The sequence below is a fragment of the Synergistota bacterium genome (assembly GCA_025060595.1).
Taxonomy (GTDB): domain Bacteria; phylum Synergistota; class GBS-1; order GBS-1; family GBS-1; genus 42-11.
On record JANXBX010000007.1, the window covers coordinates 1 to 101,784 of the forward strand.

131 protein-coding genes and 1 riboswitch are annotated in these 101,784 nt (G+C 38.1%); of the genes, 65 read left to right on the plus strand and 66 right to left on the minus strand.

Annotated features, from left to right (window positions below; translation table 11 throughout):
* The 47 genes from NZ900_05845 to NZ900_06075 form a co-directional block, all read left to right on the plus strand.
* A partial coding sequence (locus NZ900_05845) for a hypothetical protein (GenBank protein MCS7233609.1) occupies window positions 1-72 on the plus strand: 72 nt, incomplete at its 5' end.
* 19 nt (window positions 73-91) lie between these two features.
* Window positions 92-397 (plus strand): 30S ribosomal protein S10, encoded by a 306-nt coding sequence (gene rpsJ, locus NZ900_05850; GenBank protein MCS7233610.1) that lies wholly within the window; start codon window positions 92-94, stop codon window positions 395-397.
* A gap of 8 nt (window positions 398-405) precedes the next feature.
* On the plus strand, window positions 406-1,041 hold the full coding sequence (rplC, locus tag NZ900_05855) for a 50S ribosomal protein L3 (protein MCS7233611.1): 636 nt from the start codon (window positions 406-408) through the stop codon (window positions 1,039-1,041).
* A 6-nt stretch (window positions 1,042-1,047) separates the two neighbouring features.
* The gene (rplD, locus tag NZ900_05860; GenBank protein ID MCS7233612.1) at window positions 1,048-1,686 is read left to right on the plus strand and encodes a 50S ribosomal protein L4; all 639 of its coding nucleotides are present in this window, start codon (window positions 1,048-1,050) and stop codon (window positions 1,684-1,686) included.
* Entirely contained in the window at window positions 1,679-1,978 is a 300-nt protein-coding gene (gene rplW, locus NZ900_05865; protein ID MCS7233613.1) for a 50S ribosomal protein L23, read from the plus strand. Before rplD ends, rplW begins: the two co-directional genes overlap by 8 nt.
* Before the next feature lie 14 nt (window positions 1,979-1,992).
* The gene (gene rplB, locus NZ900_05870; protein MCS7233614.1) at window positions 1,993-2,817 is read left to right on the plus strand and encodes a 50S ribosomal protein L2; all 825 of its coding nucleotides are present in this window, start codon (window positions 1,993-1,995) and stop codon (window positions 2,815-2,817) included.
* Window positions 2,818-2,831: 14 nt separating this feature from the next.
* On the plus strand, window positions 2,832-3,116 hold the full coding sequence (gene rpsS, locus NZ900_05875) for a 30S ribosomal protein S19 (protein ID MCS7233615.1): 285 nt from the start codon (window positions 2,832-2,834) through the stop codon (window positions 3,114-3,116).
* A 12-nt stretch (window positions 3,117-3,128) separates the two neighbouring features.
* Window positions 3,129-3,467 carry a 50S ribosomal protein L22 gene (rplV, locus tag NZ900_05880; GenBank protein ID MCS7233616.1) on the plus strand — a complete coding sequence of 113 codons (339 nt, stop codon included), beginning with the start codon at window positions 3,129-3,131 and terminating at the stop codon, window positions 3,465-3,467.
* A 3-nt stretch (window positions 3,468-3,470) separates the two neighbouring features.
* On the plus strand, window positions 3,471-4,157 hold the full coding sequence (rpsC, locus tag NZ900_05885; GenBank protein MCS7233617.1) for a 30S ribosomal protein S3: 687 nt from the start codon (window positions 3,471-3,473) through the stop codon (window positions 4,155-4,157).
* Between the two features lie 15 nt (window positions 4,158-4,172).
* A complete protein-coding gene (rplP, locus tag NZ900_05890) occupies window positions 4,173-4,601 on the plus strand; it encodes a 50S ribosomal protein L16 (protein ID MCS7233618.1) in 429 nt (142 codons plus the stop codon).
* Entirely contained in the window at window positions 4,598-4,816 is a 219-nt protein-coding gene (rpmC, locus tag NZ900_05895) for a 50S ribosomal protein L29 (GenBank protein MCS7233619.1), read from the plus strand. The genes rplP and rpmC overlap by 4 nt, the downstream gene beginning before the upstream one ends.
* A 6-nt stretch (window positions 4,817-4,822) precedes the next feature.
* The gene (gene rpsQ / locus NZ900_05900) at window positions 4,823-5,107 is read left to right on the plus strand and encodes a 30S ribosomal protein S17 (GenBank protein ID MCS7233620.1); all 285 of its coding nucleotides are present in this window, start codon (window positions 4,823-4,825) and stop codon (window positions 5,105-5,107) included.
* On the plus strand, window positions 5,104-5,472 hold the full coding sequence (rplN, locus tag NZ900_05905) for a 50S ribosomal protein L14 (GenBank protein MCS7233621.1): 369 nt from the start codon (window positions 5,104-5,106) through the stop codon (window positions 5,470-5,472). The genes rpsQ and rplN overlap by 4 nt, the downstream gene beginning before the upstream one ends.
* A gap of 16 nt (window positions 5,473-5,488) precedes the next feature.
* Window positions 5,489-5,806, plus strand: a complete 318-nt coding sequence (rplX, locus tag NZ900_05910; protein MCS7233622.1) for a 50S ribosomal protein L24 — start codon at window positions 5,489-5,491, stop codon at window positions 5,804-5,806.
* 20 nt (window positions 5,807-5,826) lie between these two features.
* Window positions 5,827-6,369, plus strand: coding sequence for a 50S ribosomal protein L5 (gene rplE / locus NZ900_05915; protein MCS7233623.1), 543 nt, complete (start codon window positions 5,827-5,829; stop codon window positions 6,367-6,369).
* A gap of 6 nt (window positions 6,370-6,375) precedes the next feature.
* Window positions 6,376-6,561 (plus strand): type Z 30S ribosomal protein S14, encoded by a 186-nt coding sequence (locus NZ900_05920; GenBank protein MCS7233624.1) that lies wholly within the window; start codon window positions 6,376-6,378, stop codon window positions 6,559-6,561.
* 15 nt (window positions 6,562-6,576) lie between these two features.
* Window positions 6,577-6,975, plus strand: a complete 399-nt coding sequence (gene rpsH / locus NZ900_05925) for a 30S ribosomal protein S8 (protein MCS7233625.1) — start codon at window positions 6,577-6,579, stop codon at window positions 6,973-6,975.
* A gap of 15 nt (window positions 6,976-6,990) precedes the next feature.
* Entirely contained in the window at window positions 6,991-7,533 is a 543-nt protein-coding gene (gene rplF, locus NZ900_05930; protein ID MCS7233626.1) for a 50S ribosomal protein L6, read from the plus strand.
* A gap of 48 nt (window positions 7,534-7,581) precedes the next feature.
* Window positions 7,582-7,923: a 50S ribosomal protein L18 gene (rplR, locus tag NZ900_05935; GenBank protein MCS7233627.1), complete on the plus strand. Its 342-nt coding sequence runs from the start codon at window positions 7,582-7,584 to the stop codon at window positions 7,921-7,923.
* Window positions 7,924-7,943: 20 nt separating this feature from the next.
* Window positions 7,944-8,450, plus strand: a complete 507-nt coding sequence (gene rpsE / locus NZ900_05940; protein MCS7233628.1) for a 30S ribosomal protein S5 — start codon at window positions 7,944-7,946, stop codon at window positions 8,448-8,450.
* Complete coding sequence (gene rpmD / locus NZ900_05945) at window positions 8,447-8,626, plus strand: 50S ribosomal protein L30 (GenBank protein ID MCS7233629.1); 180 nt, start codon at window positions 8,447-8,449, stop codon at window positions 8,624-8,626. Before rpsE ends, rpmD begins: the two co-directional genes overlap by 4 nt.
* Window positions 8,627-8,629: 3 nt before the next feature.
* The gene (gene rplO / locus NZ900_05950; protein MCS7233630.1) at window positions 8,630-9,076 is read left to right on the plus strand and encodes a 50S ribosomal protein L15; all 447 of its coding nucleotides are present in this window, start codon (window positions 8,630-8,632) and stop codon (window positions 9,074-9,076) included.
* Complete coding sequence (secY, locus tag NZ900_05955; GenBank protein ID MCS7233631.1) at window positions 9,077-10,366, plus strand: preprotein translocase subunit SecY; 1,290 nt, start codon at window positions 9,077-9,079, stop codon at window positions 10,364-10,366.
* A 27-nt stretch (window positions 10,367-10,393) separates the two neighbouring features.
* A complete protein-coding gene (locus NZ900_05960) occupies window positions 10,394-11,041 on the plus strand; it encodes an adenylate kinase (GenBank protein MCS7233632.1) in 648 nt (215 codons plus the stop codon).
* Window positions 11,031-11,777 carry a type I methionyl aminopeptidase gene (map, locus tag NZ900_05965; protein MCS7233633.1) on the plus strand — a complete coding sequence of 249 codons (747 nt, stop codon included), beginning with the start codon at window positions 11,031-11,033 and terminating at the stop codon, window positions 11,775-11,777. Before NZ900_05960 ends, map begins: the two co-directional genes overlap by 11 nt.
* Before the next feature lie 285 nt (window positions 11,778-12,062).
* The gene (gene infA, locus NZ900_05970) at window positions 12,063-12,281 is read left to right on the plus strand and encodes a translation initiation factor IF-1 (protein MCS7233634.1); all 219 of its coding nucleotides are present in this window, start codon (window positions 12,063-12,065) and stop codon (window positions 12,279-12,281) included.
* 14 nt (window positions 12,282-12,295) lie between these two features.
* Window positions 12,296-12,409, plus strand: a complete 114-nt coding sequence (gene rpmJ / locus NZ900_05975; GenBank protein MCS7233635.1) for a 50S ribosomal protein L36 — start codon at window positions 12,296-12,298, stop codon at window positions 12,407-12,409.
* 21 nt (window positions 12,410-12,430) lie between these two features.
* On the plus strand, window positions 12,431-12,802 hold the full coding sequence (gene rpsM / locus NZ900_05980; protein ID MCS7233636.1) for a 30S ribosomal protein S13: 372 nt from the start codon (window positions 12,431-12,433) through the stop codon (window positions 12,800-12,802).
* Window positions 12,803-12,826: 24 nt separating this feature from the next.
* The gene (gene rpsK, locus NZ900_05985; GenBank protein MCS7233637.1) at window positions 12,827-13,225 is read left to right on the plus strand and encodes a 30S ribosomal protein S11; all 399 of its coding nucleotides are present in this window, start codon (window positions 12,827-12,829) and stop codon (window positions 13,223-13,225) included.
* A 24-nt stretch (window positions 13,226-13,249) separates the two neighbouring features.
* Entirely contained in the window at window positions 13,250-13,885 is a 636-nt protein-coding gene (gene rpsD, locus NZ900_05990) for a 30S ribosomal protein S4 (protein ID MCS7233638.1), read from the plus strand.
* Between the two features lie 13 nt (window positions 13,886-13,898).
* A complete protein-coding gene (locus tag NZ900_05995) occupies window positions 13,899-14,855 on the plus strand; it encodes a DNA-directed RNA polymerase subunit alpha (GenBank protein MCS7233639.1) in 957 nt (318 codons plus the stop codon).
* A gap of 1 nt (window position 14,856) precedes the next feature.
* Complete coding sequence (rplQ, locus tag NZ900_06000; protein ID MCS7233640.1) at window positions 14,857-15,210, plus strand: 50S ribosomal protein L17; 354 nt, start codon at window positions 14,857-14,859, stop codon at window positions 15,208-15,210.
* Window positions 15,207-16,031, plus strand: coding sequence for an energy-coupling factor transporter ATPase (locus NZ900_06005; GenBank protein ID MCS7233641.1), 825 nt, complete (start codon window positions 15,207-15,209; stop codon window positions 16,029-16,031). The genes rplQ and NZ900_06005 overlap by 4 nt, the downstream gene beginning before the upstream one ends.
* Complete coding sequence (locus tag NZ900_06010; GenBank protein MCS7233642.1) at window positions 16,007-16,834, plus strand: ATP-binding cassette domain-containing protein; 828 nt, start codon at window positions 16,007-16,009, stop codon at window positions 16,832-16,834. The genes NZ900_06005 and NZ900_06010 overlap by 25 nt, the downstream gene beginning before the upstream one ends.
* A complete protein-coding gene (cbiQ, locus tag NZ900_06015) occupies window positions 16,818-17,621 on the plus strand; it encodes a cobalt ECF transporter T component CbiQ (protein MCS7233643.1) in 804 nt (267 codons plus the stop codon). The genes NZ900_06010 and cbiQ overlap by 17 nt, the downstream gene beginning before the upstream one ends.
* Window positions 17,612-18,373 carry a tRNA pseudouridine(38-40) synthase TruA gene (gene truA, locus NZ900_06020; GenBank protein MCS7233644.1) on the plus strand — a complete coding sequence of 254 codons (762 nt, stop codon included), beginning with the start codon at window positions 17,612-17,614 and terminating at the stop codon, window positions 18,371-18,373. Before cbiQ ends, truA begins: the two co-directional genes overlap by 10 nt.
* Complete coding sequence (locus tag NZ900_06025) at window positions 18,370-19,134, plus strand: FAD binding domain-containing protein (GenBank protein MCS7233645.1); 765 nt, start codon at window positions 18,370-18,372, stop codon at window positions 19,132-19,134. Before truA ends, NZ900_06025 begins: the two co-directional genes overlap by 4 nt.
* A gap of 2 nt (window positions 19,135-19,136) precedes the next feature.
* Window positions 19,137-19,388: a 2Fe-2S iron-sulfur cluster-binding protein gene (locus NZ900_06030; protein ID MCS7233646.1), complete on the plus strand. Its 252-nt coding sequence runs from the start codon at window positions 19,137-19,139 to the stop codon at window positions 19,386-19,388.
* 94 nt (window positions 19,389-19,482) lie between these two features.
* On the plus strand, window positions 19,483-20,883 hold the full coding sequence (locus tag NZ900_06035; GenBank protein ID MCS7233647.1) for a purine/pyrimidine permease: 1,401 nt from the start codon (window positions 19,483-19,485) through the stop codon (window positions 20,881-20,883).
* Between the two features lie 24 nt (window positions 20,884-20,907).
* Window positions 20,908-21,107, plus strand: a riboswitch (cobalamin riboswitch).
* 98 nt (window positions 21,108-21,205) lie between these two features.
* On the plus strand, window positions 21,206-23,191 hold the full coding sequence (locus NZ900_06040) for a TonB-dependent receptor (protein ID MCS7233648.1): 1,986 nt from the start codon (window positions 21,206-21,208) through the stop codon (window positions 23,189-23,191).
* 21 nt (window positions 23,192-23,212) lie between these two features.
* Complete coding sequence (locus NZ900_06045; protein MCS7233649.1) at window positions 23,213-24,331, plus strand: hypothetical protein; 1,119 nt, start codon at window positions 23,213-23,215, stop codon at window positions 24,329-24,331.
* A 133-nt stretch (window positions 24,332-24,464) separates the two neighbouring features.
* Window positions 24,465-24,989, plus strand: a complete 525-nt coding sequence (locus tag NZ900_06050; GenBank protein MCS7233650.1) for a MotA/TolQ/ExbB proton channel family protein — start codon at window positions 24,465-24,467, stop codon at window positions 24,987-24,989.
* Window positions 24,979-25,875 (plus strand): ABC transporter substrate-binding protein, encoded by an 897-nt coding sequence (locus NZ900_06055; protein ID MCS7233651.1) that lies wholly within the window; start codon window positions 24,979-24,981, stop codon window positions 25,873-25,875. The genes NZ900_06050 and NZ900_06055 overlap by 11 nt, the downstream gene beginning before the upstream one ends.
* Window positions 25,854-26,246, plus strand: coding sequence for a biopolymer transporter ExbD (locus NZ900_06060; protein MCS7233652.1), 393 nt, complete (start codon window positions 25,854-25,856; stop codon window positions 26,244-26,246). The genes NZ900_06055 and NZ900_06060 overlap by 22 nt, the downstream gene beginning before the upstream one ends.
* Window positions 26,230-26,952: an energy transducer TonB gene (locus tag NZ900_06065; GenBank protein ID MCS7233653.1), complete on the plus strand. Its 723-nt coding sequence runs from the start codon at window positions 26,230-26,232 to the stop codon at window positions 26,950-26,952. The genes NZ900_06060 and NZ900_06065 overlap by 17 nt, the downstream gene beginning before the upstream one ends.
* The gene (locus tag NZ900_06070) at window positions 26,949-27,896 is read left to right on the plus strand and encodes an iron ABC transporter permease (protein MCS7233654.1); all 948 of its coding nucleotides are present in this window, start codon (window positions 26,949-26,951) and stop codon (window positions 27,894-27,896) included. Before NZ900_06065 ends, NZ900_06070 begins: the two co-directional genes overlap by 4 nt.
* Window positions 27,883-28,656, plus strand: coding sequence for an ABC transporter ATP-binding protein (locus NZ900_06075; GenBank protein MCS7233655.1), 774 nt, complete (start codon window positions 27,883-27,885; stop codon window positions 28,654-28,656). The genes NZ900_06070 and NZ900_06075 overlap by 14 nt, the downstream gene beginning before the upstream one ends.
* Here the strand turns inward: NZ900_06075 and NZ900_06080 are convergent.
* The 7 genes from NZ900_06080 to pstC all read right to left on the minus strand — a co-directional run bounded on the left by NZ900_06080 (window position 28,576) and on the right by pstC (window position 35,852).
* Window positions 28,576-30,888 (minus strand): TRAP transporter fused permease subunit, encoded by a 2,313-nt coding sequence (locus NZ900_06080; protein ID MCS7233656.1) that lies wholly within the window; start codon window positions 30,886-30,888, stop codon window positions 28,576-28,578. The genes NZ900_06075 and NZ900_06080 overlap by 81 nt on opposite strands.
* On the minus strand, window positions 30,876-31,385 hold the full coding sequence (locus NZ900_06085; protein ID MCS7233657.1) for a DUF1850 domain-containing protein: 510 nt from the start codon (window positions 31,383-31,385) through the stop codon (window positions 30,876-30,878). Before NZ900_06085 ends, NZ900_06080 begins: the two co-directional genes overlap by 13 nt.
* On the minus strand, window positions 31,342-32,331 hold the full coding sequence (locus NZ900_06090; protein ID MCS7233658.1) for a TAXI family TRAP transporter solute-binding subunit: 990 nt from the start codon (window positions 32,329-32,331) through the stop codon (window positions 31,342-31,344). Before NZ900_06090 ends, NZ900_06085 begins: the two co-directional genes overlap by 44 nt.
* A gap of 78 nt (window positions 32,332-32,409) precedes the next feature.
* Window positions 32,410-33,390, minus strand: a complete 981-nt coding sequence (locus tag NZ900_06095) for a tRNA 4-thiouridine(8) synthase ThiI (protein ID MCS7233659.1) — start codon at window positions 33,388-33,390, stop codon at window positions 32,410-32,412.
* The gene (gene pstB, locus NZ900_06100) at window positions 33,390-34,148 is read right to left on the minus strand and encodes a phosphate ABC transporter ATP-binding protein PstB (GenBank protein ID MCS7233660.1); all 759 of its coding nucleotides are present in this window, start codon (window positions 34,146-34,148) and stop codon (window positions 33,390-33,392) included. The genes NZ900_06095 and pstB overlap by 1 nt, the downstream gene beginning before the upstream one ends.
* Window positions 34,130-34,981, minus strand: coding sequence for a phosphate ABC transporter permease PstA (pstA, locus tag NZ900_06105; protein MCS7233661.1), 852 nt, complete (start codon window positions 34,979-34,981; stop codon window positions 34,130-34,132). The genes pstB and pstA overlap by 19 nt, the downstream gene beginning before the upstream one ends.
* Window positions 34,974-35,852, minus strand: coding sequence for a phosphate ABC transporter permease subunit PstC (pstC, locus tag NZ900_06110; GenBank protein MCS7233662.1), 879 nt, complete (start codon window positions 35,850-35,852; stop codon window positions 34,974-34,976). Before pstC ends, pstA begins: the two co-directional genes overlap by 8 nt.
* 142 nt (window positions 35,853-35,994) lie before the next feature.
* Here pstC and NZ900_06115 point away from each other — a divergent pair, with 142 nt between their 5' ends.
* Genes NZ900_06115 through NZ900_06125 form a run of 3 tightly spaced genes read left to right on the plus strand, consistent with a single transcriptional unit; the run spans window position 35,995 to window position 39,409 of the window.
* Window positions 35,995-36,348, plus strand: a complete 354-nt coding sequence (locus NZ900_06115) for an MTH938/NDUFAF3 family protein (GenBank protein ID MCS7233663.1) — start codon at window positions 35,995-35,997, stop codon at window positions 36,346-36,348.
* Window positions 36,342-37,715 (plus strand): bifunctional phosphoribosylaminoimidazolecarboxamide formyltransferase/IMP cyclohydrolase, encoded by a 1,374-nt coding sequence (gene purH, locus NZ900_06120; protein ID MCS7233664.1) that lies wholly within the window; start codon window positions 36,342-36,344, stop codon window positions 37,713-37,715. Before NZ900_06115 ends, purH begins: the two co-directional genes overlap by 7 nt.
* A gap of 23 nt (window positions 37,716-37,738) precedes the next feature.
* Complete coding sequence (locus NZ900_06125) at window positions 37,739-39,409, plus strand: formate--tetrahydrofolate ligase (GenBank protein ID MCS7233665.1); 1,671 nt, start codon at window positions 37,739-37,741, stop codon at window positions 39,407-39,409.
* Between the two features lie 104 nt (window positions 39,410-39,513).
* Here NZ900_06125 and mnmA read toward each other — a convergent pair whose 3' ends face one another.
* Both mnmA and NZ900_06135 read right to left on the minus strand, forming a co-directional pair.
* The gene (gene mnmA / locus NZ900_06130) at window positions 39,514-40,527 is read right to left on the minus strand and encodes a tRNA 2-thiouridine(34) synthase MnmA (protein ID MCS7233666.1); all 1,014 of its coding nucleotides are present in this window, start codon (window positions 40,525-40,527) and stop codon (window positions 39,514-39,516) included.
* Window positions 40,528-40,529: 2 nt separating this feature from the next.
* Window positions 40,530-41,204, minus strand: a complete 675-nt coding sequence (locus tag NZ900_06135) for a HesA/MoeB/ThiF family protein (protein ID MCS7233667.1) — start codon at window positions 41,202-41,204, stop codon at window positions 40,530-40,532.
* Window positions 41,205-41,359: 155 nt separating this feature from the next.
* Between NZ900_06135 and NZ900_06140 the strand changes: the two genes are divergently transcribed.
* The 5 genes from NZ900_06140 to NZ900_06160 are packed head-to-tail and all read left to right on the plus strand — an operon-like array spanning window position 41,360 to window position 46,109.
* Window positions 41,360-42,238 carry a MurR/RpiR family transcriptional regulator gene (locus tag NZ900_06140; protein MCS7233668.1) on the plus strand — a complete coding sequence of 293 codons (879 nt, stop codon included), beginning with the start codon at window positions 41,360-41,362 and terminating at the stop codon, window positions 42,236-42,238.
* Window positions 42,228-43,574: an aspartate aminotransferase family protein gene (locus NZ900_06145; protein ID MCS7233669.1), complete on the plus strand. Its 1,347-nt coding sequence runs from the start codon at window positions 42,228-42,230 to the stop codon at window positions 43,572-43,574. The genes NZ900_06140 and NZ900_06145 overlap by 11 nt, the downstream gene beginning before the upstream one ends.
* An 8-nt stretch (window positions 43,575-43,582) precedes the next feature.
* Window positions 43,583-44,251: a CoA transferase subunit A gene (locus NZ900_06150; protein ID MCS7233670.1), complete on the plus strand. Its 669-nt coding sequence runs from the start codon at window positions 43,583-43,585 to the stop codon at window positions 44,249-44,251.
* A gap of 2 nt (window positions 44,252-44,253) precedes the next feature.
* On the plus strand, window positions 44,254-44,925 hold the full coding sequence (locus tag NZ900_06155; protein ID MCS7233671.1) for a 3-oxoacid CoA-transferase subunit B: 672 nt from the start codon (window positions 44,254-44,256) through the stop codon (window positions 44,923-44,925).
* A 5-nt stretch (window positions 44,926-44,930) separates the two neighbouring features.
* The gene (locus NZ900_06160) at window positions 44,931-46,109 is read left to right on the plus strand and encodes a thiolase family protein (GenBank protein ID MCS7233672.1); all 1,179 of its coding nucleotides are present in this window, start codon (window positions 44,931-44,933) and stop codon (window positions 46,107-46,109) included.
* Here NZ900_06160 and NZ900_06165 read toward each other — a convergent pair.
* Genes NZ900_06165 through NZ900_06180 form a run of 4 tightly spaced genes read right to left on the minus strand, consistent with a single transcriptional unit; the run spans window position 46,104 to window position 48,551 of the window.
* Window positions 46,104-46,616: a cysteine hydrolase gene (locus NZ900_06165; protein MCS7233673.1), complete on the minus strand. Its 513-nt coding sequence runs from the start codon at window positions 46,614-46,616 to the stop codon at window positions 46,104-46,106. The two genes, NZ900_06160 and NZ900_06165, sit on opposite strands and share 6 nt — an antisense overlap.
* A complete protein-coding gene (locus NZ900_06170) occupies window positions 46,594-46,848 on the minus strand; it encodes a hypothetical protein (GenBank protein MCS7233674.1) in 255 nt (84 codons plus the stop codon). Before NZ900_06170 ends, NZ900_06165 begins: the two co-directional genes overlap by 23 nt.
* Window positions 46,818-48,056: a serine hydroxymethyltransferase gene (locus NZ900_06175; protein ID MCS7233675.1), complete on the minus strand. Its 1,239-nt coding sequence runs from the start codon at window positions 48,054-48,056 to the stop codon at window positions 46,818-46,820. The genes NZ900_06170 and NZ900_06175 overlap by 31 nt, the downstream gene beginning before the upstream one ends.
* Window positions 48,057-48,059: 3 nt before the next feature.
* Entirely contained in the window at window positions 48,060-48,551 is a 492-nt protein-coding gene (locus tag NZ900_06180; GenBank protein MCS7233676.1) for a TIGR00725 family protein, read from the minus strand.
* Window positions 48,552-48,704: 153 nt separating this feature from the next.
* On the opposite strand from NZ900_06180, the gene nrdR reads away from it, so the two are divergent.
* The 3 genes from nrdR to NZ900_06195 are packed head-to-tail and all read left to right on the plus strand — an operon-like array spanning window position 48,705 to window position 51,944.
* Window positions 48,705-49,199: a transcriptional regulator NrdR gene (gene nrdR, locus NZ900_06185; protein MCS7233677.1), complete on the plus strand. Its 495-nt coding sequence runs from the start codon at window positions 48,705-48,707 to the stop codon at window positions 49,197-49,199.
* Window positions 49,183-51,267, plus strand: coding sequence for an anaerobic ribonucleoside-triphosphate reductase (nrdD, locus tag NZ900_06190; GenBank protein ID MCS7233678.1), 2,085 nt, complete (start codon window positions 49,183-49,185; stop codon window positions 51,265-51,267). The genes nrdR and nrdD overlap by 17 nt, the downstream gene beginning before the upstream one ends.
* On the plus strand, window positions 51,264-51,944 hold the full coding sequence (locus NZ900_06195; protein ID MCS7233679.1) for an anaerobic ribonucleoside-triphosphate reductase activating protein: 681 nt from the start codon (window positions 51,264-51,266) through the stop codon (window positions 51,942-51,944). Before nrdD ends, NZ900_06195 begins: the two co-directional genes overlap by 4 nt.
* A 15-nt stretch (window positions 51,945-51,959) precedes the next feature.
* Here the strand turns inward: NZ900_06195 and NZ900_06200 are convergent, their stop codons facing one another.
* Genes NZ900_06200 through NZ900_06210 form a run of 3 tightly spaced genes read right to left on the minus strand, consistent with a single transcriptional unit; the run spans window position 51,960 to window position 54,200 of the window.
* Window positions 51,960-53,066, minus strand: a complete 1,107-nt coding sequence (locus NZ900_06200) for a PQQ-binding-like beta-propeller repeat protein (protein MCS7233680.1) — start codon at window positions 53,064-53,066, stop codon at window positions 51,960-51,962.
* On the minus strand, window positions 53,063-53,713 hold the full coding sequence (locus NZ900_06205; GenBank protein ID MCS7233681.1) for a hypothetical protein: 651 nt from the start codon (window positions 53,711-53,713) through the stop codon (window positions 53,063-53,065). Before NZ900_06205 ends, NZ900_06200 begins: the two co-directional genes overlap by 4 nt.
* Window positions 53,714-53,750: 37 nt before the next feature.
* The gene (locus NZ900_06210) at window positions 53,751-54,200 is read right to left on the minus strand and encodes a QueT transporter family protein (GenBank protein MCS7233682.1); all 450 of its coding nucleotides are present in this window, start codon (window positions 54,198-54,200) and stop codon (window positions 53,751-53,753) included.
* Window positions 54,201-54,289: 89 nt separating this feature from the next.
* Between NZ900_06210 and NZ900_06215 the strand changes: the two genes are divergently transcribed.
* Genes NZ900_06215 through pheA form a run of 3 tightly spaced genes read left to right on the plus strand, consistent with a single transcriptional unit; the run spans window position 54,290 to window position 57,050 of the window.
* Window positions 54,290-55,060: a putative hydro-lyase gene (locus NZ900_06215; GenBank protein ID MCS7233683.1), complete on the plus strand. Its 771-nt coding sequence runs from the start codon at window positions 54,290-54,292 to the stop codon at window positions 55,058-55,060.
* Between the two features lie 15 nt (window positions 55,061-55,075).
* Window positions 55,076-55,972: a methylenetetrahydromethanopterin dehydrogenase gene (locus tag NZ900_06220; GenBank protein ID MCS7233684.1), complete on the plus strand. Its 897-nt coding sequence runs from the start codon at window positions 55,076-55,078 to the stop codon at window positions 55,970-55,972.
* Window positions 55,973-56,027: 55 nt separating this feature from the next.
* Window positions 56,028-57,050 (plus strand): prephenate dehydratase, encoded by a 1,023-nt coding sequence (gene pheA, locus NZ900_06225; GenBank protein MCS7233685.1) that lies wholly within the window; start codon window positions 56,028-56,030, stop codon window positions 57,048-57,050.
* On the opposite strand, the gene NZ900_06230 is transcribed toward pheA, so the two are convergent.
* Window positions 57,038-57,868: a prephenate dehydrogenase gene (locus tag NZ900_06230; protein ID MCS7233686.1), complete on the minus strand. Its 831-nt coding sequence runs from the start codon at window positions 57,866-57,868 to the stop codon at window positions 57,038-57,040. The genes pheA and NZ900_06230 overlap by 13 nt on opposite strands.
* Window positions 57,869-57,970: 102 nt before the next feature.
* Complete coding sequence (locus NZ900_06235; GenBank protein ID MCS7233687.1) at window positions 57,971-58,612, minus strand: hypothetical protein; 642 nt, start codon at window positions 58,610-58,612, stop codon at window positions 57,971-57,973.
* Window positions 58,613-58,845: 233 nt separating this feature from the next.
* Here NZ900_06235 and wtpA point away from each other — a divergent pair, with 233 nt between their 5' ends.
* From wtpA to wtpC, 3 genes are read left to right on the plus strand one after another with little or no spacing between them, the layout of a single operon-like run.
* Window positions 58,846-59,898 (plus strand): tungstate ABC transporter substrate-binding protein WtpA, encoded by a 1,053-nt coding sequence (gene wtpA, locus NZ900_06240; protein MCS7233688.1) that lies wholly within the window; start codon window positions 58,846-58,848, stop codon window positions 59,896-59,898.
* Entirely contained in the window at window positions 59,895-60,653 is a 759-nt protein-coding gene (locus tag NZ900_06245) for an ABC transporter permease (GenBank protein MCS7233689.1), read from the plus strand. The genes wtpA and NZ900_06245 overlap by 4 nt, the downstream gene beginning before the upstream one ends.
* Complete coding sequence (wtpC, locus tag NZ900_06250) at window positions 60,646-61,686, plus strand: tungstate ABC transporter ATP-binding protein WtpC (GenBank protein ID MCS7233690.1); 1,041 nt, start codon at window positions 60,646-60,648, stop codon at window positions 61,684-61,686. The genes NZ900_06245 and wtpC overlap by 8 nt, the downstream gene beginning before the upstream one ends.
* A 55-nt stretch (window positions 61,687-61,741) precedes the next feature.
* On the opposite strand, the gene NZ900_06255 is transcribed toward wtpC, so the two are convergent.
* The 31 genes from NZ900_06255 to NZ900_06405 form a co-directional block, all read right to left on the minus strand.
* Window positions 61,742-62,326 (minus strand): DJ-1/PfpI family protein, encoded by a 585-nt coding sequence (locus tag NZ900_06255; protein ID MCS7233691.1) that lies wholly within the window; start codon window positions 62,324-62,326, stop codon window positions 61,742-61,744.
* A gap of 16 nt (window positions 62,327-62,342) precedes the next feature.
* A complete protein-coding gene (gene hypB, locus NZ900_06260) occupies window positions 62,343-62,993 on the minus strand; it encodes a hydrogenase nickel incorporation protein HypB (protein ID MCS7233692.1) in 651 nt (216 codons plus the stop codon).
* Window positions 62,962-63,348: a hydrogenase maturation nickel metallochaperone HypA gene (gene hypA / locus NZ900_06265; GenBank protein ID MCS7233693.1), complete on the minus strand. Its 387-nt coding sequence runs from the start codon at window positions 63,346-63,348 to the stop codon at window positions 62,962-62,964. The genes hypB and hypA overlap by 32 nt, the downstream gene beginning before the upstream one ends.
* A complete protein-coding gene (locus NZ900_06270) occupies window positions 63,330-63,785 on the minus strand; it encodes a hydrogenase maturation protease (GenBank protein ID MCS7233694.1) in 456 nt (151 codons plus the stop codon). Before NZ900_06270 ends, hypA begins: the two co-directional genes overlap by 19 nt.
* 8 nt (window positions 63,786-63,793) lie before the next feature.
* Window positions 63,794-65,221, minus strand: coding sequence for a Ni/Fe hydrogenase subunit alpha (locus tag NZ900_06275; GenBank protein ID MCS7233695.1), 1,428 nt, complete (start codon window positions 65,219-65,221; stop codon window positions 63,794-63,796).
* Window positions 65,222-65,239: 18 nt separating this feature from the next.
* Window positions 65,240-65,779 carry an NADP oxidoreductase gene (locus tag NZ900_06280; GenBank protein MCS7233696.1) on the minus strand — a complete coding sequence of 180 codons (540 nt, stop codon included), beginning with the start codon at window positions 65,777-65,779 and terminating at the stop codon, window positions 65,240-65,242.
* Between the two features lie 18 nt (window positions 65,780-65,797).
* A complete protein-coding gene (locus tag NZ900_06285) occupies window positions 65,798-67,639 on the minus strand; it encodes a 2Fe-2S iron-sulfur cluster-binding protein (GenBank protein ID MCS7233697.1) in 1,842 nt (613 codons plus the stop codon).
* 15 nt (window positions 67,640-67,654) lie between these two features.
* Window positions 67,655-69,226 carry an NADH-quinone oxidoreductase subunit NuoF gene (nuoF, locus tag NZ900_06290; GenBank protein MCS7233698.1) on the minus strand — a complete coding sequence of 524 codons (1,572 nt, stop codon included), beginning with the start codon at window positions 69,224-69,226 and terminating at the stop codon, window positions 67,655-67,657.
* 2 nt (window positions 69,227-69,228) lie between these two features.
* Complete coding sequence (nuoE, locus tag NZ900_06295; protein MCS7233699.1) at window positions 69,229-69,684, minus strand: NADH-quinone oxidoreductase subunit NuoE; 456 nt, start codon at window positions 69,682-69,684, stop codon at window positions 69,229-69,231.
* A 55-nt stretch (window positions 69,685-69,739) separates the two neighbouring features.
* Window positions 69,740-71,524, minus strand: coding sequence for an NADH-quinone oxidoreductase subunit NuoF (locus tag NZ900_06300; GenBank protein ID MCS7233700.1), 1,785 nt, complete (start codon window positions 71,522-71,524; stop codon window positions 69,740-69,742).
* Window positions 71,525-71,557: 33 nt separating this feature from the next.
* Window positions 71,558-71,908 carry a (2Fe-2S) ferredoxin domain-containing protein gene (locus NZ900_06305; protein ID MCS7233701.1) on the minus strand — a complete coding sequence of 117 codons (351 nt, stop codon included), beginning with the start codon at window positions 71,906-71,908 and terminating at the stop codon, window positions 71,558-71,560.
* Window positions 71,909-72,460, minus strand: coding sequence for an ATP-binding protein (locus NZ900_06310; GenBank protein MCS7233702.1), 552 nt, complete (start codon window positions 72,458-72,460; stop codon window positions 71,909-71,911).
* Window positions 72,460-72,933 (minus strand): NADH-quinone oxidoreductase subunit NuoE, encoded by a 474-nt coding sequence (gene nuoE, locus NZ900_06315; protein ID MCS7233703.1) that lies wholly within the window; start codon window positions 72,931-72,933, stop codon window positions 72,460-72,462. The genes NZ900_06310 and nuoE (NZ900_06315) overlap by 1 nt, the downstream gene beginning before the upstream one ends.
* Complete coding sequence (locus NZ900_06320) at window positions 72,927-73,661, minus strand: PHP domain-containing protein (GenBank protein ID MCS7233704.1); 735 nt, start codon at window positions 73,659-73,661, stop codon at window positions 72,927-72,929. Before NZ900_06320 ends, nuoE (NZ900_06315) begins: the two co-directional genes overlap by 7 nt.
* Before the next feature lie 16 nt (window positions 73,662-73,677).
* Window positions 73,678-74,013 carry a DRTGG domain-containing protein gene (locus tag NZ900_06325; protein ID MCS7233705.1) on the minus strand — a complete coding sequence of 112 codons (336 nt, stop codon included), beginning with the start codon at window positions 74,011-74,013 and terminating at the stop codon, window positions 73,678-73,680.
* Entirely contained in the window at window positions 74,010-74,963 is a 954-nt protein-coding gene (locus tag NZ900_06330; protein ID MCS7233706.1) for a CBS domain-containing protein, read from the minus strand. The genes NZ900_06325 and NZ900_06330 overlap by 4 nt, the downstream gene beginning before the upstream one ends.
* A complete protein-coding gene (locus NZ900_06335; protein MCS7233707.1) occupies window positions 74,960-75,301 on the minus strand; it encodes a hypothetical protein in 342 nt (113 codons plus the stop codon). The genes NZ900_06330 and NZ900_06335 overlap by 4 nt, the downstream gene beginning before the upstream one ends.
* Before the next feature lie 30 nt (window positions 75,302-75,331).
* Entirely contained in the window at window positions 75,332-76,306 is a 975-nt protein-coding gene (locus tag NZ900_06340) for an ornithine cyclodeaminase family protein (GenBank protein MCS7233708.1), read from the minus strand.
* Window positions 76,307-76,321: 15 nt separating this feature from the next.
* On the minus strand, window positions 76,322-77,464 hold the full coding sequence (locus NZ900_06345) for an FAD-binding oxidoreductase (protein ID MCS7233709.1): 1,143 nt from the start codon (window positions 77,462-77,464) through the stop codon (window positions 76,322-76,324).
* An 8-nt stretch (window positions 77,465-77,472) separates the two neighbouring features.
* Window positions 77,473-77,670, minus strand: coding sequence for a MoaD/ThiS family protein (locus NZ900_06350; GenBank protein ID MCS7233710.1), 198 nt, complete (start codon window positions 77,668-77,670; stop codon window positions 77,473-77,475).
* Window positions 77,671-77,735: 65 nt separating this feature from the next.
* On the minus strand, window positions 77,736-79,565 hold the full coding sequence (locus NZ900_06355; protein ID MCS7233711.1) for an aldehyde ferredoxin oxidoreductase family protein: 1,830 nt from the start codon (window positions 79,563-79,565) through the stop codon (window positions 77,736-77,738).
* 16 nt (window positions 79,566-79,581) lie between these two features.
* Entirely contained in the window at window positions 79,582-79,971 is a 390-nt protein-coding gene (locus NZ900_06360; protein MCS7233712.1) for a 4Fe-4S dicluster domain-containing protein, read from the minus strand.
* 88 nt (window positions 79,972-80,059) lie between these two features.
* Window positions 80,060-81,055 carry an AI-2E family transporter gene (locus tag NZ900_06365; GenBank protein MCS7233713.1) on the minus strand — a complete coding sequence of 332 codons (996 nt, stop codon included), beginning with the start codon at window positions 81,053-81,055 and terminating at the stop codon, window positions 80,060-80,062.
* Window positions 81,052-81,645 (minus strand): tRNA (adenosine(37)-N6)-threonylcarbamoyltransferase complex dimerization subunit type 1 TsaB, encoded by a 594-nt coding sequence (gene tsaB / locus NZ900_06370; protein MCS7233714.1) that lies wholly within the window; start codon window positions 81,643-81,645, stop codon window positions 81,052-81,054. Before tsaB ends, NZ900_06365 begins: the two co-directional genes overlap by 4 nt.
* The gene (gene tsaE / locus NZ900_06375) at window positions 81,611-82,090 is read right to left on the minus strand and encodes a tRNA (adenosine(37)-N6)-threonylcarbamoyltransferase complex ATPase subunit type 1 TsaE (GenBank protein ID MCS7233715.1); all 480 of its coding nucleotides are present in this window, start codon (window positions 82,088-82,090) and stop codon (window positions 81,611-81,613) included. Before tsaE ends, tsaB begins: the two co-directional genes overlap by 35 nt.
* Window positions 82,087-82,323: a hypothetical protein gene (locus NZ900_06380; protein MCS7233716.1), complete on the minus strand. Its 237-nt coding sequence runs from the start codon at window positions 82,321-82,323 to the stop codon at window positions 82,087-82,089. The genes tsaE and NZ900_06380 overlap by 4 nt, the downstream gene beginning before the upstream one ends.
* Entirely contained in the window at window positions 82,320-83,867 is a 1,548-nt protein-coding gene (locus NZ900_06385) for an NAD(P)H-hydrate dehydratase (protein MCS7233717.1), read from the minus strand. The genes NZ900_06380 and NZ900_06385 overlap by 4 nt, the downstream gene beginning before the upstream one ends.
* Window positions 83,848-84,210 (minus strand): holo-ACP synthase, encoded by a 363-nt coding sequence (gene acpS / locus NZ900_06390; GenBank protein MCS7233718.1) that lies wholly within the window; start codon window positions 84,208-84,210, stop codon window positions 83,848-83,850. The genes NZ900_06385 and acpS overlap by 20 nt, the downstream gene beginning before the upstream one ends.
* A gap of 13 nt (window positions 84,211-84,223) precedes the next feature.
* A complete protein-coding gene (aspS, locus tag NZ900_06395; protein MCS7233719.1) occupies window positions 84,224-86,002 on the minus strand; it encodes an aspartate--tRNA ligase in 1,779 nt (592 codons plus the stop codon).
* Window positions 85,999-87,261 (minus strand): histidine--tRNA ligase, encoded by a 1,263-nt coding sequence (gene hisS, locus NZ900_06400; protein MCS7233720.1) that lies wholly within the window; start codon window positions 87,259-87,261, stop codon window positions 85,999-86,001. Before hisS ends, aspS begins: the two co-directional genes overlap by 4 nt.
* Window positions 87,262-87,370: 109 nt before the next feature.
* Window positions 87,371-87,631, minus strand: coding sequence for a stage V sporulation protein S (locus tag NZ900_06405; protein MCS7233721.1), 261 nt, complete (start codon window positions 87,629-87,631; stop codon window positions 87,371-87,373).
* Window positions 87,632-87,745: 114 nt separating this feature from the next.
* On the opposite strand from NZ900_06405, the gene NZ900_06410 reads away from it, so the two are divergent.
* Complete coding sequence (locus NZ900_06410) at window positions 87,746-89,440, plus strand: mechanosensitive ion channel (protein MCS7233722.1); 1,695 nt, start codon at window positions 87,746-87,748, stop codon at window positions 89,438-89,440.
* Window positions 89,441-89,444: 4 nt separating this feature from the next.
* Here NZ900_06410 and NZ900_06415 read toward each other — a convergent pair whose 3' ends face one another.
* The 17 genes from NZ900_06415 to NZ900_06495 form a co-directional block, all read right to left on the minus strand.
* Window positions 89,445-90,374, minus strand: a complete 930-nt coding sequence (locus NZ900_06415) for a 2-dehydropantoate 2-reductase (GenBank protein MCS7233723.1) — start codon at window positions 90,372-90,374, stop codon at window positions 89,445-89,447.
* Window positions 90,371-91,222 (minus strand): 3-methyl-2-oxobutanoate hydroxymethyltransferase, encoded by an 852-nt coding sequence (panB, locus tag NZ900_06420; protein MCS7233724.1) that lies wholly within the window; start codon window positions 91,220-91,222, stop codon window positions 90,371-90,373. The genes NZ900_06415 and panB overlap by 4 nt, the downstream gene beginning before the upstream one ends.
* Window positions 91,223-91,254: 32 nt before the next feature.
* A complete protein-coding gene (locus NZ900_06425) occupies window positions 91,255-91,872 on the minus strand; it encodes a hypothetical protein (protein MCS7233725.1) in 618 nt (205 codons plus the stop codon).
* Complete coding sequence (locus NZ900_06430) at window positions 91,866-92,759, minus strand: bifunctional riboflavin kinase/FAD synthetase (GenBank protein MCS7233726.1); 894 nt, start codon at window positions 92,757-92,759, stop codon at window positions 91,866-91,868. The genes NZ900_06425 and NZ900_06430 overlap by 7 nt, the downstream gene beginning before the upstream one ends.
* Entirely contained in the window at window positions 92,756-93,619 is an 864-nt protein-coding gene (gene truB, locus NZ900_06435; GenBank protein MCS7233727.1) for a tRNA pseudouridine(55) synthase TruB, read from the minus strand. Before truB ends, NZ900_06430 begins: the two co-directional genes overlap by 4 nt.
* Window positions 93,607-94,593, minus strand: coding sequence for a bifunctional oligoribonuclease/PAP phosphatase NrnA (locus NZ900_06440; protein ID MCS7233728.1), 987 nt, complete (start codon window positions 94,591-94,593; stop codon window positions 93,607-93,609). The genes truB and NZ900_06440 overlap by 13 nt, the downstream gene beginning before the upstream one ends.
* Window positions 94,541-94,936 (minus strand): 30S ribosome-binding factor RbfA, encoded by a 396-nt coding sequence (gene rbfA, locus NZ900_06445; GenBank protein ID MCS7233729.1) that lies wholly within the window; start codon window positions 94,934-94,936, stop codon window positions 94,541-94,543. Before rbfA ends, NZ900_06440 begins: the two co-directional genes overlap by 53 nt.
* A 24-nt stretch (window positions 94,937-94,960) precedes the next feature.
* Window positions 94,961-95,242 carry a DUF503 domain-containing protein gene (locus NZ900_06450; GenBank protein ID MCS7233730.1) on the minus strand — a complete coding sequence of 94 codons (282 nt, stop codon included), beginning with the start codon at window positions 95,240-95,242 and terminating at the stop codon, window positions 94,961-94,963.
* Between the two features lie 11 nt (window positions 95,243-95,253).
* Window positions 95,254-96,984: a translation initiation factor IF-2 gene (gene infB, locus NZ900_06455; GenBank protein ID MCS7233731.1), complete on the minus strand. Its 1,731-nt coding sequence runs from the start codon at window positions 96,982-96,984 to the stop codon at window positions 95,254-95,256.
* Entirely contained in the window at window positions 96,887-97,300 is a 414-nt protein-coding gene (locus NZ900_06460; protein ID MCS7233732.1) for a L7Ae/L30e/S12e/Gadd45 family ribosomal protein, read from the minus strand. Before NZ900_06460 ends, infB begins: the two co-directional genes overlap by 98 nt.
* Window positions 97,260-97,571: a YlxR family protein gene (locus NZ900_06465; GenBank protein ID MCS7233733.1), complete on the minus strand. Its 312-nt coding sequence runs from the start codon at window positions 97,569-97,571 to the stop codon at window positions 97,260-97,262. The genes NZ900_06460 and NZ900_06465 overlap by 41 nt, the downstream gene beginning before the upstream one ends.
* Window positions 97,561-98,613, minus strand: coding sequence for a transcription termination factor NusA (gene nusA / locus NZ900_06470; protein ID MCS7233734.1), 1,053 nt, complete (start codon window positions 98,611-98,613; stop codon window positions 97,561-97,563). Before nusA ends, NZ900_06465 begins: the two co-directional genes overlap by 11 nt.
* Window positions 98,606-99,109 carry a ribosome maturation factor RimP gene (locus NZ900_06475; protein MCS7233735.1) on the minus strand — a complete coding sequence of 168 codons (504 nt, stop codon included), beginning with the start codon at window positions 99,107-99,109 and terminating at the stop codon, window positions 98,606-98,608. Before NZ900_06475 ends, nusA begins: the two co-directional genes overlap by 8 nt.
* A gap of 105 nt (window positions 99,110-99,214) precedes the next feature.
* Window positions 99,215-100,222 carry a M48 family metalloprotease gene (locus tag NZ900_06480; GenBank protein ID MCS7233736.1) on the minus strand — a complete coding sequence of 336 codons (1,008 nt, stop codon included), beginning with the start codon at window positions 100,220-100,222 and terminating at the stop codon, window positions 99,215-99,217.
* The gene (locus NZ900_06485; protein MCS7233737.1) at window positions 100,219-100,698 is read right to left on the minus strand and encodes a flagellar protein FlgN; all 480 of its coding nucleotides are present in this window, start codon (window positions 100,696-100,698) and stop codon (window positions 100,219-100,221) included. Before NZ900_06485 ends, NZ900_06480 begins: the two co-directional genes overlap by 4 nt.
* A complete protein-coding gene (fliS, locus tag NZ900_06490) occupies window positions 100,688-101,113 on the minus strand; it encodes a flagellar export chaperone FliS (protein MCS7233738.1) in 426 nt (141 codons plus the stop codon). The genes NZ900_06485 and fliS overlap by 11 nt, the downstream gene beginning before the upstream one ends.
* 29 nt (window positions 101,114-101,142) lie before the next feature.
* Window positions 101,143-101,784 (minus strand): hypothetical protein (locus NZ900_06495; protein ID MCS7233739.1); only part of this gene is annotated, 642 nt, incomplete at its 5' end.

A 101,784-nucleotide genomic window follows, 5' to 3' on the forward strand; every position in this document is an offset into this window, starting at 1 on the left:
GGCTTGCGTTTTGCTATAAGAGAAGGTGGCAGAACTGTAGGTGCTGGAGTAGTCACAGAAATACTTGATTAGAATAGGGGAGGGTTGCACCTTGACTCAAAAAGTAAGAATAAAATTAAAAGCTTATGATCATAAGCTTCTAGATAGATCAGTATCACAAATAGTTGAAACAGCAGAAAGAACAGATGCAGAGATTAGTGGCCCTATACCTTTACCTACGGAGATACATAAAATTTGTGTTTTACGATCTCCTCACAAAGATAAGCATTCAAGAGAACAGTTTGAGATACGTATACACAAACGATTAATAGATATAATCAGCCCAACGCCCAAAACCATTGAAGCACTTATGAAGCTTAATCTTCCTTCGGGGGTCGACATAGAAATAAAAACTTAAGGAGGTTGATTAAATTGCCCTTAGGTTTAATAGGCAGAAAGTTAGGTATGTCTCAAATTTTTAAACCTGACGGTAGAATAATTCCTGTTACTATAATAGAAGCAGGACCTTGTGTAGTTGTAACTAAAAGAACTCTAAATAAAGAAGGATACAATGCTATCCAACTTGGTTTTGGATATGTTAAACCTTACAAAGTTAATAAACCTATAAAAGGTATATTTAAAAAGGCTGGTGTAGAGTTAAGAAAATACCTTAGAGAGTTCAAGGTAGACAATATTGAAGATTTCGAAGTAGGGCAAGAGCTTAAAGTAGATATATTTAAGGAAGGAGAAAAGGTAGACATAACTGGAATAAGCAAAGGGAAAGGGTTTGCTGGCCCAATGAAGAGGCACGGTTTTAGCGGAGGTCCTGCAAGCCATGGTTCTGCATTTCACCGTTATGGAAGCTCTTTAGGAGCCCATACAGAACCGGGACACGTCTTCAAGGGTAAAAAAATGGCTGGCCATATGGGAAATACTAAAGTCACTATTCAGAACCTTGAAGTTGTTAAAGTCTATCCTGAGAGAAATCTCCTTCTAGTCAAGGGAAGTGTTCCGGGTAGCAGAAATAGCATTGTACTTATAAAGAAGGCAAAGAAGGGGTGAAGCTTTATGCCAAAAGTTGCTGTCTTAGATGTGGAGACGGGTAAAGTAAAAAGAGAAATAGAGGTTAATCCCAAAGTTTTTGAAGCACCTCTCCATAGACCATCAGTTCACCAAGCTGTAATTGCACATCTTGCTAACTTAAGACAGGGAACTGCTTGTACTAAAACTCGTGGAGAAGTTCGAGGTGGAGGTAGAAAGCCATGGCGTCAAAAAGGAACAGGCAGAGCAAGACATGGTAGTATTCGTTCTCCATTGTGGGTTGGTGGAGGAGTTGTATTTGGACCCAAACCTCGAGATTATGATCAAAAGATTCCTAAAAAAGTGAGAAAGCTAGCTTTAAGAGCTGTTTTAACTTCCAAATTTAAAGAAGGAAATATTATCGTTTTGGATAATATGAAACTCGATGCCCCTCCTAAAACTAAAAAAGTTATTGCTCTTCTTAACAAACTTGGAATAAGAAACCAAAAGTCATTGATAATTACAGATAAAAAAGATGAGATAATTCAAAGAAGTGCTCGTAATTTACCAAATGTTAATGTTCTTTGTGTAAATAATATAAATGTTTATGATCTGTTGCTCTATGATAAACTTATCATGACGGAGGAGACGCTCAAGAGAATTGAGGAGGTGTGCGGTAATGAGTAAAGATCTTCATGATATAATCATACGCCCAATAATAACAGAAAAATCCTTCAAAGCTATGGAAAAAGAAAGAAAATATACTTTTAAAGTTCCTATAGATGTTAACAAGATAGAGATTAAGAAAGCTGTCGAAGAAATATTTAAGGTTAGAGTTAGTAAGGTTAACACAATAAGATTCAGGGGAAAACCGAGAAGATTAGGAATTTATAGGGGAAGAAAACCTGATTGGAAAAAGGCTATAGTCACGCTTGCTCCTGGTTATAAGATTCCTTTCTTTGAAAATATTGGTGTATGAGGGAGGTTTTTAAAATGGGAATAAAAGGATTTAAGCCCATAACGCCAGGAAGGAGGTTTATGACGGTATCAAGTTTTGAAGAAATAACAAAAGAAGAACCAGAAAAGTCTTTACTACTTCCGCTTAAGCAAAAAGCTGGAAGAAATTCCATGGGACGCATTACTGTTCGCCATAGAGGCGGCGGACATAAAAAGATGTACCGTTTGATAGATTTTAAGAGAGACAAGATAGGCATCCCTGCTAAAGTTGTAGCTATAGAATACGATCCTAATAGATCAGCTCGTATAGCTTTACTAAACTATGCAGATGGGGAAAAAAGATATATTTTAGCCCCTGTTGGGCTAGAAGTTGGACAGACGGTAATCTCTGGACCAAATGCAGACATAAAACCAGGTAATGCTCTTCCCTTGAGATACATTCCAGAGGGAACATTAATACATAATATAGAGATCATTAAAGGAAAAGGGGGCCAGTTAGTTAGATCAGCTGGTGCAGCTGCTCAAATAATGGCTAAGGAAGGGGATTACGCCCATATAAGATTACCATCAGGAGAAATAAGACTGATTCGTCTTGATTGCATGGCCACAGTAGGACAGGTCGGAAATGTAGATCACGAAAACATTGTTATAGGAAAGGCTGGAAGGGCTCGCTGGCTTGGTTGGAGACCGTTTGTAAGAGGAATGACTATGAACCCGGTCGATCATCCCATGGGAGGAGGAGAAGGAAGAACAAAAAGTAATAAGCATCCATGTTCTCCATGGGGCGTTCCTGCAAAAGGCTACAAAACAAGGAAGAAGAATCATCCTACAGATAAGTGGATAGTTAAGAGGCGTAAGTGAGGAGGTGTCATTTCGTGGGGAGGTCTCGCAAGAAAGGCCCTTATGTTGATCCTAAGCTTTTGAAGAGGATACTAGAAATGAACCAAAAAGGAGAAAAAAAGGTTATAAAAACTTGGTCAAGAAGATCTACTATCGTACCTGAAATGGTAGGACACACAATTGCGGTTCATAATGGAAGAACACATATTCCGATTTACATCACAGAACAGATGGTTGGACATAAATTAGGAGAATTCGCGCCAACAAGAAAGTTCGGAGGCCATAGCGCCCCAACAGAAAGATCAACTGCTCTTAAGTGAGGTGTTATAAAAATGGAAGCAAAAGCTGTAGCTAAATATGTAAGAATATCACCCAAAAAGGTTAGACAAGTTATAAACCTAATAAGAAACAAACCCATAAATGAGGCTCTTCTAACTTTACGATATCTTCCTAAGAAAGCAGCTAGAATAGTTGAAAAGGTCTTGAAATCTGCCATTGCTAATGCTGAAAATAATTTCAACATGAACTTAGATAAACTTTACGTATATAGAATTTTTGTCGATCAAGGACCTACTATGAAAAGAATAAGACCTCGTGCTATGGGAAGAGCTTATCTTATAAGAAAAAGAACAAGTCATATAACTGTGATTGTGAAGGAGAAGGAGGGATAGTTTGTGGGGCAGAAAGTTCATCCTACAGCTTTTAGGCTTGGGACTATAAAAACATGGGACTCACGCTGGTTTGGAGAGGGAAAAACTTATACAGAACAACTTCACGAAGATATAAAAATAAGGGATTATCTTAAAGGAAGATGGTATCACGCCGGCATATCTAAGATAATTATAGAACGTATCGCTAATATAGTAAGAATTACTGTTTTAACCGCTCGCCCCGGCCTTGTTATAGGAGCTAAAGGTGTTGAAATAGAAGATGCAAGAAAAAAGCTCCGCGAATTAACTGGTGGAAAGAGAATATTTATCAACGTTCAAGAAGTTAAAAAACCGGAAGTAGATGCTCAACTTGTTGCCGAACATATTGCTGCTCAGATAGAAAAGAGAGTTTCTCATAGAAGAGCAATGAAACAAGCTATTATGAGAGCCCTTCGCGCCGGAGCAAAAGGAATAAAGGTAATGTGTAGTGGTAGACTTGGCGGAGCAGAACTCGCTAGAAGAGAGTGGTATTTAGAGGGGAGGTTACCCCTCCAAACTATAAGAGCAGATATAGAATATGGTTTCGCTGAGGCGCTAACTATATATGGAAAAATCGGGGTAAAGGTTTGGATATTTCATGGAGAAGTTTTACCTGGACCTAAAGAGAGGGAGATTTCAACACCCATGGAGGTCGATACTGAATCAGAATAAGGGGGTAAGTATAAGATGTTAATGCCAAAGAGGGTTAAATATAGAAAACAGCAAAGAGGTCGCATGAAAGGACGTGCTAAAGGTGGTACAACCCTTATTTTTGGGGATTATGGCCTGCAAGCCTTAGAACCCGCCTGGATTACAGCACAGCAAATAGAAGCAGCTCGTATCGCTATTACTCGCTCTCTTAAAAAGGGAGGAAGAATGTGGATAAGGGTATTTCCTGACAAACCAGTAACAAGAAAACCCGCAGAAACGAGGATGGGAAAGGGAAAGGGTAACGTAGATCATTGGGTTGCAGTAGTTAAACCGGGTAGAATTCTTTTTGAAATAATTGGTGTTTCCAGAGAAGAGGCTGAAGAAATCCTTAAGCAAGCAGATAGCAAGCTTCCGATCCGTACCAGAATCGTTTCTAGGGAAGGATTGGGAGGTGGAGCCAGATGAAGGCAAAAGAGCTTAGAGATCTCACAATAGATGAGCTTAAAGAGAAATACAAAGAACTCAAAAAAGAGCTTTTTAACCTTAGATTTCAAAAGGCTGTGGGACAATTAGGAAACCCCATGAGAATAAGACAAGTTAAAAGAGATATAGCACGCATAAAGACTATTATAAGAGAAAAGGAACTAGGTATTACTTGGGTCTCAGAGAGAGGGGAGTGAGAGGCTATGGCAAAGGAGTTTATAGGTATCGTCATAAGCGACAAAATGGATAAAACAGTCATAGTTCAAGTAGAAAGAACAATGCTCCATCCTGTATACGGTAAGCCAGTAAAAAAGTGGTCTAAGTTTGTAGCTCATGATCCTGAAAACAAATGTGAATTAGGAGATAAAGTTAAGATAGAACCTTCTAGACCTCTTAGCAAAACTAAAAGATGGAAAGTTGTAGAAATAATAGAAAAGGCCAAGACTGAAAAATTCGTTATGAAAGAGGAGGTGGATTCGCAGCTATGATTTATCAAGAAACTGTTCTTAAGGTTGCTGATAATTCCGGCGCTAAATTAATAAAATGTATAAGAGTGCTAGGCGGTAGCGAAAGGTTTTGGGGAAAGGTCGGCGATGTTATAGTGGCATCTGTTAAAGAAGCAATACCTAATTCTGGAATAGAAAAAGGAGACGTTGTAAAAGCCGTCATAGTTAGAACTAAAAAAGAGATAAGAAGAAAAGATGGAACTTATGTAAGATTTGATGATAATGCTGCAGTTTTGATAAATGACGCTGGTGAACCAAGAGGTACACGCATTTTCGGACCAGTAGCAAGAGAACTTAGAGATAAGAATTTTATGAAAATAATATCCTTAGCTCCAGAAGTAGTTTAAGGAGGTTAAAATTAAAATGCATGTCAAAAAAGGTGATAAAGTAATAGTTCTCTCAGGCAAGGATAAAGGAAAAGAAGGAAAAGTCCTAAAGGTTTTTCCAGACAAAAATAAAGTTTTGGTTGAACAAATAAATGTAGTTAGAAAACACTCTCGCCCAACCCAAAAAACACCACAAGGAGGCATAATTCCACAAGAAGCACCTATTTATGCCTGTAAAGTTGCAGTTATTTGTCCTGCATGTGGTAAACCAACAAGAATCGGACATGCTTTCTTAGAAGACGGAAGAAAAGTTAGAATATGTAAGAAATGTGAAGAGGTAATAGACAGCATTTAAGGAGGGTAGGTATAAAAATGATTCCTCGCTTAAAAGAAAAATACAAAAATGAGGTAATTCCTAAAATGATGGAAAGATTCGGATATAAAAACGTGATGGAAGTTCCTCGTATAGAAAAGATAGTTATTAATGTCGGTGTTGGAGAGGCTAAGGATGATACAAGATACTTAGATTCTACAATAGAAGAACTAGCCATGATTAGCGGCCAAAGACCTGTAATTGCAAGAGCTAAAAAGTCTATTGCGGGGTTTAAGCTTCGTGAAGGATCACCTATAGGATGTTTTGTTACTCTTAGAGGGAATAGAGCTTACGATTTTTTGGACAGGTTGATAAACATAGCTTTACCGAGAATAAAGGACTTTAGAGGACTCTCTCCACGGTCTTTTGATGGAAGAGGAAATTACACAATAGGTGTAAGAGAACAACTAATATTTCCCGAAGTTGATTATGATAAAGTTATGAAAGTAAGAGGAATGAGTATCACTATAGTCACCACTGCTGAAAACGACGATGAAGCGAGAGCTCTTTTAGAGTTCTTAGGAATGCCCTTTAGACGGAGGTGATAAAGGTTGGCAAGAAAAGCCTCAATGGAAAAGGCGAAAAGAGAACCTAAGTTCAGGGTTAGGAAACATAATAGATGTCCATTATGTGGTAGACCTCGTGCCTTCTTAAGAAAATTCAACATGTGTCGTTTATGTTTTAGAAAACTTGCCCGCGAGGGCAAAATTCCTGGCGTTATAAAGTCAAGCTGGTGAGGAGGGAAAAGGAAAATGTTCGTAACTGATCCAATAGGAGATATGCTCACGCGGATAAGAAATGCTAACATCGTTTATCACGAAAGTGTTGACATCCCTCTTTCTAAAATAAAATTGGAAATAGCAAAGATCCTAAAAAGAGAGGGCTTTATCAAGGGATTCAAGCTAGTTAAGGAGGACAAAATACCTATGATAAGGATTTTCTTAAAATACGGTCCTAATAAAGAAAAGGTCATCGCTGGCCTTAAAAGAGTAAGCAAACCTGGTCGAAGAGTCTATGTAGGAAAAGATAACCTTCCAAAAGTTATGGGAGGGCTTGGGATAGCAATTCTATCCACTTCAAATGGAATAATGACTGATAAGGAAGCTCGAGAAAAGGGTATCGGCGGAGAAGTTCTCTGCTATGTATGGTAATGGAGGTGAATCGCTTTGTCTCGTATAGGGAAAAAACCTATAGAGATCCCAGCAGGTATTAATATAGAAATAAAAGATAAGCTTGTTAAAGTTTCAGGCCCTAAGGGAGTATTAATGACCGAAGTTCATCCTGATATAGAAGTTAAATTAGAAGGAAAACAACTGAAAGTTATTAATTCCTTTGATGATAAATTTCACAAAGCAATACATGGAACTACAAGGGCATTACTAACCAATATGATTGAAGGAGTATTAAAAGGATTTGAAGTAGAACTTGAAATTGTCGGGGTAGGGTATAGAGCAAGAATGGAAGGTAAAAAGCTCATTCTATCCCTAGGTTACTCTCATCCCATAGAATACGAACCCCCACCTGGAATAACCATAGAAGTCCCTGACCAACAAAGGATAATAGTTAAGGGAATAGATAAAAGACTTGTGGGACAGGTAGCAGCTATAATAAGGTCTTTTAGAGAACCGGATTCCTATAAAGGTAAGGGAATACGCTATAAAGGTGAAGAAGTAAGACTTAAGCCCGGAAAAGCTGCTAAAACAGCATAAAGAAAGGAGTGTGATTTTATCTTGATTAAAGTTCCCTCGCGCCAAGAAATGAGAAAAATCAGACATAAAAGACTTAGAAAAAAGATAAGAGGAACTTCAGAAAGACCTAGATTATCTGTTTTTAAAAGTTTAAATCATATATATGCTCAATTAATAGACGATGATACAGGACACACTATAATTGCTGTTTCGACTCTCTCTCCTGAGTTAAAGGGCAAGTACAAACATGGAGGCAATATTGAAGCTGCAAAGCTTGTAGGACAATTAATAGCTCGCAAAGCCCTTGAAAAGAATATTAAGAGCGTCGTTTTTGACCGTGGTGGTCATAAGTATCATGGCGCTATAAAAGCACTCGCTGATGCCGCAAGGGCTGAAGGATTAGAGTTTTAAAAGGAGGAGTGTTGAAAATCATGGCTGAAAAAAGAAAACGTATAGATGTTTCTGGTCTTAACTTAAAAGAAAGAGTAGTCAATATAAACAGGGTATGCAAAGTTGTTAAGGGAGGTAAAAGATACAAATTTAGTGCACTCGTAGTAGTGGGAGATGAAGAAAAACATGTAGGAGTGGGAATGGGAAAGGCCAAGGAAGTTCCTGAAGCCATAAGAAAGGGTATCGAAAATGCTAAAAAGAATATGATAGAAGTCAAAAAGGTAGGAACAACTATACCTCATGCTGTTATAGGTGAATTTGGAGCAGCTAAAGTCTTTCTGCGTCCAGCTGCACCTGGAACCGGCGTAATAGCAGGAGGAGCTGTACGTGCAATACTAGAACTTGGAGGGATAAAAGACATACTAACGAAATCAATAGGAAGAACCACCAATCCTATAAACGTAGCTAGAGCTACTATAGAAGCCTTATTACAGCTTAAAACAACAGAAGATATAGAGAGGTTAAGAGGGGGAGTGGCTAAGCAATGAAAACATTAAAAATTAAGTGGGTTAAAAGTTTTGTAGGTTACTCTCAAGATCAGAGAGATACAATAAGAGCGTTAGGCTTTCGAAAGCTTAATCAAGTTATAGAAAAACCTGACATACCTCAAATAAGAGGCATGATCAAAAAAGTCCATCATCTTATTGAAATTGAGGAGGGATAGAAGGTGTTTAAGTTAAATACTCTTTATCCACCAAAAGGAGCAAATAAAAAACCTAAAAGAGTAGGAATTGGAATCGGTTCCGGTCATGGGAAAACTTCATGCAAAGGACATAAAGGACAAAAGGCAAGATCTGGTGGAGGAGTTAGACTTGGTTTCGAAGGGGGACAGACACCTCTTGCTCTTAGAATACCCAAAAGGGGCTTTAATAATGGTCCTTTCAAAAAAGAATATGCTATTATTAACGTTGAAGATCTTAACATATTCGATAATAATCAAGTGGTTACTCCAGAACTTTTACTTGAAAAAGGACTAATTTCCGATATTTTTGATGGTGTTAAAATTCTTGGCAATGGAGAATTGAGGAAAACCCTTTTAGTTAAAGCACACGCATTTAGTAAATCCGCCATAGAAAAGATAGAAAAATCTGGAGGAAAGGCTGAGGTGATATAGTTGTTTGAAGCTATAAGAAACCTCTTTAGGCTTCCAGATCTAAAGTCAAGGATAATTTTTACACTAGCAATCCTATTCATTTATAGACTTGGGGCACACATTCCTACACCGGGGATAGATACAACCGCATTGATGAATCTTTTCTCTAAGGGTGGAATTCTAGGTTTCGTCGATCTATTTGCAGGGGGAGCTCTAAGAAGATTCTCTATTTTTGCATTAGGTGTTGCTCCTTACATAAACTCTGCTATAATAATGCAACTCTTAACAGTAGTGATCCCATATTTAGAAAAGCTTTCTAAAGAAGGAGAAGAAGGGAGGAAAAAAATAACTCAGTATACAAGATATGGAACTGTAATTTTTGCAGCTTTGCAAGCCTTTGGTTTAACCTACTGGCTACAACATTTGGGGGTTTTATACGATACGGGATGGATAGCAAGAGTAACCATAGTTGCTACTGTAACAACAGGCAGTGTGTTTCTAATGTGGTTAGGAGAACAAATTTCAGATAATGGTATAGGAAATGGAATATCTATTATAATCTTTGCTGGAATAGTAGCTCAAATTCCTGAGGGGTTAGCTCAAACTCTCTCTTTAGTAAGCATTGGGGAAATAAGCTTTATAAACTTGATCCTATTTGCTATAATAGCTGTCCTCGTAATTGCCGGGGTTATAGTAGTTCAAGAAGGGCAAAGAAGACTTCCGATTCAGTACGCTAAAAGAATAGTAGGTAGACAAATATATGGCGGCCAAACCACATTCTTACCTTTAAGAGTTAACATGGGTGGCGTTATCCCTATAATTTTTGCATCATCTATACTAATTTTTCCAAATACAATAGCTCAATTTTTACCAGAAAGTTTCCAAGGAATTTTTTCCATATTTAGACCAGGACATCCAATATACATGATTTCTTACGCCTTACTTATAATATTTTTTACATATTTCTATACGGCTGTTATATTTAACCCTGCAGACGTAGCTGAAAACCTCAAAAAGTATGGTGGTTTCATCCCAGGAATAAGACCAGGTAAACCTACCGCTGACTATATAGAAAAAATTCTAGCAAGGGTAACCCTTGGTGGAGCGATATTTTTAACAGGAATAGCTTTACTTCCAGTTATATTAACCAGGTTAGTAAATATAACTACTTTCTACTTTGGAGGAACAGCTTTACTTATAGTCGTCGGAGTTGCTCTTGAGACAGTCCATCAAATTGAGGCTTATCTTATAATGAGACATTATGAAGGCTTTATTAAGCGAACGGGTGGAAAAGAACTCTTTAGATTCTGAACTTACCTTACATTAGGAGGGATAACTTTGAATTTAGTGCTTTTAGGACCGCCAGGAGCAGGGAAAGGAACTTTGGCTTTTATGTTGATGAGGGACTATAATCTTCTTCATATATCTACTGGTGACATGTTAAGAGAAGCAGTTTCTAAAGGTACGGAATTAGGGAAAAAAGCAAACGAATACATGAGAAAAGGTCTACTTGTTCCAGACGAAATAATAATAGAAATGATAAAAGAAAAACTCCTAGAAACTCATAAAAACGGACTCATATTTGATGGTTTTCCAAGAACCATAAATCAAGCAAAGGCTTTAGACATTCTTCTTGAAGAAATAAATGAGAAACTTAAAGCTGTAATCTTATTAAAAATATCAAAAAAAGTAATTCTTGAAAGATTGACTAATAGAAGAGTGTGTTCTAAATGTGGGGCTCTTTATCACTTAAAACACTCTCCTCCAAAACTTGAAAATAAATGTGACATATGTGGTGGAGAACTTTACCAGAGAGAAGATGACAAAGAAGAGACTATCTTAAGGAGAATAAGCGTTTATAAGGATCAAACTGAACCTTTGATAGAATACTATAAAGAAAAAGGGCTTTTGATTGAAATAGATGCAGAACCTCACTTAGAGAAAGTATATGCTGAACTAAAGAGGTGCTTAGAAATTGGTAATTAGTTCCAATAAGGAATTAAATCTTATCTCAGTAGCATGTAGAATAGTAGCCGAAACGCTTATCAGATTAAGCGAATACATAAAGCCAGGTGTAAGCACCCTATACCTTGATAGAGTGGCAGAAAGGTATATCTTAAGCAGAGGGGGATTTCCTGCCTTTAAAGGCTATAAAGGTTATCCAGCCACATTATGCATTTCCATTAATAAAGAAGTAGTACATGGCATACCATCTCATTCTAAAATATTAAAAGAAGGAGATATTGTAAGTATAGATGTCGGAGTCAAATACAAAGGTTACTACGGAGATGGAGCATGGACTTTTCCTGTAGGTGAAATCAACGATGAGGCTAGAAAACTTATAGAAGTTACAAAGTCATCTTTAGATTTGGCCATAAGCATAGCAAAAGCAGGAGTAACCACAGGTGATATAGGAAACGCTATTCAAAGCTACGTAGAATCACACGGCTTTTCCGTTGTAAGGGATTACGCAGGTCACGGAATAGGTAAAGAACTTCACGAGTTCCCTCAACTTCCTAATTTTGGTAAGCCCGGAACAGGTCCAAGATTGGAAGAAGGAATGGTTCTAGCAATAGAACCAATGGTTAACTCGGGGAGTTATGAGGTTGAGGTTCTACCAGATGGTTGGACAGTAGTAACAAAAGATGGCAGTCTTTCTGCTCACTTTGAACATACTATACTTGTTAGGAAGGAGGATTCTTTAATATTAACCAAGATTTAGAAAGCTTAATCGGTAGAGTTGTTATATCTAAAGCTGGAAAGGATAAAGGAAAGCCATTTGTTATAATTGGTGTTGATTTTGAAAATGAAAGGCTTCTTTTGTGCGATGGCCAAAAGAGAAAAATAGAGAATCCCAAAAGAAAAAACTTCATTCATATTCAATTTACTAATTATTATTTAGAAGATGTTAAAAAAAAGCTTCTTAGCGGAGAAACTCTATTTAATTCTACTATAAAAGAGGGATTAAAAAGATTGACCGAAAAAAGGGGAGGTGTGTAAATAATTTATGCCAAAAGATGAAGTAATTGAAGTGATAGGAAAGGTTATTGAGCCCCTCCCTAACGCTATGTTCAGGGTAAAGCTCGAAAATGGGCACGAGGTTTTAGCCCATGTTTCTGGCAAAATGAGGATGAATTTTATAAGAATTTTACCAGGAGATAAAGTTTTAGTTCAGATTTCTCCTTATGATATAACTCGGGGCAGAATTGTATATCGCTATAAGTGAGGAGGTGTATTTTCTTGAAAATCAGAGCTTCTGTTAAACCAAGATGTGAAAAATGTAAGATAGTTAGGCGCAAGGGGCAGATAAGAATCATATGCTCTAATCCCCGCCACAAACAAAAACAAGGATAATTATGAAGGAGGAATGAGAATATGGCAAGAATAGCAGGAGTAGATCTCCCTAAAGATAAGAGGGTAGAAATAGCTTTAACTTATATCTATGGAATAGGTCTTTCGAGGTCCAGAGAAATACTTAAAAATACAGGTGTTAACCCTGATAAGAGAGTAAAAGACCTTACTGAAGAAGAAATAGCTAAAATAAGAGACTTTATTGAAAAAAACTATAAGGTTGAAGGAGAATTACGAAGGGAAGTAGCAATGAACATTAAAAGATTAATTGAAATAGGGTGCTATAGAGGAATAAGGCATAAACTTGGACTACCTGTTAGAGGACAAAGAACAAGAAGCAATGCAAGAACAAGGAAAGGTCCGAGACGCACTGTAGGTGCAAAAAGAAGCAAGTAATTTGTTGAAGAGGAGGGTGTATGTATGGCACAAACTAAATCACGCGGAAAAAGAAAGAAGAAAGAAAAGAAAACAGTACTATCTGGGATTGCTCATATAAAGGCTACTTTTAACAATACCATTGTAGCCATAACAGATAAGGAAGGAAATCTTTTATGTTGGGCAAGTGGAGGAACGGTAGGTTACAAAGGAACAAGAAAATCTACTCCTTATGCTGCTCAGCTAGCAGCTGAACAAGCAGCAAAGAAGGCTATAGATCAATATGGGATGAGAGAAATCGATGTATGTGTTAAAGGACCTGGAGCTGGTAGAGAAGCAGCTATAAGATCTTTGCAAGCTGCAGGATTAGAAATTAAAACTATTAAGGATGTTACTCCTATTCCCCATGATGGTTGTCGTCCTCCATCAAGGCGCAGAGTATAATCCTGAAAGGAGGTTATAACTTTAATGAGTAAGTATATTGGTCCAATATGCAGGTTATGCAGAACTGAGGGGGTCAAGCTATTTTTAAAAGGAGAAAAATGTTCTTCAGATAAGTGTCCCTTATCTAGAAGACCATTCTTTCCCGGAATGCACGGTAGAGAAAGAAAAAGAAAGCTAACAGAATATGGATTAAGACTAAGAGAAAAACAAAAGCTAAAGAAAATATATGGAATGAGAGAAGAGCAGTTTGAGAAATTTTTTGAAATTGCAGCAAAACAAAAGGGAATGACCGGTGACAATCTTTTAAGGTTGCTTGAAAGAAGACTTGATAACATAATTTTCAGACTTGGTTTTGCACCAAGTAGAAGAGCAGCTCGTCAAATTGTTAATCACGGACATATCCTAGTTAATGGTAGAAAGGTCACAGTGCCTTCATATTTAGTTAACCCGGGAGATGTAATAGAAGTAAAACCTAAAAGTAGAGAATCAGAATTATTTAAACACCTTCCTGAATCAGTAAACCCTGCTTCCATTCCTTCTTGGCTTGAAGTTGACATAAATAACTTTAAAGGAAGAGTCGTAAACTTACCCGAAGTAGATCAGATAGACACTGCAAAACTAGTTAATATGCAGTTAGTTGTAGAATTCTACTCCCGTTAGGAGGTTTTAAAGGATGAAACTTTTGACACCTCATATAGAAAGCAGGGTCTTAGACTCAAAATATGGATTATTTATTGTTGAACCCTTAAATAGAGGTTTTGGTAACACTCTAGGTAATGCTTTAAGAAGGGTCCTCCTTTCTTCCCTCTCAGGAGCTGCTGTAACTGCTGTAAGAATAGAGGGAGTTTTACATGAGTTTTCCACGATACCTGGCATAAGAGAGGATGTCATAGAGATCCTCTTCAATGTTAAAAATATTAAATTAAAACTGTATTCTAATGAACCCAAGGTTTTAAGGATAGAAGCTCAGGGAGAGAAAGAAGTAAAAGCAGGCGATATAGAAGCTGATAGCGATATTGAAATAGTAAATCCAGATCACCATATAGCTACACTCGATGAAGGAGCAACCCTGAAGATGGATCTTTATGTAGAAAATGGCATTGGGTATCTCCCTCTCGAAAGAGAAAGGAAGTCAAATTTACCTATTGATTTTCTTCTCATAGATGCTATTTTTAGCCCGGTTACAAAAGTAGCCTATAAAGTCGAAGAAACTCGCTATGAGCAGTTTACTCAGTGTGAAAGACTCACCTTAGAGATCTGGACAGATGGTAGAATATCACCTGAGGAAGCGTTATCTCAAGCAGCAAACATACTTATAGGATACTTCTCAGAGTTTTCTAAAATCCTTCCTGGTACGAGTACCCAAAAAGGAGCTGAAACTCATGAACTTAAGGAAGACAACCTCTTTTCTCTCCCGATAAAAGAGCTTGAGCTTTCTGTTAGATCTGAAAACTGTTTATTGAGAGCAGGTATTAAAACAGTTGGAGAACTTATACAAAAGACACCTGAGGAACTTCTTAAAATAAGGAACTTAGGGAAGAAGTCTTTAATTGAAATCCAAGAAAAGCTTCAAAAGCTTGGTTTAAGTCTTAAAGAAGGAGAAAAATCAAGCGCTAAGGAGGGAGAGTAAGATGCGCCATCGTAAGAAAGGAAGAAAGTTAAGCAGAACCACAAGTCATAGAAAAACATTACTGAGAAATCTTGCTATATCATTGATAATAAATGAAAGGATTATAACCACGGAAGCAAAAGCTAAAGAGCTTAGAAAAGTAGTAGAGAAGCTTATAACTAAAGCAAAAGAGGGTTCTCTTCATATGAGAAGGCAGATAATAGCTTTTATACCTCATAAAGAAGCTGTCCGGAAGTTATTCAACGAAATTGCACCAAGATACAAAGATAGAAATGGCGGTTATACACGAATATTAAAAATAGGAGAGAGAGAAGGAGACTCAGCTTTTATGGCATTAGTAGAACTCCTTAGATGATAAAGCTTCTCAATGTAAGCTTTAGCTATAATGGAAAAGAAATCTTTAAGAATATAAATCTTGAAATAAAAGAAGGAGAATGGATAGCTTTAGTTGGAGCTAATGGTTCTGGTAAAAGTACGCTAATAAAACTTCTTAATGGTATTCTTATACCAAACGAAGGACAAGTCTTAATAGATGATCTAAATACAAAAGAGGAAAAAGCAATATGGGAAATAAGAAAAAGAGTTGGAGTAGTCTTTCAAAATCCAGATACTCAAATAGTAGCTTCTATAGTGGAGGATGATATAGCTTTCGGTCCCGAAAATCTTGGATTACCTCCAGACGAAATAAAAGACAGAGTCGAACAAGTATTAAACATACTAGAGCTTACGGATTTTCGCTTTTCACCTACATATGCTCTTTCAGGAGGGCAGAAGCAAAAGCTTGCCATAGCCGGAATTTTAGCAATGAAACCTAAGTATCTTGTATTAGATGAGCCGACATCTATGCTAGATCCTCCCTCACGAAAGGATATAAATAAAATCTTAAAATTTCTTTATAACAAGGAAAAAATTACTGTCATTTATTCTACCCACAACCCTGAAGAAGTTATTCTTGCTAATAGAGTGATAGCCCTATTTAAGGGAAGTATAGTTTTTGATGGAAAACCCGAGGAATTCTTTTTAGAACCAGAAAGAGTTTGGAATTATGGGGTTAAAATTCCCATTATAACGTATCTATGCTATAAATTAAAGCAACGAGGTCTTAAAGTAAACTTTCCCATATTTGAACCTAAGGAACTAAGTGAAGAATTATGGCGATTGAAGTTAAAAACGTAAGTTTTCATTACGCTATAGGAACACCTTTTGAAAAAAAAGCCTTGTATGATATTTCTTTTAGCCTTGAATATGGAGAAAACCTTGGTATACTTGGTCCTACTGGTTCAGGTAAATCTACTTTAATTCAACTCCTTAATGGTATTTTGCTTCCCACAGATGGAAAGGTTATAATAGACGGGCTTGATACAAGAGACAAAAAAAACGGCCCAAAGATAAGAGAGCTTGTAGGAGTGGTTTTCCAATTTCCAGAAAATCAATTTTTTGAAGATACGGTTTATGATGAAATTGCTTTCGGAGCAAGGAATCTTAAACTTTCAAAGGAAGAAATCCATAAAAGAGTTTTAGAAGCCATTAGGATTTTAGATCTTCCTGAAGACATCTTAAGCAAGTCTCCTTTCGATCTAAGTGGAGGAGAGAAAAGAAAGGTAGCAATAGCAAGCATTTTAGTGAGAAAGCCTAAGTACCTGGTTCTCGATGAACCATTTGCAGGCATGGATTATCCAGGAACTAAGGCACTCCTTAAACTTTTTAAATCCCTACATAGGAAATGCTCTTTAATTATAGTAACTCACACTCTTGATGATCTTCTTAGCTTGGTTGATAAAGTTCTATTCCTGGAAGAAGGAAGAATAAAAGCCTTTGGAGGGATAAGGGAATTAATGAGTATAGAAAACCTAAAAGATTATGTTCCTTTAATTAAGTTTTTAATAGAATTAAATGAGAGAGGATTTTCTTTTTCCACTAATAGCTTTGATTTGGATTCTCTAGAGGAGGAAATTATAAAAAATGTCTTATCTACCTAACTGGGGAATAGGGACATTCATCCCTTTAGATTCTTTAATTCACCGTCTTGATCCACGCGTAAAGATAGTTTCTGTAGTAATTCTTATTATCTTCCTATTCACAGCCAATAGCTTACCTGAACTTATACCTTATCTTGCTCTTTCCTTACTTTTATTTTATTTATCAAAGATCTCCTTTAAAGCTTTAATTAAAAGTCTTAAGCCCATTCTATTTCTCCTTATTTTTGCCCTTATTTTTCAAGTTTTTTTCACGCCAGGGGAAGTTCTATTAAAGATCAGCTTTCTCTCTATAACTAAAGAAGGTTTAAATCTAGCTTTAGTTATAGGTTTGAGGCTTATTCTTCTGGTGCTCCTGACAAATTTGTTAACTTTTACTACATCACCAGTTTCCATAACCGATGGAATAGAAGATCTCTTAAAAATCCTTAAATTTTTCAGAATCCCATCTCATGAGATAGCTATGACGATGAGCATATCTTTAAGATTTATTCCTACTTTGTTTGAGGAAGCTGAAAGAATAATGAAAGCCCAGATGGCAAGGGGAGCAGAATTCGGAACAGGGAAATTTTTTGAAAGAATAAAAGGATACGTACCTCTTGTAATACCTCTTTTTATTGGAGTATTTAGAAAGGCTGAAGAATTAGCAATCGCTATGGAGTCTCGCTGTTATAGAGGAGGAGAGGGAAGGACAAGAATTAAAAAACTCCATCTTGCAGCAAGAGACTACGTAGCAATTATATTTATTTTTATCTTTCTATTTTTGAATATAACACTAAAATGGCTTTAAATAATCTTCTAATCTTATCTTATGATGGCACTCCCTTTTACGGATGGCAAAAACAGCCTAACCTTCCAACAATACAGGGAGAGTTAGAAAAGATTCTTTCAAAAATCTTCGATACCGAGATTAAAATTACTGGCGCAGGCAGAACAGATAAAGGAGTACATGCTTTGAGACAAGTTGCAAACTTCTTCTCTCCCACAGATTTTGATCCCTTAATTTTAAGAAAGGCGTTAAACTCACTTCTACCTGAAGAAATCAGGGTTATAAAGATAATTAAAGGTATATCTCCAAACTTTGACGCGAGAAAAAGTGCTATGTGGAGAGAGTATAAATATTTTATTTATAGAGGAGGAATAATGCTTCCTTTTTTAAACAGATACTGTTACCATCTAAAGAAAAGCTTAAATCTACCCCTCATTAAGAAGTTAAGCTCTCTCTTTGTTGGAACGCACGATTTTTCTGCTTTCTGCGATGATGAGGAAGAGAATAAAAGCAAAATTAGAACAATCTACTCTTTTAATCTCAAAGAAAAAGGAAATTTCCTAATATTCACAATAAGAGCAGATTCTTTCCTAAGGCACATGGTAAGGATAATGCTTTCCACGTTAATAGATATAGCCTTAGGCAAAAAAGAGGAGAAAACATTAGAAAGGGCTTTAAGCTCTGGAGAAAGAAAACTAACATCTGCTGCCTTACCTCCCCAAGGTCTCTGGTTATGGAAAGTGGGTTTTAAACAGGAAGATATTAAAAAATGAGTTATTCTCTTAAAGCTTTCGAATATTTCTCTCCAAAAAGCCTAAACGAAGTTCTTGAAATTTTATGCATAGAAGAAAATGCTGTCGTTTTTGCAGGAGGAACAGATATCTTAATAAAGATAAAAGAAGGAATTATTTCCCCCAAACTTCTATTAGATTTAAAGAAAATAGATGAACTATGGTTATTCTCCTTCGAACATGATAAAGGACTGACAATAGGAGCTACAAATACTCTAAATGAAATTCTAGAATCCCACGTAGTTAAGAAATATTTCCCAATTTTAATTGAGTGTTGTCTAAAAATAGGAAATCACGAGTTAAGAAATAAAGCTACTTTAGTAGGCAATATATGTAGTGATTTCCCAGTAGCAGATTCCCTATTTGCTCTTTTTCTTCACGACGCTGAAGTTGAAATAATATCTAAAGAAGGCAGAAAGAAAGTTGGTTTAAGTGAGCTTTTTAATAACTCTGGAAAACTAAACTTAAAGAAAGAGGAAATCATCACTAAAGTTTTTATCCCCTATAAAGGAGAGTATCATGGAAAGTACTACAGATCTTTGAAGAGATTCTTAGTACCTCGTGCAAGTTTTGGCATAGCTTATATAAAGTCTAAGGATCTTACAAGGATAGCAATAGGCAACATCAGCTCTAAAATAAGTCTGTTTTCCTCTCCAAAAGAATTAAAGGAGACCTTACAAACAGTATATCTTGAGGAAGAAGAATTCCTTTTAATTGAAAAGGTTGTAAAGGAGCTTAAGTAACAATGCAAAAAGTAAAAATAAAACTTAATGGTAATCCCTATGAAATAGAGGTTAAGCCCTACGAAACTTTGCTTGATATTTTGCTTAGACTTGGTATAATATCTAGCCATAAAAGCTGGTGTAACAAAGGAGAATGTGGAAACTGTGTAGTTTTAATTGACGGTAGACCTTTTAACTCTTGTTTGGTTCTTGCTCCAGAAGTTAACGGAAAAGATATACTAACCATTACAAAAGAGTCTAATAGAATGTTATAAACAAGTATAAAGGACGTTTTATCATCTTTAAGATTAAGCTACTTGTTAAATAACTAAAGTTTATCAAAAATTTATTTGTAGGAGGAGATAAAACATGAAAGATTCTACATGTAGAGAAATGATTTATTATATTGATGAAGTTCCTCCATCCTTAGAAAGCATCTTACTGGGCTTTCAACATGTTTTGACTCTTTTTGGAGCTACTATAGCAGTCCCTTTAATCTTAGGAGGAGCTATGGGGTTTAGTTCCGACCAAATGACCATTCTTATAGGAGCAGTTATGATTACAGCCGGAGTTGCTACCTTACTTCAAGTTACGATTGGAACGAGACTTCCTATAGTTCAGAGCATGTCTTTTTCTTTCATAGGACCTATACTATCTATAATCAAACAAACAGGTGGAGGATTAGTTAGCATGCAGTATGTAGCAGGCGCCATAATAAGCGGAAGCTTAGTAGAAATACTTGTGGGGTGGAGCGGTCTTATAGGTAAGATTAGAAGGTGGGTTACTCCTGTTGTTATCGGCCCCGTGATAATAATGATAGGATTATCCCTGTTTAGCGTGGGTGCCCCGAAAGCGGGAACTCACTGGCCAACAGCGTTAGTGGTAATTCTTTCAATATTTCTATTCTCTCAGATATTAAGCCCTAAATATAAGTTTTTTAGGCTATTTCCTGTTCTTTTAGCAATAATAATAGGCTATGCCTTCTGCGCTTTTGGAACCTTCTTAGGAGTATTTCCTAAGGGACATCCATCCCATGTAGATTTCTCCATAATAACTCAATCTCCTTGGATTAGACCTTTCGACAAGTTAGTTTTTCCATGGGGCTTTCCAAAATTCAACTTGGCTTTCTTTCTCACCATACTTGCAGGATACTTGGCTTCAATGATAGAGTCCTTTGGAGATTACTTTTCTTGCTCTTATATGTCAAGAGCCTCCAATCCCACTCCTAAAGTTATAAATAAAGGAATAGCAATCGAAGGTCTTGGATGTCTTCTATCTGGAATATGGGGAGGCTTTGCTACAACTAGTTACTCTGAAAACATAGGCTTAATAGGGTTAACCCGGGTAGCTTCAAGATACGTAGTTGGCATTGGAGGAATGATCCTTATCCTTCTTGGAATATTTAATAAGTTTGGGGCTTGTATTGCAACAATACCAGAGCCTGTTGTAGGAGCTATGTACTGTACAGTTTTTGGGATAATAGCCGCTATAGGAATCCAACAGCTCACAAGGGTTGACATGCAATCTGGCAGAAACCTTCTAGTTGTTGGCTTTACACTGTTTATGGCTTTGAGTTTACCAGCCTATATCGAAGGTGTCCCGGGACTATACCCCCCGAAACCTATAACTTTAGAATGGGCTCCTTGGCTAGCCAACGCTTTGAATGCCATTCTCTCCACAGAAATGGCAGTAGCAGCTATAGTGGGACTACTACTTGATAATCTTATCCCCGGAACAGATAAAGAAAGAGGTCTCGTTGATTGGAAATAAAGGCTTCCCTAAAGAGAGTTATAATGCTATAATAAAGTATGAAGTCAAACTTAATATGCTGACCTTTGGGTGAACGGGAAGACCGGTGAAAATCCGGCACGGCTCCGCCCACGGTAATAGGGGGACGAAAGGCTTAAAAGCCACTGGGGTTATAGCCCTGGGAAGGCAAGCCAAGTAGAATGATCCCTTAAGTCCGGAGACCGGCTCAAAGGTAATAAGAGCTCCTGCGGAGGGAGGAGCGGATGGCTTATATAAAAGCCTGGCTTTTACCTTGGAGTAGGAGCCAGGCTTTAAATTTTATTTCTATTAGGAGGAGAAAACCTTGATAAAGAAGCTTTTTTTGATTCTTTTCATATTTACATTTTTAACTTTTTTCTCATCTGAGATTAAAGCTCAGGTTTTCGAATTAAGTCCAATCGAAGTTTACGACTCTATTATAAACATTCTTGAGGCAGAGCCTTCTTCATATTCGGTTATATTTCCATCAAAATTTGAAGGAGAATTTAAAGATTTAGGAGAATTACTCTCCAAAATACCTGGCATTCATGTAACAAAACTTGGGGGAAGAGGAGCATATACAGTAGTATCCATAAGAGGCAGCACATCCGCCCAAGTTGTTGTATATCTTAACGGCATTTTGTTGAATGCTAGCGGAGAGGGAGCTATTGATATTTCAACAATACCACTTAATGCTATTGAAAGAATAGAAATTTACAGAGGAAGCGTGCCAGCACGTTTTGGAATACCCGGAATAGGGGGGGTAATAAACATAGTTACATTGGAAAAAGCTGACTTTAAAACGTTTAAGACAACTATCGGATCTTTTAGAAGCTTTGCCTTAGAAAATATTACTTCTATAAAAAACGGCTTATTTTCTATAAACCTTGAAACTAGCAAAGGGAACTATCCGTATCATAATGACAATGGGACTCCTTACAATCTTGAAGACGATTACGAAACAAGAAGGCAAAATAATGCTCATAGAATATCAGACATAAAAATATCAAAAGAGATTAGCCAGAATGGAAAGCTATTTTTAAATTACTTTTCCAAACACAAAGGTCTACCTAAACCAGCACCGGGAAGCGATAAAGAAGGAAATATCTCTCACTCCAACCTATCTGACGAAAGATTTATTGCTGAGATATCTAAAGAAATTTCTTTCTCCAATAATCTAAAGGGAGACATCTCTTTATACGGTGTATATTCAGAGCGAGAGTTTTTAAATCCTTATGAAGATGTAGGATGGTATGGTCAAAAACATAACTGGTATAACTCTTATAAGGTCGGAACTCAAGTTTCGCTCAATTACCTAATAAACCAGAATAATTTTTTAGAAGTCTACTTAGATCTTTTTAAAGAGGGACTTAATCCTGGAGGCGATATAGTTAAACAGGGGGAATTTTCTCCTCTCAAGGGAATAAAAACTTACGAAAGAAATATCCTTAGCATTTCTCTTGATTACACGGTTTTAAGGGAAAGATTTTCTATCATTCCTTGGTTTAGATTTCTAAAATCAGATGACAGGTCAGAGAAACTAAATGGTGAAACTCTTTCCTCTTCATCTGAACACCTTTCTTATGGCTTGAGAGTTAAATATGCCTTAAATGAAAACTGGAGTATTAAATTCACATGGGGGATACTAAGCCGAATTCCGAATTTCTATGAAAAATTTGGAGACGGGGCCTTTATAATACCCAATCCTTACCTTGAAAATGAAGAGGGAAAAAATTTTGATTTAAGCTTAGAGTACAGAGGAAGAAACGTGGCAGGATATATAACTTACTTCCAAAGCGACATGGACAACTTGGTTGAATTTATAATGCTTAATCCTAGATTTGGCCGATATATAAACATCAGTGGTGCCAGAATAAAAGGAGTAGAAAGTAGTCTCAGTTATATTCTCAAAAACGGTTGGAGTCTTTCTTTATCCTATACTTATATGGAAACAGAAAGCGAAGTTCCTGGCTATAAGAAAGGAAAACCTTTACCTAATAGACCCGAGCACAATCTAAATTTAAGAGTTGAACGCTCATGGAAAAATTATGAAGCTTTCATAGAGGGAGAACTTACAAGCGAAAATTACTTTGACACCGGAGGTTTAGTGAAATTTAATGATTGGTGGACAGTGAACTTGGGACTTTCTTATAGGTTTTCTGAAAAAGAAAAGCTTACCTTAACCATAAACAATATAACAGATAACCAAAGATTCAGAACTAAGCCTGCTTTTGGTTTTGGTCCCGAAAAAATTGCAGATTATCCCCCTGTTGGAAGAAACTTTTATTTAACCTACATCAAAAACTTTTAATATAAAGGAGGTGATTTTTAAATGGAGCTAAAAAGAAAAACATTTTATTTGCTAATTCTATTTCTCATACTAATACCTCTTTGGGGATGCGTCGGAGTAGGAGAGGGTAATTGGACACCCTCTAATCTCTTTGCCTTAATAGTTGGGGTTGACTCAGGGTATACTAGTGGTAATCTTTCCTCAGTTGACCTTATAGGAGAAAGCTTCCATACCCAAAATATCCTATCAGGCTTTAGCGGAGATACTATAATAAAAACCTTCAAAAAATATGCTTTTATCGTAGAAAGACCATCCTGGGGAACTATACCTTCACCAACCAAAGTTTATGAAGCAGGTAGGTGGGAAAGACCTATAAAGGAATACACACTAGGCAAAAATATATACGATATGGTTTTCCTAGGTGAAGATAAGGCTTACGCTATTCCATGGGGAGAACCTTTTATCCAAAAAATTAATCCATTGACAGGAGAGGAAATTAGGAGGATCGATTTATCTGTATATTCCTATGGTAATGATAATTCACCCAATTCAACTAAAGGCTTAGTTGCTGAAGGGAAGCTGTTTATCATACTCCAGCGATTTGATTCAGGATCTTTCGATTATGCACCTGGAACTGTAGTTATAATTGATCTAGATTCAGATACCATCAAAAGAGCTTTAACTCTTAATGGCAAAAATCCTATGGATATGGAATACCATAATAGAAAAATCTATATAGTTGAAACTGGAAACTATTTTAATCCTAATGATGATATTATAGATGTGATAGACTTGAACAAGGATGACTTAAAAGCTGAAAAGCTATGTGACAACCCACTTAACGATATGGATATATATTCTCTTGAGATAACCGAAAAAGGGGAAGCATATATTTTGGGAGGGGATTGGTATACATGTAAAGTCTTTAAAATTAATCTTCACACTGGAATCTTAGGAAATGAGATTTACGAGGGAGGGTATATCACAAATATAAAATATGATCCTTATTCAAAATACCTATTCATATTGGACAGGGGTAGGGGCAATGGAGATGGAAAGCTCATAATATATGATACAGAGGAAGAAAAAATTATTAAAGAGATACTCGAGGAGAATTTAGGCTATCCTCCCTACTCTATAGATATCTTAGCTTTTGACTAATAAGAAACTTGGAGGGGTTTGAGACTCTTCCCCGCCCGCTCCCCCTGAGGAAAAGGGTCTCTTTCCCCTCCAAACTTACTTATTTATTTAATATATAAGAAATCCTAATCTTTTTCAAGGGAGAGTTATCAACATGGAATGGTTTAACAAAGGTGGGCTTTTAATGTATCCTATTCTCTTATGCTCCATCTTTGCATTTGCTATATTCTTAGAAAGATTTTTCCTTTTAATAAACAAAAAGAAAACAATAGGAGCCTTTAAAAAGGAATTAGAAAGTTTGGTTAAAGAAAAACCTTTTAATGTGAAAGAGCTAAAAGAGATTCTAGATATATTGATAGAGGTAGAAGTTAAAAGATTATCCAGAGGCATAGGTGCTCTAGCTCTAATAGCAAGAGTTAGCACTTTACTTGGCCTTCTTGGAACAGTTTTAGGAATGATTGAGGTTTTTAAAAAGATAGCTGAGGGGAAGCTTGGCGACCCCGAAGCTTTGGCTAGTGGCATATGGGTTGCCCTTTTGACTACCGTATTTGGCTTATCTGTTGCTATCCCGTCAGTATTCATGCATGGTATTCTCTCTTCTTTGGTTTCTAGGAAAGAGGAAGAATTTACAAAATTGGGAGAGGAAATTCTAAAGGACTATCCTAAAAATGAAAGGTAGACTAATTGTCATCCTTATCATATTTTTCTGTCTAAAAACCTCTATATTATGGGGAATCACTATCGAAGGACCATTCAGCTATAGAATAAATCTTGACACTCCTGTAAAAAGAATTGTCTCTCTTTCTCCAGCTATAACAGAAACTTTATTCGCAATAGGAGCCGGAACTAAAATAGTGGGAGCCACTATTTTTGATAACTACCCTGAAAAAGCAAAATTAATACCGCGAGTTGGTGATTTTTCTAACCCAAACTTAGAAAAAATACTTCAACTGAAACCGGACCTTGTTATAGGTATAGTTAACATACACGAAAAACTTCTGATAAAGCTCCTGAATTTAGGCATACCATGTTATGCTTTTAAACTATATACTTCTTTAGAAGAGCTTTACTTATCCATAGACATCTTAGGTAAGTTTACTGGCATGGAAAAGGAAGCAAAAGAGTTAATCAGAAATATAAAAGATGAGTTTAAAATCTTATCAGAGAAAAGCAAGAAACTAGAAAAACGACCACGGGTCTTTCTCGCTATATGGGATTCACCTCTTACCACAGTAAGTAAAAAAAGCTATATTAACGAACTTATCGAGATTGCGGGTGGAGAAAATATAGTTTCTGAAACAGATGTTTTCTTTCCTATTTATAGCTTAGAAAAACTTATCAAAATCTCTCCTGATATAATAATAGTTGCAGAAGGAGAAGGAAGCATGGGAGTAAGTAAGGAACGACTACTTAAGGTTCTAGATGGAAAGGGATTAGAAGCTGTGAAAAAAGGAAATGTATTTGAAATCAATGGAGATATCATTTTCAGACTATCTCCTAGAGTTTTAGAGGGAGCCAGAACCTTATACGAAATCTTTAAAAAATGGTCAGAAAAAGAAGAGTGAAAGAGGAAGAAACTTTTTTAGATCTTACACCACTGATAGATATAATATTTCAACTTATAATATTCTTTGTGCTTACAACAGCCTTTGCTCCCTTCGCTATAAGAGTTGACCTTCCAAAAGCACAATCCTCTCCACTCAAAGAAGAAAGGTCAATAATGATAAATATAACGAAAGACGAAAGGATTTTCTGGAAAAACGAGGAAATCAATATGGAGGAGCTTTTAAGGAGAGTAGAAATTAACAATAAAAATATTGTCTATCTCATAAAAGGAGATAAAGGCGTAAAATATGGTAAGGTAGTAGAGTTATTAGACAAGCTTAAGAAAAAAGGCATAGAAAAGGTGGGATTAGTTGTTGAACCAGAAAGCTAGATTTTCTATATTTTTTCTTTCATCTCTTATATTTCACTTACTTATACTTCAATGTCTCACTTTTCCACGCATTCCTTTAGAAAAAAAAGTATTACAGGTAACCCTCGTCGAGAACACTACAAAACACCTTATAAAGGGAGAAGAGTTTTTAAAAGGCGGTACCACAAAGCATTGGAAAACAGATAAAAGTTTTAATATTCTTTCAGATGTCAAGTTAAGCATTAGAAATATATCTACGAATAAAGCCTTTCTAAACTTAAAAGTTACAGTTAAATCTCAAAACGCTAAATACCAAAAACCTTTCAAAAAAGAGGCAAACAAGATAGCTTCACAAGAAGAAACAAAGGAAAATGTAAAGCAAAGTCTAGAAAGAAGAGAAATTGCTACCACTCAGGAAAGGGAACTGAAATCTGAAAAAGAATCTGAAGAAATGCTATTCATTCCTCCAAAACCTATAAATTCAAGAAAACCAGCTTATCCCTTACTCGCAAGGAAAATGAAATACGAAGGAATAGTAGTTTTAGATATAGAAGTTTTACCTGACGGAAGCGTAGGAGAAGTTAAAATAGTGGAATCTTCAGGGTATGAACTACTTGACAAGGCTGCCTCTGAAGAGGTTAAAAATTGGCAATTTATTCCAGCTTATAGAAATGGTAAACCCGTAAAGAGCATAGTAAGGCAGAAAGTAATTTTCAAACTCAAATGAGGATTAGAAAATTTTCTATCTTTCTTTTTTTACTTTTCACATTATTCTTTTCCTTATATAAAGGCCCTGTAAAGCTTACCTTAGAGGAGATTCTTAACGGATCACCGATATTTTGGCAAGTTAGGCTTCCTCGAACAGTTCACGCTCTTATAGTAGGAGCTTCATTAGCTATATCCGGCTCCGTTTTACAGGCTGTTTTTAGAAATCCATTAGCTGAACCGTACTTTCTTGGTATATCCTCTGGAGCTGCAGTTGGAGCTGCTATAAGCACTCTTTTAAAAACTAACTGGAGCCTTGAATTAACCTCCTTTATAGGAGCTATTCTTTCATTTCTTTTAGTTTACAAGGTTTCTGTTTATAATGGATTTTTGTCCACAGAGAGACTTCTTCTTTCAGGAATTGGTGTAAGCGCTTTTCTCTCCGCCTTAATAGGTTTTTTGCTTTACTTTAAAGGAAATGACTTTCACGGATTATTGTTTTGGCTTTGGGGAAACCTTGGAATCTCCTCATGGAACAACATAATTAGAATCACACCAGTTTTAGTAATATCATCAATATTTATTCTGAGATATTCTCAAGAACTTAATTTAATATTGTGGGGAGATGAACACGCTTCTCAAATGGGAGTGGACTCTATAAAAATTAAGAAGGAACTTGTGATACTTTCTTCCCTTCTAGCAGCTGTTTCTGTATCTTCAAGCGGGATAATAGGCTTTGTAGGGTTAGTAATACCTCATATGGTAAGACTTGTCATCTCTCCCGATCATAGAAAGCTCCTTCCCTTTTCAGCGCTACTAGGAGGGAGCTTTTTGTTATTCACGGACACAATGGCAAGGATATTAATCCCTCCCATTGAAATACCTGTAGGTATAATTACAGCATTGCTGGGTTCACCATTTTTCATATATCTTCTTATAAGAGGAAAGAACAATGCTTCAAGTTAAAGATCTATATGCCGGCTATAATAATAAGGCTATAATAAAAAACATAAACTTTAGCCTAAAAGAGGGGGATATTTTAGTCCTACTGGGGCCTAATGGTTCCGGAAAAAGCACGGTTATAAAGACCATGTCCGGTATTCTTAAACCCTTCAAAGGAAATATCATGTTTAACGATACCGACCTTATATCTCTTAAACCCCGCGATAGGGCAAAGATAATTGCTACTTTGCCACAATCGCTAAGTTTTGATTTTCCTTTTTCAGTTGAGGAGGTAGTTGCTATGGGACGCTATCCCCATCATGGAAAAGGAAAAGAAATAGTAGAATGGGCTATAGAAAGGCTTGACCTTCAAAATCTAAGAAAAAGAAAAATAACATCTTTAAGTGGGGGAGAGTTTAAAAGAGTTGTTATAGCAAAAACCCTAGCCCAATCCTCTAAAATACTCCTTCTTGATGAACCTATGAATAATTTAGATTTAAAACATCAATTTCTTTTATACGACATACTGGTAGAACTGTCAAACAATGGATCTATTATTATCTGCGCACTTCATGATATAAATATAACCTTCGCTTTAGCATCCTCAGTGATGCTTCTAAAAGATGGTGTTCCTTTAGCTTTCGGTCTACCTAAAAGTGTGCTGACTCCTGAACTTTTAGAAGAGGTTTTTCAGATCAAGTTTTCAATTTGTGATAGATGTGGAAGCTTCCTTTCTTCTCATCAACCACAAGATTGTCATTACACCAATGCTAATAATTATTAAAACTGGATTAAGCGTTGAAGTAACCAAGGCAAGAACCCCTATAACTACCCTAAGTAATAAATTGATTTTACCTTTAAAATACCCAGTTACTGCTACTCCAAGCATATACATCATTAAGATGGTTACCGAAAGGAGGAAAAGTATTTTAAGGATTACCATTACATTCCAAGTTTTTATAGTTATTAAGAACATCTCAGGGTTTAGAAAATAAATATACGGCCCTATAAAACCAGCTAGAGCATACCTTACTGAGTTTTTCGAGGTTTGCCAGAAATCTCCTCCAGCAAGAGCGGAACCAGCATAAGAAGCCAAAGCAACTGGAGGAGTAAGATCGGCCAAAATACCAAAGTAAAATACAAAAAAGTGAGCGGCAAGCAAAGCCACAGGTGTACCATAGCCAAGCACTCTTTCCATATATATTCCTCCTGTTTCTGCCACAGCCTTATATACCGCAGGAGCAGCAACAAGAGAAGTTATAACATAATTTGCAGTTGTAGGAACACCCATGCCAAGTATCAAACTAAAAACCATACTCATTATAAGTATCAATATTAAAACGCCACCTGTAAGATCCACAAGCTTATAACCAAGACTTGTTACAAGTCCAGTCATAGTAAGAACTCCTTGGATTAAACCAGCACTCGCAGCCGCAAGCATTATAGATGTACTCGTCCTTCCAGCATCTATCATAGACTCAAAAGTCGCCTTAAACATAGCTTTACCCTGATCGCTTTTAGAAAACCATCCAATCAATAGCGAAAATACAATACCAAATACCCCACTCATAAACAAAACAGATTCTTTTCTGATACCCATATACTTTACTAAAGCTAGGAAACCGATAAAAAGAAAGCTCATGAAAAACTTTTCGTTAAAACTTATGCTTCTCTTATAAGTTAGTCCTGCAATGACAAGAAAAAGCAAGAAAACAAAAAGAACAAAAGAGACAGGCTTAGCAATTTTATCCTCAGTAAACATAAGGAGAGTTGTAAAAAGCAAGATAATAGAATATATCTTTTCGCTTCCTGAGATCTCATCCTTAGATATCCACGCTACCCATATAGCTATACCTAAACAAGATATAGCAGCTATATGAGGAGCTATTCCCCACACAAGAGCAACTGTTATTACAACTATTGGAAGTAAAATATAAGCTTTTCTCGTAAAGTAAGATAAAGGCATCAGACTTTCCTTTGATACACCTTTTAGCCCCAATCTTTTCGTTTCGAGGTCTATAAATATATATACTCCTGCATAGTACACAATAGCCGGTATAATCGCAGCAATAATAATCTTATTATAAGGAATACCTAAAAACTGAGCCATTATAAAAGCAGCAGCCCCCATTATAGGAGGCATAAGTTGTCCTCCTGTTGAAGCTACAGGTTCCACAGCACCAGCTATTTCTGGAGGATAACCTGCTTTTTTCATTAAAGGTATAGTAAAAGTCCCAGTAGTTAACACATTTGCCACGGAACTACCACTTACAGTTCCCATAAGAGCACTTGACACTACTGCAGACTTAGCAGGCCCACCAGGTTTAGTCCCAAATATGGTTATCATCAACTGAGTCATATAATCGCTTACACCTATCTTTAGTAAAAAGGCTCCAAAGAATATAAAAGCAAAAACATAAATAGTCATAACGAAAAAGGGGGTACCAAAGATACCTTGATCAAGGTAAAGATACTGAACGAATCTTGACCAGTTATAATTGGTATCTTCTATTCCTATAACAAGGAAAACGAGAACTATAGCAGGAAGTATCCATCCCAAGCTTCTTCTTGTAGCCTCTAAGACCAAAGCTATAGCTATAAGACCAAAAGGAATGTCCCATCCAGAAACCTCATAGTAGACTGTAAAGGAAGGATATCTTGCAAACATATAAAACATGCTTGAAAGACTTAAAAGAACTAAGATATAATCAAACCAATGAACTTTCGTCATGTAATCCTCCTTTAATAAAGGAGGGTAAACTAAGAAAGCTATCAAAAGCAACATTCCAAGCACAAAAGCCATTCCTTGCTTATCCTGAAAACCTTGCTGAAGAACACTTACCTCTATTCCCAATTTTGCGAGAAGATCATAAAGATAAAAATGAAACCTAAAGATAAAAAGCACCTCATACACTCCTATCAGAATGGCAGCTAATTTTACTATAAAATCAACTCGAGAAGAGTACTTTCTTGTCCTTTCTATAACAACTGTAATCTTATCTTCTAATTTATCCATTTCACTCCCTCCCAACTAAATATAATGAAAACTAAAGGTTCTTTCCTTAACTTAAACTTGACCTTACCCTCTTTCCTCATTTCTTGAACCAAGTATTTCCCGTCTAACCTTATACTAGGCCTGTTTAAAGGAATAAACCAATAGATCCATTCATTCCCTAAGAAAAGCCTCATCTCTTTGACAAAAAACCCATTTTCTATTCTATTGAAATCAATAGGTTGACCTGCATCAAACTGCTGCCATCTTGATTCTATAGCCCATATGCCATCCCCGGTTACCTTAAACTTATCTATAACCTCTGTTAACGATACACTATGAATATAAGACAGGGTTATTATAACCTCCGAATTAAAGAAGAGGGAACATATATATGTTCCCTCTTCTGTCCTTATCTCTAATAACTTTATAGGTAAAAACAGTAAAGAAGTTATCAAAATTAAGCTTAAGAAAAGCTTAGCGCTTAAGTTCTGCTGGAACCTTAAGACCTTTCTCCTCAAAGAATTTTACAGCCCCTGGATGAAGAGGCACTGTCAAACCCTCGAACGCTTCACTCATCTTTATCTGCTTAGCAAGCTGATGAGCTGTTGCGAGGTCATCAATACTTGTATAAAGTATCCTGGTTAACTCATAGACAACATCAACAGGGAGTTTTTCATCTACAACTAATGTAGCTTTAACAGCTATCGTTTGAACATTTTCATCCATTCCCTTATAAGTTCCTTTAGGAATAGTTGCTCTCACATAGAAAGGATATCCTTGCTCGTGAAGCTTCTTAACTATATCATCAGGAATAGGTATAAGCTTAACAGGAACACTAACAGCTATCATCTCAATTGCAGGTGCAGGATAACCTATTACCGTAAATTCCGCATCAACTTGACCTAAAACTAAGCTTTGAGCTGCTTCCTCAAAAGTCTGATATATCTTATTTACCTTATCCCATAAACCCGCTGCCTTAAGAACTCTCTCAGCTGTTTGAGCAACTCCGCTTCCCGCCGCCCCAACAACAACTCTCTTACCAACAAGATCCTCCAGCTTCTTCAGGCCACTATCCGCTCTTACAACTAACTGTAACGGCTCAGGATAAAGCGTAGCAACTGCCCTTAAATTCTTAACAGGGTTACCTTCAAACTGTGCCATACCCTTAATCGCATAATAGGTAACATCGTTTTGAGCTATACCCACCTGAGCTTCTCCCTTTGCAATAGCTCTTACATTTGCCACACTCGCCCCACTTGTAACTCCCTTGGCAGCCAAAACTTGACTCTTTTGATTAATAACCTTCGCCAACATAGAACCGATAGCAAAATAGACGCTTCCGGGACCGGAACCCGTGTAAATAGTTACTTCAAACTTTTCAGCAGCGATAGAATTAGATATTGGCGATAAAGCTACACATATCAAAGCTAAAATTGCAAGAATTCCTATACCTTTTTTACACATTGTTTTTCACCTCCTATATAATTCTATTAATTTTAAAATAACATTATATGAGAAGAATGTCAAGCACTGTCCATGTTTTCATATCATATACTTTTTTATATCTTCGGGAGAAAATTTACTTGCCATCATACTTATCTCTTGCTGTCCATCTTTCACAACAACGCTATCTATAGAACCCCATGGAGCATCACTATACCTTAAAACAATTCCACAAGCTAGATCAAGAACATGAGATGGAATTTGCTTACCTCTAAGTATTCCTATAGGTCCTGGGTAATATTCTGCCTTCAATATAAAATCACCAGGTAACGCAAGTTTAAGCAAAATCTCATTTTCCTCTAAATTTCTTCCAACTATAAGTTTAACACAATCGCTTAATCTAAAATGCCTTCCATACTTGAGTATCTCAGCATCGAAAATCTTAGCATCTGGATCATAATTCAATAAATCCTTAACCCTTTTCGAGAACGTCGGGTCAGTAAGGATACAACCACCTCCAGGGGAGGGGAAAAAATTAATTCCCCATTCTTTAGCAAGCTCTAACTGCCTTTTTCTTGACCTTCCCATTATATCAAGCAAATTTTCTCTTTTTAACCAACCTTCTCTTTCGGGAAGAGTGGGTAAAAGAAGCTTAGCTGAAAGAGGCCTTACCAATAGATCCCCTAAACCACTATCTCTCGCTATAATTGACATAACTTCTTTCCTCTGAGACATCGGTCTTTCCCCAAGAACTTCACCGGTAACAACAAAATGGGCTTCTATTTCCTCCATGTACCTTTTTGCTTCCTTCAACATCATAATCTTACAATCTATACAAGGATTTACTCCTTTACCTCTTCCATATTTAGGATTCTTAACGAGCTCCCATATTTTTTCATTCACATCTATTATCTTTAGTGAAAGATTCAGCTCCTTAGACACTCTAATAGCTGATTCGCTTTTCCAGAAAATAGAAGAACAAAAGAGAGGATAAATTTCTATATTCTCCCTTTGGAGCAATTTCGCAGCCAGTATACTATCTAATCCTCCCGAAAGAAGTAAAACCGCTTTCACACGCATTAACCAAACTTTCCTGTAAGAAATTCCTCCGTTCTCTTATCTTTAGGAGTGGTGAACATAATTCTCGTAGAGCCAAACTCTATAAGCTCCCCAAGATAAAGAAAAGCAGCATAGTCAGAAACCCTTCCAGCCTGAGCTATATTGTGAGTAACAAGAATAACCGTTACGCTTTTTTTAAGCTCTATCATCAGTTCCTCAATTCTCGATGTAGCTATAGGATCGAGAGCGGAGGTAGGTTCATCTAAAAGAAGAACATCGGGGTTCATTGCTAAAGCCCTCGCTATACACAATCTCTGCTGCTGACCTCCCGAAAGAAAAGTTCCTAATTTATAAAGGTGATCTTTTACCTCATCCCATAAAGCCGCTTTTTTAAGAGAATCTTCAACTATCCTATCCAACTCGCTTCTAGGAAGTTTAATACCATTTAGTTTATATCCAGCTATCACATTATCATATATACTCATAGTAGGAAAGGGATTAGGCCGTTGAAAAACCATTCCTATTTTTCTTCTAACAAGCATAGGATCCATCTTATATATATCTTCACCATGCAAAAGTACCTTGCCTTCTACTCTTGCATTTGGAGAAAGCTCGTGCATACGGTTTAAACATCTAATGAAGGTTGTTTTTCCACAACCAGAAGGTCCCATTATAGCAGTAACTTTATTTTGAGGAAAAGACAATGTTATACCTCTTAAAACCTCTTGATCTCCATAATATGCCTTGAGATTCTCAGTTTTTAAAATCTCGTTTTCCATTTTCTCGTCATCACCCTCGCTATTATACTTAAAATTAAAACCAAGGTGACTAAAAGAAACGAAGCCCCCCATGCTATTTTATGCCACTCTTCATAAGGACTTGTAGCATAGTTAAATATCAACAAAGATAGAGCGCTAATAGGCTTTAAAATACTCAAGGTCAAATATGAACTACCAAAAGCAGTAAAAAGAAGGGGAGCCGTCTCACCCGCAATTCTAGCAATGCCTATTAACGTTCCCGTTAAAATACCGCTCAAACTTGCAGGCAAAATTACTTTTAAAATTGCCCTATAGTAAGGGACACCTAAAGCTAAAGCAGACTCTTTCAAAGGTAGAGGTATTAATTTAATAGTTTCTTCTGTAGACCTCACCACTAATGGCAGCATTATAATAGCTAAGGATAACCCCCCAGCCAAGGCAGAAAAGCCTTTCATAGGCTTAACTACCCATAAGTAAACCACTATACCAATAACTATAGATGGAATACTCTGCAGCACTTCTAAACAAAGTCTCGCTATCCTAGTAACTACGCTTTCTTTTTGCTCAGCCATATAAATTCCAGCTAAAACCCCCAAAGGAACCGATATAAAGCTTGCTACAACTATTAATATCCCAGTCCCTAAAAGCGCATTTAATATACCACCGCCTTCTTCTCCGGGAGGCTTTGGAAGTTCAAAAACAAAATTCCAACTTATTATTTCTATTCCCCTTTGTATTATATAAAAAAGTATAAGAAACAAAGGGATTATAGCTATTAGTGAAAGGAAAATTACAGTAATTTTAAAAACTTTATTTTTAACAAACCTCAGTCTATCATGTTCTATCTTACGCATACCTTCTCTCCGTCACGCTTATCTTTTTAATTATATATCTTCCAACCAAGCTTATAACAGTAGTTATTATAAGAAGAAAGAAACCTATCCCCACTAAAGAAGATAAATGAAGTATTTCTGTAGCCTCAGCAAACTCATTAGCTATAAGACTTGCCATAGTATTTCCTGGAGAAAAAATGCTTGAAGGAATCTCGTTTGAATTACCTATCAGCATCGTTACAGCCATAGTTTCCCCTATCGCTCTTCCAAGGGAAAGCAAAATCCCAGCAAATATTCCTGATCTCGCATAAGGTAGAATAACAAATCTTATAACCTCGTATTTAGTAGCCCCAAGTGAGTAGGCAGCTTCCTTTATATCTGTAGGAACAAGCTCTATTACTTCCCTACCAATAGAAGCAGAGTAGGGAATTATCATAACAGCTAAGACTATCGAAGCAGTAAAAATTCCTACTCCTACTGGTGGAACATTTAAAAATACTTCAATTTTTCTAACAAAGGGAACAAGAACAAATAATCCCCAAAATCCATAAATCACGGATGGAATACCCGCTAGAAGTTCTACTAGATTTTTAAATATCGAAGCTATAAATCCTTCCTTAAGGTATTCTCCCAAAAGAATAGAAATGGAAATGGAAATAGGAACAGATATAATAAGGGCCAAAAAGGATGTTAAAGTAGTTCCGATAAAAAACGGAAGAGCTCCAAAGTTAAGCTTTATCGGATCCCACTCCTTACCAAAGAAGAACTTCAGGCCAAATGCTTTAAGAGAGGGAATAAAATTAATTAACAGCGTTAAAAAGGCCGCTATAAGCAAAATTATAGTAATACACGCTCCCATAAAAACCATTATGTTAAATAGCCGATCCTTCAACACTATTTTTATACCCTCCCATCTTTTTACTACTAATGATTATATAGGTAAAGCCAAAATAAAGCAATTACCCTATGGTTTTAAACTTTTTCATATGCTAAAATTCTTAATATCAAGACTCCTAAGGGAGGCGATCTTACTCATGACTCCTCCAAAAATAGAGAAATATAAGTTTGGAACGATAGTAATCGATGGAATCGAATATAAAAGCGATGTAGTTGTAACCCCAGAAGGTGTTTTTTCTGATTGGTGGAGAATTGAGGGACATAAACTTCACTTTGAAGACATAGAAGAATTCTTGTCAAAGTCGGTTATAGATGTCCTTATCGTTGGTACAGGAGCAAGTGGAATAATGAAAGTAACCGAAGACCTTCTAAAGGAACTTAAAGCAAGAGGAATAGAAGTAATAGCCTTACCATCACAAGAAGCTTGTGAAATTTATAATAAACTCAAAGACAGAAAGAGAGTAATGGGGGTGTTTCACTTAACATGTTAGAAGGTATTAAAAGAGCACTTTTTGCCCTTAGCGACAAAAGTGATTCTGAAAGTTTTGTCAAGTTCTTGCTTGAGAGAAACATAGAAGTTTATGCAACGGAAGGAACAGCCTCATATCTTGAAAAAAATGGCTTAAAAGTTAAAAGACTTTCCCTTCTCACGGGCTTTTCAGACAAATGCGGAGGCAGAGTCAAAACTTTAAACGAGGAGATCTTCTCAAGAATCCTTTGCAGACCAGGAGACCCAGAATTCAAGGAAAAATTCGACATGGTAGTTGTTGATCTCTATCCTTTCAAAAACTTTAAAAGTATAGAAAACATAGATATAGGAGGAGTTTCTTTACTTAGGGCAGCTGCTAAAAACTATGAGCACGTGATAGTAATATGCGACAAGAGAGATTATAAAAACATTATGAAAACTCTTAGCGAAAAAGAAAACCTGTCATTTGAAGAAAGAAAATTCCTTGCCTTTAAGGCTTTTAGAAAAACAATGATCTATGACTTTGAAATTTCCTTATGGCTTTCTCCAGAAAGCGGGGTAATGCCTTTGAGATACGGAGAAAATCCACATCAAAAGGGATTTTTTTACTCTCTATCTGATGGAATGCCTTTTCACTATCAAGGGGATAAGCCCCTATCCTTTAATAACATTCTTGACGCTTACCGAGCTTGGCTCCTTGTAAATGAGTTTAGAGAGCCAGCATGTGCAATAATAAAACATGCCTCTCCTTGCGGAGTCGCTATATCTAAAAACCCTGAAGAAACTTTTATAAAAGCTTTCGAGTGCGACCCGACATCAGCATATGGAGGCATAGTTGCATTTAATTTCCCAATCACTACTGATATTTTGAAACTCATGGAAAACAAGTTTTTTGATCTTATAGTTATACCTGAGTTACCTTCTTTCGATTTGAAAAAGAGATTCTTAGTACCAAAAAGTTGGGACTTAGAATTAGACCTAAAATTAGCCTTTTCAGGAATATTGATCCAGAACCCCGATAAAGAATTTTTCTTACCCAATGGAATAAGTAAAGATGCCACCTTTGCATTTAAAGTTGCCAAGCATCTTTATTCCAACGCCATAGTAATTGCCAAGGACTGCACGACAGTAGGCTTATGTGGAGGACAACCTAGTAGGATATACGCAGTAAAAATAGCTCTCGAAAGAGCTAGAGATAAAGCAAAAGGGGGAGTTTTAGCCAGTGATGGCTTCTTTCCATTTCCAGACAGCATAGAGGAAGCACATCGCTATGAAATAAAAACTATTATCGCTCCAAAGGGTTCTAAAAAAGATGAGGAGGTTAAGAAGAGAGCAGACGAGTTAGGAATAGAGCTTATTTTCGTCGAAGAAAGACATTTCAGACATTAAGCAAAACGGGGGTGAATATTAAAATGATCAGCGATATCGAAATAGCTCGGAGCGTCAAACTACAAAAGATTACTAAAATAGCCTCAAACCTTAAGATACCTGAAGATAAACTTATACCTTATGGATGGTACAAAGCTAAAGTGGATTGGCGTTATCTTAGAGAGCTTAATAACCGAGAGGATGGCAAATTAATAATGGTCACTGCCATAACACCTACTCCTGCAGGTGAAGGGAAAACAACCACAACTATAGGATTAGCCCAGGCTTTGGCTAAACTTAATAAAAAGGCAATGCTATGTATTAGAGAACCTTCTTTAGGACCCTGTTTTGGTATTAAAGGTGGAGCAGCAGGTGGAGGAATGTCCCAGGTCCTCCCGATGGAAGAAATAAATCTCCACTTCACAGGTGATATTCATGCTGTTGGAGCTGCTCATAACCTTCTCTCCGCAATAATAGACAATCACATATATCAGGAAAATTCTCTTAATATTGACCCCCGAAGAGTAAAATGGGGTAGAGTTATAGATATGAATGACAGAGCTCTTCGTAAAATAATAATAGGCCTTGGAGGCCCTGCCCATGGCATTCCTCGCGAAAGCCGATTTGATATAACAGCAGCATCAGAGGTTATGGCTATACTCTGCTTGTCTAAAGATATGGACGAGCTCAAAGAGAGACTAGGAAACATAGTAGTCGCTCAAACCTACGATAGAAAATTTATTAAGGCTAAAGATTTAAGAGCCCAAGGAGCTATGGCCGCCCTTCTAAAGGATGCTTTGAGTCCAAACCTGGTTCAAACTATAGAAGGGGTACCTGCTTTCGTTCATGGCGGACCATTTGCAAATATCGCTCACGGAACAAACAGTATTATAGCCACGAAAATGGCTTTAAAGTTATGCGATTATACAGTTGTTGAAACGGGATTTGCAACTGATCTAGGAGCTGAAAAGTTCTTTAACATAGTTTGCAGGACAGGTGGTTTTAAGCCAGATGCAGTAGTGATCGTAACTACAATCAGAGCTTTAAAAATGCACGGGGGAAAGGCTAAAGAAGAACTTAATAAAGAAGATCTTGAAGCATTAGAAAAGGGATGTGAAAACCTTAAAAAGCATATAGAAAATATAAAGCTTCATGGTCTTCCGGTAGTTGTTGCTCTGAATAAATTCATTTATGATACTTCAGCAGAGATAAAGCTTGTTAGAGAACTGGTCCTATCAGAGGGAGCAAGATTTGCTACCTCTGAAGTATGGGAAAGGGGAGGAGAGGGGGGAATAGAACTAGCTCTGGAAGTTCTCAAAGCAATAGAAGAAGATCCTAACAACTTTAAATACCTATATGAGTTAAACCTACCTATTAAGGAAAAAATTGAAAGGATAGCTAAGTTTATGTATGGAGCAGATGGCGTTGAATACGATAGAAAAGCTGAAGAAGAAATAAGTGAATTAGAAAGGGCAGGCTATAAAGATCTTCCATTGTGTATGGCTAAAACGCAGCTTTCATTATCGGACGACCCTAACTTAAAGGGCAGACCTAGTGGCTTCAAGATAAAGGTTAGAGATGTTCTTCTTTTAGCAGGTGCCGGATTCATAGTCCCAATAGCAGGGGACATAATGACGATGCCAGGCTTGCCTAAGAAACCCGCAGCTGAACTCGTAGATATAGATTCAGAAGGAAATATAAGCGGATTATTTTAACCTTTGAAAAACATATAAAACTTCAAATGTCTTGCTTCTTCACCCATTAATAAAAGGGCACCGAATGGAAAGATAATTCATAGGAACCAGGGGAGGAAGGGTTTTTATTCTTCTATTATTCCTCCCCAAATAACTTGATTTCCTGAATAGAAGGTAGCAACTTGCCCTGGAGTCACGGCTGTAATAGGTTCTTCTAATACTACTTTTACCCTTCCATCCTGAACCGGAACAGCTAATGCTTTAGAAGGAGGAGTATGATATCTAATCTTTACATCTCCCTTAACCTCTTTTTCCTCAGAAAGCCAATTAACTTGTTTCACCTTGAATTCACTTTTGAATAGCTCTTCAAGAGCTCCAAGAACTACTTCATTTCTCTCTGCATTTAAAGCAATTATATACTGTCTAATCCCTGTAGCAACACCAAGTCTCCTTCTTTGCCCTATAGTATAAAGAGCTATTCCCTCATGCTCTCCCAAAATTTTTCCAGAGATATCTCTTATAACACCTTTCTTTAACTTATCCTTAAGTTTATCCTTTATAAACTCCCTAAAGTTCCCTTCTATGAAACAAATATCCTGACTTCCCCGAGGACTTATAATATCAGCTATCCCTAAATCTTGAGCCTTTTTTAAGACCCACTCACGTGTCTTCTCCCCTAAAGGGAAAATTGCCTTTTCAAGTAATTCCCTATCTACAAGAGAAAGGAAATAAGATTGATCTTTTTTAGGGTCCTTACCTTTAAATAAACCGAATGGAAACCTTTTAACTATAGCATAATGTCCCGTAGCTATATAACTTGCTCCTAGCGATTCTGCTAATTCCCAAAGCTTTAAAAACTTTATCCTACGATTACATATAGCACAGGGATTTGGTGTCCTTCCCTCGAGGTATTCCCCTAAAAAATAATCTATAACTTCAGTTTTAAATAAAGAGGTTAAATCAATTTCCAATAAGTTTATACCTAACCTACTAGCTATTTTTCTTGCTTTCTCAGAGGAGTGATTCTCGCTCAGGATGAAATTCACTCCCACAACATCATAGCCTTGCTCCTTAAGAAGAAAAGCAGAAACAGCGCTATCCACTCCTCCACTAAGCCCTATAACCACTTTCTCCGTCATCTTCATAACTCTATTAGATAAACTTCTCCCTCCAGAGTATCTATCATCATTAACCTATTCACCAGGGATTTCCCAACACCAAACAATATCTTAATAACTTCACAAACTTCATATCCGGCCACTATAGCCACAACCGGAACGATAGCAGGTATAACCTCAGGAGTTTTTGCCCCTTCAGGATAAAGCTTTTCCAAAACGCTATCATCTTTAATAACACAAACTCTTCCCCACCACCCATGTACAGCTCCATGAACTAAAGGTATCCCAAGTTTTGAAACTGATTTTATAAGAATCCTCCTTGAGGGAATATTATCCAAAGCATCTACAACAACATTCGCCCCCAATATAAGCCTATCTACGTTTTCCTCAGAGAGCTTTTCTCTAATAGGAATTAACTGAACCTCAGGATTTATCTCCTGAACTCTCTTCAAAGCCTCTTCCACCTTAGGTCTACCAAGGTTATCTAACCTTGAAAGTATTTGCCTATTGAGATTGCTCTCCTCAAATACTTCTGGATCTATGGCTATTATTTTACCAACTCCCAATCTTGCAAGGCTTTCTATGACAAATCCCCCTAATCCACCACATCCTACCACTGCAACAACACTTTTCCTCAGCTTATTCTGTCCTTCCTCTCCCCACAAGACAACTTGTCTCGAATATATTTTGTCCAGCAAAGCCTTTCCCTCCCACACGTTAAGCTAAAAACTGCTTAAATTATACACTCCTCTAAACACTTTTAAAAGACCTTGACAAAAACAAAGAAGAGTGCTATCCTTTTTGAAGGAAAAGTTACATTTTTTAAATTAAAAAGAAGAGGATTTTTCTTCAAATGGTTGGATTAATAGAGCAACTAAGAGAAAATCAAGAAAAGTTTACATCTGCTCAAAGAAAATTAGCTAAGTTTCTATTAGAAAACCTTGAAAAGGTAGCTTTTATGTCTACTTCCACCTTAGCAAGAATGGCAGGTGTTAGTGAAGCCACAGTCATTAGATTTTCCCAACTCGTTGGGTACAAGGGATTTCCAGAACTTAAAGAAGCCTTAAGAGAAATAGTTCTTAGAAGATTAGACACATCTAAGAGATTAAGTGATTATATCAAAACAGAGGAAGGAGACCATATATTACTCAAAATTCTCAAAAAAGAGAAAGCTATTCTCGATTTACTTATAGAAACAGCATCCGTAAACGACTTTGAAAAAGTTGTAGATGCCATAGAAAAGGCAAAAAGAATATTCATCATATCCCATAGAAGTGTCTATGCAATAGGTTATTACCTCAGCTTTTATCTTAATCTCTTAGGATATCAAAATTTCCTTCTCAAAGGAAAGGAATTATCTTACGAGCTCCTTTCATCTTCTAAAGAGGGAGACTTAGCAATAGCTATTACTTTCCCCAGATATTCCGCAGAAACGGTCGAGCTTTTCTCTTTCGCAGTTCAAAGAAATATAGAAACAATAGCCATTACCGATGATTACCTTTCTCCCATAGCCTCTAAAGCATCATATGTTTTATCCGTCCCAACGGATTTTATCTCCTTTGTTGATTCTCTTACAGCTCCAATGAGCTTAATTAATGCTATTATAGTTGCTCTGAGCTTGAAAAAGCCAGAAGAATATAAAGCAAGACTTGAAAATCTTGAAAAAATTTGGAAAAGCAAGAATATATACTGGCAAGAAAAGATAAAGGAGGCAGAAGAAGATGAAAAATGATTTTGTTTTCTACAGAGATTTCAAGCATTACCATCCAATAGTCGAAAGAGGCGAAGGGATATACATATATGACAAAAACGGTAAAAAATATATAGATGCTTGCTCAGGAGCTCTCGTTTCCAACTTAGGACATGGCATAAAAGAAATAGCTGAAGCTATATATGAACAAGCTCAAAAAATAGCCTTTGCCCATCTTTCAATGCTCGTTAGTGAACCAGCTATAGAACTAGCTCTTTTACTTAAAGATCTCGCTCCTGGAGATTTAAACTATACCTGGTTCGTATCTGGTGGTTCCGAAGCTGTAGAATCTGCTATAAAGCTCGCTCGTCAATATTTCTTAGAAAGAGACAGTGAAAAAAGCTCTAAGTATAAAATAATAGGGAGATGGAACTCCTTCCACGGAAACACTCTCGGAGCTTTAGCTATAGGCGGACACATTTCAAGAAGAAAGCCCTATATCCCTATGTTCATGGAGTTCCCACATATAAATCCCCACTACTGCTATCGCTGTCCATTTAAGCTAGAATATCCCTCCTGTGATTTAAGATGTGCTTTCGAGCTAGAAGATGTAGTAAAGAGAGAAGGGGCCCAGTACATCGCTGCCTTCATAGCAGAACCTGTAGTTGGCGCTACCGTTGGAGCTTTAGTCCCTCCACCAGAGTATTGGCCTATAGTGAGAGAAATATGTGATAAATACGATATTCTTTTAATAGCAGATGAGGTTATGACAGGGCTTGGTAGGACAGGTGAAAACTTTGCTGTAAACCACTGGAAAGTAATCCCTGATATGATAGTTTTAGGGAAAGGGATGTCGGCAGGATATAGTCCATTAGCTGGAGTTATAGTAAGCGAAAAGATTACCGAAACAATCAAGAAAGGTAGTGGAAGATTTATTCATGGTCACACTTACGGAGGAAACCCTCTATCCTGTGCTACAGGTGTTGCAGTACTCAAGTACATTCTTAAACACAATTTAATAGAAAACGTTAAAAACATGGGAGCTTATTTAGAAACTCTTTTAAGAAAAGATCTCTGCGAGATTCCTATAATTGGTGACATTAGAGGTATAGGACTGATGTGGGGAATAGAAATAGTTAAGGATAAAAACACTAAGGAACCTTTTCCAAGATCAGTAAATGCAATATCGAAAGTAACTAACATTCTTACTGAAATGGGTCTATTAGTTTACCCAGGAAGTGGAGCTGCAGACGGTATAAGAGGAGATCATTTCATGATAGCTCCTCCATTCACCTTGAAAGAGGAAGAAGCCATTGAAATAGTCCATCTATTAAGAGAAGGCCTGAAAAAGGCTTCCGAGATCTTATTAAGGGAGTGATTGTTAATATGGGTTCTTATTTTAAACCTATAATGACTCCAGATGAAGCTGTTAAAGATATTTTTGATGGAGCAACTATAATGATAGGAGGATTCAATGTAGGTGGGATTCCTTATTCCTTAGTCGAAGCTCTGCTTAGAAAAGGAGTTAAAAATCTAACATTGATATGTAATGACACAGCTTATGAAGATGTGGGACATGGCAAACTCATAGCAAATGGTCAAGTCAAAAAGGTAATCGCTTCCCATATAGGACTAAATAAAATGACTCAAAAGCTATATAATGAAGGTCTTTTAGAAGTGGAATTTGTTCCCCAAGGCACTCTTGCTGAAAGAATAAGAGCAGGCGGCTTCGGTCTTGGAGGAGTACTTACACCTACAGGCATTGGAACCTTAGCAGAAAAAGGAAAACAAGTTTTAGAAATAAATGGCAAAAAATATATTCTTGAGCTCCCCTTACGTGCCGATTTCTCCTTAATAAAAGCAAAGAAAGCCGACAAGATAGGAAACCTTTGGTACTGGGGAAATGCAAGAAACTTCAATCCACTTATGGCAGCAGCTGCTGACATAGTTATAGCCGAGGTAGAGATTCTCGTAAATGTTGGAGAAATTGATCCAAATGACGTTCACACACCGGGAATACTAGTAGATAGATTGGTAATATCTGGAGGTGAGTAGTATTGATACCCAATATACCTGAAGAAGAAGCCAAAATAAGGATAGCAAAAAGAATAGCTAAAGAATTTAAAGATGGGGATGTGGTTAACCTTGGAATAGGTATACCATCTCTTGTGGCTGATTATATTCCCAAAGATATTCACGTAATATTTCACACAGAAAATGGTATGCTTGGTGCTGGCCCTAAAGTTAAAGAGGAAGAAGGAACGATAGATATTATAGGAGCTGGAGGAGTGAAAATTACCGTTCTTCCAGGCGGCTCTTTTTTTAGTAGTGATATTTCTTTTGGATTAATTCGTGGAGGACATATAGATATAACAGTATTAGGAACATTAGAAGTAGACGAAGAGGGAAATCTTGCAAATTGGATGATCCCAGGAAAACTCACTCCCGGCATGGGAGGAGCAATGGATCTTGTAACGGGATCGAAAAAGGTTTTTGTGGCAACATTACATACAGCTAAAGGAAAACCGAAAATAGTAAAGAGATGTTCACTACCTTTAACAGGACAAAAAGTCGTAAGCAAGATATTTACTGAATTAGCAGTCTTTGAGGTTACAAAGAAAGGTTTAGTCCTCGAAGAAATCGCTCCAGATGTCGACTTAAAAACACTAAGAGAAATCACAGAACCAGATTTCAAAGTTAAGGAACCACTTAAAATAATGGAGGTATGATGAAAATGAGTAGGGTAGTCATACTTTCAGCAGTTAGAACTCCAGGAGGGAGGTTTGGAGGTTCTCTATCATCTTTCACAGCAGCGGAGCTAGGAGCTATTGCTATTAGGGAAGCCATTATAAGAGCAAATATACCTATTGAAGTAATTGGAGAAGTAATAATGGGCAACGCCTGGCAAGCAGGGGTTGGACCTAATGTAGCAAGAATAAGCGCAATCTTCGCAGGGCTACCTGAAAGCGTATCAGCCTTTACGGTTAATAAAAGATGCGGTTCCGGTTTAAAAGCAGTAATGCTTGGAGCCGATGCTATATTATTAGGAAGGGAAAAGGTAGTGGTAGCAGGAGGAACAGAAGCAACAAGTCAGGTCCCCTATATACTTCAAGGTGCAAGATGGGGATACAAGATGGGTCATCAAGAAATATACGATGCCCTTCACAAAGATGGTTTCTTCTGTCCTATGGCTAATATGATGATGGGAGCCACAGCAGAAATCTTGGTTCAAGAATACAATATATCTCGAAGAGAACAAGATGAATACGCTCTGGAATCACACAGAAGAGCTATACACGCTATTGACTCTGGAAAATTTAATGAAGAAATCGTTCCAGTAGAAGTTAAAGACAAAACAGGCACCTTTTTATTTAAACAAGATGAAATTCCTCGCAGAGATACCTCTCTTGAAAAACTTGCAAAACTTCCTCCTGTGTTTAAAGAAAACGGTACTATTACTGCTGGAACAAGCTCTGCTTTATGCGATGCGGCAGCAGCCGTTGTCCTAGCTGATGAAGACTGGGCAAAAGCCGAGGGCTTAAAACCTTTAGCAAGAATACTTTCATATACAAGTATCGGAATAGCACCAGATCACATGGGATTAGGTCCTGTAAAAGCTGTTCCTAAAGCACTATCATTAGCAGGTATCTCTTTAAAAGATATAGATTTAATAGAACTTAACGAAGCATTTGCAGCCCAAGTAATAGCTGTAGAAAGGGAACTTGGCTTAGATCACACAAAAGTAAATATACACGGAGGAGCAATAGCACTAGGACATCCTATTGGAGCAACAGGATCTAAAATTCTGACAACTTTAATCCATGCCCTTAAAACTTATGACAAGCAATTTGGTCTTGTGACTCTTTGTATAGGTGGAGGACAAGGTATTGCTATGGTGATCGAAAGATTATAATATTTCTATTTTTAAACTCTCGCTCATCTCTTTCAAAGCCCATTTGTGTTTTTCCTCTGTTATACTTGCACACCCATCCTTATAAACCTTAACTGGATAACCTAACATCTTGGCATGAGCGCTCGTATAGAGAACACATATATTTGTTAAAACCCCAACAACGTATATTTCATTTATTTTTTCCTTTTCAAGAATATCTTTAAGCTGAGTTTCTATAAAGCCATCATAAGTTTTCTTTTCTACCAAGATATCCTCGGGTTGAGGTGCAATCTCATCTATAACTTTAGCCCCCCAACTTCCCTTACTTGCATGAGGAGGCCAATCCTTAAATTCTTTATCATCTTCAGAATGAGCATCACATATGTAAAATACTTTTCCTTCCTTCCTAAACTCATGAACCCTTTCTTTAATAAAGGGGACTATCCTCCTACCAGATTCACCAATATAGAGCTTCCCAGCAGGGTTTACAAAATCATTAAGCATGTCAATTACAAATAAAGCTTTCATCTTCCTCACCCCCTTTATTAAGCATAATAGATATAAGTTTATAGAGCTCTTTCTCTTCTAAGAAAGAGACGAGAAAGAGCTCTATTTCCCACTTTCCAGGAGATACTTCCTCTATCTCTGAAACTTTTAAGGGAAGAACGCCAAAAAGGTGAATATTTTCTAATAAAAACTTTATTTTCTTATAACTATCTACCTTTAGACTTACCAGGCGAATATGGGAAAACTTTCGCAAATTTCCTTAACCCTACTTTTAACTAAAGAAAGCTCCCTTTCATTATATCTATTTTTAATCGCTCTATATATAAGATCAGCAATCTCCTCCATTTCTTTAGTTCCCATGCCTCTTGTTGTCAAAGCTGGTGTTCCTAATCTTATTCCACTTGTTATAAATGGAGAATTAGGATCGTAAGGAATCATATTCTTATTTACAGTAATTCCCACACTCTCTAAGAGTTTTTCAGCTTCTCTTCCGGTTATATTAAAATTTCTTAGGTCAATCAATATTAAATGATTATCCGTACCTCCACTTACAAGCCTAAAACCTCTATCTTTAAGAGACTTCGCAAGAACCTTAGCATTCTCAACTATTTTTTGAGCATACTCCTTAAAGCTAGAAGTTGACGCCTCAAGGAAGCACACCGCTTTTGCCGCTATCACATGCATTAATGGCCCGCCTTGTATACCTGGGAAAACCATCTTATCTATTTGAGAAGCATATTCTCCTTTACACAAAATAAAAGCACCTCGTGGTCCCCTCAGGGTTTTGTGAGTTGTAGAAGTAATAAAGTCAGAATGAGTTACAGGGTTAGGATGAACGCCACCTGCTACTAAGCCAGCTATATGAGCCATATCAACCATAAGATAAGCATTTACAGCATCAGCTATCTCCTTAAACTTTTTAAAGTCTATTACTCTAGGATAGGCACTTGCTCCCGCAACTATAAGCTTTGGTCTTTCTTTTTCTGCTAATTTATAAATTTCCTCATAGTTTAACAATTCCGTTTCCCTATCTACACCATAATGAACAACCTCATAGAATATCCCTGAAAAGTTAACAGGACTCCCATGAGAAAGGTGTCCTCCATGAGCCAGATTCATCGCCATCAGCTTCTCTCCAGGCTTTAAAAATGCAAAATAAACTGCCATATTAGCTTGCGTTCCACAATGAGGTTGAACATTAGCATGCTCAGCACCAAAAAGCTCACAAACTCTCCTTTTTGCTATTTCTTCAATCCTTTCTACATATTCACAACCACCGTAATACTTCTTACCAGGATATCCCTCAGCATACTTATTTGTTAAAACCGATCCCTGAGCCTCAAGTATCGCTAAAGAAACAAAGTTCTCACTTGGGATAAGCTCAAGATGCTCCTTTTGTCTCCTCTCTTCACTAGCTATAAGAGACGCTATCTCTGGATCTACCTTCGCAATAAAATTCATCACTTACCTCCTCTCTACTTTTAAGATTTCTTTTATTAACCTTATAGCATCCTCAGGAGAGGATGCTTCATATATCCCTTTAGCCTCGAAGCCTCTCCTTTTAAGTTCCCAACCAGCCAAACTTACAACAGGTTTTTCAAGCCTTAAACCTATTGCAATTTCACTCAGGGTCCCATATTCCCCTTCAAAGGCTACTAATATATCTGATGCCTGCGCTATAATGAAATTTCTAAAATGACCTAAAGCTGTTGGAATAGCGTAAGTTAAATATGGATTTCCTTCATCACGAGAAGAACCGGGAAGTATCCCTATCACTACACCTCCCTCTTGATACACCCCTTTAGCCACTGCTTCCATTATTCCCCCTCTTCCACCACAAAGCGTAACCCACCCTTCTCTAGCTATTAACCTGCCCATTTTAATTGCAGAGTCTTCAACATCTTGGCTAAGATTATAACCTCCACCAATCACTCCCACATAAAGCTTCTTTTCCAAAACCATCCCCCCTTTTCTCCTAATTTTATCATATATAAAAGCTTTATCTTCTAATTATAAAGCAAACCTTTTAGTTTCTCTACAATGCGTGTCTTTGTTTTCTATATCTTGTGGTATATACTAAAGAAGATCCTAGATATTGGGGGTTGTTAAATGAAGTGCCCTTTTTGTGGAGAACCGGAAAGTAAAGTTATAGATTCAAGACCTGTTGAAGATGGATCAGTTATAAGGAGGAGAAGAGAGTGCTTAAAATGCACAAAGAGATTTACTACTTATGAAAGAATAGAATCTCACTCTATACTTGTTATAAAGAAAGATGGAAGAAGAGAGATGTTTGACAGAGAAAAAATAATAAGAGGACTTTTAAAAGCCTGTGAAAAGCGTCCTGTATCAAGGGAAAAAATCGAGGAAATAGCTGATGGAATAGAAGCAGAATTGAGATCTGAAGGAAGAAAAGAAATAACAAGTAAGGAAATAGGGGAGAGAGTTATAGAGGCTCTTAAAGAACTTGATAAGGTAGCTTACGTTAGATTCGCTTCCGTTTATAGAGAATTTACAGATTTAACACATTTTATAAAGGAGCTAGAAAACCTATTGAATAAAACCATAGAGATAAAGGAGGCGAAGAGGAATGGTAAAGAACCTTAACCTCTTCGAATTTGGTGAAACAACAGATAAAGCGCTGCTTGTTGAGGCAATATCAAGAGAGGAAACTAGCTCTTGGGATCCTAGAAAAATATACGAGGCTCTCATAAGAGAAGCAAAAGTAGAGCCTTTGATAGCTCACCAAATAACGAAAGAGGTAGAAGAAATTTTGTTAAACAGCGGAATAAAACGTACAACAACCGCTTTTATAAGAGAACTTGTAAATGTAAAGCTTTTTGAGCATGGTTTACCTGGAAGAATAATGGACCATGCCCGCGTTGGTATGCCAATATATGACGTAGAAGAGGTTATATTCTTCCCAAACAAGGAAAACTCTAACACGTCTCATAATCCAGAATCCATAAACTTAACTATAGCTGAAACTATATTAAAAGAATACGCTCTAAAAAAGGTATTCTCCCCTGATGTTGCTGACGCTCATCTTGAAGGAGATATTCATATTCATGACCTTGGCATGATAAATAGACCATACTGTTCTGGTCAATCCCCAGCATACGTCGTTAAGTTTGGCTTAAATATCCCCTCTATTACTTCTGTTTCTTACCCAGCTCGCCATGCAGAAGTTCTACTTGCTCATCTTTTGAAGATGACCTCCGTTCTTCAAAATCACTTTGCGGGAGCAATAGGTTGGGATGCAGTTAATATGTTTTTTGCTCCATTCATCGAAGGCAGATCAGATAAAGAGGTCAAACAATTAGCTCAGATGTTAATCTTTGAATTTAATCAACTTGCAGGTGGAAGAGGAGGCCAGGTGGCCTTTACAGATATAAACCTCTATTGGGAGATTCCAGCTCACTTTAAAGATGTTCCAGCTTTAGGACCAGGTGGAAAACTTACCGATAAAACTTACGGAGAGTACTTGAAAGAATCTCAAAGGTTTCTAAAGGCATTATTTGAAGTATATCTCGAAGGAGATGCTCAGGGTAAACCTTTCTTTTTCCCCAAACCACTCCTTCACATAACTGAGGAATTTTTTAAAACCCCTGGGTGGGAAGAATTCTTAGAACTTGCATGCGAAGTTGCATCTGAAAAAGGAAATACCTATTTCGTATTTGACAGAGGAGGACAAGCTAAACTCTCAGAATGCTGTCGACTTCAGTTCGAATTAACTGAAGAGGACTTGAGAGAAGCGTCTACTCCCTGGAAAATGAGATTTTCAGCACTCCAAAATGTAACTATAAACCTCCCGAGGATAGCCTACAAAGCCAAAACGCAGGAAGAGATCTTCAAAGGAATAGATAAAGCTATGGAGCTTGCCATCTTGGCACACCTTCAAAAAAGGGACTTCATTAAGAAACTCTTAAGCTTGGGAATAGTAAGTCCATTAACACTTTTACTAATAAACCATGATGGAGAACCCTATCTCCGTTGGAATAAGGTCTCCTTCCTAATAGGACTTCTAGGATTAAACGAAGCAGTACAATATTGGACAGGTAAGGAACTTCACGAATCTGAGGAGGCTTATAAACTGGGACTTACAATAGTAAACTATATGTCATTAAAATGTCAAGAGCTAGGCCAAAAGTTTAACCTGAGACTCGTTCTTGAGCAAACACCTGCAGAATCTACCGCTTATCGCCTTGCTCGCCTTGACTTAAAACACTATCCTGATAAAGCTTCAAGGGTTGTTAAAGGAAGTATTCATGATGGGGGGGTTTATTACACGAACTCTACGCACCTAAATTATTCAGCAGACATTAACCCAATAGAAAGGGTTATAAAGGAAGGGGAATTTCATCCGCTTATAAAAGCAGGAGCTATAACTCACATCTGGATGGGTGAATACAAACCAAATCCGAAAGCCTTAGCCAAATTTGTAGAGAAAACATTTAGAAATAGTCAAAATACCCAGATAGCCTTTTCTCCAGAATTTACTATATGTCTAGACTGTGGGAAAACCTCAAGAGGCTTAAATGAATTCTGCCCCTACTGTAGATCCAAAAACATAGATGGTATAACAAGAATAACCGGATACTTTACAAGAACATCAAGCTGGAACAAAGGTAAGAAAGCGGAATTAAAAGATAGAAGGAGGCTCAAAATAGCTTGAGTATAAAGGTTGCGACTTGGCTTGAAACAAGCTTTATAGATTGGGACGGCAATATAACAGCAGTACTTTTCACACCAGGCTGTAATTTCCGCTGCCCCTTCTGTCATAATCACGAAATAGTCTTTTACAAAGGAGAAGGAGCTCCCTTAGAAGAAGTTTTAGAATCTTTAGAAAAATACAAAGAATGGTTGGATGGCATAGTAATAAGCGGAGGAGAACCGACTATACATGAAATGTTACCAGATGCTATCAAAATGATAAAAGAAAAGGGATGGAAAGTTAAGCTTGACACAAATGGTTCTAATCCTGAAATGATCGAATTGCTTCTTAAAGAACAATTGGTAGATTATATAGCGATGGATATTAAAACTTCTTTTGACAAATATGAAAAGGTTACCGGAGTGAAGGTTAATAAAGAAGCAATCTTAAGAAGTATAAAAATATTACTTCCATTAGAAGGAAAAGTGGAATTTAGAACAACAGTAGTGCCTCATGCTGTTAGCGCTGAAGATATTCGAGAAATAAGAAAAATTATAGGAAGTAGGGCAAAATACGTACTTCAAGCTTTCTCCCCAGAAAACACTAGCAATCCCTTTTTTAAAAATCTTAAACCTTACAAAGCTTGCGAAGTTCGCCTTTGGGACAAAAATGCTATACTCCGAGGATTTAAAGATTAGATATATAATATAACTTCACTCTGGTTCTCTTCCCGTCCTCGCATTATTTCCCTGAAATGTTGGCCAGTTAGACTGAGAACTGCTCGTTTTCACACAATAAAGTTTTCCACTAACAGTTCCTACAAAAAGCCTTTCCCCTTTTGCCACAGGAGATGAATAAGCTACATTATCTAATTCAAGACTCCACCTTTTCTCACCGCTTGAAGTCTCGATACAATAAAGCTTACCTTTTAAATCAACAAAATAAATATATCCAGCCGTAGGACATAGCGAAGAAGGATATCCTCCATCAGCTTTATAAGACCAAATAATGCTTCCTCTTTTAGGGCTTATAGCATATAAGCTACCATCTGATAGAGATAAGAGAACTTTATTATCGCTATAAGAAGGGGGAGAAACTATTTTTTTGTTAAATGAAACTTCCCACAATTTTGCTCCATCATCAAGGTCTAAACAATAAAGCTTTCCTGAAGATGTAGCTACATATACTTGACTATTATCATCTATACACACTTCTAGTTCCACAGGAGCATCCGAATCAAAATTCCATAAAACCTCACCATTAGAAACACTTATACAGTAAACCTTCCCCAAAGAAGAACCTATAACAAGTTTCCCTTTTTCTATAGCTGGAGATGCATATAAAGCTCCTTCTAACTTCTTAAGCCAAACAGGGTTTCCGTCTAGAGAAAATGCATATATACTACCATCTGTACTTGCAAAAAACATTTTATTCTCATATAAGGCAGGGGATGAGGTCAATGGAGAAGAAACCTCTTTTTCCCAAATCCTACTACCGTTATCCAAACTTAAACAATAAATTTTACCCTTTGTCAACGCAGAAGAGGTTATAAAAACTCTTCCACTCGCCATAAGAGGTGTTGAAAAAATAGTTTCATCCTCGCTTAGCTCTACTCTCCAAACCACTCTACCATCCACATCAAGACAAACAACCAACCCTTCTAAACCATTAATAACTATTTTATTCCCATCTATGCTTGGAGAAGAGTATACTGAAAAACCTAAAGAGTAGCTCCATATTTCTTCCCCTTCTTCCTCTTCTTCACAAGCATGTAAGCTAAGACATAAAACCACTATTAGAAGAAGTAATAGTTTTTTCAAGATTTTCCCTCATCTCCTTTTTCTTTTGAAAGCTTTCTAAAAGTTTTTTCAAGTTGAAGAAAAACTAAAAAAGATAAAAGAACTAAATTAACTATCAAAAGACTAATTATCTTAAACTGGGTTCCTTTGGAATTCTCAAACTCTCTTTTGGAGAGTTCAGTAAGCTTTCTAAGCTCTTCTCCCGCCGATATCAAATGATCCTTAAGAGCCTGAGCCTCCTTTGTCAGATCTTCAACATTTTTAAACACCACCATGGCTCTTCTCATTACAGTAGTGAGAAAATCAAGTTTACTTAGAAACTCTTCCCTTACAAACTTACTTTCCTCATCCAACCTCTTTAAGATATCCCCACGTAAGCCATCCAAGAGCCCTTTAATAGAAAGGATCTCCTCTCTCAACGGCTCAAGATCGGTTCTAGAAGCCTCTATTTTCTTAAAAATTTCCATTAAAATCTTTTGAAGTTCAGAAAGACCAATTTGTAAAGTTTTTAAGGTTTCCGAAAAACCTTTAATGTCCTCTCCTGTTATAACTATGCTCCCCACTTGAGGCTGAAGATGCACAGTTCCAATCTCTCGGGAGTAAACCTCTGAGGTCAAAAAAACAAGAAAAATTATACCTATTAATATTAACCCTCGTTTCTTTTTCAATTAGGGGCACCTCCTTTTTTAACTAACCTTATCAGGCTTAAAAGTAATCTTTATTGTTAAGAACCCATCGTAAAAAGGGGTATCCTAATGCGAAACAAGCAATAGCCTCTCCTAAAGCTATATACATAACTGTAACCCAATAAGGAAGATTAAAGATGAAATGTAAATATAAACTTACTCCAAAAGCATTAACTACAATAGGAGGTAAGGGGGCAAGCTGTGGTTTTGGCATAATTGAGGTTAAGAATCCAGCAAGTAAGGTGCATAAGCTCCCCCCAATTACGTCCCATACACCTAGTCCGCCATATATATTAGCAACTATACATCCTCCAAACAAACCCCACATATAAACCCTTCTCACATAAGGCAAAACTGTGAGAGCTTCCGTAATTCTAACCTGGACAGGGCCATAACTTATAGGAGCTAAGAGAATAGTTAGAACAGCATACAAGCTTCCTATTAAGGCTACTTTTGTTATGATCTTCATGGTAGTTATTATACCACAATCTTATGATATACTTAGAAAGTGAAGAAAAGAAGCAGAGAAATGGATAGAGGGTGGAGGAGGAGGAAAAAATGACCCCGAAAGAAATAAGAACCCTTATAAGGGAAGAAAGATGGACAAAACCCACATCAGGTTTAGCACCATCTTATGCTCAAGCTAATCTAGTAATTCTCCCTAAAGAAGATGCTTTTGATTTCCTCCTTTTTGCTCAAAGAAATCCAAAACCCTGTCCTATATTAGAAGTTTTAGATGTGGGAGACCCTAAACCTAAGATTATGGCTTCCGACGCTGATATTAGATATGATTTACCTAAGTACCGGATATACATAAATGGGGAACTTGTAGATGAACCGTTAAACATAGAAAAGTACTGGAGAGATGACCTCGTAGCCTTTTTAATAGGATGCAGCTTCTCTTTTGAATGGGCTCTTTTAGAAGAAGGTATCCCTGTGAGACACATAGAAAATGGAAGAAATGTGCCGATGTATATAACTAATATACAATGTATACCCGCAGGAAAGTTTCGAGGTCCTATGGTAGTTAGCGCTCGCCCAATACCGTTTAATCTAGTCACAAGAGCTACCCTAATAACATCAAGGTTTCCAAGAGTACATGGAGCCCCAATCCACATAGGCTACCCAGAGTTAATAGGTATAAGAAATATAATGGAACCGGATTTTGGTGATCCCCCTATAATCGAAGAAGGAGACATTATGGTTTTTTGGGCATGTGGGGTAACGCCTCAAGCTATTGCTATGCAAATCAAACTTAAATTTATGATAACCCATTCTCCAGGCCACATGTTTATAACAGATATCAAGAATTCAGAACTTACACTTTAAAGAGGTGTCCTAAAAATGGAAGGTAGAAAAAAGATTTTTCTTTTTATTACAAGCGAAAAACACCCGAGCCCTTTTGACATTTTCGTAATGTATGATGCGGGAGCAGATGCAGTTTTATCTTATGGGAATGTTCTACCAGAAGAAGTTTCTAAACTCGTTATTGATACAATGTTCTCAAGGGGACCAAAAGGCATAAAGAACACTGCTATCCTTATAGGAGGAAATACAATAAATGAAGGTAAAAGATTGCTTGAAGAAGTCAAAAAAACTTTATTTGCACCTTTTGAAATATCCTTTGCCTTTGATCCCCGAGGAGCATGTACTACTGGAGCAGCTATAGTAGCTCTTGTTAAAAAGTTTTTTGAATTAAAACTTGGAGAAAATTTAGAGGGGAAAACTGCTTCGATCCTTGCAGGAGGAGGTAACATAGGTTCAATGACATCTTACATCTTAGCTTCTCAAAAAGTTAAAGTTAACATAGTAGACATAGACCTACATCGAGCAAATGAAACCGCTTCAAACATAAACTTTGAATACAGCGAGGAAATTGCTCACGCCTTTGGAGTAGATAAGATTGAAGAAGCTTGCTTAGATTCTGATCTAATTATATCTACAGGACCACCAGGCGTGGAAATCCTGAAATTGGAAAAGTTAAAAAAATTAAAGAAGTGTAAATTACTATTAGACACAAATCCTATACCACCTTATGGTATAGAAGGACTTACGCCAGACTACATGGTAAACGAAGTCATACCTGGCATATATGGCATTGGATCTAAAGCTATAGGAGCTTTAAAACTTAAAACAGAGAGAGCTTTCCTTAAAAAAACATTAGAAGCTCCAAAAGGATTCTTCGGGCCTTTTGAAGCCTTTGAGATCGCTTATTCTATGACTTCTTTTAATGTCGGATAATGTATCTTATGTTAAATAAACCGCTTAAAATAATATCGAAAGGAGGTTTTAATCAATGCTTGAGGAACTCAGGAAAAAAATTTCTGAGATAGATGATAAAATAAAAGCCCTGTTAGATGAGAGAGCTAATATTGCCAAAAAAATTGGGGAATATAAAAAGAAAGAAGGTTTGCCCCTTTGGGATCCACAAAGGGAACAAGAAATTCTCATTTGGGCTGGAAAATATAAGGATATTTTCAGAGAAATAATAGGCTTTTGCAGGACAATACAAGAACCAATAAAAGTATGCTTTCTTGGACCAGAAGGAAGTTTTTCCCACCAAGCAGCTATAAAACTATTTTCCCATTACACAGAGTTGATACCTTGTAAAAACTTTAGAGAGCTTTTTGATGCGGTCGAAGGCGGAAAAAGTAACTTTTCTATTCTGCCAATAGATAATAGCTTAGCCGGTCCCGTTGGAGAAGTACTGGATCTACTTTTAGAAAGAAACGTGTATATAGTAGGAGAAAAATATGAGAAAATAGACATTTGCCTTCTTTCCAATAAAAACTTTGAGGAAATCAAAGAAGTTTACTCTCATCCTCACGCCTTAGAGCAATGTAGAAATTATCTTGCAGAAAAGCTTCCAAATGCTAACATCATTAGTGTAGATAGCACATCTAAAGCAGCTTTACTAGCAAAAGAAAAGAACGAAGCTGCTTTAGGCAGCGAGCTTTTATCAAAAACATATGACTTAAAAATCATAGACAAATCGATCCAAGATAGAAAGAATAACTATACGAGGTTTATAGTCATATCAAAAGAACCATCTGAAGGAGATAAAACAAGCCTTATCTTTAGCGTTAAAAACGTCCCTGGAGCATTACATAGAGCTTTAGGACCTTTTGCAAAAAGAGAAATCGACCTTACAAGCATCCACTCAAGACCTGTAAAGACTAAACCATGGGATTATATTTTTTTCATGGACTTTAAAGGAAGCTTAAAAGACAATAAAGTTAAAGAAGCTTTAAGAGAGCTTGAGGAAATATCTACATTTATAAAAATCCTAGGATCTTACCCATTAGCTCAAGTAACTTGATATAGGTTTTGTCTCTCCTTCTTTATCTTTTCAAAAAAGTTTTCTTTTTCCAATTCGCTCATGTTAAGAATTTCTACTATAAGATCAAATAAATCTTTGAGTCTCTTTTCTATAAAATCCCTATTATCTGAAACAATGTCCCTCCACATTATGGGATCGCTTAAAGCTGGCCTTGTTAAATCTCTAAAGTTTCCGGCCACAAGCTTTCTAGCCACATCTTCTGTAGATACTAACTCTACTAGCGCAACAGAAATAAGATAAGGGACATGGCTTATAAGAGCAACAACCAAATCGTGAGTCTCTGGGTCAAGTATATAAGGTTTAGCCCCTATGGATTTAACCATGTAAATCAACTCTTCTACTCTTCCCCTATCAAAAGGCGATACAGGAGTTAATATATAGGGAGCACCTTCGTAAAGATCCTCCCTTCCATATTCAACCCCTCTTTTTTCAGAGCCAGTCATGGGATGCCCTCCTATAAACGCAAGGTCCTCCCTTAAAATCGATGTTATCTCTTTAACTACACTTCTCTTTGTACTTCCAAGATCACTTATCAAAGCACCCCTTCTAACATATGACTGAACTTCCTTAAAGAGTGAACCTATGCTCTTAACTGGAGTAGCGAAGAATACATAATCCGCATCTATAACACCTTCTTCAAGCGAGAGAGTCCACTCATCTAAAGCCCCCAACTCTAAGGCTTTTACACCTGTTTCTTCTTTCCTAACAACACCCTTAACAAAAGCTCCTATCCTTCTTCTTAAAGCCATTCCAAGAGAACCCCCCATAAGCCCAACGCCTACTATGGAAACTTTCAAAAAACACCACCCCTTACATAGAAGTCTTAAAGAATAACTTTATATCACTTTACTGGATATACAACCTATAAGGTTCTGTACAAACCAGGCCTAACTTTAGTATTATCTGAAAAGCTTAAATTTCATTAAAACCACAGGAGCTAATAAGAGAAGCCAAGATAAACTTCTGACTCCACCAACTTCGCATCCTCCCCCACCATAGGTGTAAACTTTAGCTATAACTAAAGTAACTCTAATTTCCCACCATACTGAACTACCATCATAATCAGAATTATCCCCTACAACTATAGTCAGCGGCGATATAGAAGATATATAAGCCCCCAGGGAATCCCTGTCGATAACCTCCCAATTTCCCCAAAACTCATTAAAAGCTATAACTATATCCTCTCCATCATTATAAATCAAAGAGGGAATTTCTATAGAAAGCGGAATATTCCCCATTCCATGTGCACGAAATTTCATACTTAATCCGTAAAGGTAGACACTATCATAATAAGATACATAGGAATCTATGAGATCTTTAAGTTTTAACAACCCATGATCCGTAGTATATCGTTCTATATCAGACCAGGTATAAAGTCTCTCATAGAAATACCATGGGAAATAAACATTCAAATCATTTTCAGTAATAATTCTATGAGGTAAGATATGAGCTTTATCATTAGCGCTTGCAAGCCCTGTCCAAATCCATAATAATAAGATGCTTATCCCAAAAACAATTTTCAACCCTTTAACTTTAAACATTTTAACCTCACCTCCTCATGAATACAACTTAAATTCTAATATTAGTTACTATAAAAATCAATAAGATCTAAAATAACTTGTTATATCAGAAATTCAGAAATTATAAAACAACATTGAATAAGCAGTTACTTAGAAACAAAGTTCAACAATATGGGTTATCCCTTGAAAGGTTAAAAAAGGGCCTGTATAATCTCAGTATCAGAAAAACCGCCGTATAAAAACGATAGATGAAAATGAAGAGGCCTTCTGTCATTCAAAAACATTATAAGTCAGGCCTTAAAACAAAGGTAAATATATTAATTCTTGCTCTCCTCTTAGTATTTCTTTCGTTAAAAACGATTTGTCATGCTCAGAAGCTCACACTTACCATATTTCACGCAGGTTCACTAAGTGTTCCATTTAAAATTCTTCAAAAAAGCTTTTCTGAGTCCTACCTTAAAAAAACTGGAATAGAAGTATTCTTTAAAACAGAAATTTCAGGAAGCATCGAAGCAGTTAGGAAAGTAACAGATCTTGGGAAAAGAGCTGACATAATAGCTGTTGCAGATTACGAACTTATACCTCAGCTCCTTTATCCCAAATATGTTGATTTCTACGTTCTTTTCGCTACTAATGAAATAGTATTAGCTTATTCAGACAAAAGCAAATATACTAAAGAGATAAACTCTACAAATTGGTATGATATACTTTTAAAAGAGGGAGTTTCCTTTGGCTTTAGCGATCCTAATCAAGATCCGTGCGGTTACAGAAGCTTAATGGTTATAAAGCTATCAGATCTTTATTACAATAAACCTGTTTTCGAAAGCCTTATAGTTTCTAATACAAATATCACTATTTCTGGTAACTCAATTAATGTTCCTAAAGACATTATACCTAAAAGAAAAGTAATCATAAGGCCAAAAGAGGTAGATCTTACAGCACTTGTAGAAAGCGGAGCTTTAGATTACTTCTTCATCTATAAAAGTGTTGCGAAACAACATGGATTAAAATTTGTGGAGCTCCCTTTAGAAGTAAATTTAAAGGATGTTTCGCTCGCAGAAACATATAAAAAGATCAACGTTATCCTAGGATCTACCAATAAGACTATGTCAGGGACTCCCATTATTTATGGACTCACTATACTTAAAAACGCGCCTTGTAAGGAGCTAGCTATAAGGTTTCTTTCGTATATGTTAAGTGAAGGGAAAGAAGCTTTTACAAACAATCATCACGAGTTTTTAGAAGCTCCTTTAGCTTTTGGCAACATTCCAAAGGAGATAGAAGGTTTAGTGAAAGTCATAAAATGAACAAACAGAGGAGAGATTATTTTATATACTTCTTTGCCGCCATAGGAAGCTTTATCATTATATATATGGTTATACCTATAATAATACTGTTTGTAAAACAGATAACAGATCTTCCCATGTTATTTGAAATCCTTAAAGATTCATTGGTAATAGAGTCTCTTAAAAACACCCTTTTAACATCAACCATTTCCACCTCACTTGCTCTTTTATTTGGGATACCCTTAGGGTATGTCCTGGCAAGAAGAGATTTTAAAGGCAAAGGGGTAATTCAAAGCATTGTAGATCTTCCTGTAGTTATCCCCCATTCTGTGGTCGGTATAATGCTCTTACTCACCTTTTCAGAAAAGATTATTGATAGCTACACAGGAATAATAATGGTAATGTTTTTCGTGTCTGCCTCTTTCGTCGTCAACTCTACAAAAGATGGTTTTTTAGGAGTAGATGAAAAGCTTGAGTACGTAGCTCGAACCCTTGGAGCATCAAAAATTAAAGCCTTTTTCACAATATCCGTACCTATAGCGCTTCCTTCAATAATAAGCGGAGCAATAATGGCTTGGGCAAGAGCTATTAGCGAAGTTGGTGCGATATTAATCGTAGCTTATCACCCTAAAACAGCTCAAGTATTGGTCATGGAGTACTTCACAAATTACGGATTAAGATCCTCCATACCAATAGCAGTTTTACTTATGATCTTAAGCCTGATTATATTCACTACATTACGCATTCTTATAGGGAGGGCAAAGAAAATTGCTTAGGCTTGAGAATGTGTATAGAAAGTGGCGTGACTTTTATCTCGAAAGCATATCTTTTGAGGTAGAAGAGGGAGAGTACTTTATTATTCTGGGACCAAGCGGTGCGGGGAAAACTCTCCTACTTGAGGTAATTGCAGGGATTTTCTTCCCAGAAAAGGGTAAGATTTACTGGAATGGAGAGGATATTACCTATCTTGAACCGGAAAGAAGAGGCTTCGCTTATGTTCCACAGAATTACGGTCTTTTCCCCCACATGAGCGTATATGAAAACATAGCTTATGGATTAAGACTCAAAAAAATGACAGAAAAATATATATCTCGAAAGGTAAGAGAAATAGCTGACATCCTAGGTATAGGGGACTTGCTTAACCGAAAACCTAAGACTTTAAGCGGAGGAGAGGCTCAACGAGTTGCAATAGCTAGAAGCCTAGTCATGAACGCTAAGCTTTTGCTTTTAGACGAACCTTTTGCCAACCTCGATCCATTAACATCATCAAAGCTTCTATCAGATTTCAGAAATTGGCGAAAAGATATCGATTTTACTGCTATACATGTAACACACTCTTTCGAGGAAGCACTATCTTTGGGTGATAAAGTAGGCATAATGCTTGATGGACAGCTTGCTCAAGTGGGTAGTATAAGGGAGGTTTTCTCAAAACCGAAAGATGAAAGAATAGCCTCCTTTTTAGGGTTCGAAAACATAATAGAAGGAATGGCCCAAGGGGAAGAGCTCAAAGCTAATGGAATTTACATAAAGCTACCCAAAAGCCTTTACGGCAAAGCTAGAATAGCTATACGACCTGAAGATGTAATAATTTCAGAAAGCCCTTTTAAAAGCTCCGTCCGTAACATATTTGAAGCCACCATTTCAGATATTCATGATCTAGGAGGGATCCTTAAAATTACACTTAAAGTTGAAAACTTAACCATAAAAGCTTTAATAACAAAATCATCTGCTTTGGAACTAGGAATAGCTATGGGGAAAAAAGTTTTTGTAGGATTTAAAGCTACAGCAATTCATATTTTTGAGAGATAAAAATACAGGGAAGCAAGAAAAGGCTTTTTCTTGCTTCCCTGTATGTCTTCTTCATCTATATCTCTATTTTAGCTCCGAGTAACTCAACAAACTTTCTAATCCATTCAGGGTGAGCCGGCCAAGCAGGTGCGGTCACAAATATATCATCAACTACAGCATTAGAGAACGTGCTGTTTGGAGGAACATAGGTAGCACCTGCAAGTTCCACCTCAGCAGCAACTGCAGGATATGCACAGATCTTTTTCCCACTTATAACCTTAGCTGCTGTCAAAAGTTGAGGACCATGACATATTGCAGCAATAGGCTTTTTATTTTCCGCAAACTTTTTCACAAGTTCAACCACCTTAGGGTTAATCCTTAAATACTCTGGAGCCCTACCACCAGGTATAACCAGGCCATCGTAATCCTCAACCTTAACCTCATTAAAATCTTTAGTTATAGCGAAAAAGTGTCCAGGTTTTTCGCTATAAGTTTGATCCCCCTCAAAGTCATGAATAGCTGTTTTTACCCTCTCACCAGGCTTCTTACCAGGACATATCGTATCTACTTTATAACCAAGCATAAGAAGCATCTGATATGGAACCATTGCCTCATAGTCCTCTACGAAGTCTCCCACCAATACCAATATTCTTTTACTCATCTCGCCTCGCCCCCTTTTAGAACCTATTTATTTTAGATACTATCCAATTTACGAACTCCTCTATACCTTCTTCAGTTTCACAGGAGACTTCGAAAACTGGCATATCGGGCGCAATTCTCCTTATAGGCATATAAAATCTCTCCTTATTAAACTTAAAAAGAGGCAGTATATCAATCTTATTCAAAACTATAGCCTTAGAAACCTTAACTACTACAGGATATTTCTCTGGTTTATCATCTCCCTCAGGAACGCTTAAAACCCCTATCTTGTAATCCTCTCCTAAGTCGAAAGCAGTAGGACAAACTAAGTTTCCTACATTTTCTATAAATAGGATCTCCATATCATCAAGAGGCAGCTCCTCTATAGCCTTGCCTACCAGATTAGCATCCAAGTGACAACCACCCTCAGTATTTATCTGAACAACCGGAACCCCGGCTTTATGTATAAGCTCGGCATCCCTAATAGTTGTTAAATCTCCCTCTATAACTCCTATCTTATATTTATCCTTTAACCTATTTATAACCCTTAAAAGTAGCGATGTTTTTCCCGCGCCAGGTGATCCAATAAGATTAAAGGTTACTATACCTTTTTCCTTGAAGATCTTCCTATTCGTCTCTGCTACCCGTTTCTCCGCTTCAAGGACTTTTCTCACTATCTTTATCTCCAAGTTTATCTTCACTCCTTTCAATTTCAAGTCCAATTAACTCAAATTCATTTCCTCCATCAATATCAAGCTCCTCACTTCCACACTTAGGACAAGCTCCAAAGAAATCATCAATATCAAAAGAGTGACCACATGAACGACACATACCTCTAAAAGGTACTTCCTCCAACTCAAGTTTAGCCCCTTTAGCTATACTTCCCTCAGCCAAAGAGCCAAAGGCAAAACTTAATAGGTCAGGAACAACTCCTACAAGCTTTCCCACCCTAACCCTAACCTTAAGTATCCTACATGCCCCATATTTAACTGCTTCCTCTAAAACTACACTAATTAAAGCTTCCGCTAAAGAGAACTCATGCATGTTTTTAATTTACTATTTATAAAGCTATAAAGTAATTTTTCGACTTCTCTAGCAATCTCTCGCGTTCTCCGACTTAGCCCAGCACCAAAGGAAAAATCTTCACCTTTTATACTTAATATCCAAGATTCCGGTTTATTTTTATAAATCTGATCAAGGAGGCATAAAAGATCTGCCGGATATAGCGTATGAGAAACATAGTTTAGGGGAGCATGGTGCTCCCCTACCTCTATTTTTCTTAAAGACCAAATTTCCTCACCAGCTGAAGCATCTATAAATATTAAATACCTTGCGTTTCTGAACTCTTCAATAAGCTCTGGCATAAGCTGATGTAGAAGGAGAACTTTTACCTTCTTTTCTCCTCCAAATCTAACTTTTACTCTTGCCCCTATCCATATGCCTACACCATCATCTTTTCTTAAGTAGTTTCCGTAGCCTATTACAACTATCAGGAACCTTTCACCAACTCTTTTATTTTGTTTCCTTCGGCATCATAAATCACAACCTGAAGTGGCATTTTACCAATAGCATGAGTAGCACATGAAAGACATGGATCATAACATCTTATAGCAACCTCCAGCATATTTAAGAAACCCTCTTTTATTTCCGGTCCTCTTATATACTCTTTGGCAACAAGCTCCACAGCTTTATTCATAGCATGATTATTATGAACGGTAGCCACAACAAGGTTAGCTTTGATAATCTCACCATTTTCATTTACCTTATAATGATGTATAAGAGTTCCTCTTGGAGCTTCAAGGATACCCACTCCCTCAGGCTTAAAATCTCTACTAACTACTTGAAGCTCCGTTCCAGTGATATCAGGATCCTCTAAAAGCTCTTTCAAACGCTCTGCAGAGTGTAAAGCTTCTATCATTCTCGCATAATGATAGAAAAGAGATCCCTCTGCTACCCTATCTCCTATCATCTCACGAAAGAGTTTAAGCTCCTCTTTAGCTAAAGGAGTAGAGATATCATCACAACAATTTATCCTCGCCAAAGGCCCGACTCTGTAACTTCCCTCAGGATAGCCAAACTCCTTATAAAATGGAAACTTCATATAAGACCACGGCTCAACCCACTCGCCTATTTTATTAAGATATTCATCTTCGCTAAACTCATCAATAATTCTCCCTCTATGATCACAGAGCCTTATCTTGCCATGGTAGAGATCAAGATTCCCATTGCTGTCCACAAGTCCCATATAGAAAGAAGGAAAAGAAGCGAACTTTCTGAATTTTTCTCCCCACTCTATAGCCAAGTTTCTAATCAGCCTAACTGTATCTTTAAGACTATCTATTACCCAATCTATATCCTTCAAAAGCGAATCTCTCTCCTGAACAGTAAGCCCTTTATTAACCCCCCCTGGAATAGCAAATCGAGGATGTATTCTTTTACCAGCAAGGGTCCTTATTACCTCCTGTCCATACTTCCTAAGCTTTACTCCTCTAATAGCTAAGTCCGGATACTTTTCTATTATACCTATAACATTTCTTATCTTAGGATCCGCATCCATACCCAAAAGAAGGTCAGGACTTGCAAGGTGGAAGAAATGCAAAGAGTGAGATTGAACTAATTGCCCCATATGCATAAGCTCTCTTAACTTCTTAGCCGTTGGAGGAATCTCAACACCTAGTATTTTATCCGTAGCTTTAGCTGAAGCAAGATGATGACTAACAGGACATATACCACATGCCCTCTGGGTCATTACAGGCATTTCCCAAAAAACTCTACCTTCACAAAATTTTTCAAACCCTCTTATCTGAGTAACATGGAAAAACGTTTTTTCAACCTTTCCATCTTCATTAAGGTATATAGTAACCTTACCATGTCCTTCTACTCTGGTTACAGGGAATATTTCCAATTTGTTTCCCATGATTTAAGCACCTCCTAACTATTCATACGATAAAAGCTCTGGCGGCAATACAGGTATTTTTCCTTCAAGGAGCTCTCTTAACGCATATTCTATAGCTTTCGGATCAGGTGGACATCCCGGCACATAAACATCAACTTTAACAAATTGATCGATTGCCTTAACGCTTGGGAAAAGTTTAGGAACATCTTCATGAGGAATAACCTTTTCTGGATTAACAGTACTTTCCGTTTCCACATAAACCCTTTTTAGAACCTCCTCCTTTTTAAAGAAGTTTCTCATAGCAGGAATACCGCCAAAACAAGCACAATCCCCCAACGCCACTAATATTTTCGAATTCTCACGTATCTTTTTTAAAACTTCTAGTTGTTCTTCATTTCCAACAGCTCCCTCAACTATTCCTACATCAACTGGATGAAACTCCTTTATATCCGTTATTGGACTCGCATCAAACTCTATTTTTGATGCTAACTCCACAAGTTTCTCGTCCAAATCTAACATAGACATATGACACCCAGAACAACACTCAAGCCATGTGGTAGCAACTCTTACTTTAGCCAAGTTCATCTCCCCCTTACATTAAAGCTTTCTAACTATATCATCTATACTTATAGAGCCAAGCCTCATAGCATCAGCTAGGTCTGACAATAATTCTCTTGGACTCTTAACTCCTTTTTCCGCCTTTAGTATGGGACTAAACCTCCTAGCTTTTCCATCCATAACCTTATAAGTTCCCTCATTTTCAAGCCAGCTCTTACCTGGTATAACTACATCAGAAAGCTTCATTATAGCATCTATATAAGCACTGTGGAGAACGATAGTCTCATAACCCTTCTCAGCTATGGATGCTGGTGAATAACTTGAATCTATATCTCCAAGGAAAAGGAAAAGAAGCTTTTTGCTTTTACCAGCACTATCAGCCAAATCAGGACTTATTCCTAATTCCCAAGCAGCTAAGCTATTACCCGTAGGAGTTAATATCATAACTTTAACATTGAGCTCCTCAGCGAGCTTAAGCCATGGTTCTATAGCCTCTTTATTACTTAACAAGCTGGCCCCCTCTAAAACTATAATCGAGTTAGACATCGACTTTATCTTATTCTTATAATCATTGGCAAGAGATCCTTCACTTCCCTCTGCTACCCTTCTTACCTCTTTAGCCCATCTATCTATCTTACTTTCAATAGAGGAAATTACTACTAGCTCCGCGCCTCTGTTTCTAACGGCTCTCCTTATATAGGAACCTACTACACTATGCTCCTTAACTATATCTCCTCCTATAAGAAGAATTAGATCAGCATTAAGTACGTCCTCATATGTACCTTTAGAAAGCTTAAAAGAAGATAAGTTTCTATATACATTACCGTCAAAAGTGTCTATATCTTTCACCCCTATCCTAGACGCAAACTCTTTAATATAAGCTAAATCCTCCGCTGGTAGAAAAGAAGAGGTCCTAAAGGCAATTTGATCAGGAGAATAAGCTTTTAGAAGCTGAACAACTCTATTCAGGGCCTCTTCGTATGTGGCCTCTACAAACCTACCTTTAGAATCCCTAAGAAGAGGAGTAGAAATTCTGTTTCTAGATTCCATAAGAGGTCCATATCTCCCTTTCTCGCAAAGCTGTCCCCCATCCAAGCTTCCCTTAACCAAGCCATTTCCTTCTATTTCAACGATATTGTTGTATCTTACGTAATTAGTAGTTTCACAACCTATACCACATATAGGACAAAAGGTTTCTATTCTCTCACAGAGGCTCCTTCTGCTCTTATAACCTCCAAACTTGCTAAAAATGGCACCAGCTGGACAAACCTGCATACAGGCCCCACAAGATATACAGCTTGATTTCCCCTTGCTTAAACCTGTGTCCACAGCTATCAAAGCTTTAGAGCCTCTAAAGCTAAAGTCAAGCGTCGAGTTAGCCACAATTTCTGAACAGACCCTAACACACCTGCCGCAAAGTATGCAACGGTTATGATCAGTAACCATCACTGGAGAGCTTGTATCCACTGGATACTTATCTACATAGACAGGGAATGGGAAGTGCTCTATTTGAACCTCATAAGCCCTCTTCTGAAGTTCACAATCCGTATCTTCGTATTTTCCACTTTTTTCACAGAACATACAAAAGTGGTTTCTCTCCGTCATTATAAGATTCATCACAAACTTACGAGCTTCCTTAACTCTATCGGTATCTGTGTATACCTCCATTCCATCAGCTACAGGAGTAGTGCAGCTTGTTAGAAGCCTTGGAGAACCTTTAACCTCTACAACACAAAGCCTACAACCTCCATGAGGAGTCAAACCATCATGATAACATAAGGTTGGAATTCTAAAGCCAGCTTTTCTAGCAGCTTCAAGAATCGTCATTCCTTCTGTTGCAACAACATCTTTTCCGTTTATCTTCAGCTTTACCTCTTTCACAGTATAAAACACCTCCTAAGATATTAATTCACTCTTGAAGAACTTAACAGCACTTGATAAAGGAAGGATAACTGACTGACCTAAGGCACATAGTGCCGTATCAGCCATTTTATCTGAAATTTCCATCATTTCTTTAAAATCCTTTTCGCTACCCTTACTCACCGCTATCCTCTCCATCTTTTCATAAAGCTTACTAATTCCTACCCTACAGGGTACACATTTTCCACAACTCTCATGCTTAAAGAAGAATATAACATTTTTGAGCATATCAACTATAGAAGTAGCTTCGTCAAAAACTAAGATAGCTCCTGAACCTAAAACCCCACCATACTCTTTCAATCCCTCATAAGAAAGCGGGATATCAAGGGCATCTCTGCCTAAAAAGGCGCCGGCAGCCCCACCTATAAGAGCAGCCTTAAACTGCCGGTTGTTTCTAATGCCCTTGGCAAAGTCAAATATTACCTCCTTCAAAGTAGTCCCCATTTCCACCTCTATCAGCCCTGGTTCATTTACATGCCCAAGTATTGTATAAACCTTAGTACCTGGAGACTCTCTCGTTCCTATACTTCTAAACCAACTTGCCCCATTTAATATTATAGGTGGAACATTAGCAAGTGTTTCAACATTATTTACTACTGTAGGATAACCCCATAATCCCTTGACACCAGGATAATACGGAGGTTTGGGCCTTGGGTTTCCTCTTTTACCTTCTATAGATTCTATTAAAGCTGTTTCCTCTCCACACACATAAGCCCCTGCTCCTTTCTTAATCTCCACATGAAAAGAAAAACCCGTCTCCAGAATATTATCTCCCAATAAACCCATCTTATAAGCATCCTCTATAGCCTTACCTATTCTTCTTATAGAAAGCTCATACTCTCCTCTTATATATAAGTAACCCCTTTTAGCTCCAACTGCATAACCTGCTATTATCATTCCCTCAAGAACTTTATGAGGATCCCCTTCAAGTATAAGCCTATCCTTAAACGTACCCGGTTCTCCTTCATCCGCGTTACATACCACAAACTTCTGAGAGGCTTTAACATCAGCGGTAATTCTCCACTTTCTACCTGTAGGAAAACCTGCTCCCCCTCTACCTCTTAAACCGGAATTTTCTATTTCATTTATAACCCATTCAGGAGAAGACTCTAAAGCTTTAGCTAAAGCTTCATAACCCCCAGTGGCTATGTATTCTTCTATACTGTCTGGATTTATAACCCCCGCATTCTGTAAAACAACTCTCTTCTGCCTGGCTAATTTTTTAGGAGCTTCACCTCTTGCTAGAATTTCGGCTATCTGGGGTTCAAGCATCAATCTTTTAACAAATCTACCCTTAAGAAGATGCTCCTCCACTATTTGAGGCACATCTTCAAGCTTTACATTGACATAGTAGACACCTTCAGGATAAACAAGCAAAACGACACCCCTACCTGTTATACCAAGGCTTCCCGTCTCAAGGACCCTAACCTCATCTTCAAGCCCTCGTTTCTTGATTTCTTCCTCGAGCTTCCTTTGGACCTCTCTTGCTCCAGCCAAAACAGCTCCCGCATCTATACCAACCAAAACATGGGCTCTCTCTATCCTCATTCCTATCCTCCCCTTCTATACTCATTAATAATGTCTCTAACTCTAGCCGGGGTTAAATTTCCATAAGCTATCTCGTCTATCATCATGGCTGGAGCTACACCGCATATTCCAAGACAGCTTGATATCTCCAAGGTGAATAGCCCATCTTTTGTGGTATCCCCCACGTCCACACCAAGTTCTTCTTTTAAGGCTTCTAAAATACTCTCTCCTCCTAGCAAATGACAAGCAGGTGAAACACACACCCTTATTACATGTTTTCCTCTAGGCTTTACAGAAAACATCGTATAAAACGTCGCTGTACCATACACCTCTGCAGGTGTTATTCCGACATATTTAGCAATCATCTCTATATCCTCACTAGATAAGCTATTATTGGGAGAAGTTTCTTGAACAGCGTGAAGAATATCTAATAAATTTTCTCTCCTCGGCTCAAACTTACTCAACACATCCTTCACCATGGAATTTTACTCCCCCTCCCTTGACTATAGCTTTACTCATCCCATCCTTGCTTCCCTAATCAATTATAACGGCATTCACGGGACAAACCTTCTTGCACTCTCCACATTTTACACAAATTTCCGAATTTATAAAATGAGGCTTTCTTATAGCTCCACTTATAGCTTTAACTGGACATACTTTAGCACATCTACCACACCCTATACATTTTTCCACTAAAATAAGATACTTGATTAGAGAGACACAGACCTTAGCTGGGCACTTCTTTTGTATAACGTGAGCCTCGTACTCCTCTCTAAAGTATCTAACGGTGCTTAATACAGGATTAGGCGCTGTTTGTCCTAAACCACATAGAGAAGCTTGTTGAACCCAATTTCCAAGTCTCTCCAACTCATTAATATCCTCCATCTTGCCTGCTCCCTGGGTTATCCTTTCAAGAATCTCTAACATTCTCTTGGTCCCTACTCTACAAGGAATACACTTTCCACAAGATTCAAGCTGACAAAACTCCAAGAAATATCGTGCTAACTCGACCATACATGTGTTTTCATCAAGGATTATTAGTCCACCAGATCCAACAATAGCCCCTGCTTCCTTCACAGACTCATAAGTTAAGGGAAGATCTAAGTGACGCTCAGTTAAACATCCACCAGAGGGTCCTCCTATCTGCGCAGCTTTAAACTTTCCATCGTTTATGATTCCTCCACCAATATCAAACACAACCTCTCGCAAGGTTATTCCCATTGGTACTTCTATCAATCCCGTATTTTTCACCTTTCCCGATAGAGCAAAAACCTTCGTTCCCGAGGAACTATCGGTACCAAAGCTTCTAAACCACTCAGGACCATTAAGTATTATATGCCTTACGTTAGCATACGTTTCTACATTGTTTATCAAGGTTGGCTTACCCCAAAGCCCATGCGTAGCTGGAAAAGGAGGTTTAGACCTTGGCATTCCCCTTCTACCCTCTATAGAGGCAAGAAGAGCTGTCTCCTCACCACAAACAAAGGCGCCAGCACCTATTCTCAACTCTACATCAAAGGAGAAACCCGTATCAAGAATATTCTTACCTAAGAATCCGTATTTCCTTGCCTGCTCCATAGCTATCTGCAACCTTTTTATTGCTAATGGATATTCAGCTCTAACGTAAATATAACCTTGCTTTGATCCTACAGCATAGGCTGCTATAAGCATACCCTCTAAAACAGCATGAGGGTCTCCCTCTAAAATAGCTCTGTCCATAAAGGCTCCAGGATCTCCCTCATCCCCATTGCAAACAACATACTTTGGCTCCCCTTTTGCTGATCTAACAAACCTCCACTTTAATCCCGTTGGAAAACCTGCACCTCCTCTTCCCCTAAGGTTGGACTTTTCCATCATAGATATAACCTCATCAGGCGTCATTCTCTCAAGTACCCTAGCTAAAGCCTCGTACCCGTTTGCAGCTATGTACTCCTCTATATTCTCCGGATCGATAACACCACAGTTAGCAAGTACTATCTTCTCTTGCTTTGCAAAAAACGGGATTTCCTCTTTGCTAACCCTTACGGCAGCTTCATCCTTAGCCAAAAGCTCCTTTACAACTCTACCCTTTAGCAGATGCTCCTCTACTATAAGATCTACATCGCTTAAACCAACTTTCTGATAAAATGCACCTTCCGGGTAGACCAGAACAATGGGACCTCTCTCACACGGTCCCATACAACCAGTACCTATTATTCTAACTTCAACATCCAGCTCTTTCTCTTTTATTTTCTCCTCTAATCTCTTCTTAACAAGCTCGCTACCTGCAGATACACAGCCCGCTCCCATGCAAACCAAAACGTGAGCTCTTTGAATCAAAACCATCACTCCCCCACACTAAGGTATCAGAACTTATACAACATATTCAGAAACTATTCTGCCATTTATAACATGTTCAACAACTATTCTTCTCGCTACTTCAGGAGTAACTCTACCGTAAGTTATAGAAGCCTCTGGAGTAATAACTTCCACAAGAGGCTCTGCTGATGCCAAACCTTTCTCGCCAGTTTGCAAAACAATAACATCCTTCAATCCTCTTTTTGATATCTCGTCCAAAAATGCCTTTAATACCTCCCTTGCCCCAGCAGCTATACCTGACGTCCCCATACTCACGATTATCTTTACTTTAGGTTCTATGCTTTCCCTTAGCTTAAGCTCCTCCTGCACCTTTTCCCTCAACTTCCTAAGTTCCTCTATCTTCATCTATATACCTCCTTTCAAAATAGCATTTATCTCCCTCTCTATATCTTCCTTTACAAATCTTATAACCTCTGGGTGAAAAAGGGCTTCCTTTCCAAGAACTTCCTTTATTTCCCTCGTATCGATTTTAAACTCTCCATAATCAGTTTTAACATATATAAAGAAATCTATATCAGCATGACCAGCTATTATAGTAAGTATTGTAGATGATAAATCACCTAATGGAGGTCGATCTATATGATTAAGCTTCATCTGAACAGTAACCTTCGTACCTTTACCTTTCTCGCTATCAATAGTCAAAGAGCCCCCACAGCCTTCCGCAACCTGAGCAAATATGGGCAATCCCAAACCCACCCTTTTCCCAGATTTAGATGTATAAAATGGATCTAATGCTTTTACCGCCTCATCTTTTTCCATTCCCTTACCGTTATCTTCTATAACTATCTTTAAGACATCGTTCTTCTCGCTAACTTCTAATAGTATCTTAATAATTGAAGCACCTGCACTTACTGAATTTTCAACTATATCTAATATATTTAAAGAAAGTTCCTCCATTATCCACCATATTTAGAAATTATATTTCTCACACTCTCAGGAGTAACCCTACCATGTATATCCTCATTAACCATAAGTACTGGAGCCAATCCGCAGCAACCAAAACATCTAGCTATATCTAGCGTGAACATACCATCAGGTGTTGTATGTCCTACCTTTATACCCAAAACCTTCTCAAGCTCCTTGACTATTTCTGGAGCTCCTCTAACATGGCATGCCGTACCTTCACATACGGTTATTATGTATTTTCCAACAGGCTCTCTTCTGAAAAAGTTATAAAAGGTCACAACACCATAAACAGTACTCTCCGGAATTCCAAGCTTCTCCGCCACAAGCTTTTGAACCTCCTCTGGAAGATAACCGATCTCTAGCTGAATAGAGTGAAGAGCACCTATAAGCGAAGACTGTCCCTTAGGAAAGCGATTTAAAATCTTTTCAACTTTTTCAAGCTTTTCCTTTGATAATTTTACCATATTTTAACCCTCCTTTTATCTTGAATCGCTTCAATCAAATTGTAGGGATCAAGCCTGTCCAGACAAACAAGGGTTCTCCCTTTTCCAATAGAATCTAAAAAATGAGCATCAGAAGAAACTATAATAACGTGCTCGCTGAACTCTGGATGCTCCGAGAGAAATGAAGAAATATCCGTGGAGTGACCTATTTCTAATATCTTGAAGGGGAAATCCTGAGGAACAAAACCCAACACGGGGATTATCCCACAGAACTCACGATTAACATGAGCTGGATAAGCTATACCTCTTAACTCCCTTGTCTTTTGAACAACATCCTCAATAGAAACCCTAGCAGAAATCTGAAGCAACCTCTTATCTATTTCAATAACATTATCCTCCTCATCCACAACCACTTGAACTCCAAATATCTCCTCATTGTTTATTAAGTTAGGTATATATTCTTTAAGCCATTCCTCAAAGCTCAGAACCATTTCCTCTGTTGGGAAAAGGGAGACAAGATGTACCTCCTCTTGCGTCTGCACTTCTATACCTGGTATGACCAAGATATTTTCCCTTTGACCAGCTCTAATGCATGCTCCGACATTCTTAGCACTATTATGATCCGTTATGGCTAAAACTTCAACCCCAACCTCTTTCGCTTTAAGGATAATATTCCTGGGAGTCATCTCCCAGTCAGCACAAGCTGAAAGCACGGTATGTATATGAAGCTCTGCTTTAAACCATTTCATATTATAACACTCTAGCTCACTTTAATCCAGCCTTAAATAAGATTCCAGAGGTTCTAAAGGAATTTTCCTTAGTCCTTATGATAGCCACACCTTCTTGCTTTGCCTTCTCAACAACCTTAGGATCCACACTTTTATTCTCGCATATTATTATAGCCTTTATACCTACTAAGACGGCTACAGCAACCACATTCAAGTGGCTTTGTATAGTTACCCACACAGAGTCTGCTTTAGCTTTGCCTATAACTTCGCTTAAAAGATCGCTCGTATAACCGTAAGTCACCTCTTCATCCATGTTAAGCTCACCAGTCAAAACCTCACAATCCAAAATATCAACTATCTCCCTTATCTTCAAGACTCTCCCTCCCTAATATTAAAGACCATTTCCACTTTAGTCCCCTTTCCTACCTGAGATAGAATTATTAATCTATCAGCTACTCTTCTCATGTTAGGCAAGCCCATCCCTGCACCAAAGCCGAACTCCCTTATATAATCCGGTGCTGTTGTATAACCCTCTTTCATTGCTAGATCTACATCTTCTATACCAGGTCCCCAATCCCTAACTAACACTACAACGCTATTTTCATCAAAAAATGCAAGAATTAGTCCCTTTCCACCAGCATGAATAACTACATTTACTTCAGCTTCATAAGTTCCAACACTAACTCTTCTAATGAACGGTTTAGGATAGTTCCTTTTCTCTAAAACCTTCTTTAAAAAAGTTGTTCCCTCACCAGCTTCCATTATCGAACTTGTGTTTATCTCATATTTGAAAGAAGCCCTATTTTCTATAAACTCTTCTCCAGTTAGTATAGACACCTCTTTGCTTAAAAAAGCCTCTCTTCTTTTATCGTGAATGTATATTGAATGAAGACGTCTTAAAATAGCTCTCAAAATATCGTGTTTAGTTATTAAACCGACAAGCTTCCCCTTCTTGTCTATTACAGGATATCTACCATACTTATATTTCTCAAAGGTTTCCACCACTTTCTCAAACGTATCATTAGGCTCAAGATAGATTATCTTATCTAAAGGTGTCATATATTCTCCTACTTTCTTATTTATCACACCCTCTTCAAGAGCTCTTATTATTCTTTCTGTACTAACTAAACCAACAAGCTTACCTTCACCATCCACGATAGGAATTCCCGAAATTCTTTTATCCCGCATAATCACCCTCGCTTCCGAAAGCTTATTCTCAGGCGTTAAAGTTATCAAATCCTTCTTCATTATTTCATCAGCGGTCATAAAGCTGAATATCCTTTTGTATTCGCTTAAATAATTCAAAATGTCAAGCTCGCTCATACCCCTCGCAGACCCCGTTCATAAAGCTTACCACAAGCATCAAATAGGAAGTATCTGGTTTTTAAAAGAGGAATATTCTCCTCTTTCGCCTTATCCACAGTCTCAGGAAGAGGCTCCTTACCTCTAACTATAACTATCCCGGCTAGATCCAATATCTTCCCTACCTTGACTATCTGTGGACTGACAATACCAGTTAGAAGAACGGATCCAGGTGTAGCAAAAGCCAGTATATCGCTAATCATATCGGACGCACATCCATATTTAACTTCCTTGTCAAGAAGCTCTTCACATGCATATACTTTGGCTTCCAAAATATCTCTGATTTCCGCTAAAGTCAACATTCCTCACCTCTATTTTAAACAAGTTTTCTAAAAGTCCTTAATTTCGATACCAACACCCTTTTCCTTCGCTCTTTCATATATAAGCTTTCCAACAACCACATCCTCAACCGCTATACCTACGGTTTTAAATACAGTTATTTCTTCTTTGCTCCTCCTACCAGCCTTGACTCCAGCTAAAATCTCCCCAATTTCAACTATATCCTCTTTCTTCAAAACGGCTTCTCTTAAAGCCTCTATTACCTCTCCAGCCTCTTCAAGAACCGCCTCTTTAGAGTCTACAGCTACAACCGATGCTCTCTTAAAAACTTCAATATCTAGCTCTTTCATATCAGGTGTATAGGAACCTATTGCATTAATATGAACCCCTTCCTTAATATATTTTCCCCTTAACACTGGTTTATTCGACGTAGTGGCCGTAATTATCACATCGGCCTCAGGAATAACGCTTTCATAATCTCTAACAGCCATTACTTTTAAACGCATTTTATCAGTCATTTCTTTAGCGTAGATTTCTGCTTTTAAAGTATCAATATCATAAACGTAAACGAGCTCTATATCTCTAACTTCAGATAAAGCCTCGATTTGAATTCTTCCCTGGACACCAGCTCCAATTACAAGAGCAACTTTCGAATCCTCATTAGACAAAGCCTCAGCTGCAGCTCCACCAGCTGCTCCCGTTCTAATGGTTGTAACGGTACTTCCTTCTATCAAGGCCTGAGGGACCCCCGTTTCACCATCTATAATGAGTACAGCAGCATTTATCAAAGGCAAACCTCTCTGAGGATTAAAAGGACATACAGATACAACTTTAACCCCTGCACATTTATCCTCGAGAGTTGCTCCAGGCATAAAAAGAGTCGCGTTATCTCCCAATTTTATCGAAACTCTCAAAGGAATAATAGCTTTGCTCTGAGAAAAAAGAGCAAATCCCCTTTTAACAGCCTCAATAGCATCCCGCATTGTTATAACCTTTCTCACATCATCCCTAGTTATTACTAGCAATTTCAATACCCCCCATCAAATACAAACTGGCTCAGGTATGAGCTTACCCTTGTCAAACCTTTCTAAAAAGAAGGGAGTAATATCTATAAAGGGCTTCTCCCCAAGTATAAGTTCAGCCATTGCTCTGCCTATCGATGGGGCAAATTGGAGGCCATGTCCACTCCAACCAAGATTAAGATAAAAACCCTCTATAAGGGTGGGGCCTAATATCGCTTGAGAATCTGGTGTAATATCATAAATACCAGCCCATTGCCTTATAACTCTTATCCCTGATAAAAGCGGCATTTTCCTAACCACCTTTTTTGCAGCTTCCTCAAGAAAAGCCCAAGAGGATTTCATATTAAACCCCTTAACTTCGTTTGGGTTGCCAATACCAAGCACAAAGTTACCATTAGGAGTTTGTTTCCAGTAAGAACCGTCATCTAAACAAAGTACAAAGCTGTTTAAGACCCTATCCACCGGTTCAGTAACCAATATCTGGTGCCTTTCGGGATATAGTGGAACATCAATACCTACCCAAGATGCTATCTCCTTACCCCAAGGGCCTGCACAGTTAACAATGACAGGAGTAGATATAAAACCCTTTTCAGTATAAACTCCTTCAACCTTACTTCCACTTAACTTAATTCCCCAAACTCCGGTATAAGTATATAATTTTACGCCGAGCCTTTTAGCAGCCTCAGCATAAGCCAAGGTAGCATGAAACGGATTTATATGACCATCCTGATCACAAAAGCTTCCCCCAATTATACCTTCTACATTAAGGCAGGGGAAAAGCTTTTTAATGTCCTCCTTAGAAAGCATTTTAGATGAAATACCAAGTTTATTTTGAAGCTTAACGTTTTCTTCAAGCTGCCTGAACTGCTTTTCAGTATAAGCTATCCAAAGATAACCACCTTGCTCAAATTCTATCCCTTTAGGATATTCAAGCTCATAAGAAAGCCTCTTAAAAGCCTCAATATTATACTTAGCTAATATACAATTTATTTCCGTTCCAAACTGGTGCCTTACCCCACCCGCTGACCTTCCAGTCCCTCCAAAAGCTAAAAAGCTCCGCTCTAATAAAACTATACTTCTACATCCCTTTTTAGCTAAATGATAAGCTAAAGAACAGCCCTGGATTCCTCCCCCTATTATAACGACATCAGCTATTTCCATAAAAATGATTACCCTCCAGCTATAGGAGCCATAAGAGCCACTTCTTGACCATCCTTAATCTCTTGAGACTTATCTAATACTTTACCATCCACTATTACACCTGCCACTAAATCCTCGGGAATTTTAAGTTTAGCAAGAAGCTCTCTAACGGTTATAGAACCATCTATCTCCACATAACATACTTCAGGAATATATTTTTTAAGCAAAAGACCTCCCGTTTTAACCTTCACTGCCATGGATATACAAGTGAAGGGAGGCTTCTAACCTCCCTTCACTCTATCACCTCCAACTCTAATTCTTTTATTTTTTCTAAAGTCGGCCTGCCGTTTTTATCCCAACCCCTGACTTCATAATAAAAGTCAAGGAGCTTATCCACTTCTTCCTTCGGAATAAACTTTCCTTGCGTAGGACCACTTACCGCTGGTTCTTCCATCCATCTTGCGGGTGGATAATCATATTTCCTTCCAAAATCTGGAATTTCTCTCATCGCAAAGAGCCTGTTCTGGTTCCAAACTCTCTCAGCAGACTTAAGCAGCTCATCTAAAGTGGTTTCCCAACCTGTTATGGCACTATAAATCTTAGCATAATACTCTAAATCTAAGCCGCACTCCACCCATGTTAACCTACACACTCCAAGGGCGTCAAACATAGGTCTGGCATGCTGAAGGAAAACAACCCTCTCAGCTTTATCCCTTGTTATCTTCTCCCTTCCAACCTCAATATCATAAGTTATAGCCCAAGCCCTGTTATGATGCGCTCCTATATCACACGTGGCGTAAGCAAGAAGCATAGCCGGTGCCAGATGAGAATCATAAGCGCTTATCTCCATACCTTTCACCTGCATAGCAAACTTTATTGAGTCTTTCCCAAAATACTCAGCCGCTTTCTTAGTTCCTTCAGCGAGAATATTCCCTATGCCTTCCCTTTTAGCCATCATTTCAGCAAGTTTTACAAAACTTTCTATATCTCCCCATTTCAATTCTAATCCTCCCGTATCTTGTTTAGTTATTATGCCCTTCTCATAACACTCCATTGCAAAAGCTATTATTCCACCCGTAGAAATAGTATCTAAGCCAAGATTGTCGCATACATAATTTCCATAAGTTACTTCATATATGGAGGGCATCATACAATTCCCACCAATCATACCGATAGTTTCATACTCTGGTCCCTCTACGTAATATTTTTTGCCCTTATATTCAACACAAGAGTAGCTACCACAAGCTATTGGACAGAAGCCACAAGCCTTGTCATGAATTACCACTCTGCTTCTCATAGCTTCACCATTCATCTCTTTATAGTTATCATGATAACCTGTAGCAAAATTCTTCGTAGGAAAAGCCCCTATTTGATTCACCCAGTCTACAACCATGGATGTCCCATATCTCTGAAACTCAGGAAATACAGGGCTAGACATTAACTTCTTAAACATTTCCTTGCCAATTCTAAAGTACCTATCAAAGTCTGCAACAGGTATGCTCTTAGTTCCACGAACAGCTATAGCCTTTATCTTTTTAGAACCCATGACAGCTCCAACACCTGTTCTTGCAGATTCTCTGCCAAAGTCATGCCTTATTATAGCCACTTTAACCAAGTTTTCACCAGCAGGACCTATAACAGCTATTTGAAAATCCTCGCCCAACTCGTCTTTCAAGCTTTTCTCCGTTTCAATCGTTCCCTTCCCCCATAGATGCGAGGCATCTCTTATTTCCACATTATCATCATCTATAAGTATATATACAGGATCTTTCGAAGCCCCCTCAAATATAACCATATCATAACCTGCATATTTCAACTCTGAAGCCAAATGCCCTCCCATATTGCTATCTCCATAAATTCCAGTCAATGGAGATTTTGCAGCAAAGGTAATTTTACTTCCACAAGGGTTAAAAAGCCCCGCTAATGGTCCAGAGGCCATAACAAGCTTATTCTCTGGCCCCAATGGATCTATACCCTTCTTAAGTTCTCTATAAAGAATATAAGAGGCAAAACCTCTTCCCCCAAGAAACTTCCTCGCCATATTTAAATCAAGAGGTTCGGTTTTTATCTCCCTTTTTGAAAGATTAATCCGCAAAACCTTATGCATGTAACCTCCTACCACTTAAAATCCCTCCCCCTTAACTCTGAGCTACATAAAGAACGTTAAGCCCACAATATTCGATACACTCTCCGCAGAGATCACATTTTATAGGAGCACTCTCCGCAGGATGCTTTATCATTATTTCCTCCGGACAAGCACTAACACAAGCATAACAACCGATACACTTCTCTCTATCAATTTTATAAACTTCTCCTTCTTGATATATAGCCTCTACTGGACATACGCTTGCACATACACCACATTGAGTACAAGTTACTACTTTAAAGCCTGGCTCAGGTAAATTAGATTTAATAAGAATAGCCCCCTTTTTTGGATTGCTCTCCTTAAAATGAGATAAAGCACACACTAACTGGCATACCTTGCATCCGCTACATAAACCAGATTTTGCCGCTAGATGCCTCGCCATTAACCTCCCTCCCCGCCTTAAAGATTGTAACTTTTTCCTATGACATTTTATCAAAAACAGACAGATAAAGCAATTTAAGTTAAATAACTTACTTTAAGTTTAGTACAGGTGAGAGGAACCTTATCCAGAAGACTCTGAAAACTATACCGCAAGGAACCGCTATTAAAGCTCCAAGGATATCAAGAGCCGAACTAAATAGCATTATGAGGAAAATTATCGCAACCGGATTTATCCTTATATATCCTCCCATTAGTCTAAGAAATATGAGAAAAGCCGAAATATGTATTATAAACACCCCTATTCCCAAAATTATGCTTGCCTTTAATCCCAAGGAAAAGGTCATCAAAAATAAAGGAATAAGCTCCAAAAATACCCCTACAATAGGAATGTAGTTTGTTACAAATCCCCAAAAACTAAGAAGAATAATGTACTTTGATCCTAAATACCATAGAAGTAATCCCAAAGAAACTCCGACGAACAATGCAACTATGGAAATAGAGAATATATACTGTCTCAACTGAATATATACATCCCTTAAGAATAAAGAGGCTTCCTTACGACAGCTTTTTGGAAAAAGATAGGGTATTCCCTTTCTAAGCTGTTTAAAGTTATACATCAAGTATACAGAACCTAAAATCACATAAAATAAGAAGGTCAAAAGTTGAGGAGTCACTCTCGTAACCGTGGAAATAATGCTTTCAAGAAGCTTGAGCAATCTTGGTTCAAATAGGCTAAAAAGCTGACTTAACCTAACTGCCAAAGTAGGAGGAAGAAGTTCCTCCCATTCCTTCTTTTCAAAAAACCTTGCAGCCATCTCATAGAAAGTTGCGGTTTCTCTCACAAGCGATGGTATCAAGAAAATAAGAAGTAAAGTTAAAGATAAAAAAAATAGAAGAAGAGTAACACCGTTTGATATGGCTTGACTTAACCTAAGTTTTCTACTTAAAAAAACCGAGAGCGGTTCAAGAATCATAACTATAGCAATAGCAGTCAAAAACGTACCAAATACAAATGGAAATACAAAAGCCAGGAGCATAACCAACAAAGCGTAAAGAATGAAGAGTCTGATCAGCGTTTTATTCAACATGGCTGACCCCCTTTAATGTATATAGGGGATATAATAAAAGGATCGTCACTACCATTCTTTTCAAATAAAAATTTTGCTAATAGAGCAACACCCTTCAACATTAAGAACGTATAATTATTCCACGATTCATCTAAAAAAAGTATCCCATCCTTTTTAAAAGCTTCCATAGTTCCTAAAATTATATCTGAAAGCTTTTCTGGCGGAATCCCTCCCTTAAATAGCGCTCCCACATACTGATTTTTCCTCACCTTTATCGTTGGAAGTACCGTTTCTCCTTTAAAGTTAGAGGCAAGGGCGTCCAAAGACGGAACTCCTTTAATGGGCTTAGACAAAGCATAAGACATACTTTTAGCCACAGCTAAACCGACTCTCACGCCAGTAAATGAGCCAGGACCTAATGCCACGGCTATCAGATCTATATCTTCAAGCCTTTTCCTAGACTCCTCCAAAACCCTTTGAATATAAATAGGAAGATAGATAATATGCTTTCTTTCCTCTGGGAAAGGAAGATAAAAGATAGGAATTCCCTCTTCAAATACTCCAACTCCTCCTCTAAAGCAAGAGGTGTCTATCGCCAAAATAAGCATCTTTTTTAATCTCCTCTCTTATGCACTCTGATATTTTCTCTTCCCCACAGATTTCAATTATTCTATCGTTACCCTTAATAATATCTAACTTTATAGATATAGAGGGTTTCAACAGATCTCCTAATCTATCAGCCCACTCTACTATTATCACTCCCTCTCCTAAAAATTCATCTAAGCCGATATCCGGTAGCTCTCTTTTTTCCAATCTATAAAGATCAACATGATAAATATTAAATTTCCTACCCTTATAATGGCTCACCAAAACAAAACTTGAGCTTCTGAGCCTCCTTTCAACACCAGCCCCTTCAGCTATTCCCCTCGCTAAAACAGTTTTACCAACTCCAAGACCACCAATAAGAAAAATAACCTCTTCACCTTGCAGGCAAGAGGCTATCAATTTTCCAACTCTTTCAGTTTCTTTTTCAGAAAAAGTGAGGATTTTCATCTCCTTCTCCTAAGAAAAGATAAAACTAACAATATGATCCACCCACCCATTAAAGCCAATAAAACCTTAAGTGGACTAGTTATATCTACATTCGGATTCAGCCTCTTCGCCAAAAGTAGCATGAGGGTAACAAAAACCAAAGTAATGATGTAAATTTTCACGTTCCTTCTATAAATCCTATCTAACCTCTCCTTTTCCTCTTCTAACCTAGCTTTCCTCTTTTCCCACCTCAAGCTGAACACACCTCTTTAATGGCCTCGGGAAGAAAATCAAGCAAATCCGAGGCTATAAGAGATAGCTCTCCTTTTTTGGAAGCCACTATATCACCGCTCAATCCATGAAGAAAAACCCCTACACAACTTGCTTCCGTAAGACCTAATCCCTGAGCTATTAACCCTCCTATCATCCCTGTTAAGACATCTCCTGTTCCACCGGTAGCCATTCCCGGATTCCCCGTAGGGTTAACATAGATCTTTCCATCTGGAGAAGATATGACGGTCCTTGCTCCTTTCAAAACTACTACCACACCTGTTTCAGAGGAAAAGCTTTCTGCAACCTCAAGCCTATTTTCCTGAACATAAGAGGTGCTTTTACCTATAAGACGAGCCATCTCCCCAGGATGAGGAGTTATAACGACCTTACCCTTACAAGCCTTTAGTAACTCCACATTATCCGCTAAGCAGTTTAAGCCATCCGCATCTATTACTATCGGCTTATTAATCTCCTCAATTAGCTTATGGACAAAAAGCTTAGTAGGAGGTGACGTTCCTATCCCAGGACCAAGCACTATTACATCACACTTCTCTATATGCTCTTTAAGGTCTAAAAAAGACCTTATATCAAAAGCTCCATCACTATCCGAAACAGGTATTTTAATTACCTCCGTAAGTTTAGTCTCTAAAATATCATTTAAACTTTCAGGAGTAGCTAGATAAACTAAACCAGCCCCTATTCTAAGAGCTCCAAGAGAGGTTAAAGCTGCTGCACCAGTAAAACCTCGGGAGCCCGCTATTACAAGAACTCTTCCAAAGTCACCTTTGTGAGATTGTGGATCCCTTTTAAGAGGCAACAGTTCCCTTACATAAGGGATGGTTAATAACTCCCTCTTTATATTGAATTCCTTTTCCCAAACCCAGGATGGAACGCTTATATCGACGACAAATATCTGCCCACTATAATAGGCTCCAGGATAAACCCAAAGTCCAAGTTTAGGTAAGCACATCGTAAAAGTCCAATTAGCTCTAATACAAGGACCATAAACCCTCCCTGATGAAGCCTCTAAACCTGATGGAAGATCTATAGCAACTATAGGTTTACCCGCAAGATTAACCTCTTTTATAACCTCTGCAAAGAAGCCTTTTACCTCTCCTCTTACACCTGTCCCTAAAAGGGCATCTACGACTATATCACTCCAATCCAAAAGCATTCTAAGTTCGTCTATAGATCCTATCTCGAGAAGGCACACTCCTATATTTTTAGCAATTTCAAAATTGATTAGCGCATCTCCCTTTATCTCAGATGAAGGAGAGCAAAGGGCAACCTTCACTTCTCCTCCTAAATTAAATATATGTCTTGCTACTACAAAACCATCCCCAGCGTTGTTCCCCTTACCCGCAACTATTAGAATTCTCTTTTCCAATAAATTAGGTATAACCTCTCGCATTCCTATAACCGTCTTAAGTCCAGCATTTTCCATTAATATAATGCCAGGAATACCAAGCTTTTCAATCGCATATCTATCTATCTCTCTCATTTCCTCAGCAGTTACCAGTTTCATTTTTACCTACCCCCTCTAAAATGAGAAAGGCAAGAGCGTAATCCCCATCATGTGATAATGAAAGATGTATATGTTTTAGGCCTTTCTCCTCAACAAGCGCTTTTGTCCTTCCGCTTAAAACCATACAGGGCTTTCCGTTCTCCTCTCTTAAAACTTCTATATCTTTCCAACTTAAAAGCTTACCGAAAGCTTTAATAAATGCTTCCTTAGCAGCGAAGTTTACAGCAATGCTCTCTAACCTTCCCTCCAAGAACATATCTCGCTCCCTCGAAGTAAAGATTCTTTCCAAAACCCTTCTATTCAATTTCTTGAATCTACTTATTCTAACGATATCAACACCTATTCCCAGTATCAGTTTAAAGCTTCACCTCTATATGAAGCTCTTTAAGCTGCTTCTCTGTAACAGGAGAAGGAGCCCCGGTCATCAAACAGATAGCCTTTTGAGTCTTAGGAAAGGCTATAACCTCTCTAATGCTGTTTTCACCAGCAAGAAGCATTACTAGTCTATCAAAACCGAAGGCTATCCCACCGTGAGGCGGTGCACCATAAGAAAGGGCCTCCAAGAGAAAACCAAACTTCTCCTTTGCCTCTTCCTCTCCTATATTTAAAAGCTTAAAGATCTTAGACTGAAGCTCAGCATTATGTATTCTTATGCTTCCTCCTCCAAGTTCAATGCCGTTTAGCACCATATCATAGGCCCTTGCCCTAACCTTTAATGGTTCCGAATCAAGAAGATAAATATCCTCCTCCTTAGGCGAAGTAAATGGATGATGAACAGCTTCATATCTTTTTTCTTCTTCGTTCCATTGAAGAAGAGGAAAGTCCACAACCCAAAGAAACTTATATCCCTGAAGCCTTATACCAAGCTTCTCAGGAAGGGCAAGCCTAACTCTCCCCATATATTCAGCAAGTTTTTCCTCGTTCTCATCAGCCCCTACTAAAACCACATCCCCAGTTTCCACAGATAAGGCTTTCTTAAACAACATCAACTCGCTTTCATCTAAAAACTTAGCCAATGGAGATCTTACACCATCAGAAGCAAAAACAAACCATGCAAGCCCTTTAGCACCAAAAGCCCTTGCTAACTCTACAAGCTCGTCCAGATCCTTACGAGAAAGCTTCTGACCTTCAGGAACCCTTATAGCTCTAATCTTCCCGCCTTTATCTATAATCTCTCTAAATATTTTTACTTTTGTATCCTTAAAAACACATGTCACATCGCTTATCTCTAAGCCGAACCTTAAATCAGGCTTATCTGAACCATATTTAAGCATTGCCTCACTATAAGGCATTCTCAAAAAAGGTCTTTCGATCTCCACATTTATCAATTCTTTAAACAAACCAGTTATCATTCTCTCACTTATATCAAAAATATCTTCTTCACTCGGAAAACTCATTTCCATATCTATCTGAGTAAACTCTGGCTGCCTATCAGCCCTCAAGTCCTCATCTCTAAAGCATCTTACTATTTGAAAATACCTATCGAAACCAGCTATCATAAATATCTGCTTAAAAAGCTGAGGAGATTGAGGAAGAGCATAAAAGCAACCAGGGTTAACCCTGCTTGGAACAAGATAATCCCTTGCACCTTCAGGAGTACTTTTAGTCAAAAAAGGAGTCTCTATCTCAAGAAAACCCTGAGAGGATAAAAAGTTTCTAATCCAAAGAGCAGCCTTGTGTCTTAAAATTATATTACTCTGCATCTTAGGTCTCCTTAGGTCAAGATATCTAAACCTTAGCCTAACGTTCTCATCAACATCTATATCATCTGCTATAGAGAAAGAAGGAGTCAAAGAGGTATTTAATATCTTTATCTCCCTACACCACACCTCTATATTACCTGTCTTTAAAGCGGGGTTTTCCGTTCCAGAAGGTCTTCTCTTTACCTCTCCCTTAACAGCTATAACATATTCTGAACGGACCTTTTTGGCCTTTTCATGTGCTTTCGGTTCTATATCTGGACCAAAAACAAGCTGAACTATACCAGTTCTATCTCTTAAATCTATAAACGTTAACCCCCCATGATCTCTCTCTCTATTTACCCAACCCATTAAGGTGACTTCCTTACCTATATCGCCTTCGCTAAGCTCACCACAATAGGAACTTCTTTTCCAGTCCCCTAATAACTCTATCACCTTTTACACCTCCTAAAGTAGGCCAGGATCTCGCCAATAGGAACCTCGTCTTGTTTCCCGCTTTCCATATCTTTTATTTTAACAACTCCTGAAGAAAGCTCATCTTCTCCAAGTATCAAAACCCTTTTCGCCTTTTTCTGGTCCGCAAGTTTCATTTGAGCTTTTATATTTTTATCCATGTAGTCCATGTCAACCGAAAATCCTTCCCTTCTTAGAATATAAAGCAGCTTAAAGGCTTGCTTTTTAGCCTCGTCTCCCAAAGATATCAAAAATAAGTCTATACCCCTTTCTATATCTTTGAGCAATCCCTCTTCCTCTAAAACCATGATAATTCTCTCCAAACCAGCAGCAAAACCTACAGCTGGAACCACAATGCCCCCTACTTCAAAAGCGAGGAGATCGTATCTTCCACCACCACACAGAGCGTTCTGAGCACCTAGTCTATCTGACATTATTTCAAAAGTTGTTCTTGTATAATAATCCAAACCTCTAACAAGATAAGGATTTAAAACATAAGGTAAAGAAAGCAAATCCAATCCTTCCTTCACATCTTCAAAGTGAGATTTACAATCAGCACAAAGATGATCTACCATCTTTGGAGCTCCCTCTACGATAGCTCTACAACTCTCCTTTTTACAGTCAAGAATTCTTAAAACATTAAGTTCATATCTTCTCTGGCAATCCTCACATAAAAGAGAAAGCTTATCAGAAAGGTATTCTTTTAAGACAGCTTTATAAGGCTCTTTACACTTAGGACACCCTATACTATTTATTTGAACCTCTAAGTTCCTAATTCCTAGGGAAAACATTAAATCCCAAGCCAAAGCTATTACCTCAACATCCAATAGAGGATCAGGAGAACCTAAAGCCTCAAAATCCAACTGCCAAAACTGTCTATACCTTCCAGCCTGTGGCCTCTCATACCTAAACATGGGACCAAAAAAGTAAAATTTCTGCGGTTGGGGCTTTTGTTCAAGGTGATGCTCTAAGTAGGCTCTGACTATAGAAGCGGTGGCCTCTGGTCTCAGTGTCAAACTTCTTCCAGCTTTATCCTCAAAAGTATACATTTCCTTCATGACTATATCCGTAGCTTCCCCTATACCTCTAGAAAAAAGCTCTGTATGTTCAAAAATAGGTATAATTATCTCTTTATAGTTATACTTTCTTGCAAGCTCGTAAGCTACGCCCTCTACAAACCTCCACTTTTCCGTTTCCCCAGGAAGTATATCTCTTACACCTCGTGGAGCGGCAATTCCCATGACTTTTCCCCCCTTCGTTCAAAAGCAGAAAAAGAACCTGCTTGCCTATTTAGATAGGCAAGCAGGTTCTGCTCTCAATATTAATAAACCTCCCTGGGCGGGGACCAATTTAACGAGACTCGACCACGAACTTAATTGCCGTCCTTTCCTCTCCTTCAATCTCAACCTTCGTAAAAGCAGGTATGCAAACTATATCGATCCCATTTGGAGCCACGTATCCTCTTGCAATAGCTATTGCCTTCACAGCTTGGTTTACTGCACCCGCCCCAATAGCTTGAAGCTCAGCGCATCCCTTTTCCCTTAATACGGCAGCCAAAGCACCCGCAACCGACTTAGGTCTAGACTGAGCCGAAACTTTTAAAACCTCCATGCACAACCCCTCCTTTTAAAAAGTGCATATTCCCGCCCTTATACTGTAAAAATAATGACACATCTATTTATTTTTGTCAATAGCTCCTAGCTTTGGTGATATAATTTTAATATCATGATAGAAAGTTTGCTTGAAAGGTTAATGCTTATCTCAAACGAGATAAGCCAAAGTTACAATGGATTGATCTCTTTTATCAGCATTACACATTTTTACTTTCTTCTTACATTTTACGGGCTTACCATTATAGGATATGTTTTCTTCCGATTAAAAATTAAACCTATAATATATGAAAAGATTGCCATAAGCAATTTATTATTTCCTTTCATAGCCTCTTTCATTTTCTTAGTTTTACCTGAGCTTATAAATTATAAAAACCCCTTCCTATCAGCTTCTGGCTTTATTTTTCTCGCTTCTGGTGCTCGCAACCTATCCCAGCTAATCATAATGCAGTTAACTTTTAAAAACCTCAAGCTTACCAGACATATCAAGCTCTTTCTAAACTTCGTTATAGTTTCAGGAACGGCACTCCTTCTTATAAAAAGCCTTAATCTAAGCAAAACACTAGAAAGGTTATCCTTCCTTGTATTAAAGCTTGGTATATTCATAATAGCTATTCAAGTGTTGCTCTATAAAGAAGACATTCTCTCCCTCTTACCGGATATAGATGTGGCTTTCTATAAGAAGTTAAAGCTTCTTTTTAGAAGGTTCTACTTCTTATTTTTAATTTTCGTCTCACTTGTGGGCGGCTTCTGGATCACAGGCTATGAGGAAATCTCGATATCGCTTTTCTGGAGGTTTTTAGGGTTAACTAGCTTTATAACTGGACTTTCAATTATTCATCAAGCTATAGCTAAAGCAATAAAACAAAACGAAAATCTGGCCTTTCTATCTAAAGAAGCGTATCTTCTATGGCTATACTTTGAGGTTATTTTAAGCTTTCTTATAATCTCAAAGCTCTTGGGGGTGTATAAGCTACTCTCATCCTGGCTCAACTTACAGCTTATAACTATAGGAGAAACTCCCCTTTACCTTTCACAGCTTATAGAGGCAATACTTATAGGAACCCTCTTCTATCTTTTAGCTTTACTATTACGAAAGTTAATAGAAGTTAAAGGGGACGTGGTCACAGATAGTCCAGAGCTTCGTAAGATAATATCGAAAGCCTCTTTCTATACTATTATATTCATTGGCTTACTTGCCTCTCTAAGAGCACTAGGAGTAGGTCCCTCTATCTTAGCAGTCTTCGCGGGAACACTAGGCATAGGATTAGGGCTTGGGCTTCAGGACTTAGCAAGAAATATAGTAGGAGGGATATTGATATTCATGGAAGGGCATTTCAAATTAAACGACATAATATCCATAGAAATAAACAGTAGCTCACCTATTACAGGGAAAATAACAAAAATTGACTACAGATGCGTAACCTTGAAAACTTTCGATAATACTGAGGTTATAGTTCCCTCTTCCCTCCTGGCTTCTAACATGGTCATGAACTGGACCAAATCAGACCCCATTGTTAGAAGAAAAATCACCCTTGGAGTATCTTACAATTCAGACCCAAGACATGTAGAAAGGGTTATATTTGAAGAGGTTAAAAAACACCCCGATGTGCTTCCAGATCCTGAACCAATGGTCCTATTCCGAGAGATTGGAGAAAACTCTCTTATATTCGATATCTACTTTTGGGTAGATCAAAATAAAGCAAATCCTTTAAAGGTAAATTCCGATTTAAACTTCAATATATGGTACAGATTTAAAGAAGAGGGGATAGAGATACCCTATCCCCAGATTGACATTCATCTAAAATGATGACTTACAGCTCACCGCTAATACCGCTCTCCATGAACTTAATTAAAAGCGTTATCGCTTCATTCGCACCAACCGAAATGCCGTACTTCTTACCTCGTGAAACTACCTCACCATTTATGGCATCTATCTCCGTCCTTCTTTTATTTAATATATCCTGAAGCATAGAAGATCTGTTCCTCGCGGTCCTTCTTGCCACTTCAAGAACCACATTTTTCATCTCTTCTGTATCAAAACTGTACCCTTCCGCTTTAGCAACCAGACACGCTTCCTCTACAAGAAGCTCACTTAAAGCTTTAAGATTTGGATCTTCTGGAATCCTCCCGTTCAACACCTTTGCTATAGCTGTTATTGGATTTATACCAACGTTTATGATCAGCTTTCGCCAAACGTTTCTCAATGGATCATCAACAAGAATAGGAGCAAGACCTGCTTTTTCAAAAAGATCCCTAATTTCGATAACCTTCTCCTCATTCACCTGCCCAAAGGGACCAAACGTGGTTTCTCCCCTTCCAGCATACCTAACCTTTCCAGGGCCTAATAGAGTCGCTCCAGCGGTCGTAGTCCCACATAACACCCTATCTTTGCCAACTATTGAAGCTATCTTTTCTGCATTGCCCAACCCATTTTGAAGAGTTAAAAAAAGGGTATCCATACCGACAAGAGGTAAGGAAAACTTAACAGCTTCTTCAGTAACATAGGACTTAACAAAAATTATCACTAAATCTACTTCTCCCACGTTTTGAGGATTAGTAAAAGCCCTAACTTTAAAGATTCTCTCCGTGCCATCTAACCACTCTACCTTAAGACCTTCCTCGTTTATCCTCTTGACATGTTCCTCCCATACATCTATCAAGTTAACCTCTGCCACCTGAGATAAGCAAGCACCGTAAACGCTTCCCATAGCTCCAGCGCCTACTACAGCTATCCTCTTCATGAGCCAAGATACTCCTCCTTAAGGGTTCTTAAAACATCTTCATTCATAGAAAAGCTATGCTCAGATGTTGGAAAAGCTCCCCCTTTAACCTCATCACGATATTCCACAAGAGCTTTAAGTATAATTTCATAAAGATTTACATAAGACTTGACAAACTTCGGTCTAAAGCGCTTGAACAATCCCAAAAGATCGTGAAGAACAAGAACTTGACCATCGCAGTTAGGTCCAGCTCCGATACCTATAGTCGGAACCGACACCTTTTTGGTTATTATCTCAGCGAGACCTGAAGGGACACACTCAAGAACTATCGAGAAAACACCAGCTTGCTCCAAAGCTATAGCATCCTCAATTATCTTCCTAGCAGAATCGATGTCTTTCCCTTGAACCTTAAATCCACCAAGAAGACTCACGCTTTGAGGTGTCAGACCTATATGCCCCATAACAGGTATGCCTGCTTTAACTATAGCTTCCACCTTATCAGCGACCCTCACTCCTCCTTCAAGCTTAACAGCATCAACCCCTCCCTCTTTCATTATCCTTCCAGCGTTTTTAACAGCCTCTTGTGGGCTTATTTCATAGCTTAAGAAGGGCATATCTCCAACTACAAAGACAGTGCTATTGCCTCTCATAACACATTTACAATGATAAATTATCTCCTCTAAAGTTACAGGAACGGTAGATTCATGTCCTTGAACAACCATTCCAAGAGAGTCTCCAACAAGAATAATATCTATTTCCGCTTCATTAACTATTTGAGTCATCGGATAATCATAGGAAGTTATCATCGTTATCTTCTCGCCCTTTCTCTTCTTCTCAAAGAGATCTGGTATGGTTACTTTTTTACGCAAGCCTATCACCCCCATAGAAACATTATACCAAATTAAAATATAGAAGCTAAAGCATTTTTAAGACTATTTTCTATTAAAAAGATAAGCCCATTCAGAGAAATACATGGATCGGCTTCCTTAATAGAAGTTAGAAATTCGACATGATCTCTTCCCTTTCTATAATCCGGTTCACGAGGAGGATGCTTTAAACTTCCGCTAATAAGCTCTAAATCCAAACTATAGATGAGGGAAAGCTGGTATAAAATCAAATCCTTTGAAGAGTAAAGAGAAACTCCCCCTATCTTCCTATCCCCGTAAGCGATATCTCCCCAACCCCTTTCCTCAACATCTCTTAATCCAGCTTTCCTTAAGGCAGAAATAACAGCATCATTGATAAAACTTATCCATTCTCGAGGAAAGATATCCTTTTTTGAGGTTTTTCTCAATGCCACACTAATTACAATAGTTCCAGGATATAAAACAACGCTACAGCCTCCTCCTAGCCTTCTCTTTATAGGAAGGCAAGAGCTTTCTTTAACCTCCTCTTCTTCTTTCGAAAACCTTCCTAAAACTATAAAAGCTGAAGATGGTATCCATATACGAAATGCCCATCGCGCTCCCATATATATGCTTTTTAAAAGAAACCCATCAACGTAATCACTAATTACCATACTTTTCCTCTGTAATGGCTCTTTATCCAGTTAATGTCTCTCTCGATTTGCGCTTTTAACTCTTCAAGACCTTGAAACTTTCTCTCTCCTCGCACTCTACATAGTATCTCAACTTTAATTCTTTCTCCATATATGTCTCCATTAAAATCCATGATGTGAACCTCCACTCTCTTCTCCATCGAAACTCCAGAAACTGTAGGCCTTGTACCAATATTCATAGCGGAAAGATATCTTTTACCTCTTACCTCAGAAAAAACGGCATATACACCATCAGCTGGTATAAGCTTCTCCGAAGGCATCAAAAGATTAGCAGTAGGGAAACCTATCTTTCTTCCGAGAGCATCTCCTTCTACAACCGTCCCTGTAAAAAAGTAATTTCTTCCTAGGAGAATTGCCCCCTCTTCAACTCTACCACTTCTTATAAGATCCCTTATTATCGTACTTGATACTATTCTACCCATGACAACCTTCGGCGGAATTACCTCTACAACGATCTTTCTCTCCTCTGCGAGCCTCTTTAAGAGACCTGCCGTTCCCCTTCCTCCCCTCCCAAAGGTAAAGTTAAAGCCTACAGAAATAAATTTAGCATTAAGATTAGTCACTAAAACGTCTTCAAAAAACTCCTCTGGAGCCATTGAAGCAAGCCTTACATCAAAGGGAAGCTCTATAATTTCATCTACCCCCAGCTGAAGAAGCAGTTCTTTCTTCTCTTCATCAGTAGTAAGAAGCTTAAAATCTTCTCCTTTAAAAAACCTCTCAGGATGTGGAGAAAAGGTCAAAACGGAAACTTTTAAATCACTCTCTCTACCCCAAGATAAAGCTCTCTCTATAACCTCTATATGTCCCAAGTGAACCCCATCAAAGGCTCCTATAGCTAAGGACCTCACAGCTTAAACACCCTTATAGGCCTTAAAAGACCTTCTTCGCTTTGAGCTATAGCTATTAAAGTTCCTGTATAAAAGATTCCTACCAATCCCCCATAATCCTCGCTGGCTTCTATATTCATACCGTTCAAAAGCTTTCGAGCTTCTTCCTTAGAAACCTCCTTAATAGGCATTATCATCCTCACAGCCTCTTCGTTACTCAACATAGCCTGAAGGAGCTTTTCCCTATTCCATGGTGTAGAAGCACCTTCAACGCTAAACGGCCCTATCTTGGTTCGTTTCAAGGAGTATAAGAAAGCTCCGCACCCTAAGGTATCCCCTATATCTTCTATCAGCTTCCGAACATAGGTTCCCTTAGAACATCTCAATCTAAAAGAAAACTTTGGAAAATCTCCAATTTCAAAAGAAAGCACCTCAAACTCGTATATATAAATCTCTCTTGGCTCTACCTCGATACCATCTAAGCCCTCTCTCGCATACTCATAAAGCCTCTTTCCGCCTATCTTAATAGCAGAATAAAGCGGAGGAACCTGTTTCATCCTTCCCTTAAAACCATTGATTACCTCTAAGAGAGCATCGAGATTAACCTTTTGAGTATTAACTTCTAAGACTGTTCCTCCCCTGTCTCCCGTGCTGGTTTTCACTCCCAAAATGGCTTCTCCAATATACTCTTTATCAAGCTGAAGCAAAAAAGGAACGAGTTTAGTAGCAGAATTTAAGCACACAAGAAGCAAACCTTCAGCATGAGGGTCTAGCGTTCCTGTATGACCAGCCTTCTTCACACCAAGGGCACTCTTAACCTCTTCAAGGCAGTCAGTGGAGGTAATAAGAAGGGGTTTATAAACTTTAACTACTCCTTCCATTGATATATCTCTTTTATAGCTTCAAAAATAAGCCTCCTCGCTCCATCAAGGTCAGCATCCAAGGTACACGCCGCAGCCATATCATGTCCTCCTCCACCAAAGCAAGAAGCAATAAACCTCACCTTTACATTTTCATCATTAGAGCGTAAACTTGCTCTTACTCTCCCGTCCATCATCTCTCTAAATAGGATAACCATCTTAACTCCCTCAGCCATTCTAAGAAAGTGAATAAATCCCTCAGACTCTATAGCATCGAAACCGTTCTCTCTAAGCTTACCCTCAGAAAGCGAGCTCCAAATAACCTTGCCATCGAAAGCGAGCTGTGCCCTTTCTAAAACCTCTCCTATAGCCTTAAGAAGCTTAAAGGGCTTATTCTCATAAAGATGCCGTGTTATCTTTACCTTATCAGCACCCCTTGAAAGTAAATCGGCAACTATCCTGTGGGTCCTAGGAGATGTGGAATTGTAACTAAACCTTCCGCTGTCAGTAACTATAGCGACATATATAGCGTCAGCTACCTCTGGGGTTATCAGGTTTTCCTCCTCTATTAAAACCTCGTAAACAAGCTCCCCTGTCGCAGAAGCGGAGGGATCTATAAGATTTATGTTTCCGTAAAGCCTATTATCGATGTGATGATCTATATTTATTATATAACCCCCTAAGCTACTTAAATCAAAACCGTTCCAAATCCGTTCAGGATTAGCTGTATCAAGAAAAATATATAAGTCGAAATCCTTTAATATAGAACTATCAATCCTTTTAATTCTCTGACTACCTGAAAGGAATCCATAAAGCTTCGGGAGACCATCAGGAGAAAACATCTCTACCCTTTTCCCAAGCCTCTCTATACCTAAGCCCATAGCCAATAAACTTCCAATGGCATCTCCATCAGGCCTCTCATGAGATATAACAGATACACTATTAGCTTGCTTTATCCTCTCCATTATCTCCTTCGTCGTCATTCTCTTTTCCATCTTTTCTCGACACCTCAGACAAAATCCTCTCTATGTGAAAGCTATAATCTATTGACCTATCTTCCTTAAATACTATCTCAGGAACTATCCTAAGCCTTAACTCCCTACCTAACTCTCTTCTTATAAAACCTTTGGCGCTCTGGAGACCATCCATAACTTCAACCGGATCTGGAACACCATATATGCTAACGTAAACCCAAGCCCATCTTAAATCTTTAGAAACCTCAACCTTAGTTATACTAACCCCCTTAACCCTGGGATCCTTCAAATCCCTTGATATAAACTCACCAATAAACCTTTTTATCTCCTGTTCAACACGCTTTAGCCTAAATACCTGACTCATCTTCTATCCCTTCTTTCACGGTTCCTATAAGATTTCGATTGACCAGTTTTCAATCCATATGTTACCTTCCTTTTCAATAAAGGACAGAACATTGTTAAGAGCATTATCAAGAAAGGCCTTCTCGTTTCCAACCATCGCTATTCCCAAGACGCACTCTTTCCACTTATCGTTTTCCCCAACCTCTGCAACAGAAACATTAAAGGTATTTCTTAACCTCGCTATTATCCTTTGAATACAGGCTCTTTTCTCCTTAAGGGTCTTAGCGGAAAAGAGCCTAAGCTGAACCTCAAGTATGCCAACAAACATATCTATTTAACTTAAAGAGTGGTTCTCCTTACCTCTCTTACCTCAAAGGCCTCTATTATATCTCCCACCTCAAAATCAGAAAAGCCATCTATCCCTATACCACATTCGTAGTCCTTCGCTACCTCCTTAACATCATCTTTAAACCTTTTAAGGGAGGAAATCTTCCCTTCGTAAATAACCGATTCCTTCCTCTTAACTCTAACATTAGCATTTCTAACAATAGTGCCATCCAAAACATAACAACCTGCTACTTTACCACCTCTAACCTTGAAAATCGCCCTTACCTCGGCCTTACCTAAGAAGACCTCTTCATACTTAGGTTTAAGCATACCTATCATTGCAGCCTTTATATCCTCTTCTACGTCATAAATTATCTGGTAAAGTCTTATCTGTATACCTTCTTTTTCAGCCTCCTGCTTAGCATTAGGTTCAACCTTAACATTAAAGCCTATTATTATAGCCTCAGAAGCAGAGGCAAGCATAACATCGTTTTCATTGATATTACCTATGCCTCCGTGAATACACTTAACCTTAATCTCCTCGGTGGAAAGCCTCTCCAGAATAGGTACCAAGGCATCAAGCTCCCCTTGAGCATTGGTCTTTATAACCAATCTAAGCTCCTTAGCCTCCTCTTCCTTGGCCTGCTTAAGAAACTCTTCCAAGGTAATCTTTCTCGGCCTTGTAGAAAGCCTCTTCTCCCTAAGCTCCTCGAAATAGGCCTCCACCGCCTCCTTAGCTTCCTTTTCACTCGCAACAACCCTGAAGCTATCACCGGCCTCGGGAAGGGAATTTAGACCTATTATTTCCACAGGCATAGAGGGACCAGCTTCATTTACCTGCCTTCCCTTGTCATCAAGCATCGCCCTAACTCTACCATAAGCAGTTTTAGTTAATATAACATCTCCTCTTCTTAATACTCCCTTTTTAACTATAGCGCTTGCAACCGGTCCTTTTCCCTTATCAAGCCTTGATTCCAAGATATACCCTTCCGCAGGAACGTTAATCTCAGCCTTAAGCTCTAGATATTCAGCCAAAAAAATTATCATATCTAGAAGCTCCTCTACTCCCATACCCTTCTTAGCGGACACCTCAACGCAAATTGTATCTCCGCCCCATTCCTCAGGAATCAATCCAATTTCAGAAAGCTCCTTTTTAGTCTTCTCCACATTAGCACTAGGCTTATCTATCTTATTTATAGCCACTACTATAGGAACACCAGCTGCTCTTGCATGATTAACAGCCTCTATCGTTTGAGGCTTAACCCCATCATCAGCAGCAACAACAAGGACAGCTATATCTGTAACCTGAGCTCCCCTAGCTCTCATCTTAGTAAACGCCTCGTGCCCAGGTGTGTCTATAAAAACTATCTTTTTGCCTCCTCGCTCTACGACAGAAGCTCCTATCTTTTGGGTTATTCCTCCAGCCTCTTTCTCAGCAACATTGGTTTTCCTTATAGTATCAAGAAGCGTAGTTTTACCATGATCAACATGTCCCATAACTGTAACCACAGGAGGTCTTGGCTCAAAAATTATAGGCTTCTCTTCCTTTTTCACAATCTCTTGAACGCCAGAAATCTCTTCCTTCTTCTCTTCAACTATCTCTTCCATCCTTTTCCTTTCCTCAAGCAGCTCCTCTTCTATGATCTTAGCCACCTCTGTATCTATCGTGCTCATATGAGTTTTTACCTCCACACCAAGGTCCTTCAGTCTGTCCATAAGCTCCTTTGTAGAAAGGCCGATCATCTTCGCTAACTCGTAGACCCTTATTTTGCTCAAAGTCTATCACCCCCTGAGCCATCCTCGAATCCGTCAAACCGAGGACGCTACAACTTTCCCTTCCTACAACCCTCCCCATATCCTCTTTAGAGTTAACCCAAATAACTCCGATTTTCGACTCTTCAGAAAACCTTATCATCTCCTCTCTAACCGCTCTTCCTGCATCCTTAGCAAGAATAATAAGGCAAACCTTACCTCTCTTTAAGGCCGCAAGTGTCGCTTTCCTTCCTATAGTAAGCTTATTAGCCTTTCGGGCAAAGCCCACTAGGGTCTTCCAATCCATCTCTCCTCTTAGCAATCAGTCTTTCAACTTCTTCTATTATAGATCTATCTAACTCATTTATCTTCAAGCTTCTCTGAATCGCCTTCTTTTTCAAAGCTTTTCCAACGCAATCGGAATTAAAACAGACATAAACACCCCTACCGCTTTTCTTCCCAGAAACATCAAGGGAGATACCCCCATCAACTGTCCTAACTATTCTTAGCATTTCACCTTTCGGTTTTTTCTCTCCACAACCAACACAGGTCCTGATCGGGACATGCTTAGCCCTCATAGACCTTAAGCTCCTCCTCAAACGGCTTTATATCTATTCTCCAACCCGTCAACCTAGCAACAAGACGAGCATTTTGCCCTTCTCTTCCTATAGCTAAGGAAAGCTGTTCTGGAGGAACCCATATCCTCGCTCCCTTTTCCTCTCCTTCTATTCTTTCAATTTTAATGACTTTTGCCGGACTTAATGCATTGGCTATAAAAATCAAAGGATCAGAACTCCAAACCACTATATCTATTCTCTCACCAGAGAGCTCTCTACTTATCGCTTGAACCCTCGCCCCTTTAGCTCCAACACATGCACCTATGGGATCAACATTTGGATCGTTTGACCACACGGCCACCTTAGATCTCGCTCCAGGTTCCCTAACAACAGCTTTTATATCAACAACTCCATCATGAACCTCCGGAATCTCAAGCTCAAAAAGCCTCTTTAACAAACCCGGATGAGTTCGAGAGACCACTATTTTAGGCCCCTTTGTGGTCTTCCTCACTTCGAGAACATAAAACTTAAAGGCCCTGCCAGGATCATATTCCTCAGTGGGAATCTGCTCCTGAAGAGGCAATATAGCTTCTGTCTTACCAAGATTAATCATAACTTGAGCCTTATCCTTTCTGTATATGGTGCCCGTAACTATATCCCCAACTTTTCCCCTAAACTCCTCATATACTACCTCTCTTTCAACTTCCTTCAGTCTCTGAACAATAACCTGCTTAGCAGTTTGAGCCGCTATCCTTCCAAAATCGTGAGGCGTTACCTCTATTCTAACCACAGACCCCTCAATAGGGCTCTCCCCATGCTCAACTGCTTCATCTATAGAAATCTCTAAACGAGGATCTTTAACCTCTTTAACTACTCTCTTTAAAGCAAAAACTTTTATTTCTCCATCGGTAGGATCTATATCAATTTCGATATTATGAGAGCTACCGAAATGTTTTTTGTAAGCAGATACTAAAGCTGCCTTAAGCATATCAAAAAGAATATTCTTACTGATACCTTTCTCCTTCTCTATCTGTTTTATCACTCTTATAAGCTCCTTACCCACGTTCTCCTTTCCTCCCTTTTTTCGCTTCCACACTCCAATCCTTAACCACAAGTTTAGCTTTGTTTATATTCTCAAAAGCTATCTCTACATCTCCTGAGTCGGTTTCTATGACAACGCTAGTATTCCCTGCGGCCTTTATCTTTCCAGTAAAGTTTCTTCTTCCCTCTATAAAAACGTTTGTATTAATTTTAACGATCTCTCCCTTAAAGCGCTCATAATCTTTCATCTTAAATAGAGGCCTTTCTATGCCTGGAGAGGAAACCTCAAGAAAATATCTCCCCTCTATAAGGTCTATCCTATCTAATATGGGATCTATAGCCTTACTAACACGTTCACAATCTTTAAGAGATACCCCCATAGGTGAATCTATATAAACTCTAAGGACCCTTCTCCCGCTTTCAGTGACCAACTCCACACCTAAAAGCTCGACTCCCTCCCTTTCAACGACACTTTGAATTTCCTCCTCAATCCTTCTAGCTAGACCCTTTAGATCCATGATCTATATCACTCCCTTAAAAACAAAAGAGCGGGGCTTTCCCCACTCTTTTGCAAATCTACACTTAAAGTATAACACCTTAATCCTATTTTTGCAAGAGAGGGACTAAAAAGGCATATATTTTATCCTAAAATCTAATAGTATTTTAACCAACTTATCTTTAACTGCCCTTAGCTCCTCATCTGAGCCCTTCTTTATTAAAATTCCATCTACCGTAAGCTTCCCCTCCTCAACCCTTATCTGAAAGGGCTCAAGATCCACCTTAAAGGCTTTATCAAGCTTAGATGCAAAATCGCTAGCCTCCTCCTTCGAGGAAGCCTTATAAAGAAGAACATCTTCAGCATATACGCTTAATCCATCCTCCCCGACCTTTATAGGTACGTAATTTGCGGCTTTCCTTCTATCTATTTCTATGCCCTTATCCTTTAGACACTTGTGTATATATACCGCTCTATCCTTTAACTCGGGATGACTCATCATTATACCGTAGTCTCTTGGAGGCTTAGTAAGAGAAAGAGCATAAAGTCTCTCGATAATCGTTAAAGCAGAAACTGGATTATAACCAGCTTTAAGTAAGAGCTCTATTGACCTGAGGTCCGCTTCTTCCTCATACTCTCTGCTATATTTGTTTAAGACAGCCGTCTGTATCAAGTTCGGTAGCAGTACTCCAGCGGTCGTCCTAGTAAGCAAAGCTACAGCAAGAGAATACACCGTCATCCTCTGTGCTGCAGCTACTTGCTTTAAGGCATGCCTATATTCTATGTGAGCTATCTCGTGAGCTATAACAGCAGCCAGCTCTGAATCGGTTCTCACGAAGTTAAGCATTCCAGAAAAAACATATATATAACCGCCTGGAATAGAGAAAGCATTAATATCTTTCTTAGCTATGACCTTAAATTTATAATCTATGTCTTTACGGCTAGAATGACGAGCTAATGAGTAGCCAACAGACTCAACGCGGGAAACTTCAACAGGGTTCTTAACAAGGGGGAATTCCTTCTCCACTTCCTTAGCTATATTATCCCCCATTTTAACCTCATCAACTGTTGCACCGAAAGCAGAATTAAACCAGAGAAAAACAACAGAAACAAGGATTAAAAATACCCTTCTCATTTGCGCTGGTCTATAAATCTTGGCTCTTGAACCTTAGAGGAGTTATAATATTCAGCTATCGCTCTTTTCCCCTCCCGAAGGCCTTTTAAAGCCTCTTTTACCTTCTCGATCTCCAAAGAGAGCTTCTCCCTCGACCTGTTCTCCACCTCAAGAATCCTTAAAACTTTGCCTTTTATAAGGTCTAAAATCTCCTCCACCTTCTCCCTGATATCCTTAGAGAGAAAATCCAAAAGCCTTGCCCTATCTTGAGAACGCTCCACAACGCCAGAAAGACCGCTTTGGACTTCCTCAAGCTCCTCGTTTAATTTATCCTGCTCAGATATAATAGTTTGTTTCCTGCTTATAACCCTAAGCAATCCCTCTATATCAGACTCCTCTATCCTTTTTTCCTGCTCATTTACTAAGCTCTCAAGCATATTATAAAGCTCGAGCTCCTTTTCAAGTATCTCAATTATTCGTCTTTCCTTATCCTGCAATATTAAATCCCCCTTTCAGGGGCTTAGGCGAAGTTTCTTCAGCCTTTCCCTCTCTCATCTTCTTAATCGCCATATCCCAAGCATCTCTAAGATCCTGAAGCATCTTTAACACTTCATCAACTGGCTTAACATCCTTATTCACATTAGCCTCGACCAAGCGATAGTGCATATATTCATAAAGCCTAAATAGATTCATGGCGATTTCCCCCACCTCCATGTTAAGCGAAACCATAAGCTCAATTATTATATCCTGTGTTTTTATAAGAAAAGTATGAGCTTCCGGTATGTTTTTATCTTCTATCGCCTTTTTAGCCTTCTTCAGAAAATTTATAGCGCCATCGTATAGCATTAAAAGAAGCTGTTCCGGTTTTGCAGTCTGGACCTGAGTTTGTTTATACTGCTCATAAACGTTCATAATGACACCTTCCCATTTATTTATCGGCCCTAAAACCTCTCCTCCTTAAGCCTTCTAGATAACAAAGTCAATAACTCCTCAAGCTTTCGAGCAACTATCTCATATGTTTCCTTACCCTTTCCATAAGGATCCGGAATCTCATAAGACTCCAATTTTTCTCCAAGCTTACGCAACTGAAAGATTTTAGAAGATAACTGATCCTCCACTCGAGCCAATATTATACTCATCTCTCTCTCAATATCATTCATTTCTCTCTTAAGCTCCTCATACCTTCTCTTAAGAATCTCGAGTCTATCTTTCTCAAAGCTCAGTAACCTTTCCTTTTCCCTCTCAAGAGCGTCTAAAGCCCTTTCATACTCGGCTATATCTCTTGATATCTCGGGAAAAACAAATTCGCTTAAAAGGAAGGTCTTTCCTTTTGCCTGTGGGAATCTCTCTAAAAGCTCTCTCTTTTGAGTAAGACTCATCGTCAAAATTAGATCTGCCTCGTTAACGTCCTTTTCCGTCAAACTTCTTGCCCTATGTAAGCTAATGTCTATACCCCTTTCACGCATAACCTCTTGGGCCCATCGAGATGCTTCCATACCATCGATAGCGCTTAAACCGGCAGATTTAACCTCTATACTATCCGAGGAAAGCATACGCTTTAACATCGCTTCAGCCATAGGACT

What these genes read in the sequence shown, in the direction of transcription:
- rplD (MCS7233612.1), top strand. Translation starts at nt 1,048, where the DNA reads ATGCCAAAAGTTGCTGTCTTAGATGTGGAGACGGGTAAAGTAAAAAGA.
- rplW (MCS7233613.1), top strand. Translation starts at nt 1,679, where the DNA reads ATGAGTAAAGATCTTCATGATATAATCATACGCCCAATAATAACAGAA.
- rplB (MCS7233614.1), top strand. Translation starts at nt 1,993, where the DNA reads ATGGGAATAAAAGGATTTAAGCCCATAACGCCAGGAAGGAGGTTTATG.
- rplV (MCS7233616.1), top strand. Translation starts at nt 3,129, where the DNA reads ATGGAAGCAAAAGCTGTAGCTAAATATGTAAGAATATCACCCAAAAAG.
- rplP (MCS7233618.1), top strand. Translation starts at nt 4,173, where the DNA reads ATGTTAATGCCAAAGAGGGTTAAATATAGAAAACAGCAAAGAGGTCGC.
- rpmC (MCS7233619.1), top strand. Translation starts at nt 4,598, where the DNA reads ATGAAGGCAAAAGAGCTTAGAGATCTCACAATAGATGAGCTTAAAGAG.
- rpsQ (MCS7233620.1), top strand. Translation starts at nt 4,823, where the DNA reads ATGGCAAAGGAGTTTATAGGTATCGTCATAAGCGACAAAATGGATAAA.
- rplN (MCS7233621.1), top strand. Translation starts at nt 5,104, where the DNA reads ATGATTTATCAAGAAACTGTTCTTAAGGTTGCTGATAATTCCGGCGCT.
- rplX (MCS7233622.1), top strand. Translation starts at nt 5,489, where the DNA reads ATGCATGTCAAAAAAGGTGATAAAGTAATAGTTCTCTCAGGCAAGGAT.
- rpsH (MCS7233625.1), top strand. Translation starts at nt 6,577, where the DNA reads ATGTTCGTAACTGATCCAATAGGAGATATGCTCACGCGGATAAGAAAT.
- rplR (MCS7233627.1), top strand. Translation starts at nt 7,582, where the DNA reads ATGAGAAAAATCAGACATAAAAGACTTAGAAAAAAGATAAGAGGAACT.
- rpsE (MCS7233628.1), top strand. Translation starts at nt 7,944, where the DNA reads ATGGCTGAAAAAAGAAAACGTATAGATGTTTCTGGTCTTAACTTAAAA.
- rpmD (MCS7233629.1), top strand. Translation starts at nt 8,447, where the DNA reads ATGAAAACATTAAAAATTAAGTGGGTTAAAAGTTTTGTAGGTTACTCT.
- infA (MCS7233634.1), top strand. Translation starts at nt 12,063, where the DNA reads ATGCCAAAAGATGAAGTAATTGAAGTGATAGGAAAGGTTATTGAGCCC.
- rpsM (MCS7233636.1), top strand. Translation starts at nt 12,431, where the DNA reads ATGGCAAGAATAGCAGGAGTAGATCTCCCTAAAGATAAGAGGGTAGAA.
- rpsK (MCS7233637.1), top strand. Translation starts at nt 12,827, where the DNA reads ATGGCACAAACTAAATCACGCGGAAAAAGAAAGAAGAAAGAAAAGAAA.
- rpsD (MCS7233638.1), top strand. Translation starts at nt 13,250, where the DNA reads ATGAGTAAGTATATTGGTCCAATATGCAGGTTATGCAGAACTGAGGGG.
- NZ900_05995 (MCS7233639.1), top strand. Translation starts at nt 13,899, where the DNA reads ATGAAACTTTTGACACCTCATATAGAAAGCAGGGTCTTAGACTCAAAA.
- rplQ (MCS7233640.1), top strand. Translation starts at nt 14,857, where the DNA reads ATGCGCCATCGTAAGAAAGGAAGAAAGTTAAGCAGAACCACAAGTCAT.
- NZ900_06005 (MCS7233641.1), top strand. Translation starts at nt 15,207, where the DNA reads ATGATAAAGCTTCTCAATGTAAGCTTTAGCTATAATGGAAAAGAAATC.
- NZ900_06010 (MCS7233642.1), top strand. Translation starts at nt 16,007, where the DNA reads ATGGCGATTGAAGTTAAAAACGTAAGTTTTCATTACGCTATAGGAACA.
- cbiQ (MCS7233643.1), top strand. Translation starts at nt 16,818, where the DNA reads ATGTCTTATCTACCTAACTGGGGAATAGGGACATTCATCCCTTTAGAT.
- truA (MCS7233644.1), top strand. Translation starts at nt 17,612, where the DNA reads ATGGCTTTAAATAATCTTCTAATCTTATCTTATGATGGCACTCCCTTT.
- NZ900_06025 (MCS7233645.1), top strand. Translation starts at nt 18,370, where the DNA reads ATGAGTTATTCTCTTAAAGCTTTCGAATATTTCTCTCCAAAAAGCCTA.
- NZ900_06030 (MCS7233646.1), top strand. Translation starts at nt 19,137, where the DNA reads ATGCAAAAAGTAAAAATAAAACTTAATGGTAATCCCTATGAAATAGAG.
- NZ900_06035 (MCS7233647.1), top strand. Translation starts at nt 19,483, where the DNA reads ATGAAAGATTCTACATGTAGAGAAATGATTTATTATATTGATGAAGTT.
- NZ900_06045 (MCS7233649.1), top strand. Translation starts at nt 23,213, where the DNA reads ATGGAGCTAAAAAGAAAAACATTTTATTTGCTAATTCTATTTCTCATA.
- NZ900_06050 (MCS7233650.1), top strand. Translation starts at nt 24,465, where the DNA reads ATGGAATGGTTTAACAAAGGTGGGCTTTTAATGTATCCTATTCTCTTA.
- NZ900_06055 (MCS7233651.1), top strand. Translation starts at nt 24,979, where the DNA reads ATGAAAGGTAGACTAATTGTCATCCTTATCATATTTTTCTGTCTAAAA.
- NZ900_06060 (MCS7233652.1), top strand. Translation starts at nt 25,854, where the DNA reads ATGGTCAGAAAAAGAAGAGTGAAAGAGGAAGAAACTTTTTTAGATCTT.
- NZ900_06070 (MCS7233654.1), top strand. Translation starts at nt 26,949, where the DNA reads ATGAGGATTAGAAAATTTTCTATCTTTCTTTTTTTACTTTTCACATTA.
- NZ900_06075 (MCS7233655.1), top strand. Translation starts at nt 27,883, where the DNA reads ATGCTTCAAGTTAAAGATCTATATGCCGGCTATAATAATAAGGCTATA.
- NZ900_06080 (MCS7233656.1), bottom strand. Translation starts at nt 30,888, where the DNA reads ATGGATAAATTAGAAGATAAGATTACAGTTGTTATAGAAAGGACAAGA.
- NZ900_06090 (MCS7233658.1), bottom strand. Translation starts at nt 32,331, where the DNA reads ATGTGTAAAAAAGGTATAGGAATTCTTGCAATTTTAGCTTTGATATGT.
- NZ900_06095 (MCS7233659.1), bottom strand. Translation starts at nt 33,390, where the DNA reads ATGCGTGTGAAAGCGGTTTTACTTCTTTCGGGAGGATTAGATAGTATA.
- pstB (MCS7233660.1), bottom strand. Translation starts at nt 34,148, where the DNA reads ATGGAAAACGAGATTTTAAAAACTGAGAATCTCAAGGCATATTATGGA.
- pstA (MCS7233661.1), bottom strand. Translation starts at nt 34,981, where the DNA reads ATGCGTAAGATAGAACATGATAGACTGAGGTTTGTTAAAAATAAAGTT.
- NZ900_06115 (MCS7233663.1), top strand. Translation starts at nt 35,995, where the DNA reads ATGACTCCTCCAAAAATAGAGAAATATAAGTTTGGAACGATAGTAATC.
- purH (MCS7233664.1), top strand. Translation starts at nt 36,342, where the DNA reads ATGTTAGAAGGTATTAAAAGAGCACTTTTTGCCCTTAGCGACAAAAGT.
- NZ900_06125 (MCS7233665.1), top strand. Translation starts at nt 37,739, where the DNA reads ATGATCAGCGATATCGAAATAGCTCGGAGCGTCAAACTACAAAAGATT.
- mnmA (MCS7233666.1), bottom strand. Translation starts at nt 40,527, where the DNA reads ATGACGGAGAAAGTGGTTATAGGGCTTAGTGGAGGAGTGGATAGCGCT.
- NZ900_06140 (MCS7233668.1), top strand. Translation starts at nt 41,360, where the DNA reads ATGGTTGGATTAATAGAGCAACTAAGAGAAAATCAAGAAAAGTTTACA.
- NZ900_06145 (MCS7233669.1), top strand. Translation starts at nt 42,228, where the DNA reads ATGAAAAATGATTTTGTTTTCTACAGAGATTTCAAGCATTACCATCCA.
- NZ900_06150 (MCS7233670.1), top strand. Translation starts at nt 43,583, where the DNA reads ATGGGTTCTTATTTTAAACCTATAATGACTCCAGATGAAGCTGTTAAA.
- NZ900_06160 (MCS7233672.1), top strand. Translation starts at nt 44,931, where the DNA reads ATGAGTAGGGTAGTCATACTTTCAGCAGTTAGAACTCCAGGAGGGAGG.
- NZ900_06165 (MCS7233673.1), bottom strand. Translation starts at nt 46,616, where the DNA reads ATGAAAGCTTTATTTGTAATTGACATGCTTAATGATTTTGTAAACCCT.
- NZ900_06175 (MCS7233675.1), bottom strand. Translation starts at nt 48,056, where the DNA reads ATGAATTTTATTGCGAAGGTAGATCCAGAGATAGCGTCTCTTATAGCT.
- nrdR (MCS7233677.1), top strand. Translation starts at nt 48,705, where the DNA reads ATGAAGTGCCCTTTTTGTGGAGAACCGGAAAGTAAAGTTATAGATTCA.
- nrdD (MCS7233678.1), top strand. Translation starts at nt 49,183, where the DNA reads ATGGTAAAGAACCTTAACCTCTTCGAATTTGGTGAAACAACAGATAAA.
- NZ900_06210 (MCS7233682.1), bottom strand. Translation starts at nt 54,200, where the DNA reads ATGAAGATCATAACAAAAGTAGCCTTAATAGGAAGCTTGTATGCTGTT.
- NZ900_06215 (MCS7233683.1), top strand. Translation starts at nt 54,290, where the DNA reads ATGACCCCGAAAGAAATAAGAACCCTTATAAGGGAAGAAAGATGGACA.
- NZ900_06220 (MCS7233684.1), top strand. Translation starts at nt 55,076, where the DNA reads ATGGAAGGTAGAAAAAAGATTTTTCTTTTTATTACAAGCGAAAAACAC.
- pheA (MCS7233685.1), top strand. Translation starts at nt 56,028, where the DNA reads ATGCTTGAGGAACTCAGGAAAAAAATTTCTGAGATAGATGATAAAATA.
- NZ900_06235 (MCS7233687.1), bottom strand. Translation starts at nt 58,612, where the DNA reads ATGTTTAAAGTTAAAGGGTTGAAAATTGTTTTTGGGATAAGCATCTTA.
- wtpA (MCS7233688.1), top strand. Translation starts at nt 58,846, where the DNA reads ATGAAGAGGCCTTCTGTCATTCAAAAACATTATAAGTCAGGCCTTAAA.
- NZ900_06245 (MCS7233689.1), top strand. Translation starts at nt 59,895, where the DNA reads ATGAACAAACAGAGGAGAGATTATTTTATATACTTCTTTGCCGCCATA.
- NZ900_06255 (MCS7233691.1), bottom strand. Translation starts at nt 62,326, where the DNA reads ATGAGTAAAAGAATATTGGTATTGGTGGGAGACTTCGTAGAGGACTAT.
- hypA (MCS7233693.1), bottom strand. Translation starts at nt 63,348, where the DNA reads ATGCATGAGTTCTCTTTAGCGGAAGCTTTAATTAGTGTAGTTTTAGAG.
- NZ900_06275 (MCS7233695.1), bottom strand. Translation starts at nt 65,221, where the DNA reads ATGGGAAACAAATTGGAAATATTCCCTGTAACCAGAGTAGAAGGACAT.
- nuoF (MCS7233698.1), bottom strand. Translation starts at nt 69,226, where the DNA reads ATGAGGATAGAGAGAGCCCATGTTTTGGTTGGTATAGATGCGGGAGCT.
- nuoE (MCS7233699.1), bottom strand. Translation starts at nt 69,684, where the DNA reads ATGGTGAAGGATGTGTTGAGTAAGTTTGAGCCGAGGAGAGAAAATTTA.
- NZ900_06305 (MCS7233701.1), bottom strand. Translation starts at nt 71,908, where the DNA reads ATGAAGATAGAGGAACTTAGGAAGTTGAGGGAAAAGGTGCAGGAGGAG.
- NZ900_06310 (MCS7233702.1), bottom strand. Translation starts at nt 72,460, where the DNA reads ATGGAGGAACTTTCTTTAAATATATTAGATATAGTTGAAAATTCAGTA.
- nuoE (MCS7233703.1), bottom strand. Translation starts at nt 72,933, where the DNA reads ATGGTAAAATTATCAAAGGAAAAGCTTGAAAAAGTTGAAAAGATTTTA.
- NZ900_06320 (MCS7233704.1), bottom strand. Translation starts at nt 73,661, where the DNA reads ATGAAATGGTTTAAAGCAGAGCTTCATATACATACCGTGCTTTCAGCT.
- NZ900_06330 (MCS7233706.1), bottom strand. Translation starts at nt 74,963, where the DNA reads ATGAGCGAGCTTGACATTTTGAATTATTTAAGCGAATACAAAAGGATA.
- NZ900_06345 (MCS7233709.1), bottom strand. Translation starts at nt 77,464, where the DNA reads ATGGAAATAGCTGATGTCGTTATAATAGGGGGAGGAATCCAGGGCTGT.
- NZ900_06360 (MCS7233712.1), bottom strand. Translation starts at nt 79,971, where the DNA reads ATGGCGAGGCATCTAGCGGCAAAATCTGGTTTATGTAGCGGATGCAAG.
- tsaB (MCS7233714.1), bottom strand. Translation starts at nt 81,645, where the DNA reads ATGCTTATTTTGGCGATAGACACCTCTTGCTTTAGAGGAGGAGTTGGA.
- tsaE (MCS7233715.1), bottom strand. Translation starts at nt 82,090, where the DNA reads ATGAAAATCCTCACTTTTTCTGAAAAAGAAACTGAAAGAGTTGGAAAA.
- NZ900_06385 (MCS7233717.1), bottom strand. Translation starts at nt 83,867, where the DNA reads ATGAAACTGGTAACTGCTGAGGAAATGAGAGAGATAGATAGATATGCG.
- hisS (MCS7233720.1), bottom strand. Translation starts at nt 87,261, where the DNA reads ATGGGAATTGCCGCTCCACGAGGTGTAAGAGATATACTTCCTGGGGAA.
- NZ900_06405 (MCS7233721.1), bottom strand. Translation starts at nt 87,631, where the DNA reads ATGGAGGTTTTAAAAGTTTCGGCTCAGTCTAGACCTAAGTCGGTTGCG.
- NZ900_06410 (MCS7233722.1), top strand. Translation starts at nt 87,746, where the DNA reads ATGATAGAAAGTTTGCTTGAAAGGTTAATGCTTATCTCAAACGAGATA.
- NZ900_06415 (MCS7233723.1), bottom strand. Translation starts at nt 90,374, where the DNA reads ATGAAGAGGATAGCTGTAGTAGGCGCTGGAGCTATGGGAAGCGTTTAC.
- NZ900_06425 (MCS7233725.1), bottom strand. Translation starts at nt 91,872, where the DNA reads ATGGTAATTAGTGATTACGTTGATGGGTTTCTTTTAAAAAGCATATAT.
- truB (MCS7233727.1), bottom strand. Translation starts at nt 93,619, where the DNA reads ATGGAAGGAGTAGTTAAAGTTTATAAACCCCTTCTTATTACCTCCACT.
- NZ900_06440 (MCS7233728.1), bottom strand. Translation starts at nt 94,593, where the DNA reads ATGGAAAAGAGAATGACGACGAAGGAGATAATGGAGAGGATAAAGCAA.
- rbfA (MCS7233729.1), bottom strand. Translation starts at nt 94,936, where the DNA reads ATGAGTCAGGTATTTAGGCTAAAGCGTGTTGAACAGGAGATAAAAAGG.
- NZ900_06450 (MCS7233730.1), bottom strand. Translation starts at nt 95,242, where the DNA reads ATGTTTGTTGGCATACTTGAGGTTCAGCTTAGGCTCTTTTCCGCTAAG.
- infB (MCS7233731.1), bottom strand. Translation starts at nt 96,984, where the DNA reads ATGATCGGCCTTTCTACAAAGGAGCTTATGGACAGACTGAAGGACCTT.
- NZ900_06460 (MCS7233732.1), bottom strand. Translation starts at nt 97,300, where the DNA reads ATGGATTGGAAGACCCTAGTGGGCTTTGCCCGAAAGGCTAATAAGCTT.
- NZ900_06465 (MCS7233733.1), bottom strand. Translation starts at nt 97,571, where the DNA reads ATGAGGGCTAAGCATGTCCCGATCAGGACCTGTGTTGGTTGTGGAGAG.
- NZ900_06475 (MCS7233735.1), bottom strand. Translation starts at nt 99,109, where the DNA reads ATGGATCTAAAGGGTCTAGCTAGAAGGATTGAGGAGGAAATTCAAAGT.
- NZ900_06480 (MCS7233736.1), bottom strand. Translation starts at nt 100,222, where the DNA reads ATGAGAAGGGTATTTTTAATCCTTGTTTCTGTTGTTTTTCTCTGGTTT.
- fliS (MCS7233738.1), bottom strand. Translation starts at nt 101,113, where the DNA reads ATGAACGTTTATGAGCAGTATAAACAAACTCAGGTCCAGACTGCAAAA.